Genomic DNA, 114473 nt, shown 5'->3' with positions numbered 1-114473 from the left:
CCAAGGCGGCGCGCGACATGGGCATCCTGACCGTCGGCGTCGTGACCAAGCCCTTCGCCTTTGAAGGCAATCGTCGCGCCAAGTCGGCCGATGGCGGCATCGAAGAGCTTCAGAAATATGTCGATACGCTCATCGTCATCCCCAACCAGAACCTGTTCCTGATCGCCAACGCCAACACGACCTTCAAGGAAGCGTTCGCGATGGCGGACGAGGTGCTGCAGCAGGGCGTGCGCGGCATCACCGACCTGATGGTCATGCCGGGCCTCATCAACCTCGACTTCGCCGACGTCCGCTCGGTGATGCAGGAGATGGGCAAGGCGATGATGGGCACCGGTGAAGCCACCGGCGACAATCGCGCCATCGAGGCGGCGCAGAAGGCGATCGCCAACCCGCTGCTCGACGGCGTGTCGATGCAGGGTGCCAAGGGCGTCATCATCTCGATCACCGGCGGCGACGACATGCGCCTGCTGGAGGTCGACGAGGCCGCGAACCACATCCGCGAGCTGGTCGATCCGGACGCCAACATCATCTGGGGCTCGGCCTTCAATCCCGAGCTGGAAGGCCGTATCCGCGTGTCGGTCGTCGCGACCGGCATCGATGCCGACCTGAAGGTCGCGCCGTCGCCTTCGGAAGCGAACCGCAGCGGCTTCAGCATGGGTGGCATGGCCCGCAAGTCGGACGAAACGTCCAGCTATCGCCCGAGCGAGCCCGCCGCCGCCCCTGCGCCGCAGGCCAGCGTGGCCCCGGCCGCCCCGGTCGAGCAGCCGGTCGCGGCTCCCGCACCGGCCCCGGTGGCCGCTCCCGTCGCGTCGAGCGTCGCCGCACCGGTCGCCAAGCCCGCGCCCGCACCGGCCCCCGCGCCGGTGGCGGATGACGAGTTGGTGCTGGGTGCCGACACCATCGTTCCGGCTCCCGCTCCCGCCACGCCGTCGCATCCTGCCGCCGTCGAGCCCGCGCCGGGCAGCGACGAGGCCCGCCGCCGCTGGCTGGCCCCCGGCAGCGAAGCCGGTGAGGCCCCCGCACAGCCCGCGCCGCGCGTAAAGCTGGGTGGCACGCTGTTCGAGCGTATGTCGAACGCGGCCCGTGGTGCGCAGCGTGACGAGAATGCGCAGGGTGGGTCGGACTCGTCGCTGGACATTCCGCGCTTCCTGCACCGGCAGAACAACCAGTAATCTCCCGCCCGGCTTGCCGGGACGAGGATAGGGTAGGGGCCCGCGCGAGATGATCGCGCGGGCCTTTTTTCATATTGGGGGAGCTACGGCTGTGGGCATTGCTTGCGGCTGGCCCTCCCCCAGCCCCTCCCGCCTGCGGGAGGGGGAGCTCTGGTGCGGGGGCGTTACTTGGCCTTCAAGTGTCGATAAAACACCCCTCCCGCAGGCGGGAGGGGCTGGGGGAGGGCAGGGCGGCAAGCTGCGCGGTCAGAGGCAATCCTAGGACCGCCATCTCCCCCTATTGGTCGACGCTCCGGAGCACTCGGGCGCGCCAGCGATGGGTTAGCCATTGCCGCCGCCGGCGAAACACGCTTTATGGGCGATGGTCCCATGACGTTCGCACTTTTTCCCCGCGCTTCGCTCGCGCTCGCGTTGGCCCTCGCCGCCGCGCCCGTGCCCCTTCTCGCACAGGAAGTGGTTCAGCCGCTCCCCGGCACCACCGATGCCGACAAGCTGGGGGACGTGATGCGCCGCGTCGCGCAGAACCCCCGCAACGTCGATGCGCTGGTCGAGGCGGCGGAGCTGTCCATCCATCTCGACGATCTGTCGGGTGCCGCGTCGCTGCTGGCGCGCGCCGAGAAGGTCGATGCTCGCGATCCCCGGGTCAAGGCGGGCATGGCGTCGATCCTGGTCCGCTCGGAACGCCCCGGCGAGGCGTTGCGCTATTTTACCCAGGCCGAGGCGGCGGGCATGCCCGCCGCGAAGTTCGCGGGCGATCGCGGTCTGGCCTATGACCTGATCGGGGATCAGGCGCGGGCCCAGCGCGATTACCGGCTGGCGCTGGCCAATGGCGCGGGTGACGAGATCATCCGCCGCTATGCGCTGTCGCTCGGTATCTCGGGCCAGCGGGAGCAGGCGCTCGAACAGCTCGATCCGCTGCTGCGCAAGACCGATCGCGCGGCATGGCGGGCACGGGCCTTCATCCTGGCGATGGGGGGTGAACTGCCCGAGGCGACGCGAATCGCCTCGACCATGATGCCGCCGCAACTGGCGCAGGGGCTGCAACCCTTTTTCCAGCGGTTGCCCAGCCTGCCCGCCGTCGACCGCGCCTTTGCCGTGCATTTCGGTGAGACCCGCCCCACGCCCGAGAGGCTGGCCGATGCGAAGCTGGCTCCCAACCTGCCGCCGCTGACTCCGGAAGCGCCGGTGGCGCTGGCCTCTGCGCCGGTGACAACGCCTGCTCCGGTGCAGACGCGCGAGGAACGACGGCGCGGCGGGCGCAACGCGCGCGGTGTGGCGATGGCGGCCAATACGACGCCGGTCACGCCCGCACCGGTGCAAATGGCATCGACGACCACGCCCCGCGTGGTGGCGGCGGCCTCGCCGATGCGGATGGTTCAGCCCTTGCCCCAGCCGCAGTCGCAGCCGACGCCGCAGACGGTCCAGCAAACCCAGGCCCAGCCGCAACCGCAGCCGGGCTTCTCCAGCGCCTTGCCGACGGCCCCCGAAACCCGTTCACCGGTGGCCCTGGCATCGAACACCGCGCGGCCGATGATCCAGCCGCTACCCGCCGCTTCGGCCACAGCGCCCGCGACGCCCGCCCCAACGACGCCCGCCCCGGTGACGTCGAGCCCGACCACGGCCACCGCCATGGTGCAGCCGCTGCCCACCGCCACGCCGTCGACGCCGCCGCTCCAGATGGTGCAGGCCATCCCCGCACCGGACCCCGTGCCCGCCAAGCCCGCGCCGGTCGCCACTGCCATGGTCCAGCCCGTCCCCAGCCAGGCCGAAGAGACCGCCCCCGCGCCACGCCCGACGCGGGTCGCGGCCCGCCGCACGCCGCCGACCCCGGCGCGCGGGGTACGCGAAGACTCGGTTCTGGCGCGGATCGTCGCCAATCTTTCGATCCCCGCCTCCGAACTCGGCGTGGAAGGCCCCGAGCGTCCGGCCGTCATCGCGGCCAACACGCCGGTGAGCAGCGGCGCACAGCGTGTCGTCGCCGAGGCGCGCAGCAAGGCCGAGCGCGATCGCGAAGCACGCGAAAAGGCCGCCGAGGTGGCGGACGCCGCCCCGCGCGCGCCCACCGCTGCCGAACGCAAGGCGGCCGCCGCCAAGGTCGCCGCCGAGAAGAAGGCTCTCGCCGCCAAAAAGGCCGAGGCCGAGAAGAAGGCGCTTGCCGCCAAGGAAGAGGCCGAGGAAAAGAAGCGCGCGCGGGCGAACCCCGAGCGTATCTGGGTCCAGGTGGCAGGCGGCGCGAACGAGGACGACCTGCCCAAGGCCTGGGCCGCGACCAGGGCGAAGGCGCCCGAGCTGTTCGCCGCGCGCAAGGGCTACAAGACGCCGATCCGCGCGACCCACCGCGTCCTGACCGGCCCGTTCAAGACCGATGCGGAGGCGCGCGCCTTCGTCAACCAACTCGCCAAGAAGGGGGTGTCGGCCTTCCCCGTGACCAGCGATGCAGGGCAGGCGGTGACGCGGCTCGACGCCAAGTGAGCCGCTTTGCCCCCTGGGCTTCCTATCCCGAACACAGTCGGGGCCGCCGTCACGACGAGGCCTCGGGCCTGGCGCGCGGGCCGCGTGATGCGTTCCAGCGCGACCGCGACCGGATCATCCATTCGATCAGCTTCCGGCGGCTGCGTCACAAGACCCAGGTCTTCATGGCGCCCGACGGCGACCATTTCCGCGTCCGCCTGACCCACAGCCTGGAGGTCGCACAGATCGGCCGCACGATCGCGCGGACGCTGGGACTGAACGAGGATCTGACCGAGGCGCTGTGCCTGGCGCATGATATCGGCCACCCGCCCTTTGGCCATGCGGGCGAGGATGCGCTGAAGGCTGCGCTGACCGAGCAGGGCGGCTTCGATCATAACGGCCATACGCTGCGCACCCTGACCGAGATCGAGCGGCCCTATCCCCGCTGGGACGGGCTGAACCTCAGTTGGGAGACGCTGGAGGGACTGGCCAAGCACAATGGGCCGGTGCGCCATCCCGGCTGGGCCTTGCGGGAGGCGGATGCGGGCTTTCCGCTCGATCTGGACAGCCATGCCTCGCTTGAGGCGCAGGTCGCGGCGCTGGCGGATGATATCGCCTATGACAATCACGATATCGACGACGGCCTGCGCGCCGGGCTGCTGACGCTCGACCAGCTGCTGGCCGTGCCGCTGGTCGCGCGGGGCTGGGACGCGGCGCGGGCGCAATTCCCCGATGTCGCACCCAAAAGGCTGGCGAGCGAACTGATCCGCTCGCAGATCGGCGTGATGGTCAACGATCTGGTCGCCGAAACCCGGACCCGTATCGCCGAGAGCGGGGTGGGGGACGTGGCGGACGTTCGCGCGGCGGGCCGGGCGCTGGTCGGCTTTTCGGACGCGATGCGGATCGAGGAGCGCGACCTGAAGCGATTTATGTACGCCAACCTCTACCACCACCCGCGCCAGCTGGCGGCGGCGGACGCGGCGCATGGCATCGTGAAGGGCCTGTTCGCGGCCTATCGAGCGGATCCGGCGCAACTGCCCCAGGAGTGGCGCGAGCGGTTGCGGGTGGAAGAGCCTGCACGCAGTCGGCACATCGCGGACTTCATTGCGGGGATGACGGACCGTTATGCGGTTCGGTGTTACCGTGAGGTTGTGGGGGACATCGACCTGCCCGAGGGGTTTTAGACCGTGATGATATTGCCTTAAACCGAGACAAGCCCCTCCCCTGAAGGGGAGGGGTGAGACCACATCATGTCATCACGCTCTGAGTATATTTCCTATGGGGTCAGCGCGCCGCTCGACTTCAGGGTCTGCAGGCGCTCTTCCTGCTTTACCTGAGGCGGGACGCCCAAAGCCTCACGCAGTGGGTCGGGAACAAGCGTCCGGTCATATAGCTCCATCGTCGGCCCGGTTTCGCGCCTGTTCAAATATTGCGTCCCGTAGATTTGCTTCTGCCCGATGGTCTGCAAATAACGGTCGAGGGTCGCAGCGGCGATCCAGGCCGCATCCTTCCGCCCTCTGGCCGCAGCAGCGAGTGCCAATGTATGCGCGAGCAGATAATCGCTTGCCGCGTTACCGTGTTGGAAGATGAAGGCCGCATGGTAGAAATCGTCGGCGGTCTTCAGCTTGTCTTGCTGAAGTAGCATTTGGGTACGCTCACGGCGGGCGTGATCGTCTGCAATGATTCGGCTTACGAAGGCCTTGGCCTTGAACTGCTCAGGCTTGATATTCTCGCGAGCGGCCTGATCGGCGTTGAAGAGGGCTGAAATTTCTGGGTTGTCCTGCGCCGCGATACCTTTGCTGTAGGCGGGAGAATGCGCCACTGTTGCACAGGCGAGCGCGACTAGCAGATTCCAAGACTTCATGACGCTCCCCCATTGGTTGATAGGAAATTTGGCATGAAAACGGTGCGTGCGTAAATGCCTGGGAACGGTCTGAGGCTCAGACGCGAAAATGCCCCGTGCATCCCATCGGACACACGGGGCTTTTTCGTTCAGCCGTCAGGCCGGGATCAGCGGGCGCTGGTCTCCACGCCGGCGCCCAGCGCGCCACGGGCTTCGTCGGTGGTGAAGGCGACCTGGGTGTTGCCGGTCGTGCCGGTCACGCGGTGGCCCTTCACGACGAAGCGGAACGGTTCGCCGCCCGGATAGCGATGACCCTGGATCACCGCATGGCCGTTCTCGTTCGAACGGGTGTAGACATAGGTGCTGCCCTCGTGAACGAAGCGCTGCTCGCCCTCGGCGGCGATCGCACCGATGGTGGGGACGGCGGCGGCGACGGTGGCGGCCAGGATCAGAATGGTCTTGCGCATGATCGAAACTCCCGCATTTGCGTTGAGCCTGATCAGGTCCTCTCGCGCCTTGTTAGCGCTTCTACTTTCGTCGGTCGAAATATTGCGATGCAGCATGACCGGCAACTGCAAAGGACTTCCGCCTGATTGCACTCGGTGCAATCGTCCCGCTGCCGCATACGCCATGATTTGAAGCGGTCGCTCGATTTCGCTAGAGCGCAACGCTTTGCTACCCCGATCGGACGATGTGATGACCCTCTACACCCGCTTTGCCGCGCATATCGATGCGGCGCTGGACACGCTGGTCGCCGCCGGCACGCTGCCCGGCGGGCTGGATCGCCGCAACGTGACGGTCGAGCCGCCGCGCGATGCGAGCCACGGTGACCTCGCCACCAACGCCGCGATGGTGCTGGCCAAGCCCGCAGGCACTAACCCGCGCGCGTTGGCCGAGGCGATCGCGGCGGAGCTGGGCAAGCTGGACGAGGTGGACAGCGTCTCGGTCGCCGGGCCGGGCTTCCTGAACATGCGGCTGACCGAGGCGGCCTGGCGCGACGAGCTGGCCGCGATCCCGGCGGCGGGCGGCGATTATGGCCGCTCGACGCGCGGGAATGGCGTCACCGTCAATATCGAATATGTCTCGGCCAATCCTACGGGCCCGATGCATATGGGCCATTGCCGTGGCGCAGTGGTGGGCGATGCGCTCGCCACCCTGCTGGAATTTGCCGGCCACAAGGTCATTCGCGAATATTATGTCAACGATGCGGGCGGCCAGGTCGATGTCCTCGCCCGTTCGGCGCATCTGCGCTACCGCGAGGCGCTGGGCGCGACCATCGAAATCCCCGAGGGTCTGTATCCGGGCGAATATCTGAAGCCGATCGGCGCGGAACTCGCGGCCGAATATGGCGATAAATATGTCGACGCGCCCGAGAGCGAATGGCTGGTCCTGTTCCGCACGCGCGTGGTGGCGGCGATGATGGCGATGATCCGCGAGGATCTGGCGCTTCTGGGCATCCATCACGACATCTTCTCGTCGGAGGCCGAATTGCAGGCGGCGGGCAAGCCCGAGGCCGCCGAGGCGGAGCTGCGGTCGCGCGGGCTGGTCTATGACGGCGTGCTGGAAGCGCCCAAGGGCGAGACGCCCGAGGATTGGGAGCCGGTCGAGCTGCCGCTGTTCCGCTCCAGCCAGTTCGGCGACGATCAGGATCGCCCGATCAAGAAGTCGAACGGTGCCTGGACCTATTTCGGCGCCGACCTGGCCTATCACTATCAGAAGGCGCAATCCGCCGATCAGCTGATCGACATCTGGGGCGCCGACCATGCGGGCACCGTCAAGCGCATCGTCGCGGCGGTCGAGGCGCTGACCGGCGGCAAGACCAAGTTCGACGTCAAGCTCGTCCAGATGGTCCGCCTGTTGCGCGGCGGCGAGCCGGTGAAGATGTCGAAGCGCGCGGGCAATTTCGTCACCCTCGCCGATGTCGTGCGCGAGGTCGGCAAGGACGTGGTGCGCTTCACCATGCTGACCCGCCGGGCGGACGCGCAGATGGACTTCGACTTCGCCAAGGTGGTCGAGGCGTCGAAGGACAATCCGGTCTTCTACGTCCAATATGCCCATGCGCGCATCGCCTCGCTGAAGCGGCGCGCGGCCGAGGCGGGCATTGCGGGCGGCACCGCCGACCTGGCGCTGCTCGACGCCGAGGATCTGGCGCTGGTGAAGCTGGCCGCGCAGTTCCCGCGCATCGTCGAGACGGCGGCGACCGCGCGTGAGCCGCATCGCGTGGCCTTCTACCTCTATGACCTGGCCGCTGCCTTCCATGCGGCCTGGAATGTCGGGAACGACCGGGTCGATCGGCGCTTCCTGATCGCGGAAGATGCCGAACTGACCCGCGCGCGTCTTCTCCTCAGCGAGGGGATCGGGCAGATCATACGCAATGGTCTGGCGCTGATGGGCGTCGAAGCCGTGTCGGAGATGAAGTGATGGCGAACGAAACGGACGGCCGCGCCCTGGATCTGGACGAGGCGGATCGCCTGCCCTGGCTGGAGACCGTCGAGGCCGATGAGCCCGAGGGCGTCGGCATCGGCAAGGTGATCGCGCTGGTTATTCTGGGCCTCGCCATCCTGGCCGCGATCGGCTTCGGCTTCTACAAGTGGCAGGCGCATCGTGCAGCGACGGACGGCGACGGCGCGTTGATCGCCGCACCCGAGGGCGACTATAAGGTCCGCCCGGCCGATCCGGGCGGTCTGAAGATCAAGGGCGAGGGCAACACCGCCATCGCCACCAGCGCGGGCAAGCCCGGCGGCACCGGCGCGATCGACCTGCGCGCCGTGCCCGAAGCGCCGATGAACGGCACGCGCGTCGTACAGAAGCCTGCCGAGCCCAATGGCGGCCGCAATGCCGTGGCGCAGGTGCCGGAATCGGGCGGCAAGCTCGTCGCCCCCGCACCCGTGGCGGCGGCGCGTGCCCCCGCGGCGGCCCCGACGGGCGGTGCGATGGTCCAGCTGGGCGCCTATCCCAGCGAATCCTCGGCCAATGCCGCTTGGGACCGTTTCTCGAAGCGCTTTTCCTATGTCGCCGCGCTGGGCAAGGTGGTCCAGCCGGTCGCGTCGAACGGCAAGACCCTGTATCGCCTGCGCGTGAATGCCGGTTCGGCCAACCAGGCCGCCGATATCTGCGGCCGCCTGCGCGTGGCGGGCGAGAGCTGCTTCGTCGCCAGCTGATCGACCATGCCCCTTTCCCGCCGGTGCGGGGGAGGGGCCGGAGTTTTCGCCCATGATCCCCGTCATTTTCGGCCTGTCCGGCCCGGTGCTGACCCCAGACGAGCGGGCATTCTTCGCTTCGGTCGAACCGGCGGGCTATATCCTGTTCAAGCGCAACATCGTCGACCGGGCGCAGGTTCTCGCGCTGACCGACGATCTGCGCGCGCTGGCGGGGCGGGACGATCTCGCGATCCTGATCGATCAGGAAGGCGGCCGTGTCGCGCGCATGGGGCCGCCCGAATGGCCCGCTTTCCCCGCCGGGCCGGTCTTCGCAAAGCTATACGAAAAAGCGCCGATGTCGGCGATCCAGGCGATGCGCGCCAATGGTCAGGCGCTGGGCGTGATGCTGCGCGAGGTGGGGATCACCGTCGACTGCGCACCGCTGCTCGACGTGGCGCAAGCCGACACCACCGAGGCGATCGCCTGCCGCGCCTATGGCACCGAACCGATGCAGGTAGCCGCGCTGGGCCGCGCCATGCTGGAAGGGCTGGCGGCGGCGGGTGTGGTCGGCGTGGTCAAGCATATGCCCGGCCATGGCCGCGCGCTGGTCGACTCGCACCATTTGCTGCCGACCGTCACAGCCGACGAGGCGGCTCTGGAGGTCGATCTCGAACCCTTCATCACGCTGTCGGGCGCGCCGATGGGCATGACCAGCCATATCGTGTTCGAGGCCTGGGACGCCGAGCGCCCCGCCACCCTGTCGCCGACCGTGATCGAGCGGATCATCCGCCGGCGGATCGGTTTCGATGGCCTGTTGATGACCGACGACATCGACATGAAGGCGCTGTCGGGCACGGCGGGCGAGAAGGCGGCGGGGGCCTTGGCGGCGGGATGCGACCTCGTCCTCGACTGCTGGGCGCGGATGGACGAGATGGTCGAGATCGCCGGGCGTGTGCCGCCGATCACCGAAGCGGCGCGGGCGCGGCTGGACCGTGCGATGGTGAGCGTCGGCGCGGGCGCGGGCGACTTTGCGGAGCTGATCGCGCGCCGCGATGCGCTTCTTGCGCTTGCGGCGTTGGAATAGGTAACGCCCTAATCCTCCCCAAGCTTGCTTGGGGAGGGGGACCATCGCGCCAGCGATGGTGGAGGGGCGGGACGAACCGGCCAAGCCCCTCCACCACGCCCCGCGGGCGCGGTCCCCCTCCCCATCGAAGATGGGGAGGAATTGGAAAGAGCCGATCTCCTCTCTCCATCGGTCTGGCGCCCGCCACGCGCCATCTCGCCATCCCGGATCATCGCCGCTAAACAATGGGGGATGACGGGGGAACAGCTGACGCTTGATCTGGACGGGTGGGAAGGGCCACTCGATCTGTTGCTGTCGCTGGCCCGTTCGCAAAAGGTCGACCTGCGGCAGATTTCGATCCTGGCCTTGGTCGAGCAATATCTGCGCTTCGTCGACAAGGCGGGGCGGATGCAGCTGGAGCTGGCGGCCGATTATCTCGTGATGGCCGCCTGGCTCGCCTATCTCAAATCCTCCCTGCTGCTGCCTCGCCAGCCCGAGGAGGAGCCCGACCCGGAGGAAATGGCGCTGCGCCTGCAACTCCGGCTCGAACGGCTGGCGGCGATGCGCGAATGCGGCGCGCGGCTGATGGCGCGTGATCGTCTGGGCCGCGACGTCTTCCCGCGCGGCGCGCCCGAAGGGCTGGCGGTGCAGCGCAAGGCGATGTGGCAGGCCGAGCTGTACGACCTGATTTCCGCCTATGGCCGGATCAACGCGCGCACCCGCCCGGTCATGCACGTCGTCGCCGACCGGCAGGTCATGACGCTGGAGGCGGCGCTGGAGCGGGTGTCGATGCTGGTCGGCAGCCGGATCGACTGGTCGGCGATCGAGACCTTCCTGCCCGACGGCAGCGAGCGGTTGCGGCGGTCTGCGCTGGCGTCGAGCTTCCTCGCGGTGCTGGAACTGGCGCGGCAGGGTAAGGTCGAACTCCGCCAGGCCGCGCCGTTCGCGCCGCTCTTGATCCGCCAGCCAGCGCCATGACCGAGATCGACCCGATCGTTCGCGCCGTCGAGGCGGTGCTGTTCGCCTCGCCCGAGCCGATGAGCGTGGATTCGATCCGCGCGCATGTCGGCGTCGGCAGTCGTGGGGGCAAGGGCGGCGGCGATATCCGTGCGGCCTTAGAGCAGTTGGAGACGCAGTATCGCGGGCGCGGCATCATGCTCGTCCGGCGCGGTGATCGCTGGCATTTTCAGACCGCGCCCGATCTCGCCCATCTGCTCCGCCGCGACCGCGAGGAAGCCCGCCGCCTGTCGCGCGCCGCCATCGAAACGTTGGCGATCATCGCCTATCAGGAACCCGTCAGCCGGGCGGAGATCGAGGCGATACGCGGCGTCGCCATCTCCAAGGGGACGCTCGACGTGCTGATGGAAGCGGGCTGGGTGCGTCCCGCCGGACGACGCGAGGTGCCGGGGCGGCCGCTCATTTATGCGACGACGCCCGCCTTTCTCCAGCATTTCGGGCTGACCAGCAGGCGGGACCTGCCGGGGCTGGAGGATCTGCGTGCCGCCGGGCTGCTCGATCCGGTCGATCTGGCGCTGGAGCGGATGGGTGAAGAGGATATGCCCGACGCGTCCCCGGATTCGAGTGAGGAGGAACGCGATTGAGCGCTTTCCTTTGCGTCATGGCCGCGTCACAATGCTCCGCCACGGCCCTCGCATCCCCGATCGGGGGCCATGCCATCGCTCGACCATTGCCGCTGGCCCATTGCCGCTGGTGATGCCAAAGCCTAGATAGATAGAAATTCCAGGAGACGTGCCATGGGCAGCTTTAGCCCGATCCACCTTCTCGTCCTCGCAGTCGTCGCGATCCTTCTGCTCGGCGGCGGGCGTTTTTCCAACCTGATGGGCGATGTCGCCAAGGGTGTGAAGAACTTCAAGAAGGGCATGGCCGAGGAAGACGAGACGCCTGCCAAGCCGTCGGCGCGTATCGAGGCGCAGAAGTCGGCCGAGCCCGCCTTCGATCGCGACGGCGAGCGCGTGCGCGACGATCGTTGATCTCGGTCCGTTAGAGCCAACAGCGGACTTTCATGTTCAACATCGATTCCAGCGAGTTCCTGCTGGTCGCCATCGTCGCGCTCGTCGTGATCGGTCCCAAGGACCTGCCCAAGGCGATGCGCGTCGTCGGCTATTGGGTGGGCAAGGCGCGCGGCGTCACGCGCCAGTTCCGCCAGGGCTTCGACAATATGGTCCGGGAGGCCGAGCTGGAGGAAATGGAGAAGCGCTGGGCCGCCGAGAATGAGCGGATCATGCGCGAACATGCCGCCGACACGCCTCCGCATGTCGATGCCGATGCGATGTCGTCTGCGACGACCCCGGCGGCGGCCTTGCCTGATCACACGGCGCCCGATCACACGACGCCCGATGCGACGCATGGCGATGCCCATGCGGATCACAGCGATCGGCCGGTGATGGTCGAAAAGCCCGTCGTCGCGCCCGCACCCGCCAGCGAGCATCCCTCGCGCGGCACCGAGGGGGCGGCATCGTGAGCGACCAGGAAGATATCGACGCCAGCCGCGCACCCCTGCTGGAGCATCTGATCGAGCTGCGTCGGCGGTTGCTCTACTGCATCATCGCGGTGGGCTTGGCCTTTGGCGTGTCGATGTATTTTTCGGAATTGATCTTCGGTTTCCTGGCTAAGCCGCTGCTGCGCGCCGGGCAGGGCACTTTGGTCTATACCCAGATTTTCGAGGCGTTCTTCGTCCAGGTGAAGGTCTCCTTCTTCGCCGCGATGATGATCTCCTTCCCGGTGATCGCCAACCAGTTGTGGCAGTTCGTCGCGCCGGGTCTGTACCGCAAGGAAAAGAAGGCGCTGCTGCCCTTCCTGCTGGCGACGCCCGTGCTGTTCCTGATGGGGGCGGCGATGGCCTATTACATCGCCATCCCGATGGCGCTGCACTTCCTGCTGGGTTTCGACGGCATGGTGGGCGGCGTGAAGCGCGAGGCGCTGCCCGCGATCGGCAATTACCTGTCCTTCGTCATGCAGTTCCTGTTCGCCTTCGGCCTGGCCTTCCTGTTGCCGGTGCTGCTGATGCTGCTGGAGCGGGCGGGGATCGTAACCCGCAAGCAGCTGATCGGCGCGCGGCGTTATGCGATCGTCGCGGCGACGGCCGTGGCGGCGGTGCTGACCCCGCCCGACCTTATGTCGCAGGTGCTGCTCGCGGTGCCGCTTATCATTCTCTACGAGCTGGCGATCATCGGCATCTGGTTCACCGAACGGGCGCGGTCGAAGCAGGCGGCCGTGGAAGAGGATGGGGACGCCGACGCGGTGGCGTGATCGGTTGTAGCTTGGAAGTGTGAGGGTCTCGGTGGAAGCCGAGGCCCTTTTGATTAGGCAGACAGGGCGTGGCCTTCGACTTCGCTCAGGCTGAACGGCGGTTGGGATTTTGCCCTTTCCCCCGCTGCGTTCAGCTTGAGCGCGGTCGAGGGCCACGGGTGGCAGCGCCGGCGTCCGTAATCGTCATGTCTGCCATGGGTGGAAAGCGGACAAATATCTATCCGACGCGATGTTCGATCATTTCACCCGCTTCGGGGTCAGTAGGCGTTCCGGTCGGCCAGTATCTGATCGGTGAACTGCGGCATGATCTCATAGAATATGCCTGCGACTTGTACCGCAATCTCGCTCTTCAGAAGCGGCATGGCCTTTGCCAGTGTCTGCGAAAGCTGCAGCGTGAAGGCGGCGTCGATCTCGTCGCGAGAGTGCGTAGCAACCGTCACGTCATCATGATAGAAACCCACCTGCTTCGATCGATCCAGCTCGATCCCAGCGACGCGTTCGAAAAATCGTCGCTCGTCCGAATTTATGAACGCGGTCGCCAGCTCAACCATCATCACCGGCTGGCTGACTTCACCCGCGAAGAACCTTCGGTAAAAGGGTAGCACTTTCTCGGCGATTAGCAGGCACGCGACCGCCATCTGCTTTTGGATATGAGCAGATCGCTTCTGCCTCGTAGTGGTCACGCCGAGCTGCTTCCAACGGACCTGGATGGCCTTGCCAAGTTCCTCCAAGGCGAGGACGTTCAGCGCAAATGCGCGCGGATATCGTTCCGCCTTTACCAGCAGAATCGCGTCGTCGATCAGGCCGCCGCAGTTCTCGATAATCGGCTGTATCGCCTTCAGATCGTCGTCTGTCATCGATCAGGTCCTGTTTATAGGTGACATGGCAGAGATACCCTCCGCCGTGGCCATGCTCTTCCGCCAGATACCGTAGCCATCTTACCCGCACCGATCGAGCCGGTACCCGCGGCGAATGTCCGCAAGTGGGCGGAAGCAGATCGTCCGGTCGATGGCGAAAATAAGGGAACCGCCCCCGCCCCAAGAAGAAAAGGGCCCCGGCGGAAACCCGCCGGAGCCCTTTCGCAATATCAGCCGGGTGAAGGCTTACTTCGCGTCGTTCGCCGTCTTGGCGACGGTGTTGCCCGCCGAGCTCACGTCGCGACCGACGCCCTCGACCGTGTTGCACGCGCTGACCAGCAGCGCACCGGCGACGATGGCCAGACCCATGAGCTTACGCATTCTCAGTCTCCTCGATGAATTCCGTCGCCGATCAATGCGTCAGGCGTGCAATCGTTCCGCCTCTGTTACGGACGCTGCATCAGATATCGGTGGAGGGAGGGCGAACGCCCTGAAAAGATTAAGGCCTGGAAGCGTCACCGGGGGGGGGAGGGTGGACGCTTCCAGGCCTATGGCTTGGACAGCGAGAGCGGGGGGGCATAAGTTCGCTATCCGAATAGCAGAACACATTGCCAAGGCAGGGGTTCCCGCCTTTTTGACGACCGCCGATCTTTTTTTCGAAAAGTTAGTCGCGCCCGACGATCGGGATGGCGATCTCATAGGCGCCGACCAGCGGATCGTGATGCAAGGACGCGCGAAGCTGCCGTGCCAGCGCTTCCATGACCCGGCCATAGCGCTTGCCGATCAGGTGGCGCAGTTCGTCCGTCTCGACCAGCGCGCGGGTGACGACGCGGACGACCGCGCGGCCCTCCTGCTCGGCGGGCTTGATCGCCACGCGAATCTGCGCGGCCGGATCGCAGTTCATCGCCAGCTCGATCGTCTCGGTGACGAGGAAGGCGACGGCGACGGCCACGTCCTGGTTGACCAACAGCGGCGCGACGTCGAGCGAGATGCCGATCCCGGCGGCGTTTTCCGGTGCGGTGGCGCGGATATTGGCGGCGAGTTCGCCGATCATCGTGCGCAGGTTGAGACCGCGATTTTCCTCCAGCTCGGCGAAATGGTGACGATGGACCACCGCCAGCGCATCGACCCGCCGCTGGATCGAGGAATAGGCGGCCATCGCCTCCGGCCCCGTCGCGCCGCGCGCATGGAAATTGATGAGGCTGGAGATGACCTGCAGGTTGTTCTTGACCCGGTGATGGACCTCGCGGGTCAGCTTGGTCTGGCGCACCAGCCCTTCGGCCAGGCCCGCCTCGTGCGTGGCGACGGTGCGGGTGATCGCCTCGAACGTGTCCGCCAGATCACGGATTTCCTGCGCGGGCGCGGCCTCGACCCCGGAAATGTCGAGAACCTCGCCTGGCTGATAGGTCGCGACGATAGCGCGCAACCGACGCAGCGGACGGATCAGCAGCCGGTCGACGATGAACCAGCCCAGCACGACGGCGGCCAGCCACATCAGCAGCGGCAGCGCGAGCGCGACGATCAGCGAGGACGTGATCGGTGCACTCGGCGTGGAAGTGCGCAGGACCAGCCCGGCAATGCCCAGCTCGGTCCGCATCGACTTCATCCGCTCCAGCGCACCCTGGCGGGAAAGCTGCTTGATAGGCAGCAACTCCCCGTCCAGTTCCAGCACCGACTCGATCGGGCTGGTCGGGTTGCTCTGGTCGACCAGCGACTGGAGGAAGGGCAGGGGGAAGAAGGCGCGGGCCTGGGCGCGGCCGTCCTGGCTGGCGACCGACAGGACCAACCCCTTGCCGGGGAGGATGTCGGCCCCGATCGGCGATCCGTCGACGGGCGTGGGCAAGGCCGCGGGCAGCGGATCGCCGCACAGGACCTTGCCCGCGCGGTCGGTGATGAGGAAACGCGCGCCGGTCATCGACTGCTGCGCAAACACGCCCTGGGCGCGCGCGCAACTCGGCATATCGAGCGGATCCTGGCCCATGGCGCGCACGGCAACGCGCAACGCCGTCATGTCGCCCATCAGCTCGGTGGCGATGGCGCGCGCGTCTTCATTGGCGGCGATACGCAACCGGCCGCTCGCCTCGCTATCCGCAAGCCTGGTCGTCTGGAGCGTCGCGAAGATCGCGATGGCGGCCAGAATGAACAGGGTGCTGCCCAGCACGAGCACGAGCTTCGCGCCCGTCGTAAGGCGGGGCGGGGCAGGGCGGAGGCGTTCGGGGGCCTCGATGTCTTGGGGAGGTGTGCTGGCCATTCAGCCGGACGTTCAGTCCAGCTTGCTGAGAAGGTCAAGCATCTCGGCAGGAACCTGCTCGTCCACCGTCTTCTGATACGCCTGGCGAAGGGCCGAGCCCGCATCTTTCTGACCGCCCTTCGGGGGCGTTTCGGACGGCGTGTTCTTCGTCTTGTTGCCCAAACTCAAAATATCCCCCTGCACGACCCACTAGCGGGGCAACCGACGCAATGGCGGCCATGGGCACTGCCGGTTGGCGTCATGCCTGGGCCATAGTTGATGTGGCGATGAAACCAAATTCGATCTTGTTGGTTCCCGATGCGATACGAAAAAACTAAAGGGCGCGTCCATAGGGTGTGTCGGATGGGGTTTTCGGGAAACGGCATTGAAAACATGCGCGGGGGTCAGCACATCAGGCGTCCGCGAATACCTCAGGGAGTGATTATTACCCATGTCGCTTGGACAGCAGCTTGCGCCCCATCTTCCCTTCCTGCGGCGCTATGGCCGGGCCCTGACCGGCAGCCAGATGCACGGCGACAAATATGTCCGCGCCACGCTGGAGGCGATCGTCGCGGCCCCGGACCAGTTTCCGCGCGACGTCGATCCGCGCCTTGGCCTGTACCGCATGTTCCAGGGCATCTGGTCGTCGGCCAATTACGATGAGCTGGACAATGACGGCATCGACGCCGACGGCAACGAAGGGCTGGCCCGCGCCCGCCTTGCCCGGATGACCCCGTTGTCGCGGCAGGCGCTGCTGCTGACCGCGATGGAGGGCTTCACGCCCGAGGACGCGGCCTATCTGATCGACGTGGAGCCAAGCGAGGTCGAGAACCTCGTCTCCGAGGCGCTGGCCGAAATCGAGAAGCAGACCCGCGCCCGTGTGCTAATCATCGAGGACGAGCCTATCATCGCGATGGATATCGAGACGATCGTGCGCGACCTGGGCCATGAAGTCACCGGTGTCGCCGTCACCCGTGACGAGGCCGTGGCGCTGGCCATGGAGGATCGCCCCGGCCTGGTGCTCGCCGACATCCAGCTGGCCGATGACAGCTCGGGCATCGACGCGGTCAAGGACATCCTGGCCGAGTTCGAGGTTCCGGTGATCTTCATCACCGCCTTCCCCGAGCGCCTGCTGACCGGCGAGCGTCCGGAGCCGACCTTCCTGATCACCAAGCCGTTCCAGCGGTCGACCGTGAAGGCCGCGATCAGCCAGGCGCTGTTCTTCGACCAGAGCACCATCCCGGCCGAATAAGAAAGACCTACAGTTACGGACCCAAAACGGTTGAGAGGCGTTGAGGTGAACATGGCTGATTCCAATGAACCCATTCATGTCGCCAAAGAGGATGCCAGGGCAGGGTCGACACCGCATGTGACGCGGTACATCCTGCCCATCTCGCTGGTGCTCGTGATCGCGATCTTCGCCTTTCTGGTGCTGCGCTGACACGAGCCTCCTCGATTAGCCCTTTGGGACGGCTGGCTATTTCAGGGTTGGCCCCTTATGTTTCGAAACGGTCGCGAGGGCGGCCGTTTCCGATGATCGGATTTTCATGACGCAGCCAATGACGCGGGACGAATTCGAGGACGACGCACCCGATGCGCCCGTCGAGCACGTCGCGCTCCCCGACTCTGAGTTCAAGGCGGAACTGGCGCGCGTCATCCCCCATCTTCGCGCCTTCGGCCGCTCGCTTTCGGGCAGCCGCGATCTGGCCGACGATTTGGTGCAGGAAACGCTGTTAAAGGCATGGGCCGCGCGTAAGCGGTTCCAGGCGGGTACGAACATGCGCGCCTGGACCTTCATCATCCTGCGCAACCTGTACCTGTCGCAGATGCGTCGCGCGCGCTTCAAGGGCGAATGGGACGATCTGGTCGCCGACCGCATTCTGGCGGCCCCGGCCAGCCAGGACCGCCATGTCGAACTGGGCGACATGCAGCGTGCTCTGATGCACCTGCCGCAGCCGCAGCGCGAGGCGCTGATTCTGGTCGGTGCCGGTGGTTTCGCCTATGAGGAGGCGGCCGAGATCTGCAATGTCGCGGTGGGTACGATCAAGAGCCGCGTGGCGCGTGGTCGCGTGGCGCTGGAGGCGATTCTGACCGAGGGCTCGCTGCCTTCGCGCCGTCTGCACGAAACGGACAGCAGCAAGACCGCGCTGGACAGCATCATGGGTGATGTCGACCAGTTGAGCGGCGGGCGGTAAGCGCCTTTACTTTCTGGCTTAAATAGATGGCCGCCCCGGTTCTCAACGGGGCGGCCTTTTTATTTCGGGAACGCTCGGCTTGACAGTGATCGCGAGACCTTGTCCGATCCGGTCATGCGCATGCTGTCCCTGATCGTCTCCGCCTTTCTGCTGACAGCGGCCACGCCGCCGGTCCCTGAAGTCCTGAAGCCGTATATCAAAGGCGATCGCTTCGATCCGGGTGATTACAAATGGATGAAGGGGCGCTTTCCGGACGCGACGCCCGAGGAAAAGGCGCAGGACAAGCAGGTCAGCGAATGGCTGATCGCCTGCTATGAAGACGACTTGGCGGCGTTCCGAGTTGAGCTTCGTACTCTGGGTATCGCCGATCCAAAATTGATCAACACCACCAGTCGCAATCTCCTCTGCTCGCAAGTGGCATCGGTGCCGGACGTGCACCACTGGACGAGCTTTGACGCATTTCAGCGCTCGGTCGACAAGGCCGCGCCGATCGCCGACGCCTATTTGATCGCGGTGAAAGTGGCCAAGGCCATGGGCGCAGCCAAGACGCCAAAATTGCATGACATTCTGATCGCCCGTCCCCTCGGCGAGCAGATGCTGCGGGTAGGCGCGGGTTGGGGCGAGGGCGATATGGCGGGCGCGCCTGCTGTTTCCGACGACGTTCAGGCGGTGATCGTATCGCGGCTATTGTTGGCTGCTGCCGTCGAGGATCATGATAACACTCAGTGGCTCAAGGCCTTGGTTGCGAGGCAGGGTTGGCCGAAGCGCTCCGAGATCGGCGAGGATGCCGCCGAACAGGCTTGGCTGCTTGTGCAACATGCGGATGCCGATCCGGCTTTCCAACTCTCATCATTGCGTTTGATGGAGCCGCTCATGGCGAAAGGAGAGGTTTCGAAAGACGATTATGCCTATCTGTATGACCGCGTGATGCTGAAGATCGCGGGCAAGCAGCGTTATGCGACGCAGGCGATGTGTGACAATGGTAGGCGCGTGCCGCAGCCTCTCGAGGATGAAAAGGCCGTCGACCGGCTGCGTGCGGACGTCGGCCTGGCGCCTGTAGCAGTCTATCTGGCCGGAATGGATCAAACCTATGGTCGCTGCCCACCCGGCCAGCCGCGATAGTCCCTCAGGAGCGTGGTGAACGCCGGTCCAGCCGCGCCAATAGCCGCACCCAGTGATCCGGTAACCGCACCGGCCGGGAATAGGCCGAGCGGAGCGCACAGCCGATATCGTCCGTGCGCTGCGGCGCGCGGACGATGCGGATGTCGCTGGTCCCGGATTCGGTGCTCATCATGGCAACATAACCGATCGCGGCTTGACAAGTTGCAAATCATCTGATGCGTATTTGTTAACGGGATCGAAAATGTTTCTTTCGCCACACCCCGCAGGGTAGAAGCGGGGGCATGAGCAGCCTGTCCTCGTCCATCTTGCCCGATGCCGTCGCCCGTGCCCGTCGGCATTCGTCCTTTCTGGCGATGCTGCTCGACCGGGAGCCCGAAATCGAGGCGGCGGCGCTGGCCGGAGAGTTACTCCCGCCGCCCGTCGTGGCGGAGCATTTGCCGGTCGGCACCCGGCTGCGTCGCGAGCGGCGCGCGCTAGCGCTCACCGTCGCGCTCGGCGATCTGTCCGGGCTGTACGACCTGACCGAGGTGACGCACCGGCTGACCGATTTCGCCGACCGGTCCCTCGACCGTGCGATCTGCGCCGCAATCGAGGAGCGCACGCCGGGCGCGGAGCCGGTCGGTTTCGCCGCCATCGCGCTGGGCAAGCAGGGCAGCCGCGAACTCAACTATTCCTCCGATATCGATCCCATCCTGATCTTCGACCCCCAGACGCTGCCCCGCCGTCCGCGCGAGGAACCGGAGGGTGCGGCGGTGCGCATCGGCAAGCGGGTCGTCGAATTGCTCCAGGCGCGCGACGGCGAGGGCTATGTGCTGCGCGTGGACCTGCGGCTTCGGCCCTCGCCCGAAGCGACGCCGATCGCGATCCCCGTGGAGGGGGCGATCGCCTATTATGAAAGCCAGGCGCTGACCTGGGAACGGGCGGCGTTCATCCGCGCGCGGGCGGCGGCGGGCGACCTCGCGCTGGGGCAGCGTTTCCTGGATGCGATCCGCCCATTCGTGTGGCGGCGTGCGCTCGATTTCGGCGCGGTCGGCGAGATTCGCGACCTGACCCGGCGCATCCGCGACCATCATGCGCAGGGGCAAGCGATGGGGCCGGGTTATGACCTGAAGCGCGGGCGCGGCGGCATCCGTGAGATCGAATTCTTCGCGCAGATTCACCAGTTGATCCATGGCGGCCGCGACCCCGTGCTACGGGCACCCGCCACCCGCGACGCGCTGGCGACACTGGCCGAGTCGGGGCGGATCGATGCGGGGCAGGCGGCGGCGCTGACCGACGCCTATGTCCTGCTGCGCACGATCGAGCACCGGGTCCAGATGATCGACGATCGCCAGACCCATCAACTGCCGTTCGGCGACGGGCTGGGCCGGGTCGCGCAACTTCACGGACTGGCGGATGGCGATGCGCTGATCGCCATGCTGGCACCCGTCACCGAACGGGTCGGGCGCTTCTACGACGCGCTCGACGCCGACGAGCGACCCCGCCTGCCGCATGACCCGGTCCTGCTGAACGCGCGGCTGGCGGCGGCGGGGTTGCACGATATCGAGGCGGCGGCGCGGCGGATCGCGGCATGGCGTGGCGGCGACTATCCCGCGCTCCGCAGCCCGGCGGCACGCGAGGCGCTGGACGCGGTGCTGCCCACACTGGTCGAAGCACTCGCAGAGGCCCCCGATCCCGATGCCGCGATCCTGAAGCTCGATTCGCTGTTCGAGCGGATGACGAGCGCGATCAACATCTTCCGCCTGCTCGAGGCGCGGCCGGGGCTGGCCAGCCTGACCGTCGCGATCCTCAGCCATGCCGCACCGCTGGCGGCAGAGCTGGCGCGGCGGCCCGCGCTCCTCGATGGGCTGATCGATGCCTCCGCCTTCGAGCCGTTGCCCGCCGTGAAGTTCCTCGAACGCGCGATGCGCGGCGGCGAGAGCGGGCAGGATTATCAGGATCGCCTCGACCATGTCCGCCGCGTCGTCGGCGAATTGCGGTTCGCGCTGGGGGCGCAGATCGTAGCGGGGCGGGCCGATCCGCTCGAGGTGGCGGGTGGCTATGCGCGTGTCGCGGAAGCGGCGGTCGGCGTCTTGGCGCAGGCGACGGTGAACGAATTCGTTGCGGCGCATGGCCGGGTGCCGGGTAGCGAATTGGTGATCCTGGCGCTCGGGCGGATGGGGGGCGCGGCGCTGACCCACGCCTCCGACCTCGACCTCGTCTATCTGTTCACCGGCGATTTCGCGGGCGAGTCCGATGGGCCGAAGCCGCTGGGAGCGACGCTCTATTACAACCGGCTGGCACAGCGGGTGACGGCGGCGCTGTCGGTGCCGACCCAGGCGGGGCCGCTCTATCCGGTCGACACGCGGTTGCGGCCATCTGGCACGCAGGGGCCGCTGGTGGTCTCGGTCGAGAGTTTCGCGCGGTATCAACGCGAAGACGCCTGGACCTGGGAGCATATGGCCTTGACCCGTGCCCGGCCGATCTTCGGTTCGGCGGAAGCGCGGGCGGAGGTGGCGGCGATCGTCGCCGATGTGCTGAACGGCAACCGACCCGCCCGCGACGTGGCGACCGAGGCGGGCGAGATGCGCGCGGAGATGGCGCGGCACAAGCCGCCGCAAGGACCGCTCGACATCAAGCTGTTGCCTGGCGGACTGGTCGACCTGGAGTTCGCAGTGCACCGGGTGCAGTTGATCCATCGGACCGGGTTCGACCCCGATCTGGGCCGGGCCATCGGCGCGCTGGTGGCGCAGGGACTGATGCCGCCGTCCATGGCGCAGGCGCATGACGTGCTGACTCGCGCGCTGGTGTCCTTCCGCCTGTTGGTGCCCGATGGGCAGGAGCCGCCCGAGCCGACCCGCCCGCTGATCGCGCGCGCCATGGGCCTGCCCGATTGGGCGACGGTGGTTGCCACGCTGAAGGCGACACGGCAGGAGGTCGCCCGAGTCTGGCATGGAGAAGGTGATGCAGCAGGGTGACGCAATTCCGGCGGTGACGGTCACCACCGCGAATGACGAAAAGCTGGCGCTGGGCGATCTGACCGGGCCGCTCGTCGTCTATTTCTACCCCAAGGACGACACCAGCGGCTGCACGCGCGAGGCGCAGGACTTCACCGCACTGGCGGCGGACTTTGCGGGCGCGGGCGTGCGGGTGATCGGCATTTCCAAGGACAGCCCGGCCAAGCACCGCAAGTTCACCGAAAAATACGCGCTGGCGGTCGAACTGGTCAGCGACGAGGACGGCACGGCCTGCGAGGCGTTCGGCGTCTGGGGCGAGAAGAAGCTATACGGCAAGACCTATATGGGCATCGAGCGGGCGACATTCCTGTTCGATCGTGACGGCAAGCTTGCCCAGAGCTGGCGCAAGGTGAAGGTGCCCGGCCATGCCGAGGCCGTGCTGGAGGCGGCGCGCGTACTTTGACGACGATTGCCCAAGCCTGCGCAGCCGTCCTGCGCGAAAGCGATCCGCTGGCCAAGGTTCGGCTGGCGCGGGCGGTGGCGCGCGGCTGGCGTCGCGGCGCTCTGGCGCATGACTTCGACGTGGCGATGCCCGATGCGCCGGGGCGACCCGACCGACCCGAATTGCTGCCGCCCAACCGCATGCCCAAGCGCGGGCGGGGTGGTTCGGAAAAGGGGCGGATCGCGCTGCTCCACGCGCTGGCGCATATCGAGTTCGCGGCGATCGACCTGGCCTTCGACGCGGCGGGCCGGTTCGGCGGGCAGTTCCCGCGCACCTTCGTCGACGACTGGATTTCGGTCGGCGCGGATGAGGCGATGCACTTCGCCGTCCTGCATCGGCGGTTGAAGACCTTGGGGTCGGGTTACGGCGAACTGCCTGCCCATGCGGGCCTCTGGGAAGCGGCGGAGGAGACCGCGCATGACGCCATGGCGCGGCTGGCCGTCGTGCCGATGGTGCTGGAGGCGAGGGGCCTCGACGTCACGCCGGAGACGGTCGCACGCTTTCGGGCGGGGGGCGACGAGGCGTCGGCGCGCATCCTCAACCGCATCTATACCGACGAGATTCGCCATGTCGGATTCGGCGCGAAATGGTTCGGTTATCTGGCCGCCGGGCATGACATCGAGCCCGCCGAGCATTGGCGAATGCTGGTCCGCCGCCATTTTCGGGGGGCGGTTAAGCCACCGTTCAACGTTTCGGCGCGCGATACAGCCGGTTTGACGCGTGATTTCTATGCGCCTCTTGCGGACGAGGAACCCATAAAGGCACAAGCTGACCGTCTGTAACGCGGTGGGGCTGCGACACAGCATAGGATGAACGAAGCCGGGCTTTTCCGACTGCGGGATCGTTCGGCGACAAGGGTTCGGGGTTCGATGAATCAACTGGCACTCTCGGGTAAATCGATTGCATCGCGCGTCCGCTCTGTTTTCCTTGCTACCCTGATCGTCGGTTTTTCGGGCGGTCTGTCCGGCCAGATGGCGATGGCTCATTCGGCACCCGCCGCTCCGGCCGCCAAGGCCAATGCCGCCGTTGGGGGCGAGTTCATTCCCGCCAACAGCGCCGAAGCCTCGGCCGACCTCCGTACCGACCAGCAGTTCCGCACCCTGTTCCAAACCTGGAAGAAGATGGACGCCCGTCCGAACGGCGTCATCGCGATCCCCTCGGTCCATCCGGTCGAAAAGCTCCAGTTCACCAGCAATTTCGGCATCCGCTCCGACCCGTTCCGCGGCACCGCCGCCATGCATGCCGGGGTCGACATCCCCGGTCCGGTCGGCACCCCGATCTATGCCACCGCCGACGGCATCGTCGATCATGCGGGCTGGCAGGGCGGTTATGGCAATCTGGTCGAGGTCAATCATGGCAAGGGCATTGCGACCCGCTATGGTCACCTGTCGAAGATCCTGGTCGCCGACGGCGCCCGCGTGACGCGCGGCCAGTTGATCGCGCTGATGGGCTCGACCGGCCGTTCGACCGGCCCGCACCTCCATTATGAGGTCCGCATGGACGGCCATGCCGTCAACCCGATCCCCTTCCTAACCACCGGCGATTATCTGACCGCGTCGCAGGATCACGCGATCCACCAGATTCCCGTCTCGACCGACGGCCCGGCGGCGCAGGACTGAAGTTTATTCCTCCCGTGTAAGGGGAGGGGGACCGCTCGCAGAGCGGTGGAAGGGGATGGCGGCTAGAGGCGCCCTTTGCGGAAGCGCCCCTCCGTCAGACCTTCGGTCTGCCACCTCCCCGTACCGGGGAGGATTTAGTGGGATTGCCCCACTCGCCCCTCGCGCCTATCTCACCCCCATGGCCACCAGCATTTCCGAAATCGCGCTGACCCCGGCCGCCGCGGCGCGTGTCGCGACGATCGCCGAGCGGCAGAACAAGCCCGCCATCCTGCGTCTGTCGGTCGAAGGCGGCGGCTGTTCGGGCTTCCAGTACAAGTTCGGCCTGGCCGATGCGCCCGCCGAGGATGATTCGGTGGCGCAGACCGATGGCGTGACGCTGGTCGTCGACAGTATCAGCCTGGATCTCGTGCGGGGCGCGCAGGTCGATTATGTCGAGTCCCTCGGCGGCGCGGCGTTTCAGGTGAAGAACCCCAACGCGGCCTCGGGCTGCGGCTGCGGCACCAGCTTCTCGGTCTGACGTGAAGATCACCACTTACAACGTCAACGGGATCAAGGCCCGTCTGCCCCGCCTGCTCGAATATCTGGCCGAAGCGGATGCGGATATCGTCTGCCTTCAGGAACTGAAGGCCAGCGACGAAACCTTTCCGATCAAGGACATCGAGGCCGCCGGATATGGGGCGGTCTGGCACGGGCAGAAGAGCTGGAATGGCGTCGCGGTCCTCGCGCGCGGTGCCCAGCCGGTCGAGCGGCAGCGCGGGCTGGCGGGCGAGGATGAGGACGAACATAGCCGCTACCTCGAATGCGAGGTGAACGGTCTGGTCGTAGCCTCGCTCTATCTGCCCAACGGCAATCCCCAGCCGGGGCCGAAATTCGATTACAAGCTGCGCTGGATGGAACGGCTGGCGAGCCGCGCGCGGGCGTTGCTGGCGGAGGAAGTGCCCGCCGTGCTGGCCGGGGACTATAACGTTATCCCCCATGATGATGACACCTTCTCCGTCCCCGCCATGGCGAGCGACGCGCTGATGCAGCCGGAAAGCCGTCAGGCCTATCGCAGGTTGCTGGCGCAAGGGTGGACGGACTCGCTACGGACGCGCGCGCCCAAGGGCGGGGTATGGACCTTCTGGGACTATCAGGCCGGGTCGTGGCAGCGCGATGCGGGGTTCCGTATCGACCATTTGCTGCTCAGCCCGCAGGCCGCCGACCGGCTGGTCGATGCAGGCGTCGACAAGAGCTATCGCGGGCGGGAAAAGGCGAGTGATCATGCCCCGACCTGGGTGAAGTTGCGCGATAAATAATTCCTCCCCTGCAAGGGGAGGTGGCAGGCCAAAGGCCTGACGGAGGGGTGTCACGGCCGATGGCGTGACCCATCGCTGGCGGTTACACCCCTCCACCACCGCTTCGCGGCGGTCCCCCTCCCCTTGCAGGGGAGGAATAGTTCGAACAGAGACCACCCATGCGCCGTGCCGTTTCCCTCTTGCTGCTGACCCTCGCCATCACCGCCTGCGATCAGCGCGGAAGTGCCGACGCGCGCCTTGCCGACGCCGACGCGCAGGAGCGCTCCCGCCAGGAGAAGGTCGCAAAGGACATGGTCGCGCAGACCGAGGATCAGGTGCGGGTCAAGATGCTGGAACAGCGTGTGGCGGCGCTGGAGGCGCAGGTGGCGGCGATGCAGGGGGATCGCAAGCTGCTGGATGCGCAACTGGTCGAGCAGAGGCTGAACCAGATCGAGGCGGGGCGTGTGGGGGCGGATAATCCGGTGCCTGCGGCCACGCCGACGCCCGCAGCGACACGTGCCCAGGGTCGCGCACCAGCTGCGGCCCAAAATCCGTCCCAGCCACCGCCCGCGCGCAAGCCGCTGGTCCTGGACCTGCGATAGCGGCGCGGGCGGTGAGGGGTTACGCCCCGGCGCGGTGGCCGGGGCGTTGCCAAAGGCTTACTTCTTCAGGTGCGCCGAGATGAACTTGTTCATCTCGAACATGGTGCACTTGTCCTTGCCGAACACCTTCTTCAGCTTGTCGTCGGCCAGGATTTCCCGCTTGTTTTCGGGGTTCTGCAGGTTGTTGGCCTTGATATAGTCCCACACCTTGCTGATGACCTGGCTGCGCGGCAGCTTCTCGTTGCCGACGATCGCGCCCAGTTCCTCGGACGGCTGGACCGGGGCGTGGATGCCGGTGCCCGTGGTTGCGGTGGCCATGATGTTCCTTCCTATAATCCTTCAGCGTCCCAGCCCTTTGGCGGGACGCGCGTGAATCACGCTTTCTTCAGCGCGTCCGCCTTGTGCGCTGCCTTTCCGCCATTGTCACTCTCTACTATGTATTGCGGTTCGTCCTTCGACGCACGGACGGTATGGCCCTTGATGGTCGTGTCGCTGGTCTGCTTCTTGACGACCTTGCCCTCGGCCGTGCCGCCATGGCTGTTCCATTCGACATGATCGCCTTTTTTGAACTCGGTCATCGTCGCTCTCCTGGGGTTGTGATCGGCATCAATCCCTCGAGGCTTTCGTTGGTTGCACCGGCGCGCGCCACGGGGCATCAGGGCGGCCAGCCAAGGAGACAGGAACCCCATGAAGACCCGCGCAGCCGTCGCCTTCGAAGCCAAGAAGCCGCTCGAAATCGTCGAACTCGATCTGGAAGGCCCCAAGGCCGGCGAGGTCCTGGTCGAGATCATGGCGACCGGCATCTGCCACACCGACGCCTATACGCTCGACGGGTTCGACAGCGAGGGCATCTTCCCCAGCGTGCTGGGCCATGAAGGCTGCGGCATCGTGCGCGAGGTGGGCGCGGGCGTCACGTCCGTGGTGCCGGGCGACCATGTCATCCCGCTCTACACCCCCGAATGCCGCCAGTGTAAGTCGTGCCTGTCGGGCAAGACGAACCTGTGCACCGCGATCCGCGCCACGCAAGGGAAAGGCCTGATGCCCGACGGCACGACGCGGTTCAGCTATAAGGGGCAGCCGATCTTCCATTATATGGGCTGCTCGACCTTCTCGAACTTCACCGTCCTGCCCGAGATCGCGGTCGCCAAGATCCGCGAGGACGCGCCGTTCGACACGAGCTGCTATATCGGCTGCGGCGTGACGACGGGCGTGGGCGCGGTGGTCAACACCGCCAAGGTGCAGCCGGGCGAGAATATCGTCGTCTTCGGACTGGGCGGCATCGGCCTGAACGTCATTCAGGGCGCGAAGCTGGCGGGCGCCGGGCGGATCATCGGCGTCGACATCAACCCTGACCGTGAGGAATGGGGTCGCCGCTTTGGCATGACCCACTTCCTCAACTCCAAGGGGCTGAGCCGCGAGGAGACGATCGCCAAGGTGCTGGAACTGACCGATGGCGGCGCGGACTACAGCTTCGATGCGACGGGCAATACCGAGGTGATGCGTACCGCGCTGGAGTCCTGCCATCGCGGCTGGGGCACGTCGATCATCATCGGTGTGGCCGAGGCGGGCAAGGAGATCAGCACGCGGCCGTTCCAGCTGGTCACGGGCCGCAACTGGCGCGGCACGGCGTTCGGCGGTGCGCGCGGTCGCACCGACACGCCCAAGATCGTCGACTGGTATATGAACGGCAAGATCGAGATCGACCCGATGATCACCCACCGCCTGACGCTGGAGGAGATCAACAAGGGCTTCGACCTGATGCACGCAGGCGAGAGCATCCGCAGCGTGGTGATCTTCTGATGTTCAGCCATGTCATGCTGGGGGCCGACGACATTGCGGCGGCCAAGCGCTTCTACGATGCGACGTTGGGCGTGCTGGGCGCGGCCGAGGGTGTGGTCGATGCGGCGGGACGGCTGGTCTACAGCCATAATGGCGGCCGCTTCCTGATCTCCAGGCCGATCAATGGCGAGCCGGCGACCCATGCCAATGGCGCGACGCTGGGCTTTGCGATGGACTCGCCGGAGCAGGCCGATGCCTGGTTCGCGGCAGGGCTCGCGAACGGTGGCACCGCGATCGAGGATCCGCCCGGCATCCGCAACGTGCCGGTCGGCAAGGTCTATCTGGCTTACTTGCGCGATCCGACCGGCAACAAGCTGTGTGCACGGCATCTGGTGGAGGCGGCCTGATGTATACGCATGTCATGGTCGGATCGAACGACATCGCGCGTTCCAAGGTCTTTTACGACGCACTGTTCGCCGCGCTGGGTGGTCAGCCGGGGATGCAGATGGGCGAGCGCCTGCTCTATCGGCATAACGGCGCGGCCTTCATGGTGACGCGCCCCATCGACGGAGAGGCCGCGACCTTTGCCAATGGCGGGACCATCGGGCTGGGCGCGGCCGATCCGGCACAGCTCGATGCCGCCCATGCGGCGGCCGTGGCGAATGGGGGCACCGCGATCGAGGCGCCGGTGGGCGAGCGTCAGACGCCGATGGGTCCGGCCTATCTTGGCTATCTGCGCGATCCGGACGGCAACAAGCTCTGCCTGGGCTGCCGCCTGCCAGCCCCCGCACCTGCCGCATGAGCGACTATATCCTGACGTTGGCGTGCCAGGACCGGGTCGGCATCGTCGCCGCCGTGTCGGGTGCGCTGGCGGGGATCGATGGCTTCATCCTCGACAGCCAGCAATATGCCGATCTGGAGACGGGGCGCTTCTTCCTGCGCATCGTCTTCACCGGCCAGGGAGAGCGTTTCCCGACCTCGGTCGAGGGGGTGCGCGCGGCGCTGGCCGAGCCTGCCGCACGGTTCGGCTTCGACTGGCATGTCGCGCCCGCCACCGAGCGGCCCCGGATGCTGATCGCGGTGTCGAAGGGCTCGCACTGCCTGAACGACCTGCTGCATCGCTGGCGGACCAACACGCTGCCGGTCGAGATCGTCGGCGTCGTATCCAATCACGATAGCTTGCGGCCGTTGGTCGAATGGCACGGCCTGCCCTGGCATCATCTGCCGGTCGACAACAGCAATCGCGCCCAACAGGAAGCGGCGATGCTGGCGCTGATGGAGGAAAGCCGCGCCGATTATCTCGTCCTCGCCCGCTATATGCAGGTCCTGGGCGAGCGGCTGGTCGCGGCCCTTCCGGGGCGATGCATTAACATCCATCACAGCTTCCTGCCCGGCTTCAAGGGCGCACAGCCCTATCACCGCGCCCATGCGCGCGGTGTGAAGCTGATCGGCGCGACCGCGCATTTCGTGACGGCGGACCTGGACGAGGGGCCGATCATTGAACAGGCGGTCGAGCGCGTCGATCACCGCGCCAGCGTCGACGACCTGATCCGTATCGGCCGTGATATCGAGGCGCAGGTACTGGCCCGCGCGGTCGCCTGGGTGGGCGAGCGGCGGGTGTTCCTCAATGACAACCGGACGGTGGTGTTCCGATGACGATCGAGACGATGTCGACCTCGAAGGCGCATGGCGGCGTGCAGGGCGTGTACGCGCATGACAGCGAGGCGACGGGCACGCGCATGACCTTCTCGGTCTTCGTGCCCGAGCATGAGGAGGGGGAGACGCTCCCCGTCCTCTGGTATCTGTCGGGGCTGACCTGCACCCATGCCAATGTCACCGACAAGGGCGAGTATCGAGCCGCTTGCGCCGAGCACCGGGTGATCTTCATCGCGCCCGACACCTCGCCGCGTGGGGAAGGTGTGGCGAATGACGACGCCTATGACATGGGGCAGGGGGCTGGCTTCTACGTCGATGCGACGCAGGAACCCTGGGCACCGCATTTCCAAATGCGAACCTATATCGAGCAGGAACTGCCCGCGCTGATCGCCGAGCATTTCCCGGTTGCCGATATGGGCGCGCAAGCGATCACCGGCCACTCGATGGGCGGCCACGGCGCGCTGACCATCGGCCTTCGCCATCCGGATCGCTTCCGCAGCGTGTCCGCCTTCGCCCCCATCGTCGCGCCGTCCCAGGTTCCCTGGGGTGAGAAGGCTCTGGGCGGCTATCTGGGGCAGGACCGAGTCGCGTGGCGACAGGCGGATGCCGTCGCCTTGATCGAGGACGGCGCGCGACTGCCCGACCTACTGGTCGACCAGGGCGATGCCGACCAGTTCCTGACCGAGCAGTTGCGTCCCGGACTGCTCGCCGAGGCGTGTGACAAGGCGGGGATCGCCCTGACGCTGCGGATGCAGCCGGGGTATGATCACAGCTATAATTTTATCTCGACGTTCATGGCCGACCATGTCGCTTGGGCGGCCGAGCGGCTGCGCGGGTAATCCCCCAACCGCCGTTCAGCCTGAGCGAAGTCGAAGGCCAAGGGAATCCGCTTAGGTTCAGTCGTTGTCGCGTGGCCTTCGACTTCGCTCAGGCCGAACGGGTGTGGGGGATCGCAGGGCACCGCCGCGAGTTTTTGCACCCGCGCAATCGATACGCTATCGCACCGGCTTTGACGTAAAGGACAGAATATGAGCTGCGCGCATGGCGATCCGGAGGATGGCGACCTGATGGGCGCGGACGGCAAGATCGCCGTGCCCGACCATGTCGCCGATGCCATCCGCACGCTGATCGCCTGGGCGGGCGACGATCCCACGCGCGAGGGGCTGATCGATACCCCGAAGCGCGTCGCGCGGGCGTGGCGCGAATATTGCGGCGGCTATGGCGACGATCCCGCCGTGCACCTGTCGCGGGTGTTCGAGGAGGTCGGCGGCTATGACGAGATCGTGCTGCTGAAGGACATTCCCTTCCAGTCGCATTGCGAGCACCACATGGCGCCGATCATCGGCCGCGCGCATATCGCCTATCTGCCGCGCAACCATGTCGTCGGCATTTCCAAGCTGGCGCGCGTGCTGCATGGCTTTGCGCGTCGCTTGCAGGTGCAGGAGCGGCTGACCGCCGAGGTCGCCGACTGCATCTGGGAGAATCTCAAGCCGCTGGGCGTCGCGGTGGTGATCGAGGCGACGCATGGCTGCATGACCTCGCGCGGGGTACGCACGCCGGGCGTGTCGATGGTGACGAGCCGGATGATGGGCGTGTTCCGCGACGACGATCGCAGCCGCAAGGAAGTGCTTTCGCTCATGGGCATGGCCGGATGATCAGGCGTACCGTGCTGGTGACCGGCGCGGCCAGGCGGCTGGGCGCGAGTATCGCCCGGCGGCTGGCGGCGGTCGGGCATCGACCGGTGATCCATTATAACGGCTCGGGCGAGGATGCGGCGGCGCTGGCGGCGGAGCTGGATGCGCCGATGGTGCAAGGCGACCTGTCACGGATCGACGCGATCGACGCGCTATTCGCCCGTGCGCGGGAAGCGGCGGGTGGGCCGATCGACGGGCTGGTCAACAGCGCCTCGGCCTTCGAGTTCGACCGGCCGCCGGAGACGGATGCGGGCCTGATGGCGAAACTCTATGCGATCAACGCCGCCGCGCCCGCGCTGCTCGCCTCGGCGCTGGCACGACAGGATGACGTGGCGGACGGCGCGGTGGTCGACATCCTTGACCAGAAGCTGGCCAACCCCAATCCCGACTTCTTCGCCTATAGCTGCGCCAAATTCGCCTTGGCGGGGGCGAACACGATGCTGGCCCAGGCGCTTGGGGCCCGCATCGCGGTGAACGCGGTGGCCCCCGGCCTGACGCTGCAAAGCGGCGACCAGGGCGATGCCGAATTCGCCGAGGCGGCGACGAAGAACCTGCTCGGCCGCCCGATCGGCGCGGGGGCGGTGGCGGAGGCGGTGTCCTTCCTCCTCGGCGCGCGGGGGCTTCGCGGACAGACCCTGTATGTCGATTGTGGCCAGCGTTTCTGCCGCCGCGACGGCGATGTGATGTTCGAGGGACGGGCATGACGGCGACCTATCGGATCCTGCTCGACGAAATGACGGTCGCGATGCATCTGGGCATCTACCCGCATGAGGTCGCACCCCAGCCAGTCCGCCTGTCGGTCGCGATGACCGTCACCTATCCCGCCGCGCCCAGCGTCGACCGGATCGAGGAAGTGCTGGACTATGACTTCCTGCGCGAAGGCATATTGGCGATGGCGCGCGGCCCCGGCTTCGCATTGCAGGAAAGCCTGTGCGAGGCGGTGGCGGCGCTATGTCTTGCCGATCCGCGCGTGACGGCGGTGACGGTGCGGTCGACCAAGACCGATATCTATCCCGATGCCCGCATCGGCTGCGAGATAGAGCGCAGCCGCTGACACCGGACGGCTTGTCACGATAATATCACGCAACTGTCATCAATCTGTTGCGAAACGGCCCGGAGCCGTCCTAAGTCGCCGCCGCAAAAAGGGCGGAATAGCATGGCGATCAACTCGATACCCCAGCGGACCGGTACCGGGATCGCCGCCGCGATGATGCTGGCCCTCTGCCCGGCACCCGCCGCAGCGCAGACCGTGCAGGAATTACAGCGCCAGATCGACGAACTGAAGGCGCAGATCAAGGCGTTGACCGATGCGCAGAAGGGCGCGACGGCGGCCGTTCCGACTGCCCCCGTCGCCGCATCCGCCCCGCCGGTCGTGGCCGCGGTGCCGGTCGCACCCCTGCCTACTCCGGCCCCTGTGCCGCAGCGGGTGGCGAGCGCACCCAAGCCGGTATCGTCACGGACGCCCTGGTATGAGCGTATGCGTCTGCGCGGCTATACGCAGCTTCGCTATAACGCCCTGCTGGACAGCGAAAACGCGCCGGGGACCAACGGCTCGCGCCTGCGCTCGGTGCACGACGCCTCGATCAACGATGACGGCGGCTTCCTGCTTCGCCGTGTCCGGCTGGTGCTGCAGGGCGATATCACCGACCGGCTGCAACTCTATTTCCAGCATGACTTCGGCGCGGCGGTGAACAACCAGTCGAGCACCGAGCGGCGCGAGAATTTCGGCCAGTTGCGCGATGTCTATGCCGACTGGTTCCTCGACCCCGAACGCCGCCTGCGCCTGCGCTTCGGCCAGTCCAAGGTGCCGTTCGGCTGGGAGAATCTGCAATCCTCGTCCAACCGCCTGCCGCTCGATCGATCGGATGCGATCAACAGCGGCGTGCCCGGCGAGCGCGATGTCGGGATCAACGTCTATTACACGCCTGCGCCCGTTCAGGCGATCTGGGACCGGCTGACCAAGGACAAGCAGAAGCTGTTCGGCAATTACGGTGCCTTCGGCCTGGCCGTCTATAACGGGCAGGGGACCAACCGGACCGAGCGGACCGACAATCTGATGAAGGTCGCGATGGCGACCTGGCCCTTCGCGCTCGACGGGCTGGGGCCGTTGTTCCGCGACCAGGTGCTGGAGGTCGGCGGCTCGGCGATGTTCAACCGTTTCCGGCCCGAACTGCGCAGCGGCGGGGTCAGTTCGGTCGACTATCGCGACGATCGCGTCGCCGTCCACGCCATCCTCTATCCGCAGCCCTTCGGTATCCAGACCGAATGGACGACGGGCTGGGGGCCGCAATATGACAACGCATCGGGGGCGATCCGCTCCAGCCGCCTGGGTGGCGGCTATGTTCAGCTGATGGCGAATGTCGGCAAGACGCCGGTCGGCCGCGCCATCCCCTATGTCCGGTGGCAGCATTATCGCGGCGGGTGGAAGGCCAATGTCGACGCGCCCCGGCTGGAAACCGACGAGTGGGAACTGGGTACCGAGATCCAACTGGTCGAGGCCCTGGAACTGACCATCGCCTATGCCCGGATGGAACGGCGCGAGGCGGATTCGCGACGGACGGGCCGCGCAACCGGCGACCTGATCCGGACCCAGCTGCAATTCACGTATTAGAGTTGGACGAAAAATTCATCCACACCCCTCCCCTTCAGGGGAGGGGCCGGGGGTGGGGCGCGTTCACAAGCGTCGGGTTCGTGGCGAGGCCCTAACCCCAACCCCTCCCCTGAAGGGGAGGGGCACGCTCTGATGTAATGCGACGCCATCACCGACCGACGCGTCAACCACCGCCCTTGGTGGTGAAGTCGATCCGGATACGGACCCATTCGCCGATCATTTCCTTGCCGTTGACGCGCGGCGCACGGACGCGGAACTGCCAGGCGGCCTCGCGCATCGAGCGGGCCAGCCCGGAGCCGACGGGCGACTCGCCCAGGATTTGGCAATTCTCGACGCGGTAGCCGGGGATGGTGCGACACGCGATCAGTGCCCAGCCGCCCGGCGGCGGCGGGCTGCGCAGATAGCCGTTCAATTCCGCATCGCTCGGGCGGCGGGGGAACCACTCGGCATTGTAGAGCCGCCGACCGCCCGGCCCTTCGCCGGGGCCATAGGCCGACGCGCTGTCCTCGCCCCGATCGTCGCCGTTGCTGGAACCGACGCCCTTGCCCTCGCCCTTGGGCAGGGCGCCGATATCACCGGCCACGAACAGCGACTTGTCGCCCCATTGCCACGGCGTCGGGGTGGAGGTGTCGACGGGCTTTTCGTTCGGGGGCTTGGGCGTGTCGGGCTGCTTCTCCGTAATCGGCGCCTTGGAGCCGCCCGCCGCGGCAGGCTTGCGTGTGGCCGTGCGGGTCTTGGGCACCGGCGCGCCCGATTGCTGATCGTCGGGCGAGACGGAGAAGGTGTTCAAGACCGAGGATTTCTCCGGGTCGATCAGTTTGGGCGCCAGATGGAACATCAGCCAGGCCAGCAGCAGATGCGCGAGCACGGTGAGCGTGATCGACGCACCCCGCTCGCGCAGTTTCTCGCGATAGCGTTCGGGAATGAACGCCCAGCGCGATGACGGAGGGACGGCCGCGCTCATGATGGAGATGCCCCTCCGTCAGATCTTTGGTCTGCCACTGCCCCTTGCAGGAGACGAAAAGACGACGCTCCGATGGCCCGCATGGCGCGTCGTCTTAGCCGAGAAGGGCAGGGCGCATCAGGCCCGGTTGGCGGCGGAGAGCACCGCCCGGACGCTGGCGGTCGCAATGTCGGTGTCGAGGCCGACGCCGAAGACGACCCGCCCATCGGGGGTACGCGCCTCGACATAGGCAGCCGCCTGCGCGTCCGCGCCGTGTCCGATGGCGTGCTCGTTATAGTCGATGACTTCCAGGTTCGGGCCGGTCGTGTCGGCAAGCGCTGCGATGACGCTGGAGATCAGGCCATTGCCGCGGCCCGAGATCGAGCGTTCCTCGCCATCGACCAGCACGCGGCCGATAAAGGTCCGCTGCCCCGTCGAGCCGCTTTCCTCATAGTCGCGCAGCACGAAACGATCGCCTTCGCGCGGCAGATAGGTCGCCTCGAACCCGCCCCAGATGTCGGCGGCGTTGAGCTCGCGGCTGGTGGCGTCGGCCATCGCCTGGACATGGCGGCTGAAATCGGCCTGGAGCCGCTTGGGCAGCTTCAGCCCCTTGTCCTGCTCGATCACCCAGGCGACACCGCCCTTGCCCGACTGCGAATTGACGCGGATCACGGCTTCGTAGCTGCGACCCAGATCGGCGGGATCGATGGGCAGATAGGGAACTTCCCACAGATCGTCGTTGCGCGCCGATTGCGCCGCGAAGCCCTTCTTGATCGCGTCCTGATGGCTGCCCGAAAAGGCGGTGAAGACCAGATCGCCCGCATAGGGGGTGCGCGGATGGACGGGCAGGTTGGTGCAGTAATTGACCGTGTTCACCACCTCGTCGATGTCCGACAGGTCGAGTTTCGGGTCGACGCCTTGGGTGTACATGTTGAGCGCGACGGTCACGAGATCGCAATTGCCGGTCCGCTCGCCATTGCCGAGCAGGCAGCCCTCGACCCGGTCCGCGCCCGCCATCACGCCCAATTCTGCGGCGGCGACACCGGTGCCGCGATCGTTATGCGTGTGCAGCGAGATGACCACCGAATCGCGGTTCGGAATGTTGCGCCCGAACCACTCGATCTGGTCGGCATAGACGTTGGGCGTCGCGCATTCGACCGTGGCGGGCAGGTTCAGGATCAACGGATGGTCGGGCGTCGGCTTCAGCACGTCCATGACGGCGGCGCACACCTCGACCGAGAAATCCAGCTCGGCGGTCGAGAAGGTTTCGGGGCTATATTCGAAGAACCAGTCGGTGTTGGGGCGCTTGGCCGCCTCGTCGCGCAGGATCTTGGCGCCCTCGACCGCAATCTTGCGGACCTCGTCGCGGGTCATGCCGAAGACGATCTTGCGCCAGGCCGGGCTGACCGCGTTGTAGAGATGGACGATGGCGGTGCGCGCGCCCTCCAGGCTTTCGAAGCTGCGCTCGATCAGGTCGCGGCGCGACTGGGTGAGGACCTGGATCGTCACGTTGTCGGGGATGCGGTCGTCCCGGATCAGGCCGGAGATGAAATCGAACTCGGTCGCGCCCGCGCTCGGGAAGCCGACCTCGATCTCCTTCAGCCCGACCTTGACCAGCAGGTCGAACATCCGCGTCTTCTTCTCGGCGTCCATCGGGTCGATCAGCGCCTGGTTACCGTCGCGCAGGTCGGTTGACAGCCAGCGCGGCGCCTGCGTGATCGTGCGGTTCGGCCACTGCCGGTCGGGCAGGGCGATGGTCGGGAAGGGGCGGTATTTGGTCGAGGGATCGCGCAACATGATCGGGTCTTCCAGCATTCTCGGCCGCGTCAGGCCAGGGCGCGGCGGGGACAGGCTTATCGTTTCATTCCGCCCTTAGGGAAGTCGCGCATGGCCACGCCGATCCTCCCCTAAGGGCGGATAAGTCGAAGCGAACGGAGCAGCAGCGCGGCGATCATGATGCAGGGGTTCATGCCGCGTCGGGGCGGGCTTGTCCATATCCCGCCGCACCGCGTGAACGCTTTGTTAAAGCGCCACCCGCCATCGACGGCAGCGAAGACCGGCAGGGGGGCCGGGCAGCGGGATACACGGATGTTGCGCCAACTCGTCTATATCAGCAGCGTGAAGGGTTCGGCGGCGGCCATTGATCCCGAGGCGATCCTGATCGCGTCACGCCGCAACAATGCGCAGGCGGGCGTCACCGGCCTGCTCTATTTCGACGGGCGACGTTTCCTCCAGGCGCTGGAGGGCGAGGCGGAGGCGGTGGAACGCTTGTATCGCCATATCGCGGCGGACCCGCGGCATCGCGCCCTGGTCGTCCTGTCGGATCGCCATGTCGAGACGCGCGAGTTCGGCGACTGGGCGATGGGCTATGCGATCAAGGGCGAGGACAAGGCCGCACTGATCGAGCGGATCGCCAGGTTGGCGGCGTCGGCCGCGCCGGAGGTTCGCGCGACGTTCGAGAGTTTCGCCGGGTTGAAGCGGTTATTCTGATCCGGCCCCGGCCGCCCCTGGGATCGGGCGACCGGGGCAGGGCAACGACCGCTTACTGGGCGGTGAAGGCGGCGTTGATCGTCAGGTCGACCTCGTCACCGACGACGGGCACATAGGCGCCGACGCCGAAGTCCGAACGCTTGATCTTGCCCGTCGCGCGGAAGCCGATGTTCAGCTTCTTCGACATCGGATTGGTGCCCGCACCGAAGAAGGTCGCGTTCAGCGTCACCGGCTTGGTCTGGTCCTTGATGGTCAGGTTGCCGGTGATGACGGCCTTGTTGCCCATGACCTTCACGCCCGTCGAGACGAAGCGCGCGGTCGGATAGGTCGCGGCGTCGAAGAAGTCCTTCGACTTCAGGTGATTGGCGAAGGGCGCGGCGGTGACCGACAGATTGTCGATCTTGAAGGTCACATCGACCTTGGCAGCCTGCGGCTTGGCGGGATCGAGGGTCAGCGTGCCCTCCGACGCGCCGAACTGCCCCTCGAGCATCGAGAAGCCCATATGGTTCAGCGACCAGGTGACCTGGGTGTGGGCGGGGTCGACGGCATAGGTGCCCGCGACGACGCGCGAAGCGACGGCGGCACCGGGCGTGCCGGTCTGGGCCATGGCGGGCGCAGCGATGGTGGCGAGCGCCAGAGCGGCGGGAAGGACGAAACGCATGGGTAGACTCCCTGTTGAACGGTGGCCTTTCTGGGCCGTGCGGTGAACGCACGTCAAAGGCCAAGGTCGCAACGATGCGTTTCCGGGTTGGGGTGGGGAGGGCGGTCTCTGCGAGGCCCCTTTCCCTCCCCCATCCCCTCCCGCTTGCGGGAGGGGAGCGCCGCTGGGCCGCCCTTACACATGACCGCAGCTATCGACGGGCTGTAAGGTTGGTCAGGTCCTTGCCGCAGCCACAGGCACGCCCCTCCCGCAGGCGAGTTTCAGGTCGGTCATGCCCCCGGCATGACCTAAACGATGCGGGGCATCGTTTGCCTGAAACTGGGGTGGGGGAGGGCCACGGTGTCTCACCGAGCCCACCCCCAGAACAAATCAGTTCTTCGCCTTGTCCACCAGCTTGTTCGCGCCGATCCACGGCATCATCGCGCGGAGTTCGCTGCCGACCTGTTCGATCGGGTGACGCTTGGCGGCGATGCGGCTGGCCTTCAGTTCGGGCTGGCCGGCGCGGTTGTCGAGCACGAAGTCCTTCACGAAGCGGCCCGACTGGATGTCGGCGAGGACGCGCTTCATTTCCTTCTTGGTCTCTTCGGTGATGATGCGCGGGCCGGTCTTGATGTCGCCGTACTCGGCGGTGTTCGAGATCGAGTAGCGCATGTTCGCGATGCCGCCCTCATACATCAGGTCGACGATCAGCTTCAGTTCGTGAAGGCACTCGAAATAGGCCATTTCGGGGGCATAGCCCGCCTCGACCAGCGTTTCGAAGCCCGCCTGGACCAGCGCGGTCGCGCCGCCGCACAGCACGGCCTGCTCGCCGAACAGATCGGTTTCGCACTCTTCGCGGAAGTTCGTCTCGATGATGCCCGAACGGCCGCCGCCGACGCCGCTGGCATAGGCCAGCGCGACGTCATGCGCATTGCCGCTGGCGTCCTGATGGATCGCGATCAGGCAGGGCACGCCGCCGCCGCGCACATATTCGCTGCGCACGGTGTGGCCGGGGCCCTTGGGGGCGATCATGATGACGTCGATGTCCGCAGGCGGCTCGATCAGGCCGAAATGCACGTTCAGGCCGTGCGCGAAGGCGAGCGCGGCGCCGGGCTTCATGTTGCCCTTCAGGTCGGCGTCATAGATTGCGGCCTGATGCTCGTCGGGGGCCAGGATCATCAGGATGTCGGCCCAGCCGGCCGCTTCCTTGTTCGACAGGACCTTGAAGCCCGCCGCTTCCGCCTTGGCGGCCGAGGCCGAACCGGGGCGCAGCGCGATCGCGACATTCTTGACGCCCGAATCGCGCAGGTTCTGCGCATGGGCATGGCCCTGCGACCCGTAACCCAGGATGGCGATGTTCTTCTCGGAGATCAGGTTCAGATCGGCGTCGCGATCGTAATACACACGCATTGGACTTCCCTTTCGAAATGGCTGGGCCGCTTGCGGCCTCATGATAGTTTGAAGATTAGGAGGCGACTCAGGCCGCTTCGGCGCCGCGCGAGATGGCGGCGATGCCGGTGCGGGCGACCTCGACCAGGCCGACTTCGCCCATCAGCTCGACGAACTTGTCGATCTTGGCGATGCCGCCGGTGACTTCGAACACGAAGCTGGAGATCGTCGCGTCGACCACACGGGCGCGATAGACTTCGGCGAGGCGCAGCGCCTCGATCCGGCGGTCGCCGGTGCCCGACACCTTCACCAGCGCCAGCTCGCGCTCGACATGGTCGCCCAGTACGGTCAGGTCGGCGACCTTGTGGACGGGGACCAGCCGGTCGAGCTGGGCGATGATCTGCTCCATCACCGGCGGCGAGGCGCTGGTGACGATGGTGATGCGGCTGACGGCCTTGTCGGCGGTAATCTCCGACACGGTCAGGCTCTCGATGTTATAGCCGCGCGCGGTGAACAGACCCGCGATCCGCGCGAGAATGCCCGGTTCGTTGTCGACGATCACCGCCAGCGTGTGGCGTTCCACCTGTTCGGTCTTGATGTGCATTCCATATTCCTCCCCGGAACGGGGAGGGGGACCATGCGGAGCATGGTGGAGGGGGCTCTCCACTCATGCTGTCCTGCGCGGCGATCCCCCTCCACCGTGCCGCTTCGCGTCACGGTCCCCCTCCCCGTGCCGGGGAGGAGCTTCAAGGTCAAACCAGCGCCTTGGCCTCGTCGTCCATGGTGCCCGATACCTCATTGGCCTGCAGGATCATGTCGGTATGCGCCGCGCCGCTCGGGATCATCGGGAAGCAGTTGGCCAGCTTGGCCACGCGGCAGTCGACGATCACCGGCCCGTCATGGTCCAGCATCGCGGCGATGCCGTCCTCCAGCTCGTGCCGATGCTCGATCAATATGCCCTTCCAGCCATAGGCCTCACCCAGCTTCACGAAATCGGGCAAGCTGTCCGAATAGCTCTCGGCATAGCGGCTCTCATAGGTCAGTTCCTGCCACTGGCGGACCATGCCCATATATTCGTTGTTCAGGATGAAGATCTTGACCGGCAGGCGATATTGCGTCGCCGTCGCCAGTTCCTGGATGTTCATCTGGATCGAGGCTTCACCGGCGATGTCGATGACCAGCGCACCGGGATTGCCGAGCTGCGCACCGATCGCGGCGGGCAGGCCGTAACCCATGGTGCCCAGACCACCCGACGTCAGCCACTTATTGGGCTTTTCGAAGCCGAAATGCTGGGCGGCCCACATCTGGTGCTGGCCGACCTCGGTGGTGATGATCGGCTGACGCGCCTTGGTCGCGTCGTAGAGCGCACGGATCGCGCGCTGCGGCATGATCGCGTCGCCCGCCTCGGGGAAGGACAGGCAGCCGACCGCGCGCCAGCCCGCGATGCGGCGCTGCCACTCGGTGGTGTCGGGCTTGGGATGCTGGCGCGACTTCCAGATGCGCACCGCATCCTCCAGCGCGTGGCCGACATCGGCGATGATGGCCAAGTCGACGCGGACATTCTTGTTCACGCTCGACCGGTCGATATCGACATGGACCTTGCGGCTGTTCGGGCTGAACGCGTCCAGCCGGCCGGTCACGCGGTCGTCGAACCGGCTGCCTAGCGCCACCACGAGGTCGGCCTGGTTCATCGCCATATTGGCTTCGTAGGTGCCGTGCATCCCCAGCATGCCCAGCCATTGGGGATCGCTGGCCGGGAAGGCGCCCAGGCCCATCAGGGTCGAGGTCACGGGTGCGCCGGTGATGCGGGCCAGTTCACGCAGCAGTTGCGACGCGGCGGGACCCGAATTGATGATACCGCCGCCGGTATAGAGGATCGGGCGTTCGGCGGCCGCCAGCATGTCGACCAGCTGCTCGATCTGGCTCTGGTCGGCCTTCACCTGCGGGCGATAGGTCTTGTGACGGATTGGACCCGGCTTCTGATAGCGGGCGGTGGCGACCTGAACGTCCTTGGGAATGTCGATCACGACCGGGCCGGGACGGCCCGAGGTCGCGATGTGGAACGCCTCATGCACCACCTCGCCCAGGCGCGCGGGGTCCTTCACCAGGTAATTGTGCTTGGAGCAGTGGCGCGTGATGCCGACGGTATCGGCTTCCTGGAACGCGTCGGTGCCGATCAGCGCGGTCGGCACCTGGCCGGTGATGACCACCATCGGGATCGAATCGAGCAGCGCGTCGGTGATGCCGGTGACCGCATTGGTCGCGCCGGGACCGGAGGTGACGAGCACCACGCCGGGCTTACCGGTGGAGCGGGCATAGCCCTCCGCCGCATGGGTCGCCGCCTGTTCGTGGCGGACGAGAATGTGGCGGATGCGCTTCGATCGGAACATGGCGTCATAGATCGGCAGCACCGCACCACCCGGATAGCCGAAGACGACCTCCACGCCGAGATCGCACAGCGCCTCGACCAGGATATCGGCTCCGCTTTTCTCGGTCATCATCTTCGTCCTTCTGCATCCGTGCCCGCTGACGGGGCGTGTCGGGAATGGCGCGGCTACAAGTTTAAAAAGTGCGCGTCAACCGTCAATTGCGCAATAAAGTTTCTATTATGCTGCGACGCACATCGGGCGCCGTGTCGGAAATCACGGTCCAGCCGGGGCCGGGCTGGTGGCGGAACCAGGTAAATTGCCTTTTGGCGTAACGCCTTGTGGCGAGCGCCCCCGCCGCCTCGGCCTCGGCGCGGGTCATGGTGCCCGCCAGCAGCGCGGCGGCCTCCGGCACGCCGATCGCGCGGCGGATGGGGGCGTCGGCGGGCAGGTCGGGACGAGCGAGCAGCGTGGCGGCTTCGTCCATTCCTTCGTCCAGCATCTCGCCGAAACGCCGGTCGATCCGCGCGTTCAGCCAGTCGCGGTCGGGCAGCAGGATCACGGCAGACAGGGTGATGCGGTCGCCGATGCCGCCTTCCTTGCGGGCCTGCCATTCGTTCAGCGGCCGGCCGGTCGAACGCACCACCTCCAGCGCGCGGGCGACGCGGGTGGTGTCGGCGGGGTTGAGCCGGGCGGCGGCGATGGGGTCTTCGCGCGACAGGGCTTCATGGGCTTCGGCGACGGGCAGGGCGCGAACCTCGGCGCGGATGGCGGGGGCGATCTCTGGCACGGGCGCGATGCCGTCGAGCAGGGTGCGCATATAAAGGCCGGTGCCGCCGACCAGGATCGGCAGCGATCCCGCCGCCACGCTGTCGTCGATCGCCGCGCGCGCCTCGGCCGCCCAGCGCGCCGCCGAATAGCCGGTGTCCGCCCCGTCGACATGGCCGAATAGCCGGTGCGGGGCCTGCGCTTCCTCCGACACCGAGGGGCGGGCGGTCAGGATCGACAGGTCCCGGTACACCTGCGCCGAATCGGCATTGATGATCGTGCCGCCGGTCACCTTCGCCAGATCGAGCGCCAATGCGGACTTGCCGCTGGCGGTCGGCCCTGCAATGAGCGCGACATTCGGGAGAGCCATTGTGTTCATTGCGACCTACATAGCCGATCAGACCTTCGACGCCGCGATGCTTTCTGACGTCGCCTACGAATTCGATGGCGAATCGACGGCGGGACGGCTGGTTTCGGGGGAGTGGCTGGACGAAGGCCGCGCGTTCGATCTGACGTTCCAACCCGCTAACGGCTTTTCGGCGAGCGACTGCGCGGAACTCGCAAACGGAATGAAGCAGCGCGCCTGTGCGATCGCCAAGGGCGGATATGGACAGGACCTGACGCTCGATGTCATTGTCCAGCCTGCCGCCAATCGGGAAAAGCGCCTTCTGGTCGCCGACATGGATTCGACCATGATCACCGTCGAGTGCATCGACGAACTGGCGGATTATGCCGGGATCAAGGAGCAGGTCGCCGAGGTGACCGAGCGCGCCATGCGGGGCGAACTCGACTTTGCCGCCGCGCTCGACGCGCGGGTTGCCCTGCTCGAAGGACTAGACGAGAGCGTCATCGAACAATGTCTGGCCGAGCGGGTCACGCTGATGGCGGGTGCCCGTGCGCTGGTCCGCACGATGAAGGCGCGGGGCGGCCACGCCATTCTGGTGTCGGGCGGCTTCACCCGCTTCGCCGAGCCGGTCGCGGCCGAAATCGGCTTCGACCGCGCCATCGCCAACTACCTCGAAATCGCGCACGGCAAGCTGACCGGCACGGTACGCAAGCCCATCGTGGGCTCGGACACCAAGGAAAAGACGCTGCTCGCCGCGCTCGACGAACTGCGCATCGACGCGGCGGAGAGCATGGCGGTGGGCGACGGGGCCAACGACCTGGCGATGATCCGCCGGGCGGGCCTGGGCGTCGCATACCGCGCCAAGCCGATCGTCGCGGGCGCGGCGGCGGCGCGGATCGACCATGGCGACCTGACCGCGCTGCTTTATGCGCAGGGCATTCCGAGCGCGGAGTGGGTAGTGGGTTAAAGGGTGCCCGAGGCTTCCCTTATCGGCTGGAAGGGGCGGGCTTCGAGACATTCCGGCACCGTCCCGACGGAGGCCGGGATCCAGTTGCCCAGCGTCAGCCCTTCCATCCGATCGGGCCGATCGGGCCGAAACGGGACCCCGGCCTTCGCCGGGGTCGATGGAGAGTGTGGTCGGTCTCGGCAGCCAGGTCCCCGTAACTGGCGGAGGCCTTTGGGCCTTACGGCGCGACCACCACGCAAGGCTGGCCCGAGCGGCTGCACGCGGCTTGCGCGGAGACGCGATTGGCATAGCCGCCCGCCTGAAGCCGGGTGACACCGCCTGCCGTCACGAAATAGGGCTGCGCACCGCTGAGGCGACCGCGCACCCGCTGCCAGAGCGCGTCGGCATTGCCGCGATCGCGGAAGGCGCCGAGTTGGATACGCCATGGCCCGCTGGTCGCGCGAGCCGGTGTCGGCTTGGCGGGACGCGGCGCGGTGGCCCGTGCGGGCGGCGGTGCAGCGGGCTTGCGCCGGTCGATCAGGTCGGACGCCTCCTCGCGGACCGGCGGCGTCTGGCTTGCGGGCGTGCCGGGCGCCGGATAGCTCGCGCCATAGCCGGACGTCGCTGGGCGTGACGGCATGACCGGCACCGGCTGTACCGTCGGGCGGGTCTGCGCAGCGGTACGGGCCGGAGTATCGGTCGCCTTGACCGGTGTCGGTTCGGAGCCGACCGTCACCCGTTTCGGCCCGCTGGCGGCGGGGGCGGGCAGAGCGGCCAGGCGGGCGCGATATTGCTGGGCCAGCTCGACGCCGTGCTGGCGGTCGGGCGGGGTGATATACTGGTCCATCTGCGCCAGCGTCTGCGACGCGGCTTGCAATCCCGCCTGCGACGCCAGCGTCATCAGGGCATAGGCGCGCGGATAGTCGCGCGGCACGCCGTCGCCGTTGAACAGCATCGTGCCCAGCACCAGCTGCGCGCGCGGCTCGCCATGCGCGATCGACTTTTCCAGCCAGGGCGCGGCTTCGGCCTTCTTGCCCGATTGGAACAGTGCGAGGCCATAATTGTCGGTGGCCTGGATATGGCCCTGAACGGCGGCCTTGCGGAACCAGCTTTCGGCAAGCGTGGGATCGAGCGGCACGCCACGACCCAGCTTATAGGCCTGGGCCAGGTTGAACTGCGCGTCGGCATCCCCCGCCACGGCGGGACCGCGCCATTCCTCGACCGCTTTGCGATAATCGCCCTGTGCCCAGGCATCGACCCCGGCCTTCACATCCGGCACCGCCAGCACAGGGGTGGCGACCAGAAATGCGGCCAGAAGAGCGGCGGGCGCGACCATGCCGCCGATCGGGAATCTGCGCATTATCCTTCGTCCTTCCGCCCTTGTTGCACGCCATCCATGCCGCGCTGCCGGGCAAGGGTAAAGCGCTCAATGAAGGGGTTAACCGTTCCTTATAGGCTGGGGGGCTAGCGTGGCGGCCGATCGGGGAAACGGGTCATGCGCCGGGCGTATCGACCGCCTTCCCCCTGGGCTGAACCGGATGACCAAGATGACCACGTTCCGCACTCTCCTGTCCTGCAGCGTCGGCGTGTTGATTCTGGGGGGCTGCACCGCGACCGGCCCGCGCACGGCGCGGCTGAACACGCAGGCCAGCCCGGCACGGACGTGCGCCGCGCTCGCCGACCAGACCCGCCGGGTGCTGGCGCAGCGCGACGGCGACGCCGCCGTGGCGCTGGCCGAGCGGCTGGTCGCGGCCGAACCCAAGGATGCGGGCTATCGTTCGCTCTTGGGGCAGAGCTATCTTCAGGCCGGGCGTTTCGCCTCGGCGCGGCAGGCCTTTACCGACGCGTTGCAGATCGATCCGGCGGATGGCCGTGCCGCACTGAACCTGGCCCTGGCGATGATCGCGGGCGGCAATGGGGCGGGCGCAAAGGCATTGCTGGACCAGCATGCCGCCGCCATTCCCACCGCCGATCTGGGGCTGGCGCTGGCGCTGGCCGGAGCGCCGGGCGACGGCGTCCGCCTGCTGACCGCCGCCACGCGGGAGCCGGGGGCGAGCGTCAAGGCGCGGCAGAACCTCGCGCTGGCGCTGGCGCTGTCGGGACAGTGGGATATGGCGCGAATGGCGGCGTCGGCCGACATGGCTCCGGCGGATGTCGAGGTGCGGATGCGCGAATGGGCGGACTTCGCCAATGCCAGCCCGGCCGACATGGTTTCGTCCCTGCTGGGCGTGAAGCCGACAGTCGACACCGGCCAGCCGATCATGCTGGCGCTGAACGCCGCTCCCTCGGCGGCGGTAGTACAGGACATGGTCCAGGCGCTGCCCCAGCCGGTCGTCGCAGAGCCCGCGCCCGACGCCGCTGAACCGGCGGCGGCGCGGACCGTCTTCGCCGCGCAGCAGGAGACCGTCCAGCCGCTGCCCATGACTCCCGAACGCACCGCGCGGACTGCACCGTCGAGCCTGTTGCTGGCCCGGCGGGATGACGAACCGCAAGCCAGCATTGAACGTATCGCCGCAGGCCCCGTCACCGCGCCCGCCCTGCTTCGCCGGGCCGAGGAACGGCGCGTCGTCACGCGGCGTCGTGGCGACTGGAATGTCCAGATCGGTGCCTTCGGCAAGGCGGACGGCGCGCAAAAGGCGTGGGACCAACTCACCCGCCGTTTCGATGGCCTGTCGGGCTATGCCCCGCAAAGCGGCACGGTGCGCCTTTCGGGCGAGCAGCTTTACCGCCTCTCCGTTGGCGGGCTCAGCCGCGCCGATGCCGACTCCCTCTGTCATCGCTATCGCGCGGCGGGGGGCGCCTGCTTCGTCCGGCGTCAGGCCGACGACCATATGGCGCAATGGGCGCGGCCGGGGATCGGCATCGCCTCGCTCTGAGCGTTTTTTTGAAAACGTGCGTTCAGCGAGTTTCCAAATCAAACCGCCTCGCCCGCCGCGCGGCCGCTCGCCCAGGCCCATTGAAAGTTGTACCCGCCCAGCCAGCCGGTCACGTCCACCGCCTCGCCGACGAAGTGCAACCCCGGCACCGCCTTGGCCTCCATCGTGCGGGATGACAGCCCGGCGGTGGAGACACCGCCGACCGTCACCTCGGCCTTGGCATAACCCTCGCTGCCATTGGGATGGAAGGTCCAGTCGGCGAGCCGTCCCTGTGCCGCCGCAAGCAGCTTGTCGGTCGCCGCGCCCAGTTCCGCGGGAAGCGCCAACCGCTCCGCCAGCGTCTCGGCCAGCCGGTCGGGCAGATGCTGGCCGAGCGCCCGGCGTACGCTGGTGCGTGGGGCGCTGCGCTTCAAGGCGACCAGCCAGTCGGGCGCGCAGTCGGGCAGGAAGTCGATGCCTATGGCCTCGCCATGCCGCCAATAGGACGACACTTGCAGGATCGCCGGGCCGGACAGGCCGCGATGGGTGAACAGCGCCGCCTCGCGGAAGCGGGTCTTGCCCGCCCGCGCGACGACCTCCGACGCGACGCCCGAGAGCGAGCGGAAGAGCGTCTCCTCGCCGCCCAGCGTCAGGGGGACGAGGGCAGGGCGCGGCTCGACCACCTTCAGCGCGAACTGGCGGGCCAGGTCATAGGCATAGCCGGTCGCTCCCATCTTCGGGATGCTCGGCCCCCCGGTCGCGACGATCAGGCGGGGGGCGGTGAAGGCCTGGCCGCCGCGCGTCACGCGGAACCGCGTCCCGTCATGCGCGACCGCCTCGACCGGCTGGCCGAGCGCGATGTCGACCACGCCGCCGGACCGCGCCGCCCGGTCGCATTCGTCGAGCAGCATCGCCACGATCTGCCGCGCCGAGCCGTCGCAGAACAACTGGCCCAGCGTCTTTTCATGCCAGGCGATGCCATGCGCCTCGACCAGTTGCAGAAAGTCGTTGGGGGTGTAGCGGCCCAGCGCCGACTTGGCGAAATGCGGGTTCGCCGACAGGAAGCGGTCGGGCACGGTCCCGATATTGGTGAAGTTGCACCGCCCGCCGCCGGAGATCAGGATCTTCTTGCCCGGCGCATCGGCATGGTCGACGACCAGCACCCGCCGCCCCCGCTGCCCGGCGGTGGCGGCAGCCATAAGCCCCGCCGCCCCCGCGCCAAGGATGATCGCGTCATAGTGTTGCATGGCGGCGGTTTAGAAGGGATCGGGCGCTAGAGATAGCGTTTACGGTAGCCGCTTGGCACGCCCCTCCCGCTTGCGGGAGGGGATGCAGAAGGAAGAGGAAGGCGACTACCTTACCTCCACCACCTCTACCGCATCCGCTTTCCCCCCGAACGCCACCATTTCCCCCGCCATCGCCCCCATCAGCGCGCGCGCCAGCGGCGCGGCATAGGCGATGCGGTCGTGCGTGGGATCGGCCTCGTCATGGCCGACGATGGTCAGCGTCTTGGTCCGGCCGTTGAGCCGGATCGTCACCGTGCTGCCGATTCCCACTTCATCCTCGGCGGGAGCGGGCGCCAGTTCCGCCGTGGCGGCGCGGGTGTTCCAATAGCGCAGTTCGCGCTGGAGCCGGGTGCGTTCCTCGTCGTCGGTCGCGGCGGCGGCGGCGGCCTCGACCTCTGCCACCTTGGCGCGGGTCAGTTCCAACCCACGCGGCGTGACCAGATTGGGGCCGGGCGGAATGGGCAGCTCGAATTTGGGTTCGAGATGTTCCTCATCGGATTCGCGGCGAAAGGCGACACTCATCGGGGATCAACGCGCAGGGTCATGGCACGGCTCCATGGCGGGCCATTCGGTTCACCGCAAGCACGGCTTGAGTTTCTCGCCAATTGGTGTAAAGGGCCACGCTTTCACGGAACGCAAACAATCACCCGTGCCGCATGGGTGTATCCGCCAACCGAGAGGGATGGGTCCCTTGGTTCGGCGGTACGCGCTCCTTTTTCTGTTGGAGTCCCCATGCCTTTTTCTGCCTTGCCGCCGGTATTGTCGGCTGCCCTTTCCGCGCGTGGCTATACCGCGCCGACCCCCGTCCAGGCCGCCGTCATTGAGGATGACGCCCAGGGCCGCGACCTGATCGTGTCCGCCCAGACCGGTTCGGGCAAGACCGTCGCCTTCGGCCTCGCCATGGCGAGCGAGTTGCTGAACGGCGGCGATCACCTGCCCCAGCCGGGCGCGCCGATGGCGCTGGTCATCGCGCCGACGCGCGAGCTGGCGCTGCAGGTCAGCCGCGAGCTGGAATGGCTTTATGCCGGTGCCCGTGCGCGCATCGCAACCTGCGTCGGCGGCATGGACGCCTCGCGCGAACGCCGCGCGCTCAGCCATGGCACCCACATCGTCGTCGGCACGCCGGGCCGTCTGCGCGACCATCTGGAGCGCGGCGCGCTCGACCTGTCGTCGCTGAAGTTCGTCGTGCTCGACGAGGCCGACGAGATGCTCGACATGGGCTTCCGCGAGGACCTGGAGCAGATCCTCGACGGCACGCCGTCCGAGCGCCGCACGCTCCTCTTCTCGGCGACCATGCCGCGCCCGATCGTGCAGCTCGCCAAGCGTTACCAGACCAATGCCAAGCGGATCGAGACGATCAGCGAGGACAAGGGCCATGCCGACATCGCCTATCAGGCGGTGACCGTGGCGCCTGCCGATATCGAGGCGGCGGTGGTCAACCTGCTGCGCCTGCATGAGGCCGAGGTCGCGATCCTGTTCTGCGCCACGCGCGACAATGTCCGCCATCTGCATTCCAGCCTGGTCGAGCGTGGTTTCTCCGCGGTCGCGCTGTCGGGCGAGCATTCGCAGAACGAGCGGAACCATGCGCTCCAGGCGCTGCGTGACGGTCGCGCGCGCGTTTGCGTCGCGACCGACGTGGCGGCACGCGGCATCGACCTTCCGGGCCTGACGCTTGTCATCCACGTCGAAATCCCGCGCGATGCCGAGGCGCTTCAGCACCGTTCGGGCCGTACCGGCCGCGCGGGTCGCAAGGGCACCGCGATCCTGATCGTTCCCTATCCGCGCCGTCGCCGGGTCGAGGGCATGCTGCGTGGTGCGCGCATCGACGCCGAATGGCGCCGTGCGCCGACGCTCGAGGAAATCCGCGCACAGGATCGCGAGCGTCTGCTGGCGGCCCTTCTGGCGCCGGTCGAGGTGGATGAGGGCGATCGTGAGCTGGCCACCCGCCTGCTCGCCGAAAAGTCGCCTGAGGACATCGCCGCCGCGCTGGTCCGCGCGCACCGTGCCGCGCTGCCCCAGGCCGAGGAACTGGTCGAGGGTGACGCTCCGGCACCCCGCGAGCGTCGCGAAGGGTTCGACGACACCGCCTGGTTCCGCATGAGCGTCGGTCGCAGCCAGAATGCCGATCCGCGCTGGCTGCTGCCGCTGATCTGCCGTCGCGGGCACATCACCCGCAACGAGATCGGTGCGATCCGCATCCAGCCGAACGAGACGCTGTTCGAAATTCCGTCGGCGCTGGCGTCTCGCTTCATCGCCGCGCTGAAGCGGACCGAGGCGGATCATGCCGAGGACGATATCGCGATCGAGCAGGCCGATGGCCCTCCCGCTGGCGGTTCGGGCCATGGCGGTGCGCGTCGTGGCGGTCCGGGCGGCAACCGTCCGATGGGCGGCCGCCCCGCCGGTGGCCCCGGCGGCCCGCGCCGCTACTCGCCGCGCCCCACCCAGGGCGGCCCGCGCGGTCCGCGTCGCGGCTGAACCCTTCGCGGCTCAGCAAAAAGCCCTCCCCGACATATTTCGGGGAGGGCTTTTTTTTATTCCTCCCCAAGCTCGCTTGGGGAGGGGGACCGCCGGGCGTCAGTCCGGTGGTGGAGGGGCGGGGCGTCTCGCTGGGGTTGCCGCCCCTCCACCACGCCCTGCGGGCGCGGTCCCCCTCCCCATCGGAGATGGGGAGGATTTTTAGTGGATCTCCCGCCCTGCCTTCCACAGCCGCAGCGCGCGGCCCTGGACCGGGAAGCCGTCGAACGGCGTATTCCCCGCCGAGGCGAAGGCATCACCCGACACCATCCAGGGCTTATCGGCGTCGAACAGCATCAGGTCGGCGGGCTTGCCCGGCTCCAGCGTGCCGGTGTCGAGACCCAGCACCCTGGCGGGATTGCTCGCCAGCAGTGCGAACAGCCGGGGCAGGGTGATCCGATCGTCGCGCACCAGCATCAGCGCCAGCGGTAGCAGCGTCTCCGCCCCCGCCATGCCTGCCTCGGCGTCGACGAAGGGCAGGCGCTTGGACTCGGGCCCATGCGGGTCATGGCCCGATCCGATGATGTCGACCGTCCCGTCCGCGACCGCCGCCAGCGCCGCCTGCCGGTCGCTCTCGTCGCGCAAGGGCGGCGAGAGGCGGGCATAGGTGCGGAAATCGGTGACGGCGATGTCGGACAGGTGGAGATGCGCGGGCGTGATGCCGCACGTCACCTTGACCCCGCGCCGCTTGGCCGCGCGGATCAGGTCGAAGCCCGAAGCGGTCGTCACCTGCCGGATGTGCAGCTTCGCGCCCGTCTCTTCCGCCAGCATCAGGTCGCGCGCGATGGCGAGCGACTCGGCGATGGCGGGGGCCGATGGCAGGCCCAGGCGGCTGGCCGTCTCGCCCTCGGTCGCGACCGCATCGGCGGCGAGACCGCCGTCTTCGGCATGGGAAATCACGGTCAGTCCCAGGTCGCCCGCATAAGCGAGCACCCGGTGCATCACGCCCGTATCGGCGATCCAGCCCCGCCCGGTGCCGACCGCCTTCGCGCCAGCCAAGACGCAGACCGCCATCTCGGCCAGATCGGTTCCCGCCAGCGAGCGGGTCGCCGCCGCGATGGGGTGAATCCACAAATCGGGCCGCCCGATCAGCGCGGCACGCTGCACCACACCGGGATCGTCGAGGACGGGCGACTGATCGGGCATCAGGCCGATACGCACGATGCCGCCCGCGCGACAGGCGGCGCGGTCGACCTTGAACACGCCCAGATCGACGATGCCGGGGGCGAGCATCTTGCCGCCGCAGTCGATGACCGTCGCACCCTCCGGCACGTCGCCGGTGCCCGTAATGACGCCGTCCTCGACCAGCAGGGTCTGGCCCTTGATCTCACCGCCGACCGGGCAGATCAGTGTGGCATTGGTGAAGGCGGTGACGCTCATGCCCAGCCCTCCAGCTTGCGGGCGCGGCGGGTCAGCACGTCCAGGCACGCCATGCGCACCGCGACACCCATCGCCACCTGCTCGGTAATCGCCGATTGCGGGCCGTCCGCCACCTCCGAGTCGATCTCGACCCCCCGGTTCATCGGGCCGGGATGCATGACCAGCGCGCCGGGCTTGGCGCGCTCCAGGCGTTCGGCGGTCAGGCCATAGCGCATCCGATATTCGCGGGTGGAGGGGATGTACCCGCCCGCCATCCGCTCGTTCTGGACACGCAGCATCATGACGACATCGGCATCCTCGATCGCTTCGTCGAAATCGGTGAAGGGGGTGACGAACATCCGCTCGATCCCCTTGGGCATCAGCGTCGATGGCGCGCAAACCCGCACCTCGGCCGCCAGCGCGGTCAGCGCGAGGATGTCCGAGCGCGCGACGCGGCTATGCAGGATATCGCCGCAGATGACGACCTTCTGCCCCGCGACGCTGCCGCGGCGGCGGCGGATGGTCAGCATGTCGAGCAAGGCTTGCGTCGGATGCTCATGCCGTCCGTCGCCCGCGTTCAGAACAGGGCAGTCGACCTTGTCGGCGATCAGGCGCACCGCACCGCTCGCCATGTGGCGGATCACGATGACGTCGGCGCGCATCGCGTTCAGCGTCATCGCCGTGTCGATCAGCGTCTCGCCCTTCTTCACGCTCGACTGGGCGGCGTGCATGTTGACCACGTCGGCGCCCAGGCGCTTGCCTGCGATCTCGAAGGACAACAGCGTCCGGGTCGAATTCTCGAAGAATGCGTTGATCTGGGTCAGGCCGGCCAGCCGCGTGTCGGGCGTGTCGGTTGCGCCGCGATCGAGCCAATGTTCCGCCTCGTCGAGCAGGAACATGATCTCATGCGGTTGAAGGCCGTCGATTCCGGTCAGATGCCGGTGCGGAAAAACGGCGCCACCCTGAATGAGCGTGCCGGGGCGATGATCCGAGGTCTGCATTAAAGCCGCCGGGTAGCGAGCGGCGGCGCGATGGGCAAGTGAATCCTCCCATTCCTCAATCCTCCCCATCGCCAGATGGGGAGGGGGACCGCGCCCGCAGGGCGTGGTGGAGGGGCGGGGTGGAGAGGGTCAGGCTTTGCCCCTCCACCACCGCTACGCGGCGGTCCCCCTCCCCAAGCGAGCTTGGGGAGGATTGGATCAGAACGCGCCCGACAGGGTGATGAAGCCCATGCGCGGCGGCTGGGCATAGCTGTTCCAGGTCTTGGACGCGGCGCCGACGACCAGTTCGTAAATGCCCTTGCGGTTGGTCACGTTGGTGACGTTGACCGACAGCTTCAGGTCCTTGACGCCGAACCCGTCGATCTGCGGCAAGCTGTACCCCGCCTGGAGGTTCAGCAGGTAACGCCCGCCGATCCCCTGGTCGTTGGTATAGGTCGCAAAGCGCGGGCCGACATAGTCGCCGATCGCCTGAATCTCGAACGGGCCGTCATTGATCGAGACGACGGTCTTGTTCAGCCAGCGGGCGGTGTTGGGCACATATTTGCCCGCGGTCGCGATGGTGGTGGTGCCGCTGACATAATTGTCGCGGTATTTCGAGCTGTTATAGGACAGCGCGTTATAGACCGACAGGTGCGGGCCGAAGCGCAAGGTCGCCGCCGCGTCGACGCCGTTGGTCCGCACGCGGCCGACATTCTGCAGGATCGACACGCCGCCGATGACAGAGGCGATGACCGGCGTTGCGCTGATCTGAAGCAGGCGATTGTCGAAATCGACATGATAGGCGCTGACCTGCGCCTCGATCGCGGTCAGCGGGCCGAGGTCGAGCGCGTGGTGCGAGCGCAAGCCTGCCTCATAGGTCCAGGACGTCTCGGGCGAGGTGTTCGCCTTGATCTGGTCGAACGCCTGCTGGCTGCCGACCGCGAAGGGCGACAGGCCCGCCGCGACCGAAGCCTGGAACTGGCGGACATTCTTCTGGATATGGCCGAACAGCTGATCGTTGGTCGTGATGTCCCAGATCGCACCCACGGCAGGCAGGAACCACTTTTTCGTATTCAGCCGCCCCTCGGGATAGCCGGTCGAGGTGCCGGGCAGCGCGCCGGGCAGCGGCTGGGTCGGCACGCGGCCATCGGCGAATTGCAGGCTGGACTTGAAGCCCGCCTCGACCGTCACCGTAGGGGTGACGTGCCAGCGATCCTGGATATGCGTCTGGATCAGGTCGTATTTGGTGATCGCGGCATATTGGGTCAGGCGGCGAAGCGCCGGATCGGCCCATTCATAGGGCGAGGGCGGGTTGTCGATGGGGGCGGCGTACCAGCGGCGGAAGATCGTGTTGCGGTTATGCTCGTACCAGCCGCCCAGCTCGATCTCATGGTCGCCCGCGCGGATCGCCAGCGTCGAGATCGCGCCTTTCCGGTCGATGCCATATTCGGTGGTGCGCAGCGCATAGCCCGAGCCGCCGAAGACGGTCTTCAGATTCTGCCCCGGATAATAGATGCGGAACAGGCCCGGCAGACCCGCCGCCGCGATCGGCCCGGTAATCTGCCCCTGGCCCTCGTCATGATGGTAATAGACCTGGTTGGTCCATGTCACCGCATCGCCGAACCGGTGCTCATATTTGATATAGCCCAGATAGTCGGTGCGCTGCGCGTCGCCGAAATAGTTCATATAGTTGTTGGGGTTGTTCGACGGCGGCGCGCCGTTCGCGTCGACATAGGCCAGCGCCGCCTGCCAGTTCGGATAGAGCAGCGAGCGATAATAGGGCTCCAGGCCGCCCGCATTGTGCGCGACCGAATCCTGGTTGGGCTCGGCCTTGTCGGAAATATTGAAATAGCCAGTCAGCGTGCCGTTCTCGCCCTTGTGGACGAACTTGGCATTGCCCTGCCACCCGCCCTGCCTGGCATTGAATTCCCAGGCGCGCGCCTTTTGCCGGACGACCGAGAGATAGCCGCTGTTGGTGCCGCCCAGCCCGTCGACCTCGCCGCTATCGATGCGCAGGAAGGTGCGGCTGGCGTCATAGCTGCCCAGCGTCTGCGCGAAGCGGACGCCCATGGTCGCGGTCGGATCGCTCGAATAGGTCTCGATCCCGCCGCCCAGATTGCTGGCCGAGGCGGTCCCCAGGTCGGCGGCCCCGGCGGTCAGGCGGACGCGCGCGACGTTTTCGGAGATGACCGCGCGCTGCGGGCTCAGGCCGTTGTAATTGCCATAGGACTGGTCGCCCAGCGGCACGCCGTCGAGCGTGAAGCCCAGCTGGTTCTGGTTGAAGCCATGGACGAACAACGCGATATTCTGTTCGTTATTGCCCCAGGGATCGGCTGTCTCGAACTGTACGCCGGGCAGCGTCTGGATCGCCTTCACCGGGTTCGCGCCGGGCAGCACCTTCTGAATCTCCGCCGCGCCCAACTCCACCGAGGAGCGGGTGGTGCGGGTCGCGGTGACGACGATCTGGTCGCCGTTTGTCGCGGCTTCGGGCGAGGACGGTTCGGACTCTGCTGCGCCCAGGCGGGCATGGCGATGACGGCGGCGCCGATCATCAGCATCGAACGGGAAAGAACGGAAAAACGCTTCACGGCTGTGCCCCCCAAGGCTTCGTACGAAGCGGCGCAGCTAGGGGGCTCGCGTGACGGGTTAACGACTGGTTAAAGACCAATATATGACATTTCTGCCGAAATCGGTCGTTTTGCGGTCAACGGTTTGGCGGCAACCTATTCCTCCCCTGCAAGGGGAGGTGGCGCGCATCGCGCGTCGGAGGGGTGTCCCCCTCTCGATAGCGCGACACCCCTCCGTCAGGGCTTCGCCCTGCCACCTCCCCTGCAAGGGGAGGAATAGTCTTACGCCATCACCAGCGCGTCGATCGCCGCCTGAAGGATATGCGCGGCGGCGAGGTTGTCGATCCGCTCGGCGCGCTTGGCGCGGCTCATATCCTGTTCGATCATCGTGCGTTCGACCGCGACCGTCGACCAGCGTTCGTCCCACAGCAATATGGGGCCTAGGTCCGCGCAGTTGCGGGCGAAACTGCGTGTCGATTGCGAACGCGGGCTCTCGCTGCCGTCCAGGTTCAGCGGCAGGCCGATGACCAGGCCCTGCACACCCTGCTGGGCGATCATTGCGATCAGTTGTTCCTTGTCCTTGGTGAACTTGGTCCGGCGGATCAGGGTGGCGGGGCTGGCAAAGCTCCATCCGGCGTCGCACAAGGCGGTGCCGACCGTCTTGGTGCCGACGTCCAGCCCGATCAGCCGCCCGCCTGAGGGGAGGGCGGCGCGGAATTCGCTACGGTCGGTGGTGATCAGGCTCATCGAAAGGCTTTCAAACGGCGCTCCGCATCGGCGCGGACATTCGCCCAGAACAGGCTATAGTCGTATACGTGGTAGTTGTTGCCCGGCAGCACATAGGGGCCGACGCTCGGCCCCTCGCCGATGGTCAGGATGCCGCGTCCCTCGCACTTGGCGGGGACCTTGCCTGCGGCGATGGCGGCGGTCTTCAGGTCGGCGGACGGATAGAGGGTGCCCAGATTGGCGGTGGCGGGCGCGGCGACGCCGGGCGTGCCGGTCAGCGGGTTGGTGCACAGCATCTGGGTGCCCTTGCGCGGCGCGCCGGTATAGCCGTTGGTCTGGTCGAACACGTCGAGGATCAACGACGGATCGGCAGGCTCGCCGAAGCTCTGCCAGCTTAGGATGCACCCCGTCTGGTCGGGTGTCGCACAGGCGGGCAATCCCATGGCGGGCAAGTCGGCAGTCATCGAGATCGGCCAGCCGACGACATAGGCCGCAACGATCCGCCGCTTGAGGGCAGGGGTCTTCGCCACCCGGTCGGTTAGCAGCCGCGACAGGTGCAGCGCGCCCTGGCTATGCCCCGCCAGGATCAACGGGCGCTTGGGATCGGCGTCCGCCAGGAAGGCAGTGAAAGCGGCGTCCACGTCGCTATAGGCGAGGTCGAGCGCGCGCTCGGCATCCGCCATGCTGGTCAGGAACGCGCCGAAGGTCGCCTGGCGATAGCGCGGCGCCCAGATGTCGCCCGCTCCGTTGAAGGCACTGGCTTGTCCGCGCAGGAACAGCTCGGCGCGGCCATTGGTCTCGGGATCGTCGAGCGGCGCGTTCCAGTGCGCCTTGCTGATATAGGAGGTCGGGTGGATGAAGAAGATTGCCGCGCCCTGACCCGGCTGGCCGGGCGTGTAGCCGGTCGGCACCCATAGCGCCGGATTGCCGGGCAGGTCGGGCCGCGCCAGCCACATCTTGCGGTCGCGATATTCCTCGGTGCGCGTCACCGCCTGGGTCTGGAACGACTCGGACGGCACCGTTGACCAGCGGAGCAGCTGGTTGCCGAACAGGCGGTAAGCAAAGGCGGCGGCGATCGTCAGCACGATGAGTGCCGCCACGACATAGAGGAATTTGCGCGCCAAATCATCACTCCGTTGTGCGGTGCAACAAAATCGGACGGCCCGCAATTGCTATCCATGATGCCCCACTTGCCCCCATTGCAATCGTCGAGGCGGCAAAAGCGTTGCGCGAAGCCGCGCGGCGATGCTAGCCGCAAATCCATGTCCGTAGATACCGCAACCGTGAAGAAGATCGCGAGCCTCGCCCGCATCGCGATCACCGAGGAGGACGCGACGCGCCTCGCCCCCGAGCTTGGGAACATCCTGGGCTGGATCGAGCAGCTCGGCGAGGTCGACACCCAAGGGGTCGAGCCGATGACCGCGGTGATCCCGAACCAGCTTCGCCTGCGCGACGACGTCGTCAATGACGGCGGCATCCGCGACCTCCTCATGCAGAATGCACCGCAGGCCGAACATGGCTTCTTCACGGTGCCCAAGGTGATCGAATAATGACTGATCTCACCACACTCGGCATCGCCGCCATCCGCGACGGCGTGCGCGACGGCCAGTTCAAGGCGCGCGAAGTCGCCGAGGCGTTCAACGCCAAGGTCGCGGGGGCCGACGCGCTCAACGCCTTCCTGGTCAAGACCCCGGAGCACGCGCTCGCCGCCGCCGATGCGGCCGACGCGGCGCGTGCCGCTGGAGAGACGCTCAAGCCGCTGGCAGGCGTGCCGATCGGCATGAAGGATCTGTTCGCGACCAAGGGCGTCGCGACCACCGCCGCCAGCAAGATCCTGGAAGGCTTCGTGCCGCCCTATGAGTCGACGGTTTCGCAGAATCTGTGGAATGCGGGCGCGGGCATGCTGGGCAAGCTGAACCTCGACCAGTTCGCCATGGGCTCTTCCAACGAGACCAGCGCGTTCGGCAACGTCATCTCGCCCTGGCGTCGCCCGAACGACACCGCCGCGCTCGCCCCCGGCGGGTCGTCGGGCGGGTCGTCGACCGCGGTGTCGGCGGGGCTGGCGCCGGGCGCGACCGGCACCGACACCGGCGGATCGATCCGCCAGCCCGCCGCCTTTACCGGCATTTCGGGTATCAAGCCGACCTATGGCCGCTGCTCGCGCTGGGGCACGATCGCCTTCGCCTCCTCGCTCGACCAGGCGGGGCCGATGGCACGCGACGTGCGCGACTGCGCGATCATGCTGGAGGCGATGGCGGGCTTCGACGCCAAGGACGCGACCTCGCTGAAGCTCGACGTCCCCAACTGGGAAGCCGCGCTGTCGACCGACCTGAAGGGCAAGAAGGTCGGCGTGCCCAAGGAATATCGCGTCGACGGCATGCCCGGTGAGATCGAAGCCTTGTGGCAGCAGGGCATCGACTGGCTGCGCGATGCGGGGGCGGAGATCGTCGAGGTCTCGCTGCCGCACACCAAATACGCGCTGCCCGCCTATTACATCATCGCACCGGCCGAGGCGTCGTCTAACCTAGCCCGCTATGACGGCGTGCGCTACGGCCTGCGCGACCTGCCCGAAGGGGCGGGGTTGCAAGACATGTACGCCGCGACCCGCGCCGCCGGGTTCGGCGACGAGGTGAAGCGTCGCATCCTGATCGGCACCTATGTCCTGTCGGCGGGCTTCTACGATGCCTATTATACGCAGGCGCAGAAGGTCCGCACGCTGATCGCCCGCGATTTCGAGCGCGCCTTCGGGGAGTGCGACGTGCTCCTCACCCCGACCGCGCCCTCGGCGGCGTTCGCGCTGGGTGAGAAGCAGGCCGATCCGCTGGCCATGTATCTCAACGACGTATTCACGGTGCCCGCCTCGCTGGCCGGGCTGCCCGCCATGTCGGTGCCGGGCGGGTTGGACAAGGACGGGCTGCCGCTCGGCCTTCAGATCATCGGCAAGCCGCTGGACGAGCAGGGCGTGCTGAACGCTGGCCTCGCCATCGAGCAGCGCGCGGGCTTCACCGCCCGTCCGCAGACCTGGTGGTAAGCGACCGAGCCTTTTCGGCCCGCAACATCGCCGTGTTGCGGGAGGCGCAGGGCGCCCTGAACGTCGCGTTCGGGGCGATCCTCAGCGCCTATGTCGGCGTGTCGCTGAGCCATATGGAAAGCCAGCCCTTCGACCATCATACGCTGGCGCGCTTCTTTCTGGGCGTGGCGGGCTTCATCCTGTGCCTGTGCGTGGGCAACAGCGTGATCCTGCGCGGTGAGGTGCGGCTGGGCATCCTGTTCCTGCTGCTGGGCGCGGGCGCGGCCTATATCGGGTTGCGGGAAGCGCGGAATCTCGGCTTCGAGACGTCCGTCCTGCGCATCCTGTCGACCTGCTGGATCGTCGCCCTGCTGGGCAGCAACGCCGTCCTGACGGCGATCAACTATCTTCATCATCGAGATCGAACATGAGCGAATATCGCATCCAGGGCGCGACCGGCGAATGGGAGGTCGTGATCGGCCTGGAAGTCCATGCCCAGGTCACCACCAACGCCAAGCTGTTCTCCGGCGCGGCGACCGCGTTCGGCGCGGAGCCCAATACCCAGGTCTCGCTGGTCGACGCCGCGATGCCCGGGATGTTGCCCGTGCCCAATATGGAGTGCATCCGCCAGGCGGTGCGCACCGGCATGGCGATCGATGCGCAGATCAACAAGTGGTCGCGTTTCGACCGGAAGAATTACTTCTACGCCGATCTGCCGCAGGGCTATCAGATCAGCCAGCTCTACCACCCGCTGGTGGGTGAGGGCGCGATCGAGATCAGCCTGGACGAGAAGAACCCCGACGGCCCGACCAAGTCGATCGGCGTCGAGCGTATCCATGTCGAGCAGGACGCGGGCAAGCTGATGCACGACCAGCATCCGACCCGCTCCTATGTCGACCTCAACCGTTCGGGCGTGGCGCTGATGGAGATCGTCAGCCGCCCTGACATGCGTTCGCCCGCCGAAGCAGGGGCTTATCTCCGCAAGCTGCGCGCCATTCTCCGCTATGTCGGTAGTTGCGACGGCAATATGGAAGAAGGCTCGATGCGCGCCGACGTGAACGTGTCGGTCCGTAAAGTCGGTGACGAGTTCGGCACGCGGACCGAGACGAAGAACGTCAACTCGGTCCGCTTCGTGATGGCTGCGATCGAATATGAGGCCAAGCGCCAGGTCGCGGTACTGGAGGATGGCGGCAAGATCGTCCAGGAGACGCGCCTGTTCAACGTCGAGAGCGGCACCACGCGCTCGATGCGGTCGAAGGAAGATGCGCATGATTATCGCTACTTCCCCGATCCCGACCTGCTGCCCCTGGAACTGACCGACGCGTTCCTCGAGGAATGCCGTGCCAGCTTACCTGAACTGCCCGACGCCAAGCGTCGCCGGTACGAGGCACTGGGCCTGACCGCGTATAATGCGGGCGTGCTGACCGCCGAGGTCGAGACAGCGCGCTGGTTCGACGGCCTGCTGGATGCGCTGGAAGGCACGAGCGCCAAGCCTGCGCAGGCGGCCAACTGGGTCGCGGCCGAGCTGTTCGGCGCGCTCAATCGGCTGGGCAAGGACATCACCGAGAGCCCGGTTTCGCCTGCGCAGGCGGCGGAATTGCTGGCCCTGGTCGCCGACGGCACGCTGTCGGGGAGCCTGTCCAAGCAGGTGTTCGAGATCATGCTGGAAACCGGCGATGGTCCGTCCAAGATCGTCGAGGAACGCGGCCTCAAGCAGACCAGCGACACCGGCGCGATCGAGGCGGTGATCGCCGAGGTTCTGGAGAAGAATCCAAACCAGTTGGGCCAGTATCGCGCGGGCAAGGAAGCGCTGTTCGGCTTCTTCGTCGGTCAGACGATGAAGGCGATGGGCGGCAAGGCGAACCCGGCGGTGGTGAATGACCTGTTGAAGAAGGCGTTGGCGGGGTAAGGGCTCCCGCAAGAACTCCCCCTCCCGCAGGCGGGAGGGGGTTGGGGGGAGGGTAGGGAGCCTCTCAGAGCCTATCGCCCGTGGCTTTCCCTCCCCCATCCCCTCCCGCCTGCGGGAGGGGCGTGCTCTAGACTAGCGGTGTGCGCTATCGTGACGTTAGCTCTAGCAAACGACCTGCGATAATTTTCCCGCCTCACCACAAGCTTCTCCCCTCCCGCAGGCGGGAGGGGATGGGGGAGGGCAACGGTGTCTCACCGAGCCCATCCCCCGAAATCACAACCTACTGCGCATCCAGATCCTGGTTCCGCACCACGCCGCCGGTCCCGCCGACGCCGTCATGCTCGCCGGTATCGGTAAACGTCACCGGCTCTTCACCGCCCTCGCCACGCGCAACCGCGTCCGAACGCGCCTCGACCGCCTGTTCGATGTCGCTGCGCGGGTCCTCGCGTGGCGGGCTGTCGGGGTTGTTCTCGGGCGCCTCGCTGGGCGGGCTGTCGGGATGGTTTTCGGGGTTGGTCGCCATGATCGGCTCCTTTCAAATCTGGGGCGGCTGAGCGGTACCGGGATCGCCGGGACCGACGCCGGGGGCGGGCTGGTCGATGTCCGGGCCGGGCGGCACGATTTCGGGCGGCGGCGTATCGGGCTGGGCCGGTTGGGTCGGCGTCGGGCTTTCGGGCGGGGGCTGGGTTGCCATTCTCGCTCTCCGTAAATGTGGCCGTTTTTCCGGCTGGGGAGGGCATAAACGCATCGGACACGCCGATGTTGCCTGTTGTCCCTTGCCGAAGCCGCCCAGGGTGATATAGACGCGCGCCCATCGGCGGTGTCCTCGTGCGGGCGTGGCGGAACTGGTAGACGCGCTGGATTTAGGTTCCAGTATCGTAAGATGTGGGGGTTCGAGTCCCTTCGCCCGCACCAGTCCCCGGTCACAACGGGGCGACAGCCACACGGAATTTCTCCAGATTGAAGGCCTTTAGATGCAGACTGTCGAGACGCTGAACGAGGGGCTGAAGCGCGCCTACACGCTCACCATCACTGCCAAGGACATCGAGGGTAAGGTCGATGCCGAGCTGAAGCGGATCGCTCCGCAGATGAAGATGCCCGGCTTCCGCCCCGGCAAGGTGCCGACGAACCTGGTTCGCAAGATGCACGGCCCGGCGCTGCTTCAGGATGCGCTGAACACCGCGCTGCAGGAAGGCGTGCAGTCGCTGATCGCCGAGAAGAACCTGCGTCCCGCGATGCAGCCCCAGGTCGAACTGGTCGGCGAGTATGAGCAGGGCCAGGACGCCACGCTGAGCGTCACGCTCGAAGTCCTGCCGCAGGTCCCGACCCCGGCGATCGACGCGCTGAAGCTCGAGCGTCTGACCGTGCCGGTCGCCGACGAGGCGATCGACGAGCAGCTGCAGAAGTTCGCTGACCAGCAGAAGCGCTGGGACGATGCGGGCGACAAGGCCGCCGAGCAGGGCGACCAGGTCACCGTCGACTTCGTCGGCAAGACCATGGACGGCGTCGCCTTCGAGGGCGGCTCGGGTGAGGACATGGCCGTCGAGATCGGCGGCGGTCGCCTGATCCCCGGTTTCGAGGACCAACTGGTCGGCGTGAAGGCCGGTGAAGAGAAGCAGATCTCGGTCACCTTCCCCGAGGACTATCCCGCCAAGGACCTGGCCGGTCAGCCCGCGACCTTCGACCTGACGATCAAGTCGGTGAAGACCGCCGGCGAAGCCAAGGTCGATGACGAGATGGCCAAGAATCTGGGTCTCGAGAGCCTGGAGCAGCTGCGCGGTCTGCTGAAGGGGCAGATCGAGCAGGAGCATAACGGCCTGACCCGCACGTACATGAAGCGCAAGCTGCTCGACCAGCTGGCCGATGGTCATGACTTCGAAGTCCCGCCTTCGATGGTCGAGGCCGAGTTCTCGCAGATCTGGGCGCAGCTCGAGCATGAAGCGACCCATGAGGAAGATCCCGAGGCCGCCAAGGCCGAGATGGAGAAGGAGCGCGACGATTATAAGAAGATCGCCGAGCGCCGCGTCCGTCTGGGCCTGCTCCTCTCGGAGATCGGTCAGGCGAACGGCGTGGAAGTGACCGCGCAGGAAATGAACCGCCTGATCGCGCAGGCCGCGCAGCAGTACGGCCCGGAAGATCGCCAGCGTTTCATCCAGTATGTCCAGCAGGAGCCGATGGCCGCCGCCCAGCTGCGCGCCCCGCTCTATGAGGACAAGGTCGTCGACTTCCTGTTCGGCAAGGCCGAGATCACCGACCGCGAAACCACCCGTGAGGAGCTGGAAGCCGCGATCGAGAGCGAAGACGGCTTCGCGACCGGCACGCACATCCACAATCATGATCACGACCATGATCACGACCACGGCGCCAAGAAGGCGAAGGCCAAGAAGGCCGACGTGACCGAGGACGCGGCCGAAGAGGACGCCACGGACGCGCCGAAGAAGGCGACCCGCGCCAAGAAGGCCGCTCCGGCCGAGGGCGAGGCGGAAGCCGCCGAGGCGACCGACGAAGCCCCCGCCAAGAAGCCGCGTGCCAAGAAGGCTGCGGCTCCGGCGGAAGGCGAAGCGGAAGCCGCCGAGGCCCCTGCCAAGAAGCCGCGCGCCAAGAAGGCTGCGCCGACCGAGTAAGGACGGCCTGAGCGGGCTTCGGCCCGCCAGCTGATAAAAAGGGCGGCCGCGCGAGCGGTCGCCCTTTTGTCGTTCAGGCCCACCGTGCTTTTAAAACAAGATGATATGATATGGACTCACCCCTCCCCTTCAGGGGAGGGGCCGGGGGTGGGGCGCTTCCATGAACTCCGCGCTTGTGGCTAGGCCCCACTCCAAAAGGGGAGGGGCTCGCGTTAGTTTAAGGCAATATCAGCACGGTCAAGAACCGGGCGCCGCTGGGTGCCGATGACAAAGCATGCGGCGAGCAGCGGCAGCAGCCACAGCACCCGGCTCTGATACCGATCGTCGGGGCCGGACAGGTCGCCGGTGATGGCCGCGTTGAGCAGCAATGTCGCGACGACCAGCCCCGTCAGCCCCAGCAACGGCCATCGCCGCTTGCGTATCGCCCAGATCAGCATCACGGGCAGCAGCAGGACGACCGCCACCGCCACCGCGACATCGGGTGCGAATTTCAGCGGATCGAGCGCCCCTCGCTGCTGCCGCGATACCGAAAACGCCTGGTAGGCGTCCGGCAGGCGGGTCTTTAGGATACGCGCAATCTGCATGTCGGCGGCATAAGGCGGCAATACGCCCTTGCGGACGGTCCTCAGTTGCTCGGCAAAGCCCTGCCACGCCAATGTCGCGACGCCGCCGGGATCGTCGTGCAGCACGTCGCGGATGATCATCCGCTGCTCGGCGATCACGCCCGGCCGGTCGCGGTGGAGCATCGCACCGAGCGGCGAACGCCGATCCCAGAGATAGGCCTGGCCCGGCTTGGCGACCAGAGGATCGTCGACCAGGGGGCGCACCGTACAATGGGCAAGCGTGCGCTCGCGACACAGCCGCACCAGCGTCGGTTGCGCCACATGCCCGTCGAACAGCCGTGCGAGCAGGAAGGTGTCGGACGACAAGGCAGGCCTGAACTCATAACCCGCAACCCGGTTCAGGCCGCTCAGACCCAGCAGCGTCAATGCGATGGCCAGTGCGGCGGGCAGGGATCGCCGGATCGTCTCCCGCCACCCAGTGCCGCTCACCAGCATCGCGACCGCCGCCAGCCCGAGCAGCCCGGCTGTCAGCAGCACATGACTGAGATGCACCGCGATCAACAGGGCCAGTAGCACCGCCAGTCCGCCGCGCTGCCATAGGGGCGTATCGGAGGGGCGGGCGAGCAACGCGAACAGGACCAGCGGCACGAAGCCGGTGGCGATGTCGGGCATGATCTGTCCGACGAACCAGGGCAGGCTGCTCCCCAGGCCCAGAAGGGCACAGGTCGCGACCACATCCCATGCATGAAGGCGGCCGCCAATGATGGCGAGCGTCATCGCGATCATCAACACGCTGCCGATCGCCTGGACCGCGACGATTCCCCAGACCCCCGTGATCCACAGCGGCAATCCGATGGCAAGGCCATAAACGGGCGGCCGATCGGTCGGATAGAAGAGTTTGAGCGGTATCCGCAAATAGGTTCCCGAGTCGGCAAAGACCAACGGAAAGCCGTTGGCGACCGCGACCCAGGACAGGATCGCCGCCCCTGCCAGGATCGCCACGGCCATCGGCCATGATATTCCGAAACGCCGTCGATCCGGCTTTGACTCGTTCATGGCGCAGCTTAGGGATATGCCCGATCCGGGGGCAAGCCTGACCGGCGCCGTCTCGCTTTAGCTTGCGATCCGCCATAAGGGGCACCGCTTCGGCTGACCGTAAAGCCGCACGAGGGAAGAATGATGGACTATCAGGGGGCCGGGCCAAGCATTGCGGTGCTGTTGCCATGCTATAACGAGGAAGCGGCGATCGCCCAGACGATTGCGGGCTTCCGCGAGGCGCTGCCGACCGCGACCATCTATGTCTATGACAATAACAGCAAGGACCGTACGGTCGAGGTCGCACGCGCGGCGGGCGCCGTGGTCCGGTCGGAGCGGATCCAGGGCAAGGGCGCGGTCGTGCGGCGCATGTTCGCCGATATCGACGCCGACATCTATGTCATGGCGGACGGCGACGCCACCTATGACGCGGCTTCGGCACCCGACCTGGTCGCGCGCATGGTCGAGGAACAGCTCGACATGGTGGTCGGCCAGCGGGTGAGCGAGGCGGAACTCGCCTATCGTCGCGGGCATCGCTTCGGCAACGCCATGCTGACGGGCATGCTCGCCAAGCTGTTCGGGCGCAGCTTCACCGACATCCTGTCGGGTTATCGCGTCTTCTCGCGTCGCTTCGTCAAGAGCTTCCCGGTCCTGTCGGTCGGCTTTGAGATCGAGACCGAGATCAGCGTTCACGCCCTGGAGCTGAAAATGCCCTGTGCCGAGATCGCCACGCCCTATTATGCGCGGCCCGAGGGGTCGGCGTCGAAGCTGTCCACCTATTCGGACGGCTGGCGCATCCTGCGCACCATCCTGAAGCTGTACCGGATCGAGCGGCCGATGTGGTTCTTCGGCGCGGTCGCGGCGCTGCTCGCGGCGCTTTCCATCCTGCTCGCCGTGCCGATCATCCTGACCTATCTTCAGACGCATCAGGTGCCGCGCTTCCCGACCGCCATCCTGTCGACCGGCCTGATGCTGCTCGCCGCGCTGAACGTCTTCACCGGGCTGATCCTCGACACCGTGGTACGTGGGCGGCAGGAGGTTCGGCGGCTGGCCTATCTGGCGCTGCCTGCGCCCGGAAACCCGCGCTAATCGGATTTTCACCCCTGAAAGCCATAAACGCTGCACGGCAGCATCACGGGATGCCGCCGGGGCTTGAATATGCGCGGCCACCACGCGACATAGGGGCTCTTCTGGGCATAAGAGAGATTTCCATGCACAATCCGTTCGAGACCGGCGATTTCGCGAGCCCGCTGGCACATGCTGGCGTCGGGCTGCGGCAGACGCAGGCCGGGCTGGTTCCGATCGTCATCGAACAGTCGAACCGCGGCGAACGGTCGTTCGATATCTTCAGCCGACTGCTCCGCGAGCGCATCATCTTCGTCACCGGCGGTGTCGAGGACGGCATGGCGTCGCTGATCTGCGCGCAGCTGCTGTTCCTTGAGTCGGAAAATCCGAAGAAGGACATCTATATGTACATCAACTCGCCGGGCGGTGTCGTCACGGCGGGCATGGCGATCCATGACACGATGCAGTATATCCGTCCGCGCGTCGGCACGCTGTGCATCGGCCAGGCCGCCTCGATGGGCAGCTTCCTGCTGTCGGCCGGTGAGCCGGGCATGCGCGTGGCGACCACGAACAGCCGCATCATGATCCACCAGCCTTCTGGCGGGGCGCAGGGCATGGCGGCCGATATCGAGATCCAGGCGCGCGAAATCCTGCGCATGCGGCATTTCCTGAACACGCTGTACGCCAAGTACACCGGCAAGCCGCTTGAGGAGATCGAGCGCGCGATGGACCGCGACAAGTTCATGAGCGCCGAGGAGGCCAAGGAGTTCGGCCTGATCGACCAGGTGTTCGACAAGCGTCCGACCCCGGCCGACGACGCGTCGACCGCGGCATAAGACGGGTCGTTCAGCGTGAACGGTTTATTTCGATTGTGACTTTATCGGGGTGCGGTACGATGCGCACCCCGGCAACGGTAGCGCACCGCTTCATGGGTGCGAGAGGTGATTGATGGACAAGGTGAGCGGTGGCAACTCGAAAAGCACCCTCTATTGCTCGTTCTGCGGCAAGTCGCAGCACGAGGTGCGCAAGCTGATCGCGGGGCCGACCGTCTTCATTTGCGACGAGTGCGTGGAGCTATGCAACGACATCATCCGTGAGGAGACCAAGTCCGCTTTGGTGTCCAAGAAAGATGGTGGCGTCCCGACGCCGCAGGAAATCTGCAACGTGCTCGACGATTATGTCATCGGGCAGAAGCAGGCCAAGCGTGTCCTGTCGGTCGCAGTGCACAACCACTATAAGCGCCTGAACCATGGTGCGAAGGGCGCCGATGTCGAACTGGCCAAGTCGAACATCCTGCTCGTCGGCCCGACCGGTTGCGGCAAGACGCTGCTGGCGCAGACGCTGGCGCGTATCCTCGACGTGCCGTTCACCATGGCGGACGCGACGACGCTGACCGAGGCCGGTTATGTCGGCGAGGATGTCGAGAACATCATCCTGAAGCTGCTCCAGGCGTCGGATTACAATGTCGAGCGGGCGCAGCGCGGCATCGTCTATATCGACGAGATCGACAAGATCAGCCGCAAGGCCGAGAACCCCTCGATCACCCGCGACGTGTCGGGCGAGGGCGTTCAGCAGGCGCTGCTCAAGCTGATGGAAGGCACGACCGCCAGCGTTCCCCCTCAGGGTGGCCGCAAGCATCCGCAGCAGGAATTCCTGCAGGTCGACACGACGAACATCCTGTTCATCTGCGGCGGCGCATTCGCAGGGCTCGAGAAGATCATCGGCGACCGTCTGCAGGGCAAGTCGATCGGCTTCGGTGCCTATGTCGCGGCGCCCGAGGAGAAGCGGACCGGCGAATATCTGCGCCAGACCGAGCCGGAGGATCTCCTCAAGTTCGGCCTGATCCCCGAATTCGTCGGCCGTCTGCCGGTCATCGCCACGCTCGAAGACCTCGACATCGCGGCGCTGGTCAAGATTCTGTCCGAGCCGAAGAACGCGCTGGTCAAGCAGTATCAAAAGCTGTTCGAGATGGAGAATGTCGAACTCGACTTCACCGACGACGCGCTGACCACGGTCGCCAAGAAGGCGATCGAGCGCAAGACCGGTGCACGCGGGCTTCGTTCGATCCTGGAGGGCATTTTGCTCGACACCATGTTCGACCTGCCCGGCATGGACGGTGTCGACGAAGTGATGGTCGACAAGGACGTGGTCGAGGGCCGCAAGGAACCGATCCGCGTCTATGCCGAAAAGGCCAAGAAGACGGACGGCGCGGCAGCCTGAACGGGGCCGTGACGTCATGGAATGGATGACGGGCGCTTCCCCTGGGGGAGGCGCCCGTTTTCCTATGGGGAATGCTATGGTGACGATCCGAGAGGCGGGGGCGGGCGACCGGGTGGCGGTGGCGACGATGCTGGGACGTGCCTTTGCCGATGATCCGGCCATGTCCTATATCTTCCCCGACGCCGCCGACCGGGCGAAACGCCTGCCGCGCCTGTTCGCGCTGTTGTTCGACAGTGATGCGGTGGGGATGCGGTTGGTCAGCGAAGCGGCGGACGCCGGAACCTTCTGGCGACCGCCGGGGCAGGCGCATGTGCCTATGGCGGCCTATGTCCGGCGGCTGATTCCGGTGCTGCACGCGTTGGGCACATCGCTGCTGCGCGCGATGCGGCTGGGCGATTCGATCGAGGCGCATTTTCCGGCTGAGCCCTTTTGGTATCTGCATATCGCCGGTGTCGACCCGGCGCAGCAGGGGCGGGGGCTGGGCGGTGCATCGATCCGGGCGGGGCTGGCTCGGTGCGATGCCGACGGCGTACCCGCCTATCTGGAGACGGCGACCGAGAGCAATGTCGGGCTTTATACGCGGCTGGGCTTCCAACTGACCGGGGAATGGTCGGTGCCCAGGGGCGGCCCGCGCTTCTGGTCGATGATCCGGCCGGTCGGCGGACTATAAACATTCCTCCCCTGCAAGGGGAGGAATGGGACAAATGCCGAACCCCTCTGCTTTACCACGCGTTGCCGCTCCGAACAGGAGATGCCGCGATGAAACCCCATATGATCTGCCACATGATTTGCAGCCTGGACGGGCGCATCCTGCAAAGCCGCTGGCGGCCCGAGAGCTACAAGCCCGGTGAACTCTTCGAGGATCTGCACGACCGGATCGATGGCGACGCCTGGATCGTCGGGCGGGTGACGGGGCAGGAATTCGCCAAGGGCGACCGTTATCCCGATACGGACGAAATCTTCCCGCGCGAAAACTGGTTCGCGACCCGTGGGGCCGACGCGTTCGGCGTGGTGCTGGACGAACAGGGCAAGATCGTCTGGGGCCGGGGCGATATTGGTGGCGACCCGATCGTCGTCGTGCTGACCGAGGCGGTGCCGGACTCGCATCTGGCCGGGCTGCGGAGCGACGGGGTATCCTATGTCTTTGCCGGAACGGATATGATCGACCTGCGCGCCGTGCCTGATATCCTGAACCAGGAATTGGGCGTTGAGACGCTGCTGGTCGAGGGTGGTGGCACGGCCAATGGCGAATTCCTGCGTGCCGGGTTGATCGACGAGATCAGCATGGCGCTCTGCCCCGCGATCGACGGCGCGGCGGGGGCGCCCAGCCTGTTTCATTCGGATGAGGAGGATGCGGATACGCCCGCACCGCTGACCGGGCTGACGCTGACCCATCATGAGGTGTTGCCGGGTGGTGAAATCTGGTTGCGTTACAGGGTGGAGAATGACGCGGGTTGAGGCGCCACTGCCCTCAGACTTGCAACGCCTGGTGAACTGCCGCTCCAAAACAGAGCTTGATACGCGTTTAGCCCTAGAAGGGGCTACATATGGTTTCGACATCGCAATGAATCTTGCGGGCGTCGGGACCCAACAGGGCGGTTGGCGCATTGGCATGACAGGGATGTCATCATCCCCGTCACGTTGAGGAGAAGAGACCAGCCATGAGCGAACCCGACGCCATCGTCACCGCCGGACAGAAGCGCGCGCTGCTCCAGCGTCTGCTGATGCCCTGGTGGACCCTGGTGTTCCCGATCCTGGGCCTGCTCGCCATCGCGGTGTCGCTCTACAAGATGGGGACGGTCGGAGTGGTCGTCGCGGCGATCATCCTGTTCGGCTGCGTACTGTCGGCGGTCCATCAGGCGGAGGTCGTCGCGCACCGGGTCGGCGAGCCCTTCGGCACCTTGGTCCTGGCGGTTGCGGTCACGGTGATCGAGGTGTCGCTGATCGTTAGCCTGATGCTGTCCGACGCCGGCGACGCGTCCAGCCTGGCGCGCGACACGGTGTTCGCGGCGATCATGATCATCCTGAACGGCATCGTCGGCCTGTGCCTGCTCGCCGGGGGATTTCAGCATGGCGAACAGCGCTTTTCGCTGCGGGGCGCGAGTTCGTCGCTCAACGTGCTGACTGCGATGGTCGTGCTGTCGCTGGTCCTGCCCAATTATGTCTCGTCCGCGCCGGGGCCGACCTATGCGACCTCGCAACTGGTCTTCGTCGCGATCGTCAGCGTCATCCTCTACGGCACCTTCGTCATGGTGCAGACGGTGCGGCACCGCGACTATTTCCTGCCCGCCGACGAGGACATGCCCGCCGATGCCCATGCCGAGCCGCCGACCAATGCGGCGGCTTGGGCGGCGTTGGGCATGTTGCTGGTCGCGCTGGTCGGGGTGGTCCTGCTGGCCAAGGGGCTGTCGGGCATCGTCGAGGCGGCGATCCTGGGAGCGGGCCTGCCGCTTGCCATCGTCGGTGTGGTGATCGCGGCGCTGGTGCTGGCGCCCGAGAGCCTGGCGGCGTACCGGGCGGCCAAGCGCAACCGGCTTCAGACCAGCCTCAACCTCGCGTTGGGCTCGGCGCTGGCGACCATCGGCCTGACCATTCCGGCGGTGGCGATCGTCTCGCTGATGCTAGGGCTGCCGCTGGCGCTGGGGATCGGGGCCAAGCAGATGATCCTGCTGGTCCTGTCGCTGTTCACCATCACGCTGACGCTGGGCAATGGGCGGACGACCGTGCTGGGCGGCGCGGTGCATCTGGTGATCTTCGCGGCGTATCTGTTCGTGACGGTCGTGCCTTGATCCCCAATGCCCGTTCAGCCTGAGCGAAGTCGAAGGCCAGGGGTGGTCTACTTGGTGTTCCCGGCGAAGGCCGGGGTCCATTCTCCATAGTCGAGAGAGAATAGGGGCATTGCGTTGGGGGGGGCATGGCGATCAGTGGCAACGGCCTCCCACGCCCATTCACCGCGCCATCACAACGGCACCGCAACTGGACCCCGGCCTTCGCCGGGGAACAGGCTGGGTTCGAAGTCTGCCCGTGGCCTTCGTCGCTCAGGCTGAACGGAGGGAGGGGCGCTATCCCGTTTCCGTTCGCGTTGCGCGCAGTCGAAGCGCAGGGGGATGACCGACCCTACTTCTTCTTCGCCGCCTGTTCCGCCTTCCACGCCCGGAACTGCTCGATCGCGACCGAGCGCTTCAGCACCTTCGCCCAGGGATCGACCACGACATGCGCGTCGGCGGGCACGGTCAGCGTGCCGGTGCCGTCCGTCATCAGCAGCGTCTCGACCTTGTCGCCGACCTGAACCTCGACCGGCATCGGGAAGGGCCCGCCGCCGGGCACCTTCCAGGTCAGGGTCAGTTGGTCGCCACGGCGCGTCTCGACGATCTCGGGCAACGCCGCCTGACGCAGATAGACGTTGAAGAACCAGCCATAGTCCTTGCCCGTGACCTGCCGAACAAAGCCCTCATATTCCTTGGTCGAGCCATAGCGGGGCGTGAAATTCCCCGGCCTGGGATCGGTCCGGCCATAGACGGCCAGCCGCGTCACGTCCCAGAACGCCTTGCCCCCGATCAGATTGTGGAGCGTGTGCAGCATCCACGACCCCTTCATATAGATGTCGAGGCCGGGACCGCCCTTGGCCTCTTCATAGACATCCTGCTCGGTCATGCTTCGGTCGTGAACGATGGGGGCCTTGTTGGCGATCTGCCCGCGCTGCGCGTCCATCATCACCGCATAGCGCGCCTCGCCCTCACGCCAGCGGCCATAGCTGGGCTGCATATAGCTGCCATAACCCTCGTGCAGCCAGAAATCGTCCCAGTCGACATTGGTCAGCTGGTTGCCGAACCATTCATGGCTGAACTCATGCTGGAACAACCAGTCGAACCCTTCCGGCGCCTTGGCATATTCATTGCCGTAGGCGTTGATCGTCTGGTGCTCCATGCCCTTGTGCGGGGTCTCGACCACCCCCAGCTTCTCGTCGCCGAAGGGGAAGGGGCCGACGGTCGACTCGAAGAAATCCAGCGTCGGCGCGAACTCTTTAAACAGCCCTTCCGCCTTCTCTTTTTCGCCGGGCAGATACCAGTAGAACATCGGGATCGTGTTGCCGAAGCGGCTCTTATATTTCCCCTCGACCACCTCGTACGGGCCGACGTTCAGCGCGATGGCGTAGGTGTTGGGATGCTTGGTCCGCCAGTTCCACCGGGTCCGCCCATCGGGCAGCGTATCGACGCCCAGCAGCACGCCGTTGGACGGGGCCTTCAGCCCCTTGGGCACCGTGATGTGCAGCGTGACCAGGCCCGGCTCGCCCATCGGATAGTCGAGGCACGGCCAGAGCAGGTCGCAGCCATAGCCTTGATCGGTCGTGGCGAACCAGGGTCGCCCGTCCGGCGTCTTGGCCCAGACGACGCCAGTATCCCAGGGCGCCCGCACCGCGACATGCGGCGTGCCGCCATAGCTGATCTTTGCACTGACCGTCTGCCCGGCGCGCAGCGCACGGGGCAGGGTGACGACCAGCTGCCCTTCCGGGTTGGACCAGGCGGCGGGCTTGAGGGGCTTTCCGTCGATGGCGATCGCCTTGACCGGCAAATTCCGGTCGAGATCGATCACCAGCCGCGCCAGCGGCGCCTTTGCGGTAAAGTCCAGCACCGCAATGCCGTTCAACTCCTGCGTATCGGGCAGTATCTCGAACGACAGGTCGGCACGGTCGAAGCGGACGGCGAGTTGCTCGGGTGGACGGACGCCGCCGGAGATCATGGTCTGCACGGTCAGCGGCGGCTCACCCTTGGCCGGAAGCGCCTTGGATGTCTGGGCACCGGACGGGGCGGCGCAGAGAAACGAGGAGGCGAGCAGCGCGAGAGCGGCATTCCGTATACGATTCATGGTGTCTGGTTTCGCCCAAGCGATGCGGCTTGGCAAGCCGTGCCGCAGCGTCTCGTCGCAGTGGGAATTGATGGATCGGCAACCCTCCCCATATATAGATACGAAGAGGCCCTGATCGGGCCGACCGGAGTTTGCATGAACCAGACCTATCCCGTCCTCCCGCTGCGTGACATCGTCGTCTTCCCGCACATGATCGTGCCCCTGTTCGTCGGCCGCGACAAATCGGTCGCGGCACTGGAAGCGGCGATGGCGACGGACAAGGAAATTTTCCTGGTCGCCCAGTTGGATCCCGCCGAGGACGATCCCTCGCGTGAGGATCTGTACGAGATCGGCGTGACCGCCAGCGTCCTGCAACTGCTGAAGCTGCCCGACGGCACGGTACGCGTGCTGGTCGAGGGCAAGACGCGCGGCCGCCTGGTCGAGCTGGACGAGTCGGGCACCCACCTGACCTCCACCATCGACACGACCGTGGTCGAGAGCGACGAAACCGCGCTTGAAGAGCAGGAGCATGACGTCAAGGCGCAGGTTGCCGCGCTGATGCGTTCGGTGGTCGACCAGTTCGAGAATTACGCCAAGCTCAATCGCAAGCTGCCCGCCGAAACGGCCGTGCAGCTGGCCGAGATCGAGGATGCCTCGCAGCTGGCCGATGCGGTCGCCGCGAATATTTCGGTCAAGGTCGCCGACAAGCAGGCATTGTTGGTGGAAACCGATCCGGCCAAGCGGCTGGAAATGGCCTATGCCCTGATGGAAGGCGAACTGGGCGTCCTTCAGGTCGAGAAAAAGATCAAGAGCCGCGTCAAGCGCCAGATGGAGAAGACGCAGCGCGAATATTATCTCAACGAACAGCTCAAGGCGATCCAGCGCGAGCTGGGCAATGAGAGCGAGGACGGCGACGGCGACGAGATCGCCGAGCTGACCCAGAAGATCGCGACGCTCAAGCTGTCGAAGGAAGCGCGCACCAAGGCGACCGCCGAGCTGAAGAAGCTGAAGACCATGGCGCCGATGAGCGCCGAGGCGACGGTCGTGCGCAATTACCTCGACGTGCTGCTCGGCTTGCCCTGGGGCAAGAAGTCCAAGGTGAAGAAGGACATCGCGGCGGCGCAGGCGATCCTGGATCAGGATCACTATGCGCTGGAAAAGGTGAAGGACCGGATCGTCGAATATCTCGGCGTTCAGGCGCGCACCAACAAGCTGAAGGGGCCGATCCTGTGTCTCGTCGGCCCGCCGGGCGTCGGCAAGACTTCACTGGGCCAGTCGATCGCCAAGGCGTGCGGGCGCGAATTCATTCGCCAGAGCTTGGGCGGTGTGCGCGACGAGGCCGAGATTCGCGGCCACCGCCGGACGTACATCGGCTCGCTGCCGGGCAAGATCGTGACCAACCTGAAAAAGGCGGGCACCGGCAACCCGCTGTTTCTGCTCGACGAGATCGACAAGCTGGGCCAGGATTTCCGCGGCGATCCCGCCTCGGCACTGCTGGAAGTGCTCGATCCGGAGCAGAACGCCAAGTTCAACGACCACTATCTGGAGATCGATATCGATCTGTCGGACGTGATGTTCGTGTGCACGGCAAACACGCTGAACCTGCCGCAGCCTTTGCTCGACCGCATGGAGATCATCCGTCTGGAGGGTTATACCGAGGACGAGAAGGTCGAGATCGCCGAGCGTCACCTGGTCGCCAAGCAGGTCGAGACGCATGGCCTGAAGGACGGTGAGTTCACCCTGACCCAGGAGGGCCTGCGTGCCCTGATCCAGCGCTACACCCGCGAGGCGGGCGTGCGTACGCTGGAGCGCGAGATTGCGCGCCTCGCCCGCAAGGCGCTGCGCCAGATCCTGGAGGGCAAGGCGACGTCGGTGACGATCACGCCGGAAAACCTGCATGAGTTCGCAGGCGTCCAGAAGTACCGCCACGGCCTGTCCGAGCAGGAAGACCAGATCGGTGCGGTCACGGGCCTCGCCTGGACCGAGGTGGGTGGCGAGTTGCTGACCATCGAATCGGTGACGGTGCCGGGCAAGGGCCAGGTGAAGACCACCGGCAAGCTGGGCGATGTGATGAAGGAATCGGTCCAGGCCGCCTTCAGCTTCGTCCAGGCGCGCAGCCCCAGCTTCGGGATCAAGCCGTCGCTGTTCCACCGCAAGGACATCCATATCCACCTGCCCGAGGGCGCGGTGCCCAAGGATGGTCCGTCGGCGGGTATCGGCCTCGTCACCTCGATCGTGTCGACGCTGACCGGCATCGCGGTGCGCAAGGATGTGGCGATGACCGGCGAGGTCACGTTGCGTGGCCGGGTGTTGCCGATCGGTGGCCTGAAGGAAAAGCTGCTCGCGGCGCTGCGTGGCGGCATCACCACCGTGCTCATCCCGCAAGAGAATGAGAAGGATCTGGCGGATATCCCCGCCAACATCCTGAACGGGCTGAAGATCGTGCCGGTGGCGCATGTCGACGAGGTGCTTCGCCTGGCCCTGGTCGAGCCGCTGGAGGCGATCGACTGGACCGATGCGGATGAATTGGCGGCGCTGCCGCCCGCCGCAATCCCGGCGGTCGGCGGCGAACGTCACCACTGATCGTCGCGCACTGGTCGTCGCAAGGACGGGGCCGCCGGTCGAAGGATCGGCGGCCTTTTTCAAACGATGTCACAAGGATGACACGCGCTTCTGTTTGCGCCATCCTTCGCTTTGGATAAGGATGGGGGATAAGGGTGGGGTTTGACAGCACCGCCTGCCGCGTCATTATCGGTCCTTTAATATTTGGGCGGCACCGAGTCCGTCTGGTTATTCGTCGAAATCATAGGGGGTTATGGAATGAACAAGCAGGAGCTGATCGCCACCGTCGCCGACTCCTCGGGCCTGGCCCGCGGCGATGCGGTCAAGGCGGTCGATGCCGTGTTTGAATCGATCACCGCTGCCCTGAAAAAGGGTGATGAAGTTCGCCTCGTTGGCTTCGGCACTTTCTCGGTTTCCAAGCGCAAGGCCTCGACCGGCCGTAACCCGCGCACCGGCGAGCCGATGACCATCAAGGCCTCGTCGCAGCCCAAGTTCAAGCCGGGCAAGCTGCTGAAGGATTCGGTCAACTAAATCCGAAATTTTGGGCTGGACAGGCGGCGAGTCGCCGCCTAAAGGCCCGTCTCCCGGTTACGGGCGCGTAGCTCAGCGGTAGAGCACACCCTTCACACGGGTGGGGTCACAGGTTCAATCCCTGTCGCGCCCACCATTCTTTCCAATGACTTAGTGGTCCGGAAGGAATGGTGATCAGCCTGATCGGCCAGGCTTTCCGTCCTTTTCGGCGGCCGTTCGGCAAGATTCGGCAATATGATGCCGGTTGCCCGACAATTTAACGTGCCTTTAGCGGCCTCTCCTTATGCTCATGGCCAAAGGAGACTGTCATGCAGCAGGGGTATCGCAGCTTTTGTCCCGATCATCCGGCCTTCGCCATCGCGATGGCGTTCCAGCCGATCATGGATGTCGAGACGGGACGACCCATCGCCTATGAAGCGCTGGTCCGGGGCAGCAAGGGCGAGGGCGCCGACGATATTCTGACGCGGATCAGACCCGAGGAGCGCTACGACTTCGACCAGCAATGCCGGGTCGCCGCGATCGAGGGCGCGGTGGCGGCGGGGCTGCTCGACGGCGGTGCGCGGCTGTCGATCAACTTCTTTCCCGACACCGTCTATTCGCCGCTCGCCTGCCTGGAGCCGACGCTGGACACCATGCGACGGCTGAATGTCCCCCATGAGCGTCTGATCTTCGAATTTTCCGAACAGGCGGAGATCGGCGACGGCGCGCATCTGAAGACCATTTTGGATACCTATCACTGCATGGGCTTCGGAACCGCGATCGACGATTTCGGTGCGGGCCATGCCGGGCTGACCCTGCTGGGGCAGGTCAGGACCGACTATATCAAGCTCGACATGGCGCTGATCCGGGGCATCGACCAGACCATGCCCCGGCGCATGATCGTCGAAGGCGTGATCCGGATCGCCGAGAAGATGGGCATCGCGATCATCGCCGAGGGCGTGGAGACGATCCACGAATATGACGCGCTCCGGGCGCTGGGCGTGCGGTACATGCAGGGCTATCTGATCGCACGGCCCGGCTTCCGCTGTTTGCCGCCGGGACATCTGCCAGAGGACTTGGCCTGGGTAGCGAGCGCCTGAAGTCACGGACATCAGCGTTTTAGGCATTCCTCTCCTTACCGGGAGGAATGCCTTTTCATACCGCGCCTTGAAGGCGCCAGCCGTCAGCGCATCGACCCCGCATCCCCCGCCAGATAACGCGCGATCGGATCGATCATGTCCTTCGGGATACGTCGCGCGATGACGGGCATGGTCGCGTGGCTCTTGCGCGCGTCGACGACATTCTTGTCGCCCTGCCAATGGCGCAGGCGCGCGGCGATATAGCTGGCCCGCTGTCCGGCGAGGACGGGATAGGGCTTGCCGGGCGTGTGACAGCTGACACAGGCGGGAAGCTGTTTGTCGGGCAGTCCGCGCTCGACGATCTGCGCCGCCGCCGAATCGCCCGCAGGCTTCGCGCCAAGCCCCGGCATCGCAGCGAAGCGGCGCGCGGCGGCCTCCATGTCGGCGGGCTCCATGCGCATCGCGACCTGCTGCATCACCGCGCTCGACCGGGTGCCGTTGGCGTAGCCCTTGAGTGCCGCGAGCAGATATTCGGGGCTCTGACCGCCCAAAACCGGAATGTCGGGCGCGCCGCGACCCCGGCCGTCGGTGCCATGGCATCCGGTGCAATTGTCGGGATCGACAGCGGGCGACGCCTCGGCGACCAGCGCGCGATATTGGGCGGGCGTCATGTCGGGCAGGCGGCGGACGAATGCCACCATGCGGCGCACTTCGTCTTGGCGGTCCTGCACGGCCCAGGCGGGCATACCGGTATATTTGACGCCGTGCTGGAGGATCCAGAACAGCTGCTTGTCGGTCCACTCGCGGGCATTGACCGACAGGTCGGGCGCGGGTGGGGTCGCGGCCTGCATCACGGGGGCGGGCTTCTGGCCTGGGGCTCCGTGACAGACGGCACAGCTATTGGCGAAATGCCCGGCCGCGCTCACCAGCCCGCTAGCATCGGCGGGGTCCTTAGGTGCGGTGAAGGCGGCATGGGTGCGCACCGAATTGCGCATCGCCCAGTGAAGGAACCAGTCGGTGATCGCCCAATGCCCGCTGGAGGCGGCCAGGTTGATGACGCCCGACCAGGCCAGGCCCATGCCGAGCAGCGCTAGACCGAGCAGCGTCGCCAGTGCCCGCTTCCAGGTGATGCGGATCGTCATGCGTGCGCCTCTTCTTTGGTCTGGAGCAGGCGCGCGAGCATCGCCAGCCCGCCGCATAGATAGGCGACGCCGCCGACCAGCAGCATCACGACGCCCGCCATCTGCTGATCCGCCAGCGCCCCCATGTCATGATGGCTGTAGAGCGGCCGCGGGGCGAGGCCGATCAGCGCGCCCAGCAAGGTCATGTGCATCGAGGTGACGAGCAGGGCGGCAACGCCGGCGGCCCGGTGACGCGGCGCGAGCACGGCGGCCCAGAGCAGCAGGCCGACCGCCAGGAAGCTGACCTGCTCGGCGATCAGCCAGGGCAACCCATGATCCGCCAGCCGCCGCAGCGCCGGGACGTGCCAGCCCCATACCACGACCGCCTCGATCATGGCGGCGGCCAGCGGGATGGCGAGCCGGGGCAGGCGGACTGCCGGATCGAAACGGGTGCCCTGCAACCCCAGCGCGATCGGCGGCGCGGCGACCGCCACGGCGATCATGTGCGCGACCATATGCCCGGTCATGCCCCAGGTGCTGAAGGCCCAGCCGACCGACAACAGCGCCAGACCCAGCATCAACCAGCTACGCCTCATCGGCAATCGCCCAGCATCAGGACGGGCATGGCGGTGAAGATCACCGCGACGAAGCTCAATCCCGCCAGCAACATCGTCGAATAGGCCAGGAAGCGCAGCCGATCGATATCGGTGCCCTCGTTATGCGGCGGCGGATCGCCCGGCGTGCGCGACTGCTGCCACGCGATCACGCCCGAGGCGAGGATGACGATCAGCGCGACGACCGTCCCGATCGCAAAGGCGGTGGGGAACAGTGCCCATTTGCCGATCCGCTCGCACGAGATCGCGACCCAGAGATAGGAGAAGAGGAAATGCACCGCCCACGTCGTCGGCGGCACGATCAGCGTCCAGAGGGTGACGCGCAGCCGGTGCGCGCCTTTCAGCCAGCGCTTCATAGCCCCGTCTCCGGAAACAGGCCGATGGTCAGATAGGTGACGATCGCGGTCAGCGCGAAGAAATGCATATAGACGGTGATGTTGCGGATATCGGCGTCATGGGTCGGCGTCATCCTGCCCGCGATGCTGCGCGCCAGCGTATAAAGCTGCATAATCGCCGCGACGGCGGCATGGACGACGGTCCAGACCACCAGCACCCAGACGATGGCCGGATAGACATTGGCCTCCGGGTCCAGCCCGTCCAGGCACCCTATCCCGGCGAACAGGCTGGCGATGGCGGTGACGGCGCCCGCGACCAGCAGCCCGCGTGCGGCATTGACCGAACCCCGGTGATGAACCTCGCGCGCGATCAGCGTCGCGGCCCAACTGGCCAGCGACAGGGCCAGTGCCGTCAGCGGCCCGCCGCTGCCCGGTCCGTCAAAGCCTGCGCCGAAATCGGGATGGATCGTCCAGTAGAAATAATAGCCAAAGACCAGCCCCGAAAAGGCGGTCGCGTCCGCCATCATCGTGATGAACATCGCCCACCAGCCGGGCGCGGCCGGGCCGGAGATATAGAGCGGCAGGCGCATGCCGTGACCGATCGGCTTTTCCGGCTTTTCCGGAATCTCGGCGGTGTCCCACAGCCACCACAATATGCAGCCTAGCGTGACCACACCGCCCAGCGCGGCGATGAGGTAGAGGTGATAGGTGGTCAGGATGAACACGCTGCCCAGTGCCGCGGCGGTCATCATCGGCTTGACGCTGGGGGTGCCCAGCCGGATCACCGAGACGGGCTTGGCGTCGAGGACCGAGGTGATGATCGTCTCGCGGCGACCTTCCTCGGCATCGGGCAGGAAGAAGCGGCCCTCATCGACCTTGGCGACGAAGTTCTTCTGGTCCCAGATCGGATAGCGGCTTTCGACCAACGGCACCGAGCGGATGCCCCAATCCTCGTCATCCGGATGCGCCAGCCATTCCAGCGTCCCCGCATGCCAGGGGTTGCGCGGCGACTTGGCACGCGTCGGCGAGAGCATCAGGTCGACGACCAGCACCGCGACACCGGCCGCGAACATATAGGAACCGGCGGTCGAGGCGAGGTTGAGCCAGCCGATGCCCAGTTCTTCCGGATAGGTAAAGACACGACGCGGCATGCCCTCCAGCCCCGACAGGTGCATCGGGAAGAAGGTCAGGTTGATGCCGACGAACATGATCCAGAAGGCGATGCGCCCCAGCCGGTCGGACAGCTTCTTGCCGGTGATCAGCGGCCAGTAATAATAAAGCCCGCCGAACAGCGGCAGCAGCGTGCCGCCGATCAGCACATAGTGGAGGTGCGCGACCACGAAATAGGTGTCGTGCGCCTGCCAGTCGAACGGCGCCACCGCGACCATCACGCCGGTCAGGCCGCCGATGACGAACACCGCCAGGCTGCCCGAGGCATAGAGCAGCGGCGTCGACCACTTCACCTTGCCCGCCCAGAGCGTGGCGATGAAGGCGAAGATCTGAACGCCGGTCGGGATGGCGACGGCTTCGGAGGCGGCGGAGAAGAAGGCCAGGCTGATCTTGGGCAGGCCGGTCGCGAACATGTGGTGGACCCACAGTCCGAACGACAGGAAGGCGGTGCCGACGGCAGCCAGCACGATCCACGGATAGCCGAGCAGATGGCGCTGCGCGAAGGTCGGGATCATCATCGCGAACAGCGCGATGGAGGGCAGGAAGACGATATAGACTTCCGGATGGCCGAAGATCCAGAACAGGTGCTGCCACAGCAACGGATCGCCGCCCCGCGCCGCGTCGAAGAACGGCCAGTTGAGCAGCCGCTCCATCTCGAACAACAGGTCGCCCGCGATCAGCGGCGGGAAGGCGAACAGGATCATCACCGCCACGACCAGGATGTACCAGGCATAGAGCGGCATCAGGTTCAGCCGCATGCCGGGCGGACGGCATTTCAGCACGCCGACAATCAGCTCGACCGCGGCGGCCACCGACGACACCTCGATGAAGGACAGGCCCAGCATCCAGATATCGGCGCCCAGCCCGGAAAGGTCGGTGCGTGTGGTCAGCGGCGGATACATGAACCAGCCGCCATCGGGCGCGGCGTTGAAGAAGATCGAGCCGCCGACGAACACGCCGCCGATCAGGAAGCTCCAGTAACCAAAGGCCGACAGGCGCGGGAAGGGCAGGTCGCGTGCGCCCAGCAGCTGGGGCAGCAGGATGATCGACACCGCCTCGAACATCGGGACGGCGAACAGGAACATCATCATCGAGCCGTGCAGCGTGAACAACTGGTTGAAGGTGTTCGCCGAGACGAGATCGTTGTCGGGCACCGCCAGCTGGGTGCGCATGATCAGCGCGAGCACGCCCGCGAACAGCATGAAGCCGAACGCGGTCAGCGTGTACCAGACGCCGACCCGGTTGTTGTTGGTATCGGTCCAGCGCAGGAACAGGCCGCTGGGTGGTTTCCACACCGCGCGCAGCCGCTCTTCCTGTTCGGCGCGAAGCTGGGGATCGTCCTGCGCGTGGAGGCTCATTTCAGGCCCTGAAGATAGCGGGCGAGGGCAATGGCCTCGTCATCCGACAATTGGGGGAAGGACGGCATCCGGACGCCGGGCTTGGTCTTTTCGGGATGGCGGATGAAGGCGGCGACGTTCGCCTCCGTCATCGGCAGGATGCCTGCCGCCAGCGTCCGGCGCGATCCGAAATGGGTGAGGTCGGGGCCGATCTGGCTGGGCGCGGTGACGCCCGCGATGCCGTGGCAGCCGCCACAGCCATTCTCGGCGAACAGGCGCGCTCCGGCCGCGTCGCCCGGCTGGGCGGGACGCGCCTGCTCGGCCAGCCACGCGTCGAAGGCGGCGGGCGGCATCGCGATGACGTCGAACGCCATCAGCGCATGGGACAGCCCGCAGAATTCGGCGCATTGCCCGCGATAGCGGCCGGGCTTGTCGGCGCGCACGACCAGGCTGTTGATGCGGCCGGGGATCATGTCCATCTTGCCCGCCAGCCCTGGTATCCAGAAGCTGTGCACCACGTCGCCGCCGCTCAGGCGGAAGGCGACGGTGCGTCCGGTGGGAATTCGGATTTCATTGGCGCTCAGCACGGGCGGACGGCCCGGCGGCGCATAGGCGACGCGCCACCAGAATTGCTCGCCATCCACCGCGATGGTCAGGTCGGCGGGCGAGGCCGGGCGCGGCTTCATATAGGGTAGCGAATAGGCGAGCAGCCCGAGCAGCACGATGGTCGGGATGATCCCGCCCAGCCACAGGACGATCCGCATCCCCTTGCGATGGTCGATCGATCCCTCGGGCGCCCGGACGGCATGGCGCATCAGCAGCGCGACACCGCCCGCAATCAGCACCGCGCCCACTAGCATGATAATGAAAAGATGGCGGATATCGGCCGCATCCGCCCCGAACGGCGCCAGCGTGGATTGATGCGTGTTGCATCCCGCCAGGAAACCGGCTGTCAGAATCGAGATGGTGCTGCTTTTCCCCCGCATCGCCCCCGAACGTTTCCCTGGCGGAATAGTTCATGTCGGCTTCATCTAAAGTTCATGTTCGGGGCGTTTCTGCTATCGGTTGTCGTTGCGGCGCCACACTTCTCCCGCCAGCAGGGTCGCAAAGCCCAGCCACGCCGCCAGCGGCATCACGCTGACCGAAGCGGGGCGATCGACTTTCCAGGCCGTGGCGGCGAGAGCGGTGGTGCCGATCGCCATGGCGCCTGCGGCGGCGGTGCTGGCGCCGGTGCGCCGTTCGCGGAAAAACAGCTCGGTCCAGCCGCCGATCATCGCGCTGTTGCCCAGCCACAGCGCGACCGAGGCGTTGCGGGCGGGGGAGGCAGGCTGGCGAAGCAGGCGATAGCCGCCGACCGCCGCCATCGTCTCCAGCACCGGCCAGACCGCGCCGAACACCGCATCGGGCGGAGTGAAGCCGGGCTTGTCGAGCCGCGCATACCAACGGCGGATGCGCGGGTGCGACGGATCGGGGGCATTGCGCCGCCCGACCAGCGCGCTCAGCCCGAGCACACCTGCCGCGATACCGCCTGCCACCAATGGCGATAATCCCTTGTTCTTCATGGCCGTCATCCCTTTGCGAAGGTCGGTGGGATAACGGCTTTCGTTCAAGCCTGTTCAATCGCGACGCGGCGGCGGCCCCACAGCAAGGCCCGGTCGAGCACGCCGATGACGACCAGCGACATACCGAACAGCGGCAAGGCGATCCCCGCCACCACCAGCGACAGAAGCAGCCCGCCGACCCGCGCGCCCGACAGCGCAGGCGGCGCGCCGACCCGTCCGGCCGGGCGACGTTTCCACCACATCGCCACGCCGCTGAACGTCAGGACCCAGATGGCGATGCAGGGGATCAGCATCAGCAACTGGTTCGCGCGGCCGAAATAATTGCCCATGTGAAGCTGGACGCCCGACTCCACCGCGCGGCCGACGATGCCATATTCGGCATAATGCACCTCCGGCCCGATCTGCCGGAAGCTGTAGCGGTCGATATAGAGCGTCTTCTGCCCCACCGGCCGGTCGGGATAGGTGAAGACGGTATAGACCCCGTCCGCGCCCTTGGGCAGGAACAGCCGGTAGCTGCCCGACCAGCCATGTGTGCGCAGGATGCCCGTCACCCGGTCGGTGCCGCGAATGACGGCGGGGTCGTGGGTGGCGCCGGGCATCTCCGGGCCGTGATCGGCATGTTCGCCGCTCATGGCGGGCATCGCCGAGTGCGGCATCCTGGATCGGGGAAGGGGAGCATCCTCCAGCGTCCAGGGCACATCGCCCAATGCGGCCTTCATCGGCATGCTATGGGGTATGTTATACTGGCGGAACGAAGGCGGATAACCGACGCCCAGCGCCGCGCCGACCCGGTGGATCAACGGCCCGCTGACCCCGGCCCAGGGCAGGCCGGTGACAATCAGGAAGCCGATCAACGCGACCGTCCAGACCCCGACCGGTCCATGCAGGTCCCGCCAGAAGCGTCGTCCCCGCCCGCTCGTTCGTGGCCAGAGCGTCCCCGCCGCGGTGAACCGTCCGCGCGGCCACCACAGGATGACGCCGGTGACGAGCAGGACCAGCGCCCAACTGACGGCCAGTTCGACCAGCCGCTCGCCGAACACGCCCATCAATATGGAACGGTGCATGGCATCCGCCCAGCCGACCAGCGTCCGGTCATAGACGACGCTGCCCAGCACGTGGCCGGTTCCGGGATCGACCGCGACGCGACGCGGCGGTCCCTCGGTCGGCTGGACGAAGACCACCGCCGAACGGTCGCCGGTATCGGGCATGTCGACCCGCGACGCGCTGCCCGGATAGGCGGTGAGCGCGGCCTCGATCATGCGCGACATCGGCACGTTCGTGTCGTGCGGCGCGACGAAGCGAAGCTCGGGGTAGAAGGCATCGTTCAACTCGTCGTTGAACAGGTAGATGGCGCCGGTCAGGCTCAGCATCAGCAGGATCGGCGCGACGAGCAGCCCGGCCCAGAAATGCCAGCGCCAGATGGTCCGGTGAAAGGCGGCGGAGGCGTTCGGCCGAACAATGGCGCGTCCGGCTCCGAAAGGATTATGAGGCATGACAAGGCTTTCGACCAACCCTCGCCGGGGACGGGGGCAGCATCATGGAAACGTCGCGGGCGGTAAGTAGCGACGTCGGATGAGACGGGTCAGGAAAGCGCGGGCGGTCCCCGCAAGGGCGGCCGCAGATAGGGCGCGACGACGGGTCGGGGCAGGACCGGCATGGCCAAGCCGACCGCCATGACGAAGGCGATGAGCAGGGCCAGCTGGATCGGATCGGTCGCCGCCAGACCGGGGGCGGTCAGCCCGGCAAAGGCGCAGGGCATGTCGCGGCCGTGATCCTGGCCCGAATGGCCCGAACCGTGGTCGCTCCGATGATGGCTCATGGCGGCACGGTCCATTGCCATGGCCCCGTCATGCGCCATCGGAACCGGGGCAGGGGCTGGCACTGGCGCGCTGCCCGGGCACAGGATGATCGCCGCCCGACCATCGACCTGCCCGATCATATAGCCCGCCGGGATCAACAGCTTGAGCAGCAGCGCCGCCGCGCAGATCAGCACGGCGAGATGGCGTTGCGCGAACAGGCTGCGGATGGCCGTCACGGCGCATGGGGTAGTCGAGCGGGTCACCACTGTCACTCGGACAGATCAACCCAGGGACAAAATGGCCGACATGCAGGCGGATCCGCCACAATGCCCTGGCTTGCCCGCTCTCAACGCTGGCGCTGGACCACAGTCTGTTGCAGGGTCGCATCATGGTGCACTCCCCCGCCTTTGCTTTTCTCAACGGCGTATCGGGCCGTATCGTCGACGAGATGATCGCGTTCGACTGGACGACGACCAGCCTCGGGTCCCCCGACACATGGCCCGCCGCGCTGAAGGCCCAGATCGCGACGATGATGGCCTGCCCGGCGCCCATGTATCTGGTCTGGGGGCCGGATCTGGTGTCCTTTTACAACGACGCCTATCGCCCGATGCTGGGCTATCGCGCCGCCACCGCCATGGGGACGCCCTTTCGTATCCTGTGGGGCAGCATCTGGGACGATATCGCGCCGCTCGTCGACGTCGCGCTGTCGGGCAAGGTCGCGCAGGTCACCGACATGCGGCTGGATTTGGCACGCGAGGGCAAGCCCGAAGAGGCCTATTGGTCCTTTTCCTACTCGCCGGTCTTCGATGATCAGGGGCAGATTTCGGGCATGATCTGCGTCACCGGCGAGACGACCGCGCGGGTGTTGGCCGAGCGGCACCAGCGGGAGGCGGACGAGCGGCTGGAACTGGCCCTCAGCTCGGGCGCGCACGTCGGCATGTGGGATTGGGACGTGGTGAACGATTCGATCCGTACGGACCCGCGCTTCGCGACCATGTACGGGGTCGATCCGGCGGCGGCCAAGGCGGGCTTGCCGATCGCCGAATTCTTCAAGGGCATTCACCCTGATGACCGAGAGCGCGTCGAGCGCGAAGTCGCGGAGGCGATGGCGGGGCTGGGGGCGGGGCTGGGGACGGGCGCCGATGATGCCGCAGGCCGCTTCGCCTCCGAATATCGACTGGTCCAGGCCGATGGCACCATTCATTGGGTGTCGGCGCGGGGCCGCTGCATCGCCGATGAGAATGGACGTTGCGTGCGATTTCCGGGCGTCAGCTTCGACATCACCGACCGCGTCTGCGTCGAACAGCAATTGCGCGAGAGCGAGGCGCGGGCCCGGCTGAATGCCGAGCGGGTGCAACTGGCCCAGGAGGCCGGGGCGATCATCGGCACCTGGTTCTGGGATCTGGTGACCAACCGCTTCACCTGCGACGAGCCGTTCGCGCGGCATTTCGGGCTGGATCCCGCCCATGGTCATGAAGGGGTGCAACTGGAGCAGGTGGTCGAACTGGTCCATCCTGACGACCGTGCCGGTCTGTCGGAGGCGGTGCAGGAAGCGATCACGCGGGGTGGTGCCTATGCGCACCAATATCGCGTCCGCCGCCATGACGGCCATTATCATTGGCTGGAAGCCATTGGCCGGGTCGATCACTCGGCTGAGGGTATGCCAATTCAGTTTCCTGGCGTCCTGATCGATGTCGGCCTGCGCCGTGCGCTGGAAGTAGAGCGCGACACGGCCATCGCCGAACTCCGCGCGCTGACCGATCAGCTGGAACAGCGTGTCGCCGACCGCACCGCCGAACTGATGCGGGCCGAGGAGGCGCTGCGCCAGAGCCAGAAGATGGAGGCGGTGGGCCAGCTGACCGGCGGTCTAGCGCACGACTTCAACAATCTGCTCGCCGGGATTTCGGGGTCGTTGGAGTTGATGGCGCTCCGGCTGGCGCAGGGGCGGGTGAACGACGTCGACCGCTATATGGATGCCGCGCAGGGGGCGACGCGGCGCGCGGCGGCGCTGACCCATCGGCTGCTCGCCTTTTCCCGGCGGCAGACTTTGGCGCCCAAGCCGACCGATATCGCCGCGCTGGTCGCGGGCATGACCGACCTGATCCGCCGTACGGTGGGGCCGGGCATCGCGCTGGAGACGCAAGGATCGGACGATCTGTGGACCGTGCTGGTCGATGCGCCGCAGCTGGAGAATGCGCTGCTGAACCTGTGCATCAACGCGCGCGACGCGATGCCGGGCGGCGGGCGGATCGCGATCGAGATGGTCAATCGCCGCCTGGACCAGGACAATGCCCGCTTCGCCGATATACCGGACGGCGAATATCTGGCGCTGTGCGTCACCGATACCGGCACGGGCATGACGCCCGAGGTGATGGAAAAGGCGTTCGACCCCTTCTTCACCACCAAGCCGCTGGGGCAGGGGACCGGGCTGGGGCTGAGCATGATCTATGGCTTTGCCCAGCAATCGGGCGGTCAGGTTCGCATCCGTTCGGCGCCGGGCGAGGGCACGACGGTGTTCCTCTATCTGCCGCGCCATCACGGCCCCGCCGAGCGGGACGGTGAGAATGCCGCCGGTGCCCCGGCCAACGCATCGGGGGCGGGCGAGACTGCGCTGGTCGTCGATGACGAGGCGACGGTGCGGATGATGATCACCGATGTGCTGCGCGATATGGGATACCGGGTGATCGAGGCGGCGGACAGCGTCGAGGGGATGGCCGCGCTGCGCTCGGCCGAGCGCATCGACCTGCTCGTCACCGGTGTCGGCCTGCCTGGTGGTATGAACGGGCGGCAGCTGGCCGAGGCGGCACGGGAGTTGCGACATGAATTGAATGTCATGTTCGTCACGGGCTATGCGGAGAATGCGGTGCTGAACAGCGGGCATCTGTCGCCGGGCATGCAGTTGCTGACCAAGCCCTTCACGGTGGATGCGCTGGTCACGGGAATACAGGCGGCGATGGGCGCGGGTGCGCGGCGGTACGAACCCCACGCGCCCTGATACGCCCGGCGGCGATGGCCCCCGGCACCGCGGTACTGCGTAATGCCTGGGAGTTTCACGATGTTCATGACCGGCCGCCTGGCTTTTTCCACCCTGGCCCTTCTCCTCTTCGGCGTTCCCGCCGCCGCCCAGACCGGCCCTGATATCCCGGAGCCGATGGTGTTCGACATGATCCGCCCGCTGACCGCCAAGGCGGGCGAGATCGAGGTCAACACGCTGGCGCAGCGCGACCTGACCGGGCCGCGCGGCGAACTGGAATGGGCACCCGAGGTCGAACTGGCGGTGGCGGACGGCCTTGCGGTCGAACTCGAACTGCCGCTCATCAATAGCCGCGTGGTCCAGTACAAGATGGGGCTTCAGAAGCGTCTGGGGACCTTCCGGGGCGGGCGGAGCGTGCACGGCGTCCAGTATCTGGGGCTGCACGACCGAGAGGAGGGCGGCTGGACCTCGACCCTGTTATGGCTGCTCGGCAATCGCTTCGGCGAGCGGTGGAGCACGATGACGATGCTCGGCGTCGGCGACGTGACCTTACGCGAGGGCAACGAGACGGGGACGATCATCAACCACTCGACCTTCTACGACCTGAATCCCGACACGGTGCTGGGCCTGGAGATGAACCGGCAGAATGGGCAGGGCGCCTATTGGCTGCTGATGCCGCAGGTGCATCGTGCGATCGGCAAGCTGGGGGTGCAGGGCGGCGTCGGCGCGGAAAAGGCACGCGGCGAGCGGTTCCGGCCGCGTTTGGGCTTGCGCCTGATCCGCGAGCTGTGATGGAGACGCCCTGCCAAGAACGTGGGGCCAGGAACGTGGGGCAAAATGGGAGACACGGCATGACCATCGCGCTGATCTGCCTCGATGCGGACGATACGCTCTGGCACAATATGCGCCACTTTGCGGCGACCGAGGAGGCCCTGGTCGGCCTGCTCGCCCCCTTTGCCGAGGCGCGCGTCGCCCGCGCCACGCTGGAGGCGTGCGAGGCGCGCAACCTGAGGCTCTATGGCTATGGGGCCAAGGGCTTCACCCTGTCGATGATCGAGACGGCGGTGGAATTGGCGGGGCCGACCCTGCCCACCGACCTGATCGCACGCGTGCTGGAAGCGGGGCGGCAGTTGCTGGCGCATCCGGTCGAACTGCTCGACGGTATCGCCGACACGGTCGAGGCGTTGCGCGAGCGGGGGAAGCTGGTGCTGGTGACGAAGGGCGACCTGCTGCATCAGGAAGCGAAGCTGGCGGCGTCCGGATTGGGTTCGCATTTCGATGACGTGGCGATCGTCAGCGACAAGACGCCGGATACCTTCCGGGGCATCTTCGCCCGCCACGGTGTCGCGCCTGAACAGGCGGTGATGGCCGGGGACTCGATGCGTTCCGACATACTGCCCGCGCTGGCCGCAGGCGCCTGGGCTGCGTTCATCCCGCAACCGCTGGCATGGAGCCATGAAGCAGGCGACGCGCCGGTCGACCATCCCCGCTTCCGCCAGTTGGAGCGACTGGGCGACCTGCCCGCGTGGATCGACACGATCGGCTGATTTTTCCTCCCCTGTAAGGGCAGGTGGCAGGCCGAAGGCCTGACGGAGGGGGGGCGCCATCAGATAGGGAAACCGCCCTTGCGACCGGGTACACCCATCCACCCCGGCGGTCTCCCTCCCCCTATGGGGGAGGAATAGGTCCCCGATCAGCCCGGATCGCTTTCCTCACCGACGATCACGCCGGGCGTGGCTTCCCCGCCGCCATGGGCAAAGCCGTTGCGGTGGATACGCACGCCGGCCGTCGACACCGGCGTGGGCTTCGCATCGGGAGCCCCGGCCATGGCCTCGGCCCGTTGCTCGCCACGGTGGATGGTCACGCCGTACATCGCCTCGGCCATCGGCGCGGCGGCGGGGTTCTGGACGGCAACGGGAACGGGAATGTTCGGCTCTACCCCCGCATAATCCTGGCGGAAGGACAGGTCGCGCTCCAGCGCCCCGCGCCAGCGATAGAAGATATGCGTGCCGACCGAGCCGATCCGGCTGAGGCTGGAGGCCCACCAGGGCAGAACGTAGTTAGCGTGATAGAAGGTCGCGGCCCCCACCGGCGCATAGACCAATCCGGCGAGAGCGGCCTGCGCCACGGCGGCGGCGCGGTTCCAGGCGGCGGGGTCACGGGGTTGCAGCATCGATCCGTCACAGGTGAAGCTGAACTGGCAACCGGTCGACCGTTCCGACCCCTGATAGACGACGCCGCAGATGCTTTTGGGGAAAGCCCGGTCGCGGACCCGGTTGAGCACGACCTGTGCGACCGCGCGCTGGCCGTCGACCGGCTCGGAGCGGGCCTCGTAATAGATGGCGGCGGTCAGGCACTCGGCGGCGCGGGCTGCGTCGGTCGCGGTGCGGGCAATGCCGCTGAAGGCGGGGGCGGCGGCCATTTCGATGGGGGTATTGCCGCTGATCGCCTCGGGCAGGTGGGTGTCGGGCACGTCGAGCGCGAGCTGGCGCAGCAGCGTCCGTGCGGTCGGCGGCGGCACATCCAGCGTCAGATGCGCCGACCGCTCGCGGACGGGGGTGCAGGAGGTGGCAACCGCCAGGCTCGCCACCAACATCAACCAGCGCAGCACGATATCCGCTTCCCAACCCATGGCCCGAGGACACCGGCTCTAGCGGTCCGGGGTTAGGAAGCGGTTAAATGCCCATAGGATAGCCCCTCTCCTGCAAGGGGAGGGGCGTTACTTGCTAGAAACGCGCGCCCAGTTCCACGCCGTAGAAGCGCGGTTCGCCCGCGATATAGGTCGGCGTGCTGAACGTGCCGCCGGTATTGCCCGCATCGATCAGATAGCGCTTGTTCGTCAGGTTGCGCGCGAAGCCGCCGACATGGAAGCGGCCCTGGTCGCCGAACTCGACGCCCGCACGCAGATTGACCAGCGTATAGCCGCCCTGCGAGATCGCCTCGCTGTTGGGCAGTTCGAAAAACACCTTGGAGCGGTAGGTGGCGCTGGGCGTCGCATAGAAGATCGCCGACGTGCCCAGCGGGATGCGCAGGTTCGCGCCGCCCGAGGCGGTGGTGTCGGGCTGCAGGCGGAAACGGTTGCCCGCGAAGACGCCGTTCGACGGATCATTGCCGATGCCGCCATCGATATAGGCGAAGGTGCCGAACAGGCTCAGCCAGCGATGGAGCGCGACATTGGCCTCCAGCTCGACGCCGAGGTTGTCGGCCGACCCGGCGCTGCGCGTCACGGTCAGGCCGTTCTCGAACACCGAGACCTGGAAACCCTTGTACCGCTGGTAGAAGACCGAGGCCGCGCCCGAAAAGGCGCCGACCCGCCCCTTGATGCCGCCCTCGTAATTCCAGACATTTTCGGCCGGAATGATCTGAAGCCGGGGGACCGCGCCCGAACTGGCGACGTTCAGGGGTACGATGCGCTGCGCGTCGAGCTGCACCACCGGCGAGCGGCGGCCCTTGCTGACCGTGGCATAGACGTTCACATCGTCGCTCAGGCGGTAGAGCGCATTGAAGCGCGGCAGGATCGCGGCATAGCTGCGCTCGGCAGTGAATTTCTGGCCCTTGGTATTGGCGGCGGCGAGCAGGCTGGTGAAGATCCCGGCCCCCGCCAGCAACCGGCTGTCGGGCATGACCGAGCTATAACCCGACTGTCGATCCTCGATCAGCACACGGGCCCCCGCCGTCAGTTCCAGCGCATCCGTGGGAATCCAGGTGGCGTCGGCAAAGACCGAATAGGTGTCGGTATTGCCGTAATTGGCGAAGCTGGCGCTGTAGGGGACGACGGTCGCCGTCCCGCGCGACAGGATCGCGGTGGCGCGCGTCGCCGGGATGGTGCCGTTGGCGGCGACGCAGGCGGTGCCGGTCGGCAGTCCGGCACCGTTCAGGATCTGGCGGATCGGCGCGAAGTCACGCGCGACCGAACAAGCCAGATAGGTGCCTTCCTCGGTCGAGAAGGGAACGCGCTGCTGCCCATTTTCGAAAAAGGCGTTCCAGCCGAAGGATGCACGGTAATGCGCGCCGTCAAAGGCGAAGCGGCTTTCATGGCTCCACTGGTCGCCCCTGGCGTCCTCGCCGAACTCCAGATACCAGGCGGGGCCGCCGTCCGCGTCGAAGATTTCGAGCGCGTCGAACCGGCGATAGCCGTTGACCGTGGTGAAGGTGATGCCCGGCGCGATATCGACCGCGACCGTCAGGTTCGCGTCATAGACGTTGCGCGTCAGCCCCAGCTTGCGCCGTCCCAGCACCTCGGCGGAGAAGGGCGAGCCGGACAGCTCGGCATAGCCATAGTCGCCGGTCTGGCCGCCGGTGGGGGCGAAGACGCGGCTCTTGAACGCGGTGCCGGGATTGCGCTGTCCGTCATAGGTCAGCACCAGATCGGCGGTGAGCGACGAATTGGGCGTCCAGCGCAACGACCCGCGAACGCCCCGCTGATCCTGACCGTTCAGATCGTCCTGATCGACCCGGCCCTGATTTTGATTGGCGACCTTGGGATCGCCCGCGATGTTGCGGACATAGCCGTCGCGATACTTGTATGCGAAGGCGATCCGCCCGGCGAGCCTGTCGTTGCCTGCGTTCAGATAGCCCGACACCTGACTCCGGTCGAAATTGCCATAGGAGGCCAGGATGCCGCCCTCGGTCCCGGCGCGTGGTTTGGCGGAGATGATGTTGATCGCGCCGATGGCGGCGGCGGTGCCGAACAGCGTCGCCTGCGGCCCCTTCACCACCTCGATCCGCTCGATATCGTACAGGTCCTGATAGGCGCCGCGCGTCCGGCTGATGTCGACGCCGTTATAATAGAGCGTGACCCGCGCACCCTGCTGGGCCGAGCCCGAGTCCGAGGTGATGCCCCGGATCACGAAACCGGGATTGTTCGCGCTCTGCTCCTGGATCTGAAGGCCGGGGATATATTGCGCGACTTCGGACAGCGAGTTGACGCCTAGGTCCGCCATGCGCGCCCCCGTGACGGCGGTGACGGTGACGGGCACGTCCTCGATCCGCTGTTCCCGCTTCTGCGCGGTGACGATCACATCGGGATTGCCGTCCGCGTCGCGAGCATCCTCCTGCGGCTGGATCATCGCCTGTGCCGCCGCCGCCTGGATGAAGGCCGCCTGCGACAGGCCAGCCAGCAGCACAGCCGCGCTTACGCGGCCGATCGTCGAATTCATGATGTCCCCCGGTATTGCCCCTGTTTTACGGCTCCTTAGGCAAGAGGAATTACCAGTCGGTGTCCACGATATGGCAAATTGATGACAGTTGTCGTCTGTCGCCAAACCGTCATGGCTCCGCCATCGGACTGTCGCGCACCGCGCCTAGCCGTCCGGTCCGAAAGGACCGATACGATGACGATGATGAATCGACGCCGCGCGATGGCGCTGATGGGGAGCGGGGCCAGCCTGGCCTTGCCGACGACCCTGGTGGAGGCGGCGGCTCCGGCGGGACGGTTCGATCACGGCGTGGCCAGCGGCGATCCCTCGGCGGTCGGTGCGATCCTGTGGACTCGCGCGACGCCCGGCGAAGGGCAGGGGGGCGACATCGCCCTGACCTGGCATGTCGCGCCGATGGGTGGCAGCGATGCGGTGGGCCTGCACACCGGCCGGGTCACGGCGCGCGCGGCGCGCGATTTCACCGCCAAGGTCGAGGTGGCGGGGCTGCAACCGGGGCGCGACTATCGCTACTGGTTCGAGACGGCGGGGGGCCAGCGCTCGCCCGAGGGGCGTTTCCGCACCCTGCCGCGCGGGCGGGTCGAGGAACTGGCGCTGGCGGTGGTGTCGTGCCAGCTTTATCCCGGCGGCCTGTTCAACGCCTATGACGCGATCGCGAAGACCGAACGGCTCGACGCGGTGGTCCATCTGGGCGACTATATCTATGAATATGGCGCGGACGGTTATGGTACGAAGACCGGGCACGAACTGAACCGCCTGCCCGAGCCTGCGCATGAAATCGTGACGCTCGCCGATTATCGCCAGCGCCATGCCCAGGTAAAGCGCGACCCCGACATGCAGGCGGCACATGCCCGCGCGGCGTTCATCTGCGTGTGGGACGATCACGAGGTCGCCAATGACGACTGGATCGGCGGCGCGGAGAACCACCAACCCGCCACCGAAGGCGATTGGGGCAAGCGCAAGGCGGCGGCGATGCAGGCCTATTTCGAATGGATGCCAATCCGCGATCCCCGGCCCGGCCAGCCCTGGGAAGCGATCAACCGCAGTTTCGATTTCGGCGACCTCGCCACACTGGTGATGGTGGAGACGCGGTTGCTCGCCCGGTCGAAGCAGGTGGCGGCGGCCAAGGGCGAAGCGCCCCAGCCCGGGGAATATGCCGCGATGATGGCCGAACGCGCGCGGCCCGAGCGTGAACTGCTCGGCGCAGGGCAGCTCGGCTGGATCGAGCGGACGCTGACCGCCTCGGTCAAGGCGGGGACGCCGTGGCAGGTGATCGGCAACCAGGTGGTGATGGCGCGGATCGACGGTCCCGACCTGGAAAAGCAGATGGGGCCGCAGGGTTATGCGAAGCTGACCGAACGCCTGTCGGAGGGCGAGCGCCAGCGGCTGGGCGAGGCGCAGGCCTCGTATCGCGCGGGCCTGCCGCTGAATTTCGACAGCTGGGACGGGTATCCGGCAGCGCGCGAGCGGCTCTATGCCGCGTTCCGGCGCGCGGGGTCGCGGCCGGTCGTCGTGTCGGGAGACAGCCATGCCGCCTGGGCCAACGACCTGTATGACGCCAGCGGCAAGCTGGTCGCAGCCGAGTTCGCGGGTACGTCCGTCACCAGCCCCTCCTGGGGCGACATGATGCCCGGTATCGGGCGCGAGATCGCGGCGGCCAATCCGAAGGTCGTCCGCTTCTGCGACCAGGACGACAAGGGGTATCTGTACCTGACGCTGACCCGCGACACCGCCACGGCGCGCTACATGACGGTGTCGACGGTGCTGGCCAAGCCCTATGCGCTGGGCTGCGCCGCCGTGTGGCGGACGCGCAAAGACGCGGATGCGCCGATCGAAGCGATCACCGCCTGATCGTCCGGCGTTCCTCCCCCGTCAATCGGCGGGGGAGGGGGCGCGGCGCACCGCCGCCTCGACATGGGCGACCAGATTGGCTTCGTCATGGTTGAGGTAATGGTCGCCGGGCAGCGCCACGACATGGACATTGGGCTGTTCCAGCATAGGGCACAAGCTGTCGGGCTCACGCACGCCATAGATGCAGGTCATCGGCACCCAGTCGATCTGCCGCGCGGTCGTGATGCCCAGGCTGTCGGGCTTGCCCATATAGGCGAGGCCGGAAGGGTCGGAGCGGAAAAAGGCCGTCTCGCCCGGCACCACCAGCACGACCGCCGAGATCGCCTTGCGCAGATCGGCGGGCAGATGCGCCAGCCCCGTCTGGAGCATGTCCGAGCCATAGGATTGGCCGAGCAGCACGAGCTTTCGCTCGCCCCTTTCGGCCTCGGCCCGGCGGACGAGGTCGGCAATCACTTCATCCACCTGCGCGGCGGTGCGGCGCTTGCGGAACAGCACCGGCGAGTTGACGCCCATCACCTCGATTCCGTCGGCGCTCAGCGACCGCGCGATCACCCCGCCCATGCCATAGCGCAGGCCCATGTCGCCCGACAGCGACAGCACCAGGATCGGCTGGACCCTGCCCTGCGCCGGAAAGCGGGTGAACGGGTCCTTGTCGAAATAACTGCCTGAATAGAGAAGGATAGTGGCAATCGCAGCAAGCAGCCCCAGCGCGCCGCCAAGCATAAGGCGCCACCTGAAGCGCAGGCGGGCGAGAAGTTCGACCATGACGTGTCCTAATGTTCGTCGGCAATCCTTGTCACGGATGGGATGAAGGAGAAGCGGGGGTGTCATGAAAAATCTGTAATGTTGCGATCACCCGCTCTATGTCAGTGATCTGCCATCGGCTGGCTGATGGAAACGCGAGCTTAAGCGGTCGGGGGTAATAGGCCGCCACAGCATTCGCGTATTGGACCAAGGATCGACACCGTTGAGCAACCCGATCTTCTTTGACCCGACGGGCCGTCGGGGCACCTGGGCACGGCGCGCCGTTGCGGTGACGATCCTGGCGGTGATCGTCGCCGCCATCGCCTTTGCCACGACACTGGTCGCGGTGCCGAATTCGGGCGTGCTGCCCCTGCCCTTCGCGCGGCGGCAAGCGATGACGCTGGAGCCGACCGCCCAGCTGAAGGGGCGGCGTGGCGAGTGGCTGCCCCGCAAGTCGGTGGCACAGAACCATACGCCGCTGACCGTCGCCTTCTATACCCCGGGCAATGATTCCGCGCTGGCGTCGCTCCATGCGCATATGGGGCAGATCGACTGGCTGGTCCCCGGCCTGATGAACGTGTCGGGTCCGAAGTGGCAGCTGACGATCGACAACGACGCCAAGCTCGCCAGCCTGCTCGCGCGCGCGGCCAAGCCGCCGCGCCTGTTGCCGATGGTGCAGAACCTGTCCGACGACGAGTGGGACGGCCAGACCATCGCGCGGATCATCGCCAGCCCGGCGGCGTCCGAAAAGCTGGCGACCCAGCTCGGCCAGTCGATCGCGACCAACCGCCAGTCGGGCCTGGTCGTCGATTTCGAGAATCTTCCCGCCAATGCCATGGCGGGCTATCCCCGGCTGCTCCAGCGGATCAAGGCGCACCTGCCCAAGGGCGCCGTGCTGGCCGTCACCGTCCCCGCCGAGGACGAGGCGTGGCAGTTGCAGCGTCTGGCCAAGGTCGTCGATCGCATCATCCTGATGGCCTATGACCAGCATTGGCAGACCGGCACCCCCGGCCCGATCGCGGCGCAGCCCTGGTTCCTCCAGGCGTCGGAAAAGGCGCTGCGCGAGGTGGGGCGCGACAAGCTGATCGTGGCGCTGGGCAGCTATGGCTATGACTGGCCCGCCAAGGGGCCGGCCGAGGCGCGGTCGATCGAAGAGGCATGGCTGATCGCGCATGACAGCCAGGCGAAGGTGACGTTCGACCAGGCGAGCGGCAATGCCGGTTTCGCCTATGACGAGAATGGCGAGCATCACACCGTCTGGATGCTCGACGCCGCGACCAGTTGGAACCAACTCCAGGCGCTGAAGCGGCTGGGTATCGATGATGTCGCCTTCTGGCAGCTGGGATCGGAAGACCCCGGTCTTTGGGCCGACTTCGCCGCGTTCCGCAGCACCGCGCGGGGCGTCATTCCCCGGCTGGGTGTCGTCGCCTCGCCGCTGAACGTCGATGTCGAGGGGGCGGGCGAAATCCTGCGCATCACCGCCCAGCCGACACAGGGCGAGCGCGGACTGAAATATGACAAGGACGGGGTGATCCGGAACGAGGTCTATCGCACCTATCCGACGCCCTATGTCGTGCAGCGGGCGGGCGCCATCCCGAAGACGATCGCGCTGACTTTCGACGATGGGCCCGATCCGGAATGGACGCCCAAGATCCTGGACGTGCTGGAGCGCGAGCATGTGCCCGCCACCTTCTTCGTGATCGGCGAGAATGCGCTGCAACACCCGCAGCTGCTTCGCCGGATCGTCGCGGGCGGCAGCGAACTGGGCAATCACAGTTACACCCATCCCAACATGGCGACGACGGGCGCGCGCACGATCAAGCTGGAGCTGAACGCCACCAAGCGGCTGATCCAGGCCTATACCGGCCGTTCGACGACGTTGTTCCGCGCGCCCTATTTCGGCGACGCCGAGCCGACGACGGCGGACGAGATCGATCCCGCCCTGATCGCGCAGAATCTGGGCTATACGGTCGTCGGCCTGCATGTCGATCCGAACGACTGGCAGCGGCCCGGCACCGACGCGATCGTCCAGCAGACGGTCGATCAGGTGCACGGCGCTACGCCCGACAATTCGGCCAATGTCGTCCTGCTGCACGATGGCGGCGGCGACCGCCAACAGACGGTCGAGGCGCTGCCCCGCATCATCGATACGCTGCGCGCCGAAGGCTATCGCTTCGTCCCCGCTTCGCAGCTGGTCGGGGTCAGCCGCGACCAGGCGATGCCGCTGGTCGAGGGGCATGACCTGCTGGCGGTGCGTACCGACGTCGCGATCTTCGTGGTGCTGGCCTTCCTGTCGGCCTCGCTCGCCTGGCTGTTCTATCTCGCCATTGCGCTGGGCATCGCGCGCGCAGTGGTGATGGCAGGGCTGGCCTGGTTCCAGGGGCGCAAGTCCAAGCCGGTGCCGCCCGTCTTCACCCCCAGCGTCTCGGTCATCATCCCCGCCTATAACGAGGAGCGGGTGATCGTCCGGTCGGTCGAGCGGGTGCTGGCCAGCGACTATCCGGGCCTTCAGGTCATCGTGGCCGATGACGGGTCGAAGGATGGGACGAGCGCCGTGGTGCGCGAGGCGTTCGCGAACGAACCGCGCGTCCGGCTGCTGACGCTGGTCAATGGCGGCAAGGCGGCGGCGCTGAACCGGGCGCTGCTGGACGCGACCGGCGAAGTGCTGATCGCGCTGGACGCCGATACCCAGTTCGAGCCGGAGACGATCGCCAAGCTGGCGCGCTGGTTCGCCGATCCCAAGCTCGGCGCCGTCGCGGGCGATGCGCGTGTCGGGAACCGTGTCAATCTGGTCACCCGCTGGCAGGCGGTCGAATATATCACCGCGCAGAATCTGGAGCGCCGCGCGCTGGCCGGATTCGATGCGATGACGGTGGTGCCGGGCGCGGTGGGGGCGTGGCGTCGCGCCGCACTGGATGCGGTGGGCGGCTATCCGGAGGATACGCTGGCCGAGGATCAGGACCTGACGATCGCGATCCAGCGGGCCGGGTGGCGCGTGACCTATGATCCGCGCGCCGTCGCCTGGACCGAAGCGCCCGAGAGCTTCCGCGCGCTCGCCAAGCAGCGTTACCGCTGGGCGTTCGGCACGCTGCAATGCCTGTGGAAGCACCGCAGCGTGTTGCGCACCGGCAAGCCCGCCGGGCTGGCACGGATCGGCCTGCCGCAGGCGTGGCTGTTCCAGATCCTGTTCGCCGCCATCTCGCCGCTGATCGACCTGGCGCTGGTCCTGTCGGTCATCGGAACGGCGGTGCGCGTCGGCCAGCATGGCTGGGCGCAGACGCAGACCGACGTGTTCCAGATGGCGGCCTATTGGACGGCCTTCACCGCGATCGACGTGTTGTGCGGCTGGCTGGCCTATCGCCTGGACGGCAACCGGGTGCGCTACCCCGCGCATCTGCTGGTCGCGCAGCGGCTGGTCTATCGCCAGATCATGTATTGGGTCGTGCTGCGCGCGATCAGTTCGGCGATCGGCGGATGGATCGTCGGCTGGGGCAAGCTGGAGCGCACGGGCAATGTGGGGGCGTAACCCCTCGATCCTCCCCATCTTCGATGGGGAGGGGGACCGCCGGGCGTAGCCCGGTGGTGGAGGGGCGGGGGGGCGTGCCCCTCCACTATCGCTGGCGCGATGGTCCCCCTCCCCAAGCGAGCTTGGGGAGTATGGTGTCACCCCAGCGTCAACCGCACCCGCAACCCCGGCGCGTTATCTTCCAGCGCCACACTGCCGCCATGCAGATGCGCCACTGCACTGGCCAGCGACAGGCCCAGGCCCGCGCCGCTCTCCGTCCGCGCCGCATCCAGTCGCCCGAACCGCTTCAACGCCTCGTCCCGGCGGTCTTTGGGGATGCCGGGACCGTCATCGGCGACGATCACCACCGGCCCCGGCTCGACCCGGACGACCACCTCGCCCGCGCCATATTTCAGTGCATTGTCGATCAGATTGGCGATCGCCTGACCCAGCAGTTCGCGGTGCACGCGCGCCACCATCATTTCTGGCCCCTCGGCCCGGATGGTCATGCCGCGATCCTCGGCCAGCGGCTCGAACATGTCGGCCACGTCGCGGATCATGGCACCCAGATCGGCCTCGACAAAGGCGTCGCGGCCCAGCCCGGCCTCGGCCCGGCTGATGCGCAGTGCGGTATCGAGCATGGCGAGCAGCCGGTCGCCTTCCTCCAGCGCACGGCCGACCGCGACCCGCGCATTCTCGTCCCGGCTCTCGGCCAGCGCGCGGTCCAGCGTCGCGCGCAACCGGGTCAGCGGCGAGCGCAGGTCATGCGCCAGCCCGTCGGTCGCGACCTTCAGCTCCGTCATCAGCAGCGCGATCCGGTCGAGCATGGCATTCACCGCCAGCGCCAGCGCGTCGAAGGCATCGTCGCCGCCATTGGGCGCGACGCGGCGCGACAGGTCCCCGGCGGCGACCGCATGGGCAGTGGCGACCGTATCCTCCAGCCGCCGTTCGATCATCCGCGCGGCGATCCAGGCAGCGAGGGCGGCCAGCACGATCGCCGCCGCCATGCCGACCGCCATCGCCTCTTCCATCGCCAGCGCGACGCGCAACTCGCTCTCGACGACATGGCCCGCCAGCATTCGCGAACCATCGGGCAGGCGGGTCGCCATCACCCGCATCCGTTCGGGCAGCGAATGGCCGATGCGGAAGATTTCGATCGTCGCGGCGCCCGGCGCAGGAACGTTGGGCGGCCATTCGGCGATATTGCCCGCCACGAAGCGCCCCTGCGCATCGGTCAGCAGGATGACCGACAAGGGCAGCCGGTCGGTGGTCAGTCGCCGGTCGACCGCCGAGCGCACCGCCTTTTGCCCGCCCGACAGCCACATGCCCGCCAGTTCGTCGCGCAAGTCGCTGGCGGCATCCTCGGCCTGCGCCGTGATCTCGCTGCGGGTCAGGTGGCGAACCATGACCACCATCGCGCCTGCGCCGATCAGCTGCAGCGCGAAGACCAGCAGCGCGAACCGCAGCGTGGTCGAGCGGAGGACCGCCGGTGCTATTTCTCGACCCCCAGCTTATAGCCCGAACCGCGCACCGTATGGAGGAGCGGGCGGGCAAAGCCTTCGTCGATCTTCTTGCGCAACCGGCTGATATGCACGTCGGTGACGTTGGTGTTGGGGTCGAAATGGAAATCCCATACGCCCTCCAGCAACATGGTGCGGGTCACGACCTGGTCGACATGCTGGAGCAGATATTCGAGCAGCCGGTATTCGCGCGGTTGCAGGTCGATCGGCTTGCCCGCGCGACGGACGCGGTGGGCGAGCAGGTCCATCTCCAGGTCGTCGCACACCAGCTTGGTCTGGGGCGCATTGCCGGTGGTCCCGCCGCGTCGGATCAGCAGGCGGACGCGCGCTAGCAACTCGGCGAAAACGAAGGGCTTGGTGAGGTAGTCGTCCGAGCCGGAGGTCAGGCCCGCCACCCGGTCCTCGGGCGAGGACAGGGCCGACAGGATAAGGACCGGCGATTCGATCCCCGCCGCGCGGATCGCGGCCAGCACCGACATGCCGTCCATGCCGGGCAGCATCCGGTCGAGAATGATGCAGTCATAGGTGCCGTCGGTCGCATGGAACAGGCCGTCGCGGCCATTGGCCGCATGGTCGATCAGAAAACCCTCTTCCCGCAAGCCGTTGGCGATGTAATCCGCCGTCGAGCGGTCATCTTCGATCAGCAAAATCCTGTTGGCCACGCTGTCCTCCCGAGCCGCTCCTTAGCAGCGTGATCGTGAGGAGGCCATGGTCGCGCGCGACCTGAAGACGCATGGGCGTGTCGCTGGCCAGCGCGGCCTCGTCGCGCAACATGGCGAAGGACGTGGCCGGATGGCCATCGACCGACAGGACCATGTCGCCGACATGCAGCGGCGGCTTGACCAAAGCGGCGGCATCATCGTCGACATCGCTGCGCAGGCTGGTGACGACCAGGCCGGGGCGCCCCTCCGCCACGGGGGCGAAGGTCGCGCCGTACAGCGTCGAGGGACGGTGCGGCCCGGCATGAAGCGGCATATGCCCGACCAGCAGCGCAAAGGCCGCTCCGCCGATCAGCGCCGCCATCCCCGCGCTCCAGCCGACGATCCGCAGGCTTTTCATCGCGGCCCCCGATCGCGCACGCGCCGCCCCGGCACGGGGAGGGCCAGCCCTGTTTTCGCGACGGAGAAAGGCGATGCGTTCACGTCACCGTCCTACCCCACACCACCTGAGGGAAGGGTGGGCGAAGCATGACGCTTCTGTCATGAAGGGCGGGATGAGTGGATGACGAACTTGTCATGGCCCCGTAAGGCGGCGGGGGCGGCAACGCTTCTATGCCGCTGTCCGGCCGGGGTATCTGGGGGCCGAAAAGCAAGTGAGATGGACGCGAGTGGGGCGGATATGACAGGCGGTCGGATCATGACGATCGCAAGATGGGCGGCCCGGTGACGACGCATTCGAAGCTGGCGTCGATGGTCGACCGGGTCCTTGCCTATGCCAAGGCGCGGCGCGGTTATCTGGCGGCGGGTGCGGTCCTGCTGCTCGTCGCGCTCGGCCTGTCGGCGCTGCATCATTTGACCCGGACGGTTCGCCTGAGCGACGTCCGCGCCGCTTTCTACGCGATCGACCCGCGCCAGATCATGGTGTCGGTCGGCTTCACCGTCGCCAGCTATATCGCGCTGACCTTCTACGACGTGATCGCGCTCCGCGTCATCGGGCGGCCCTTGCGCTGGCGGACGGCGGCGGTGGCGTCCTTCACCAGCTATACGCTCAGCCACAATCTGGGGCTGGGGCTGTTGACCGGCGGATCGGCGCGCTACCGCGTCTATGCCGCGGCCGGGCTGGATGGGCCGGACATTGCGCGGGTCATCGCTATCGCCAGCGCGACCTTTTGGTTCGGGGTGTTCACCGTCACCGGCCTAGGGCTGTTGTTCCATGAGGGGCCGATCACCGTCGAGCATTTCGTATTGGGCCAGGGCGTCGTCCGCTGGCTGGGCTGTGCGGTGGTGGCGGGGGCGCTGGGGCTGATCCTGCTGTGCGCGTTGCGGCCCGGACAGCGGATCGGCTGGCGCGCGTGGAGCGTGCCGCTGCCCACGCCTGCGCAAGCCGTGGCGCAGATCGGAATCGCCTCGCTGGATCTCGCCTGTGCCAGCTCGGCGCTGTTCGTGCTGCTGCCGGGTGCGTCGATCGACCTGCTGCCCGCCTTCCTGCTCGCCTATGCGCTGGCGATCATCGTCGCGCTGGTCAGCCATGTGCCGGGCGGCATCGGCGTGTTCGAGGCGGTGGTGCTGGCGACGGTGCCGGTCGACCGGACCGCGCTGTTCGCCGCGCTGATCGCCTATCGCGTCCTTTATTATCTCGCCCCGCTGGCGCTGGGCATCGCGCTGCTGGCCTGGGACGAGGTGCGGCGGCGGCCGATCCGGGCGCTGCGCGATCTGCGCCGGGTGCTGCTGGGCATCGCGCCGACGGTGTTGAGCGCGGCCTGTTTCGGCGGCGGGGCGATCCTGCTGCTGTCGGGGTCGCTGCCCGCCATTCCGCAGCGCGTGCACCAGCTCGTCCATATCGTGCCGCTGCCCTTTATCGAGGCATCGCACTTCGCCGCCAGCCTGGTCGGCACCGGCCTGTTGCTGCTGGCGCCGGGGCTCTACCGGCGGCTCGACGGGGCGAGCCTGGCGGCGCGCGCGCTGCTGGTCGCGGGGGCCGTCTTCTCGCTGGCCAAGGGTATCGATTATGAGGAAGCGGCGGTCTGCCTGAGCATCGCGCTCCTCCTCCAGATGAGCCGCAAGGCCTTTTACCGGCGCACCTCGCTGGTCGCACGGCCGCTGTCGCCCGCCTGGCTGCTCAGCGTCGCGGTGGTGATCGTCGGAACCGGGTGGATCGGCTTTTTCGCCTATAAGCATGTCGATTATCAGGAAGCGCTCTGGTGGCGGTTCGCGCTATCGGACGACGCGTCGCGTTTCCTGCGCGCGGGGCTGGGCGTGGCGGTGATGCTGGCGGGGGCAGGGCTGTGGCGGCTGTTCCTGGCGGCCCCGCCGGGCGAGATGGACCATCCGGCGATGGAGCAGGTGCTCAGCGTGGTCGAACAGGCCGAGCGGACCGACGCCGCGCTGGCGCTGCTGGGCGACAAGCGCTTCCTGTTCTCGCCCGAGGGCGATGCCTTTGTGATGTATCAAGTGCGCGGCACCAGCTGGATCGCGATGGGCGATCCCGTCGGCCCGCGTGCCGCCTGGGCCGATCTGTTGTGGCAGTTGCGGACGATGGCGGACGCGGCGCAAGGCAGGCTGCTCCTCTATCAGATCACCCCCGACGGACTCGAGATCGCGATCGAGATGGGGTTGCAGATTATCAAATATGGCGAAGAGGCGCTGATCGATCTTTCGACCTTCGCGCTGGAGGGCGGGCGGATGCGCAGTCTTCGCCAGACGCTCAACAGGTTCCGCACGCGCGAGAACGCCAGCTTCACGATCCTGCCCGCCGCCGACGTGGCAACGATCCTTCCCGAACTGAAGGCCGTGTCCGACGACTGGCTGCTGGAAAAGGGGCATGGCGAAAAGGGGTTCAGCCTGGGGCGGTTCGACCCGACCTATCTGGCGCTGACCGACTGCGCGGTGGTGCGGGTCGAGGGGCGGATCGTCGCCTTTGCCAATATCTGGAAGTCCGGGGATCGGCGCGAGCTGTCGGTCGACCTGATGCGCCATGTCGAGGACGCCCCCGGCGGGGTGATGGACTATCTGTTCATCGAGCTGATGCTGTGGGGGCAGCAGCAAGGCTATGGCCGCTTCGCGCTGGGTCTGGCGCCGCTATCGGGTGTGGACGGACGGCGGCTGGGGCCGACCTGGGCGAAGATCGCGGCCTTGGTGTTCCGGCATGGCGAGCGCTTCTACGGCTTCCGGGGGCTGCGGGCCTATAAGGAGAAGTTCCAGCCGGAATGGGCGCCGCGCTATATCGCAGGGCCGCGCGGGCTGGGGCTGGTCAAGGCGCTGCGCGATCTGAACGCGCTGATCGCCGATGGGGGTGAGGCCAACTGATCCTCCCCGGCACGGGGAGGGGGTGTGGGGACTTTGCCTTGCCCCCGGCAAGGCAAGATTGTGCTGGGGGCACAATCTCGTCCCTACACCGCGAAGCGGTGGTGCAGGGGGCGTGCGGCAAAGACCATCCCTTGCGGAAGCCCCCCTCCGTCAGCGCTCTGCGCTGCCACCTCCCCGTGCCGGGGAGGATTGCTCAGGCCTTGAATAGCGACGGGGCCTTTTCGACCCGCGTCTTTCCAGCCGCATCCGTCACCGCATAGGTAAAGCCGGGCAACAGGCAGAAGGCCCCGATCCGCCCGCGCGTATCCATCGCCAGGAAGCCGACCTGTACGCCCTTGATCGCATCGCCGCGCAGCGAGGCGATATGCCTGGCGGCTTCCTCGCATGCCGCCTGCGGGCTCATCCCGTGGCGCATCGATGCAACGACGCGCGCGGTGCCGACGGTGCGGGTAACTTCCTCGCCCAGCCCGGTGGAGGTCGCACCGCCCACGCCGCGCTCGACATAGAGGCCCGAGCCGACCTGCGGCGAGTCCCCGACGCGCCCGCGCATCTTGAACGCCATTCCGGACGTGGTGCAGGCGCCCGCCATCCGCCCGCTGGCATCGCGCGCCAGCATTCCGATCGTGTCATGGTCCAGCGCACCGCCCGGCGTGCCGGGCCGCCCCGCGCCATAGGTGCCGGTCTCGCTATTGGCGACGGGCTTGTAGTTCTGCGTCTTCAGCCAGTCGCGCCACGCCTTTTCCGCTTCCGGGGTCAGCAGGTTGACGCGCGGAAAGCCCCGGTCGCGGGCGAAGCGCGTCGCGCCTTCGCCGACCAGGAAGGTGTGGGGGGTATGTTCCATCACCGCGCGCGCGACCGAGATGGCGTGGACCGTATCCTCCAAAGCGGCGACCGCGCCGACGCCGCCTGCATCGTCCATGATGACCGCGTCCAGCGTCACATGCCCGTCGCGATCGGGATAGCCGCTATAGCCGACCGAATGGTTGTTCGGATCGGCCTCCGGCACCATCACGCCTGCCTCGACCATATCGATCAGCGATCCGCCGCTGCGCCCCCTGGCGAAGGCGGCATCATTGGCGGGGGCGCCGAAGTCCCAGGTCGACACGATGACGGCATCGGACCCGGTGCCTGCCGTCGCCGCCGTCTTGGCCAGCGCGCGTACCGGCGCGGCGAGCCCCGCCCCAATGCCCGCCAACGAGGCGATCCCGCCCAGAAAAGCGCGTCGTTCGTCCTGCATGATATGCTCCATCCCCGACGGGTCGTCTCGACCCTCTTCTCGAGGCCGATACTGCGGGGGGAAAGCCAAAGCCGCAAGGGGTGGGGCAACCGATATGGAACCACTTGGCCGAATCAATGGTAGAGAGCGTTGATCCGGCTCAGCAAATATATCTCGGTACTGTGTCGAAACATTTCTGGATATTAATCCAAGACATTGAAATCGTTTTAAATTGTGTCTTTCTGGTGACACCGGCCGAGGAATGTAGCGATGGGTGATGCATAGGTATGCATTAGGTATTGACCCTATGGGCCAAAAACATTGTCCTTTCCCTCTACCCGGCATCCCATCGGCCGGGATGAAGGGGAGACCTCATGAGAATCCAGCAGTCCGCATCGTGGTTGGCGCTTTCCGCCGCATCCCTGATGCTCGTCGCACCCGCCGCCGCGCAGCAGGTCGGATCGACCGCCGCGCAGGACGGCACCACCCAGGACGATAATACCGACACCTCGATCAGCGCCGACGCCGCGCAGACCCGCTCCGCCGCGATCAGCGGTACGCCGCAGGCGTCGAGCGGCGGCGAGGTCGTCGTCACCGGCACGCGCATCGTCCGCCCCAATCTCGCCTCCGCCGCGCCGATCACCTCGGTCACGCGCCAGGATATCCAGGCCCAGGCCCCGCTGAACGTCGAGGAGGTGCTGAACCGCCTGCCGCAGGTCGCCCCCGACGCCCAGTCCAACTATGCGGACTCGGACGGTCGTCAGCGGATCAAGCTGCGCAGCCTGGGCTTCGAGCGGACGCTGGTACTGGTCGACGGCAAACGTCTGGGCACCCAGAACGGCCAGGATACGGGCATCATCCCGGCCAGCCTGCTGGAGCGTGTCGACGTGCTGTCGGGCGGCGCCTCGTCGGTCTATGGCTCGGACGCGATCGCGGGCGTCGTCAACTTCGTCCTGCGCAAGGATTTCGAGGGGCTTCGCCTCGACGGCAACTATAATTTCTACAACCACAACAACACCAGCAACATCGTCACCCCGATCGCCAGCGCGGCCGGGTTCGGCAGCCCGCGCGGGCTGACCAATGACGGCGGGCGTTCCGACATCACGGTGACGGCGGGCAAGAAGCTGCTCGACGACCGGCTGAACGTGTCGGGCTTCTTCAACTATCGCCAAGCCGACCTGGTCCAGAACGGCGCGCGCTCCTATGCCGCGTGCCCGGTCGCGCAGCTGACCAAGGATTCGGCGCTGTCCTGCTCGCCGTTGTCCACCTATTCGCGCAGCGGCTTCGTCTCGCCCACCTCTGGCCCCAACGCCAACGCGCAATATGTGAACAATCCGGACGGCACGCGCAGCTTCGTGCCCTGGGGCCCGGGGGCGGGCAATGCCGCCAACCCCTATGACGACGTGTCCTTCCAGCGTGCCAATGAGCGCTACACGGCGGGCGGCTTCGTCAACCTGAAGATCGCGCCCGAGGTCGAGATCTATGGCGACGGCATCTGGTTCCGCGACACCTCCGAGAACCCGACGCCGCGCCGGGTCTATTCCTATACTGTTGCGGGCACGACGCCCTATCAGGTGAATTGCGACAACCCCTTCCTGTCGGCGGGGCAGGCGGGTGCGCTGGGCTGCACCGGCACGACCGGCTATGTGCCGCTCGACGTGCGCTATCGCTTCGATGGGCAGCCCGCCCAGGCGGACCGCTTCGTCAATATGGGCTTCCGTGCGACCGGCGGCGTCCGGGGCAAGATCGGCGAGGCCTGGTCCTATGACGTGGGCGGCGTCTATGCCCGCAACCAGCAGGATTGGTATCTCGGCCCGACGTCGCAAAACGACCGGGTCAACCGTGCGCTCGATGTCGTCAACGTCAACGGCACCCCGACCTGTCGTTCGGTGGTCAACGGCACCGATCCGTCCTGCGTGCCCTTCGACGCGTTCCGCGCCGGGTCGGGCAGCAATGCGCTGACCAACTATCTGTTCTCCAGCGGTGCCACCGGCCAGCGGCGGACGATCACCCAGCTGTTCGACGCGATCGCGGTCGTGAACGGCGACCTGACCACCTATGGCATCAAGAGCCCCTGGGCCGAGGATGGCCTGGCCGTGTCGCTGGGCACCGAATATCGCAAGGACCGGCTGATCTCGACCGCCGATGCGGGCTTTGTCGACCAGTTCGGCGATCAGGACGCCCGGCTGTCGCAGGACGTCTGGGAGTCGAATATCGAGCTTCAGGCGCCGCTGATCCAGAACAAGCCGTTCGCCCATCTGTTGCAGACCAATGGCGGCTTCCGCGTATCGAAGTACAGCTCCAACCCGAAGAGCTTCTCGACCTGGAAGATCGAGGGTCTGTACGCGCCGGTCGCCGACATCACCTTCCGCGCCTCGTACAACAAGGCGCAGCGCGCGCCGACGGTGATCGAGATCCGCCAGGCGACCCAGGTCAATTTCGGCCGCAACACGACCCTCGCCGATTTCTGCGCACCCGTATCGCGCACGCTGCCCGATGGCACCGTGACGACCACGCCGCTCGGCTCGCGCGAGCTGTGCAGCAAGACCGGTCTGGCCGACAATCTGTATGGCAGTGCCTCGCTGCTCTGCCCGACCGAGGGGTGCACGACGCGTTCGGGTGGCTTCACCGCCGATCCCGAAACCGCCTATACCCTGACCTATGGCCTCGTCGTGAAGCCCAGCTTCATTCCGGGTCTGGTCTTCTCGGTCGACCGCTATCAGGTGCGGATCGTCAACTCGCTGGGCTATAACGGCGCGGATTATTATCTGCAGGGCTGTCTGGCGTCGAACGGCGATCCGTTCTTCTGCAACGGCATCGTGCGCGATCCGGTGACGGGTTCGATCGGCAATGCGCCGGCGGGCAATCCCTCGACCGGCTTCGTGCGGCAGGGCACGACCAACTATTACCGCACGCTCGCCAATGGCTGGGACTTCCAGGGCCAGTATTCGCTGGACCTGAACGGCGCGGGCCGCCTGGACTGGGGCTTCAACGGCTCGCTGTCGACACTGGCCGGTGGTCAGGACTCGCCGCTGCGCAGCCAGTATAACTGTGCCGGTTACTTCTCGAACGGCATCTCGTGCGGGCAGCTGGTTCCGAAATGGGCGCACACGCTGCGCACCACCTGGACGACGCCGGACCGGACGTTCAATGCCTCGTTCAACTGGCGCTATACCGGCTCGCTGACCACCGCGAACAATTCGGGCAATGCCGATATCGGCGGCACGCCGGAGCGGTTCCAGAACACGTTCGCCCGCATCGCGCCGCAGAGCTTCTTCGACCTCGCGCTGACCTGGAACATCGCACGCAAGTTCGCTTTCCGGATCATCGCGAACAACCTGTTCGACAAGACGCCGCCGATCATCCCGAACTCGTACCAGGTCGCCTTGTCGCGCTCGAACACCGCGCCGCAGCGTTACGACGCGCTGGGTCGCCAGCTTGCGATCGGCACGACGATCACCTTCTGACCTTCCTCCGGCGGGGTGTTTCGGCACCTCGCCCACCCCTGAACTGAAAAGGCCGGTCGTCCTGACGGACAACCGGCCTTATTTTTTGCAAAGCGTTCACGTGGCCTTCGACTTCGCTCAGGCTGAACGGAGGTTGGGATCAATCCACCACCGCCGTTCGCACTGAGCGAAGTCGAAGTGCAAGGGACTGACCTAAACCCGGGTCACTCCACGAAGTCTTCCACCTCACGCCGCTTGCCGCGCATAAAGGCGTCGGCGACATGGCGCAGCGGGGCGATGTCCACATCCGAGCGGCCGCCCTGCACCAGTTCGGCGAAGCGCGCGTACAGCCCCGGATATTCGCCGTGCAGCCCCTCTTCCTGATGCGGGGTCGAGCCGTCGGGCAGGGTCAGCACCGCGCCGCCCTCGGCCAACTTGAGCGTACCGTCGGTCGTCTCGACCACGATGTCCCAGCTCTGATGGCCTTCCTGCCGCCAGTCGAGGTCGAGCGTGACCGGCGTGCCGTCCGTGGTGCGGAAGGCGACGTCGGCGGCGATCGGCGCGTCGCGATTGGCGGGGAAATCCAGCGTCGCGCGCTCGATGAAGAAGGGCTGCGGCATGATGTGCGTCGCGATCGACAGCGCGTTGATGCCCGGATCGAACACGCCGAAGCCGCCCGCTTCCCAGATCCAGGCCTGGCCCGGATGCCATTGCCGGACATCCTCGCGCCAGGTGATCGCGGCCGACGTCACCTTGCGAGCCGACAGCCATTCGCGCGCGGGCTCGACACCCAGCGCGTAACGCGAGTGCCAGCTGGCGAACAGGGTGAGGTTGGCCTTGGCCGCCAGTTCCTCCAGCACCGCTACTTCGGCGAGCGTCGCGCCCGGCGGCTTTTCGAGGAAGACGTGCCAGTTGTTCGCTAGCGCGGCGGCGGCGATGGCGTGGCGGACCTGTGGCGGGGTGCACAGCGCCACCGCATCGACCGTGATATCGCTTTTGGCGAGTTCGTCGATGTCGTGGAAATGCGGCACGCCTTCGACCCCGCCCGGCGAGCGGCTGACGGTCGCGACCAGTTCGAAGGCCGGGTTGCCGGCGATGGCGGGGACATGCTGGTCATGGGCGATCTTGCCCATGCCGACCAGGGCGAGACGGATCGTGTCGGTCATCGGTATCAGCGTGCCTTTTCGACATAAGCGCGCGCCGACACGGCGACATCCGCCGCCGGCTTGCCCGCGCGATAAAGGTTGGAGCCCAGGCCGAACCCGTCCGCGCCGTGCGCGCGCCATTCGGCCATGTTGTCGGGGGTGATGCCGCCGACCGCCAGCACCGCGACGTCGCGCGGAAGGACGGCGCGCTGCGCCTTGAGGAAGGTGGGCGAGGCACCCTCGGCCGGAAACAGCTTCAGGCCATGCGCACCGGCCTTCAAGGCGGCGAACGCCTCGGACGGGGTGAAATAGCCGGGCAGCGAGATCAGCCCTTGCGCGACGCTATGCGCGATCACCTCGACATCGGTGTTGGGCGAGACGATCAGGGTTCCGCCCGCCGCCTTGACCCGGTCGACCTGTTCGGTGGTCAGCACGGTCCCTGCGCCGACGATCGCCTTGTCGCCGACATGCGCTGCGATCGCCGCGATGCTGTCATAGGGTTGGGGCGAGTTGAGCGGCACTTCGATCAGGGTGAAGCCCGCCTCGACCAGCGCGTCGGCAACCGGGATCGCCTCGTCGGGCGTCAGGCCGCGCAGGATGGCGACCAGCGGGCAGGCGGCAAAGGCCTTGGCGAAACTCTGGGCGGGGTCGGTCATGACAAATGCTCCCGAATGGCGTGAAGTCCGGCAAGGAAACCGGCATGGCTGTCGAGCGCGACGACGGTGCCGCCACGCGCCTCGATCCCGATGGTGTAGAGGTCGGCGAGCAGGCCGCTCGACAACAGATGGACGGTGCCGCCCTCGATATCGGGAACCGCGCCGATGTCGCTGCCGATGAGCAGCCCGCTGGCATAGGCCGCCGCGTCCTCCGCCGCGATCCGGCCGAGCAGCACCGAGGCCCGCACGCCGAACAGCGCCGCCGTCAGGTCGCAGGCACCGCTGCCGCGCGCCAGGCCGTCGCGAAAGGCGGGGCCATCCGCGACCGGACCGTCGAGCATCCCGGCCAGGATGCCATGCCCCTTGACCAGTGCGAACAACTCGCCGGTCATGGTGGTGGCGAAGTCGGTGATCCGGCTCCCTGCGACATGCACCCATTTGTTGTGCGTGCCGGGCTGCGCGAACAGCGCATCCGCAGGAGCGAGGCCCGCCGCGACGGCACCCAGAACCTGCACCTCTTCGCCGCGCATGACGTCGGCCCGCGTTTCGGTCAGCAGCGAGACGCCGGGGACGATGGTGACATCCGCTTCCTCGATCCGGGTCGCGGCCCGCGCCAGGCTGGCGAGATCGGCGGGGGCGGGGACATAGGCCGCCTCGCGCCAGCCGCGTGTCGAGCCGACCATGCCCGCCGCGATGACCGGCAATTCGCCGAAACGCGCGCGGATTGCGGCGATTTCAGCCGGATAATCCTCCGCCTTCATCGCCAGCACGCCGCGATCGTCGCGCACCGTGTCCAGCATCGTACCATCGGCGGCGATGACATAGCAGCGCCGGTTGGTCGTACCCCAATCGATCGCGATATAGGCGGGCGTCACGTCTGATGGCACGGCGGGCACGCCCTCTCCTGAAATTTTTCTGGACAGATTTGTAGGACAATATGACGGGCCGTGCAAGCGGGCTGCTTATGGCATTTTGAGCGGTTTGCAGAACAATCGGCCGAAGGGGTGAGCGGAAAACAGCACGATCCTGACGGCTGTGAATATATTGAGATGCATTATTGATAGACCGGTATGAATGGGCCACGACTGTCCTCCCGATTGCGCCGACAAAGCTGGTGAGCGGGGAAATGGCCCGACATGGACAGCACGCAAGACTCGGCTATGCGGTGTGACAGGTACATGAAATCGAACGTTAGGATGAGGATCGGAAGGCCGGTTGCGGCCGCTTTTCCGCTCGCGCGATCGCGGCTGGCGGAAGGGGGGCGCCCGAATTTGGACATCGTGGCCATGCCGTTCGTCGCGACCATGGATCGCCGACAGCACGGATGACCCCTATCGAGAAGGCGTCGAACATGCAGAGTGACGATCGAAACCAGCGCAGCCGGACGCGCGCTTCCGAAGCAGCCCCGCAGACCGGCATTTCCCGGCGCGCGATGATGGGCTCCGCGCTGGCCGCGACCACGGCGGCGGTTGCGCCCTTTGCGGCGGAAGCGGCGGGTTCGGAGCAGAAGGTCGACGTCCTGCTGATCGGCGGCGGCATCATGAGCGCGACGCTGGGCGTGCTCCTGCGCGAACTGGAGCCGAGCTGGACCATCGAGATGGTCGAGCGGCTGGACAAGGTGGCGGAGGAAAGCTCCAACGGCTGGAACAATGCGGGCACCGGCCACTCGGCGCTGTGCGAGCTGAACTATACGCCGGTCAACGAAGCGGACGGCAAGGTCGAGATCAAGAAGGCGATCGAGATCAACGAGCAGTTCCAGGTCACGCGCCAGTTCCTCAGCCACCAGCTGCGTACCGGCGTGTTGAAGAACCCGCGCAGCTTCATCAACTCGACCCCGCACATGAACCTGGTGTGGGGAGACGAGAATGTCGCCTTCCTCCAGAAGCGTCATGCCGCGCTGCTCGCCAGCCCGCTTTTCTCTGGCATGGAGTTCACCACCGATCCGCGCCAGATCGCCCAGTGGGTGCCGCTGATGATCGAGGGGCGCAAGGCGGGGCAGAAGATCGCGGCGACCCGATCGGTGCTGGGCACCGATTGCGAATGGGGTGAGGTGACGCGCCAATATATCCGTGCGCTCCAGGGCCAGCCGGGCGTGACGCTGACCACCGGCCATGAGGTCCGCTCGCTCGAGCGCAATGCCGATGGCAGCTGGCGCGTGACCGCGCGCGATCGCAAGACCGATGAAAAGCGGATCATCACCGCACGCTTCGTCTTTGCGGGCGCGGGCGGCGGCGCGCTCCCCATCCTCCAGAAGTCGGGCATTCCCGAGGGCGACGACTATGCCGGTTTCCCGGTCGGCGGATCGTTCCTGGTCACCGAGAACCCCGCCATCGCCAAACGCCACATGGCGAAGGTCTATGGCAAGGCCTCGACCGGATCGCCGCCCATGTCGGTGCCGCATCTCGACACCCGCTATCTGAACGGCAAGCAGGTGCTGTTGTTCGGCCCCTTCGCCACCTTCTCGACCAAGTTCCTGAAAGAAGGGTCCTATTTCGACCTGCCCAAGTCGGTGACGCTCGACAATTTCCGCCCGATGCTGTCGGTCGGCTGGGACGAGTTCTCGCTGGTCGAATATCTGGCGGGTCAGTTGATGATGAGCCAGGAAGACCGGATGAACGCGCTGCGGGAGTATTTCCCCAACGCCAAGGACGGCGACTGGCGGCTGTGGCAGGCCGGGCAGCGGGTACAGATCATCAAGCGCGACCCCGAAAAGGGCGGCGTGCTGAAGCTGGGCACCGAAATCG

General features: G+C 66.6%; 103 protein-coding genes and 2 tRNA genes (2 of these 105 only partly in view). 59 read left to right on the top strand and 46 right to left on the bottom strand.

The features are described 5' to 3' along the window. The 3 genes from ftsZ to ASF14_RS08855 form a co-directional block, all read left to right on the top strand. Window positions 1-1172 carry the 3' portion of a cell division protein FtsZ gene (ftsZ, locus tag ASF14_RS08865; protein WP_056434215.1) on the top strand. The gene continues 361 nt to the left of window position 1, outside the view, so 1172 of the gene's 1533 nt are visible here — the last part of the coding sequence; the start codon falls outside the window, past its left edge; it ends in the stop codon at window positions 1170-1172. A 369-nt stretch (window positions 1173-1541) separates the two neighbouring features. Beyond that, on the top strand, window positions 1542-3644 hold the full coding sequence (locus ASF14_RS08860) for an SPOR domain-containing protein (protein ID WP_056434584.1): 2103 nt from the start codon (window positions 1542-1544) through the stop codon (window positions 3642-3644). Continuing rightward, window positions 3641-4807 carry a deoxyguanosinetriphosphate triphosphohydrolase gene (locus ASF14_RS08855; protein WP_056434213.1) on the top strand — a complete coding sequence of 389 codons (1167 nt, stop codon included), beginning with the start codon at window positions 3641-3643 and terminating at the stop codon, window positions 4805-4807. Before ASF14_RS08860 ends, ASF14_RS08855 begins: the two co-directional genes overlap by 4 nt. 92 nt (window positions 4808-4899) lie before the next feature. Here ASF14_RS08855 and ASF14_RS08850 read toward each other — a convergent pair whose 3' ends face one another. Continuing rightward, a complete protein-coding gene (locus ASF14_RS08850; RefSeq protein WP_056434211.1) occupies window positions 4900-5487 on the bottom strand; it encodes a hypothetical protein in 588 nt (195 codons plus the stop codon). A 146-nt stretch (window positions 5488-5633) separates the two neighbouring features. Continuing rightward, window positions 5634-5933: a hypothetical protein gene (locus ASF14_RS08845; protein WP_153008086.1), complete on the bottom strand. Its 300-nt coding sequence runs from the start codon at window positions 5931-5933 to the stop codon at window positions 5634-5636. Between the two features lie 229 nt (window positions 5934-6162). Between ASF14_RS08845 and argS the strand changes: the two genes are divergently transcribed. From argS to tatC, 8 genes are all read left to right on the top strand, one after another. Next, window positions 6163-7887: an arginine--tRNA ligase gene (argS, locus tag ASF14_RS08840; protein WP_056434207.1), complete on the top strand. Its 1725-nt coding sequence runs from the start codon at window positions 6163-6165 to the stop codon at window positions 7885-7887. Next, on the top strand, window positions 7887-8627 hold the full coding sequence (locus ASF14_RS08835; RefSeq protein ID WP_056434205.1) for an SPOR domain-containing protein: 741 nt from the start codon (window positions 7887-7889) through the stop codon (window positions 8625-8627). Before argS ends, ASF14_RS08835 begins: the two co-directional genes overlap by 1 nt. Before the next feature lie 52 nt (window positions 8628-8679). Continuing rightward, window positions 8680-9690, top strand: a complete 1011-nt coding sequence (locus ASF14_RS08830) for a glycoside hydrolase family 3 N-terminal domain-containing protein (RefSeq protein ID WP_056434203.1) — start codon at window positions 8680-8682, stop codon at window positions 9688-9690. Window positions 9691-9921: 231 nt separating this feature from the next. Beyond that, window positions 9922-10647, top strand: coding sequence for a segregation and condensation protein A (locus tag ASF14_RS08825; RefSeq protein ID WP_056434202.1), 726 nt, complete (start codon window positions 9922-9924; stop codon window positions 10645-10647). Further along, complete coding sequence (scpB, locus tag ASF14_RS08820; protein ID WP_056434200.1) at window positions 10644-11270, top strand: SMC-Scp complex subunit ScpB; 627 nt, start codon at window positions 10644-10646, stop codon at window positions 11268-11270. Before ASF14_RS08825 ends, scpB begins: the two co-directional genes overlap by 4 nt. Window positions 11271-11423: 153 nt before the next feature. Continuing rightward, complete coding sequence (locus tag ASF14_RS08815) at window positions 11424-11660, top strand: Sec-independent protein translocase subunit TatA (RefSeq protein ID WP_056434199.1); 237 nt, start codon at window positions 11424-11426, stop codon at window positions 11658-11660. Window positions 11661-11692: 32 nt separating this feature from the next. Continuing rightward, entirely contained in the window at window positions 11693-12151 is a 459-nt protein-coding gene (gene tatB, locus ASF14_RS08810; RefSeq protein ID WP_082442151.1) for a Sec-independent protein translocase protein TatB, read from the top strand. Beyond that, window positions 12148-12939: a twin-arginine translocase subunit TatC gene (gene tatC, locus ASF14_RS08805; RefSeq protein ID WP_056434197.1), complete on the top strand. Its 792-nt coding sequence runs from the start codon at window positions 12148-12150 to the stop codon at window positions 12937-12939. The genes tatB and tatC overlap by 4 nt, the downstream gene beginning before the upstream one ends. Before the next feature lie 257 nt (window positions 12940-13196). Here tatC and ASF14_RS08800 read toward each other — a convergent pair whose 3' ends face one another. The 4 genes from ASF14_RS08800 to ASF14_RS21430 form a co-directional block, all read right to left on the bottom strand. Beyond that, window positions 13197-13796 carry an AbiV family abortive infection protein gene (locus ASF14_RS08800; RefSeq protein ID WP_056434196.1) on the bottom strand — a complete coding sequence of 200 codons (600 nt, stop codon included), beginning with the start codon at window positions 13794-13796 and terminating at the stop codon, window positions 13197-13199. 246 nt (window positions 13797-14042) lie between these two features. Next, a complete protein-coding gene (locus tag ASF14_RS08795; RefSeq protein ID WP_056434194.1) occupies window positions 14043-14177 on the bottom strand; it encodes an entericidin A/B family lipoprotein in 135 nt (44 codons plus the stop codon). Window positions 14178-14460: 283 nt separating this feature from the next. Continuing rightward, window positions 14461-16047 (bottom strand): sensor histidine kinase, encoded by a 1587-nt coding sequence (locus ASF14_RS08790; RefSeq protein ID WP_056434193.1) that lies wholly within the window; start codon window positions 16045-16047, stop codon window positions 14461-14463. Between the two features lie 12 nt (window positions 16048-16059). After that, entirely contained in the window at window positions 16060-16215 is a 156-nt protein-coding gene (locus ASF14_RS21430; protein WP_236697000.1) for a NepR family anti-sigma factor, read from the bottom strand. A gap of 262 nt (window positions 16216-16477) precedes the next feature. On the opposite strand from ASF14_RS21430, the gene ASF14_RS08785 reads away from it, so the two are divergent. The 4 genes from ASF14_RS08785 to ASF14_RS08770 all read left to right on the top strand — a co-directional run bounded on the left by ASF14_RS08785 (window position 16478) and on the right by ASF14_RS08770 (window position 19343). Next, window positions 16478-17278 (top strand): response regulator, encoded by an 801-nt coding sequence (locus ASF14_RS08785; protein ID WP_056434191.1) that lies wholly within the window; start codon window positions 16478-16480, stop codon window positions 17276-17278. A 51-nt stretch (window positions 17279-17329) separates the two neighbouring features. After that, window positions 17330-17467: a hypothetical protein gene (locus ASF14_RS21865; RefSeq protein WP_042489965.1), complete on the top strand. Its 138-nt coding sequence runs from the start codon at window positions 17330-17332 to the stop codon at window positions 17465-17467. Between the two features lie 106 nt (window positions 17468-17573). Beyond that, window positions 17574-18221 (top strand): sigma-70 family RNA polymerase sigma factor, encoded by a 648-nt coding sequence (locus ASF14_RS08775; RefSeq protein WP_056434188.1) that lies wholly within the window; start codon window positions 17574-17576, stop codon window positions 18219-18221. Window positions 18222-18320: 99 nt separating this feature from the next. Then, entirely contained in the window at window positions 18321-19343 is a 1023-nt protein-coding gene (locus ASF14_RS08770) for a DUF6624 domain-containing protein (protein ID WP_168371513.1), read from the top strand. Window positions 19344-19347: 4 nt separating this feature from the next. Here the strand turns inward: ASF14_RS08770 and ASF14_RS21425 are convergent, their stop codons facing one another. Then, window positions 19348-19515, bottom strand: a complete 168-nt coding sequence (locus ASF14_RS21425; RefSeq protein WP_156361100.1) for a hypothetical protein — start codon at window positions 19513-19515, stop codon at window positions 19348-19350. A 109-nt stretch (window positions 19516-19624) separates the two neighbouring features. On the opposite strand from ASF14_RS21425, the gene ASF14_RS08765 reads away from it, so the two are divergent. From ASF14_RS08765 to ASF14_RS08735, 7 genes are all read left to right on the top strand, one after another. Continuing rightward, window positions 19625-22300 (top strand): bifunctional [glutamine synthetase] adenylyltransferase/[glutamine synthetase]-adenylyl-L-tyrosine phosphorylase, encoded by a 2676-nt coding sequence (locus tag ASF14_RS08765; protein ID WP_056434184.1) that lies wholly within the window; start codon window positions 19625-19627, stop codon window positions 22298-22300. Then, window positions 22287-22742 carry a peroxiredoxin gene (locus tag ASF14_RS08760; RefSeq protein ID WP_056434183.1) on the top strand — a complete coding sequence of 152 codons (456 nt, stop codon included), beginning with the start codon at window positions 22287-22289 and terminating at the stop codon, window positions 22740-22742. The genes ASF14_RS08765 and ASF14_RS08760 overlap by 14 nt, the downstream gene beginning before the upstream one ends. Then, a complete protein-coding gene (locus tag ASF14_RS08755) occupies window positions 22739-23563 on the top strand; it encodes a ferritin-like domain-containing protein (RefSeq protein WP_056434182.1) in 825 nt (274 codons plus the stop codon). Before ASF14_RS08760 ends, ASF14_RS08755 begins: the two co-directional genes overlap by 4 nt. Window positions 23564-23650: 87 nt before the next feature. Continuing rightward, a complete protein-coding gene (locus ASF14_RS08750) occupies window positions 23651-24400 on the top strand; it encodes a M23 family metallopeptidase (RefSeq protein WP_056434181.1) in 750 nt (249 codons plus the stop codon). A gap of 178 nt (window positions 24401-24578) precedes the next feature. After that, entirely contained in the window at window positions 24579-24917 is a 339-nt protein-coding gene (gene erpA, locus ASF14_RS08745; protein ID WP_056434179.1) for an iron-sulfur cluster insertion protein ErpA, read from the top strand. A gap of 1 nt (window position 24918) precedes the next feature. Then, window positions 24919-25695: an exodeoxyribonuclease III gene (gene xth / locus ASF14_RS08740; protein WP_056434177.1), complete on the top strand. Its 777-nt coding sequence runs from the start codon at window positions 24919-24921 to the stop codon at window positions 25693-25695. A 158-nt stretch (window positions 25696-25853) separates the two neighbouring features. Beyond that, on the top strand, window positions 25854-26276 hold the full coding sequence (locus ASF14_RS08735; RefSeq protein WP_056434175.1) for a hypothetical protein: 423 nt from the start codon (window positions 25854-25856) through the stop codon (window positions 26274-26276). Between the two features lie 57 nt (window positions 26277-26333). Here ASF14_RS08735 and ASF14_RS08730 read toward each other — a convergent pair whose 3' ends face one another. Beyond that, window positions 26334-26594, bottom strand: coding sequence for an SWIB/MDM2 domain-containing protein (locus ASF14_RS08730; protein ID WP_007405135.1), 261 nt, complete (start codon window positions 26592-26594; stop codon window positions 26334-26336). Window positions 26595-26650: 56 nt separating this feature from the next. Beyond that, complete coding sequence (locus tag ASF14_RS08725) at window positions 26651-26854, bottom strand: DUF2945 domain-containing protein (protein ID WP_056434174.1); 204 nt, start codon at window positions 26852-26854, stop codon at window positions 26651-26653. Window positions 26855-26963: 109 nt separating this feature from the next. Here ASF14_RS08725 and ASF14_RS08720 point away from each other — a divergent pair, with 109 nt between their 5' ends. The 9 genes from ASF14_RS08720 to ASF14_RS08680 all read left to right on the top strand — a co-directional run bounded on the left by ASF14_RS08720 (window position 26964) and on the right by ASF14_RS08680 (window position 34016). Next, window positions 26964-28076, top strand: coding sequence for an S-(hydroxymethyl)glutathione dehydrogenase/class III alcohol dehydrogenase (locus tag ASF14_RS08720; RefSeq protein WP_056434172.1), 1113 nt, complete (start codon window positions 26964-26966; stop codon window positions 28074-28076). Next, a complete protein-coding gene (locus tag ASF14_RS08715; RefSeq protein ID WP_056434170.1) occupies window positions 28076-28462 on the top strand; it encodes a VOC family protein in 387 nt (128 codons plus the stop codon). Before ASF14_RS08720 ends, ASF14_RS08715 begins: the two co-directional genes overlap by 1 nt. Continuing rightward, window positions 28462-28857: a VOC family protein gene (locus ASF14_RS08710; RefSeq protein WP_056434168.1), complete on the top strand. Its 396-nt coding sequence runs from the start codon at window positions 28462-28464 to the stop codon at window positions 28855-28857. Before ASF14_RS08715 ends, ASF14_RS08710 begins: the two co-directional genes overlap by 1 nt. Next, window positions 28854-29711, top strand: a complete 858-nt coding sequence (gene purU, locus ASF14_RS08705; protein WP_056434166.1) for a formyltetrahydrofolate deformylase — start codon at window positions 28854-28856, stop codon at window positions 29709-29711. Before ASF14_RS08710 ends, purU begins: the two co-directional genes overlap by 4 nt. After that, on the top strand, window positions 29708-30550 hold the full coding sequence (gene fghA / locus ASF14_RS08700; RefSeq protein ID WP_056434165.1) for an S-formylglutathione hydrolase: 843 nt from the start codon (window positions 29708-29710) through the stop codon (window positions 30548-30550). The genes purU and fghA overlap by 4 nt, the downstream gene beginning before the upstream one ends. 189 nt (window positions 30551-30739) lie before the next feature. After that, window positions 30740-31366: a GTP cyclohydrolase I FolE gene (gene folE / locus ASF14_RS08695; protein ID WP_056434162.1), complete on the top strand. Its 627-nt coding sequence runs from the start codon at window positions 30740-30742 to the stop codon at window positions 31364-31366. Further along, window positions 31363-32109 carry an SDR family oxidoreductase gene (locus ASF14_RS08690; protein ID WP_056434161.1) on the top strand — a complete coding sequence of 249 codons (747 nt, stop codon included), beginning with the start codon at window positions 31363-31365 and terminating at the stop codon, window positions 32107-32109. The genes folE and ASF14_RS08690 overlap by 4 nt, the downstream gene beginning before the upstream one ends. Next, window positions 32106-32459 carry a dihydroneopterin aldolase gene (locus ASF14_RS08685; RefSeq protein ID WP_056434159.1) on the top strand — a complete coding sequence of 118 codons (354 nt, stop codon included), beginning with the start codon at window positions 32106-32108 and terminating at the stop codon, window positions 32457-32459. Before ASF14_RS08690 ends, ASF14_RS08685 begins: the two co-directional genes overlap by 4 nt. A 102-nt stretch (window positions 32460-32561) precedes the next feature. Next, complete coding sequence (locus ASF14_RS08680) at window positions 32562-34016, top strand: porin (RefSeq protein WP_056434157.1); 1455 nt, start codon at window positions 32562-32564, stop codon at window positions 34014-34016. 163 nt (window positions 34017-34179) lie between these two features. Here the strand turns inward: ASF14_RS08680 and ASF14_RS08675 are convergent, their stop codons facing one another. Next, entirely contained in the window at window positions 34180-34980 is an 801-nt protein-coding gene (locus ASF14_RS08675; protein ID WP_156361099.1) for a hypothetical protein, read from the bottom strand. 117 nt (window positions 34981-35097) lie between these two features. After that, window positions 35098-36756 carry a 2-isopropylmalate synthase gene (gene leuA / locus ASF14_RS08670; protein WP_056434578.1) on the bottom strand — a complete coding sequence of 553 codons (1659 nt, stop codon included), beginning with the start codon at window positions 36754-36756 and terminating at the stop codon, window positions 35098-35100. A gap of 291 nt (window positions 36757-37047) precedes the next feature. Between leuA and ASF14_RS08665 the strand changes: the two genes are divergently transcribed. After that, window positions 37048-37449: a BLUF domain-containing protein gene (locus tag ASF14_RS08665; RefSeq protein ID WP_236696999.1), complete on the top strand. Its 402-nt coding sequence runs from the start codon at window positions 37048-37050 to the stop codon at window positions 37447-37449. A gap of 52 nt (window positions 37450-37501) precedes the next feature. Here ASF14_RS08665 and ASF14_RS08660 read toward each other — a convergent pair whose 3' ends face one another. The 5 genes from ASF14_RS08660 to miaA form a co-directional block, all read right to left on the bottom strand. Further along, window positions 37502-38110 (bottom strand): YceI family protein, encoded by a 609-nt coding sequence (locus tag ASF14_RS08660; RefSeq protein WP_056434156.1) that lies wholly within the window; start codon window positions 38108-38110, stop codon window positions 37502-37504. Between the two features lie 369 nt (window positions 38111-38479). After that, on the bottom strand, window positions 38480-39499 hold the full coding sequence (gene ilvC / locus ASF14_RS08655; protein WP_056434154.1) for a ketol-acid reductoisomerase: 1020 nt from the start codon (window positions 39497-39499) through the stop codon (window positions 38480-38482). Window positions 39500-39566: 67 nt separating this feature from the next. Beyond that, window positions 39567-40082: an acetolactate synthase small subunit gene (gene ilvN / locus ASF14_RS08650; protein ID WP_056434153.1), complete on the bottom strand. Its 516-nt coding sequence runs from the start codon at window positions 40080-40082 to the stop codon at window positions 39567-39569. Window positions 40083-40230: 148 nt separating this feature from the next. Next, the gene (locus ASF14_RS08645) at window positions 40231-41976 is read right to left on the bottom strand and encodes an acetolactate synthase 3 large subunit (RefSeq protein WP_056434572.1); all 1746 of its coding nucleotides are present in this window, start codon (window positions 41974-41976) and stop codon (window positions 40231-40233) included. An 85-nt stretch (window positions 41977-42061) separates the two neighbouring features. After that, complete coding sequence (gene miaA / locus ASF14_RS08640) at window positions 42062-42991, bottom strand: tRNA (adenosine(37)-N6)-dimethylallyltransferase MiaA (protein WP_236696998.1); 930 nt, start codon at window positions 42989-42991, stop codon at window positions 42062-42064. Here miaA and serB point away from each other — a divergent pair. Further along, window positions 42984-43925, top strand: a complete 942-nt coding sequence (gene serB / locus ASF14_RS08635) for a phosphoserine phosphatase SerB (protein WP_443025773.1) — start codon at window positions 42984-42986, stop codon at window positions 43923-43925. The genes miaA and serB overlap by 8 nt on opposite strands. 217 nt (window positions 43926-44142) lie before the next feature. On the opposite strand, the gene ASF14_RS08630 is transcribed toward serB, so the two are convergent. Further along, window positions 44143-45264: an SPOR domain-containing protein gene (locus ASF14_RS08630; RefSeq protein WP_056434149.1), complete on the bottom strand. Its 1122-nt coding sequence runs from the start codon at window positions 45262-45264 to the stop codon at window positions 44143-44145. A gap of 178 nt (window positions 45265-45442) precedes the next feature. On the opposite strand from ASF14_RS08630, the gene ASF14_RS08625 reads away from it, so the two are divergent. After that, entirely contained in the window at window positions 45443-46780 is a 1338-nt protein-coding gene (locus ASF14_RS08625) for an SPOR domain-containing protein (RefSeq protein WP_056434147.1), read from the top strand. Between the two features lie 38 nt (window positions 46781-46818). Here the strand turns inward: ASF14_RS08625 and ASF14_RS08620 are convergent, their stop codons facing one another. Both ASF14_RS08620 and ASF14_RS08615 read right to left on the bottom strand, forming a co-directional pair. Next, complete coding sequence (locus tag ASF14_RS08620; protein WP_056434145.1) at window positions 46819-48006, bottom strand: NAD(P)/FAD-dependent oxidoreductase; 1188 nt, start codon at window positions 48004-48006, stop codon at window positions 46819-46821. 105 nt (window positions 48007-48111) lie between these two features. Then, a complete protein-coding gene (locus tag ASF14_RS08615) occupies window positions 48112-48567 on the bottom strand; it encodes a GreA/GreB family elongation factor (RefSeq protein WP_056434143.1) in 456 nt (151 codons plus the stop codon). A 210-nt stretch (window positions 48568-48777) separates the two neighbouring features. On the opposite strand from ASF14_RS08615, the gene ASF14_RS08610 reads away from it, so the two are divergent. Continuing rightward, window positions 48778-50520: a DEAD/DEAH box helicase gene (locus tag ASF14_RS08610; protein ID WP_056434141.1), complete on the top strand. Its 1743-nt coding sequence runs from the start codon at window positions 48778-48780 to the stop codon at window positions 50518-50520. A 201-nt stretch (window positions 50521-50721) separates the two neighbouring features. Here the strand turns inward: ASF14_RS08610 and ASF14_RS08605 are convergent, their stop codons facing one another. From ASF14_RS08605 to ASF14_RS08585, 5 genes are all read right to left on the bottom strand, one after another. Continuing rightward, on the bottom strand, window positions 50722-51939 hold the full coding sequence (locus tag ASF14_RS08605) for a dihydroorotase (RefSeq protein WP_056434139.1): 1218 nt from the start codon (window positions 51937-51939) through the stop codon (window positions 50722-50724). After that, window positions 51936-52919, bottom strand: coding sequence for an aspartate carbamoyltransferase catalytic subunit (locus ASF14_RS08600; RefSeq protein ID WP_056434136.1), 984 nt, complete (start codon window positions 52917-52919; stop codon window positions 51936-51938). Before ASF14_RS08600 ends, ASF14_RS08605 begins: the two co-directional genes overlap by 4 nt. A gap of 198 nt (window positions 52920-53117) precedes the next feature. Continuing rightward, window positions 53118-55325 (bottom strand): TonB-dependent receptor, encoded by a 2208-nt coding sequence (locus ASF14_RS08595; protein ID WP_201780563.1) that lies wholly within the window; start codon window positions 55323-55325, stop codon window positions 53118-53120. A 422-nt stretch (window positions 55326-55747) separates the two neighbouring features. Next, window positions 55748-56212 (bottom strand): Holliday junction resolvase RuvX, encoded by a 465-nt coding sequence (gene ruvX / locus ASF14_RS08590; RefSeq protein ID WP_172839681.1) that lies wholly within the window; start codon window positions 56210-56212, stop codon window positions 55748-55750. Beyond that, window positions 56209-57315, bottom strand: a complete 1107-nt coding sequence (locus ASF14_RS08585) for a DUF3089 domain-containing protein (RefSeq protein ID WP_056434134.1) — start codon at window positions 57313-57315, stop codon at window positions 56209-56211. The genes ruvX and ASF14_RS08585 overlap by 4 nt, the downstream gene beginning before the upstream one ends. Window positions 57316-57453: 138 nt before the next feature. On the opposite strand from ASF14_RS08585, the gene gatC reads away from it, so the two are divergent. From gatC to gatB, 4 genes are read left to right on the top strand one after another with little or no spacing between them, the layout of a single operon-like run. Continuing rightward, on the top strand, window positions 57454-57741 hold the full coding sequence (gene gatC, locus ASF14_RS08580; RefSeq protein WP_037568622.1) for an Asp-tRNA(Asn)/Glu-tRNA(Gln) amidotransferase subunit GatC: 288 nt from the start codon (window positions 57454-57456) through the stop codon (window positions 57739-57741). After that, window positions 57741-59222, top strand: a complete 1482-nt coding sequence (gene gatA / locus ASF14_RS08575; RefSeq protein WP_056434132.1) for an Asp-tRNA(Asn)/Glu-tRNA(Gln) amidotransferase subunit GatA — start codon at window positions 57741-57743, stop codon at window positions 59220-59222. Before gatC ends, gatA begins: the two co-directional genes overlap by 1 nt. Further along, window positions 59216-59632, top strand: a complete 417-nt coding sequence (locus tag ASF14_RS08570) for a hypothetical protein (protein WP_201780562.1) — start codon at window positions 59216-59218, stop codon at window positions 59630-59632. The genes gatA and ASF14_RS08570 overlap by 7 nt, the downstream gene beginning before the upstream one ends. Next, window positions 59629-61110 (top strand): Asp-tRNA(Asn)/Glu-tRNA(Gln) amidotransferase subunit GatB, encoded by a 1482-nt coding sequence (gene gatB / locus ASF14_RS08565; RefSeq protein ID WP_056434127.1) that lies wholly within the window; start codon window positions 59629-59631, stop codon window positions 61108-61110. Before ASF14_RS08570 ends, gatB begins: the two co-directional genes overlap by 4 nt. Window positions 61111-61390: 280 nt before the next feature. On the opposite strand, the gene ASF14_RS08560 is transcribed toward gatB, so the two are convergent. Together ASF14_RS08560 and ASF14_RS21855 are read right to left on the bottom strand one after the other, a co-directional pair. After that, entirely contained in the window at window positions 61391-61633 is a 243-nt protein-coding gene (locus ASF14_RS08560; protein ID WP_056434125.1) for a hypothetical protein, read from the bottom strand. 12 nt (window positions 61634-61645) lie between these two features. Further along, a complete protein-coding gene (locus ASF14_RS21855) occupies window positions 61646-61804 on the bottom strand; it encodes a hypothetical protein (protein WP_168371512.1) in 159 nt (52 codons plus the stop codon). Window positions 61805-61940: 136 nt separating this feature from the next. Between ASF14_RS21855 and ASF14_RS08555 the strand changes: the two genes are divergently transcribed. After that, a tRNA-Leu gene (locus ASF14_RS08555) sits at window positions 61941-62025 on the top strand. A 59-nt stretch (window positions 62026-62084) separates the two neighbouring features. After that, window positions 62085-63734, top strand: a complete 1650-nt coding sequence (gene tig / locus ASF14_RS08550; protein WP_056434123.1) for a trigger factor — start codon at window positions 62085-62087, stop codon at window positions 63732-63734. Between the two features lie 212 nt (window positions 63735-63946). Here tig and ASF14_RS08545 read toward each other — a convergent pair whose 3' ends face one another. Beyond that, window positions 63947-65305 (bottom strand): hypothetical protein, encoded by a 1359-nt coding sequence (locus ASF14_RS08545; protein WP_056434121.1) that lies wholly within the window; start codon window positions 65303-65305, stop codon window positions 63947-63949. A gap of 168 nt (window positions 65306-65473) precedes the next feature. Between ASF14_RS08545 and ASF14_RS08540 the strand changes: the two genes are divergently transcribed. The 6 genes from ASF14_RS08540 to ASF14_RS08515 all read left to right on the top strand — a co-directional run bounded on the left by ASF14_RS08540 (window position 65474) and on the right by ASF14_RS08515 (window position 71406). Then, window positions 65474-66421, top strand: a complete 948-nt coding sequence (locus ASF14_RS08540) for a glycosyltransferase family 2 protein (RefSeq protein WP_443025772.1) — start codon at window positions 65474-65476, stop codon at window positions 66419-66421. A gap of 122 nt (window positions 66422-66543) precedes the next feature. Beyond that, window positions 66544-67233: an ATP-dependent Clp endopeptidase proteolytic subunit ClpP gene (clpP, locus tag ASF14_RS08535; protein WP_056434117.1), complete on the top strand. Its 690-nt coding sequence runs from the start codon at window positions 66544-66546 to the stop codon at window positions 67231-67233. 112 nt (window positions 67234-67345) lie between these two features. Further along, window positions 67346-68617, top strand: coding sequence for an ATP-dependent Clp protease ATP-binding subunit ClpX (clpX, locus tag ASF14_RS08530; protein WP_042489865.1), 1272 nt, complete (start codon window positions 67346-67348; stop codon window positions 68615-68617). Window positions 68618-68693: 76 nt separating this feature from the next. After that, window positions 68694-69287 (top strand): GNAT family N-acetyltransferase, encoded by a 594-nt coding sequence (locus ASF14_RS08525; RefSeq protein WP_056434115.1) that lies wholly within the window; start codon window positions 68694-68696, stop codon window positions 69285-69287. A gap of 89 nt (window positions 69288-69376) precedes the next feature. Beyond that, window positions 69377-70075 (top strand): RibD family protein, encoded by a 699-nt coding sequence (locus ASF14_RS08520; protein ID WP_056434113.1) that lies wholly within the window; start codon window positions 69377-69379, stop codon window positions 70073-70075. Between the two features lie 203 nt (window positions 70076-70278). Continuing rightward, window positions 70279-71406, top strand: a complete 1128-nt coding sequence (locus ASF14_RS08515) for a calcium:proton antiporter (protein WP_056434111.1) — start codon at window positions 70279-70281, stop codon at window positions 71404-71406. 328 nt (window positions 71407-71734) lie between these two features. Here the strand turns inward: ASF14_RS08515 and ASF14_RS08510 are convergent, their stop codons facing one another. Further along, entirely contained in the window at window positions 71735-73483 is a 1749-nt protein-coding gene (locus tag ASF14_RS08510; protein ID WP_236696997.1) for a M1 family metallopeptidase, read from the bottom strand. Between the two features lie 135 nt (window positions 73484-73618). On the opposite strand from ASF14_RS08510, the gene lon reads away from it, so the two are divergent. The 4 genes from lon to ASF14_RS08490 all read left to right on the top strand — a co-directional run bounded on the left by lon (window position 73619) and on the right by ASF14_RS08490 (window position 77634). Continuing rightward, complete coding sequence (gene lon, locus ASF14_RS08505) at window positions 73619-76045, top strand: endopeptidase La (RefSeq protein WP_056434109.1); 2427 nt, start codon at window positions 73619-73621, stop codon at window positions 76043-76045. Between the two features lie 222 nt (window positions 76046-76267). Beyond that, window positions 76268-76555, top strand: a complete 288-nt coding sequence (locus tag ASF14_RS08500; RefSeq protein WP_269083245.1) for an HU family DNA-binding protein — start codon at window positions 76268-76270, stop codon at window positions 76553-76555. A 61-nt stretch (window positions 76556-76616) separates the two neighbouring features. Beyond that, window positions 76617-76691: transfer RNA gene (locus ASF14_RS08495), tRNA-Val, on the top strand. Window positions 76692-76863: 172 nt separating this feature from the next. Next, a complete protein-coding gene (locus ASF14_RS08490; protein WP_236696996.1) occupies window positions 76864-77634 on the top strand; it encodes an EAL domain-containing protein in 771 nt (256 codons plus the stop codon). An 83-nt stretch (window positions 77635-77717) separates the two neighbouring features. Here the strand turns inward: ASF14_RS08490 and ASF14_RS08485 are convergent, their stop codons facing one another. The 8 genes from ASF14_RS08485 to ASF14_RS08450 form a co-directional block, all read right to left on the bottom strand. After that, window positions 77718-78755, bottom strand: coding sequence for a c-type cytochrome (locus tag ASF14_RS08485; protein ID WP_056434107.1), 1038 nt, complete (start codon window positions 78753-78755; stop codon window positions 77718-77720). Continuing rightward, complete coding sequence (locus ASF14_RS08480; protein WP_056434105.1) at window positions 78752-79330, bottom strand: cytochrome c oxidase assembly protein; 579 nt, start codon at window positions 79328-79330, stop codon at window positions 78752-78754. The genes ASF14_RS08485 and ASF14_RS08480 overlap by 4 nt, the downstream gene beginning before the upstream one ends. Beyond that, window positions 79327-79704 (bottom strand): hypothetical protein, encoded by a 378-nt coding sequence (locus ASF14_RS08475; protein WP_056434103.1) that lies wholly within the window; start codon window positions 79702-79704, stop codon window positions 79327-79329. Before ASF14_RS08475 ends, ASF14_RS08480 begins: the two co-directional genes overlap by 4 nt. Further along, entirely contained in the window at window positions 79701-82211 is a 2511-nt protein-coding gene (ctaD, locus tag ASF14_RS08470; protein WP_056434101.1) for a cytochrome c oxidase subunit I, read from the bottom strand. The genes ASF14_RS08475 and ctaD overlap by 4 nt, the downstream gene beginning before the upstream one ends. Continuing rightward, window positions 82208-83176 carry a cytochrome c oxidase subunit II gene (gene coxB, locus ASF14_RS08465; RefSeq protein WP_056434099.1) on the bottom strand — a complete coding sequence of 323 codons (969 nt, stop codon included), beginning with the start codon at window positions 83174-83176 and terminating at the stop codon, window positions 82208-82210. Before coxB ends, ctaD begins: the two co-directional genes overlap by 4 nt. A 72-nt stretch (window positions 83177-83248) precedes the next feature. Further along, complete coding sequence (locus ASF14_RS08460; protein WP_056434559.1) at window positions 83249-83752, bottom strand: TspO/MBR family protein; 504 nt, start codon at window positions 83750-83752, stop codon at window positions 83249-83251. A 44-nt stretch (window positions 83753-83796) separates the two neighbouring features. After that, entirely contained in the window at window positions 83797-85245 is a 1449-nt protein-coding gene (locus ASF14_RS08455) for a PepSY-associated TM helix domain-containing protein (protein ID WP_056434557.1), read from the bottom strand. Between the two features lie 89 nt (window positions 85246-85334). Further along, window positions 85335-85814, bottom strand: a complete 480-nt coding sequence (locus ASF14_RS08450) for a hypothetical protein (RefSeq protein WP_236696995.1) — start codon at window positions 85812-85814, stop codon at window positions 85335-85337. A 125-nt stretch (window positions 85815-85939) separates the two neighbouring features. On the opposite strand from ASF14_RS08450, the gene ASF14_RS08445 reads away from it, so the two are divergent. From ASF14_RS08445 to ASF14_RS08435, 3 genes are read left to right on the top strand one after another with little or no spacing between them, the layout of a single operon-like run. Then, the gene (locus tag ASF14_RS08445) at window positions 85940-88546 is read left to right on the top strand and encodes a PAS domain-containing protein (RefSeq protein ID WP_201780561.1); all 2607 of its coding nucleotides are present in this window, start codon (window positions 85940-85942) and stop codon (window positions 88544-88546) included. A 60-nt stretch (window positions 88547-88606) separates the two neighbouring features. Further along, the gene (locus tag ASF14_RS08440) at window positions 88607-89317 is read left to right on the top strand and encodes a hypothetical protein (protein WP_236696994.1); all 711 of its coding nucleotides are present in this window, start codon (window positions 88607-88609) and stop codon (window positions 89315-89317) included. A 59-nt stretch (window positions 89318-89376) separates the two neighbouring features. Beyond that, complete coding sequence (locus tag ASF14_RS08435; protein ID WP_056434096.1) at window positions 89377-90072, top strand: HAD family hydrolase; 696 nt, start codon at window positions 89377-89379, stop codon at window positions 90070-90072. Window positions 90073-90218: 146 nt separating this feature from the next. Here ASF14_RS08435 and ASF14_RS22490 read toward each other — a convergent pair whose 3' ends face one another. Both ASF14_RS22490 and ASF14_RS08425 read right to left on the bottom strand, forming a co-directional pair. Beyond that, on the bottom strand, window positions 90219-91136 hold the full coding sequence (locus ASF14_RS22490) for a cell wall hydrolase (protein WP_330218782.1): 918 nt from the start codon (window positions 91134-91136) through the stop codon (window positions 90219-90221). Window positions 91137-91251: 115 nt separating this feature from the next. After that, complete coding sequence (locus ASF14_RS08425) at window positions 91252-93684, bottom strand: TonB-dependent receptor (RefSeq protein WP_056434094.1); 2433 nt, start codon at window positions 93682-93684, stop codon at window positions 91252-91254. 174 nt (window positions 93685-93858) lie between these two features. Here ASF14_RS08425 and ASF14_RS08420 point away from each other — a divergent pair, with 174 nt between their 5' ends. After that, window positions 93859-95532 (top strand): alkaline phosphatase D family protein, encoded by a 1674-nt coding sequence (locus ASF14_RS08420; protein WP_056434092.1) that lies wholly within the window; start codon window positions 93859-93861, stop codon window positions 95530-95532. A gap of 21 nt (window positions 95533-95553) precedes the next feature. On the opposite strand, the gene ASF14_RS08415 is transcribed toward ASF14_RS08420, so the two are convergent. Then, complete coding sequence (locus ASF14_RS08415) at window positions 95554-96297, bottom strand: AcvB/VirJ family lysyl-phosphatidylglycerol hydrolase (protein WP_056434090.1); 744 nt, start codon at window positions 96295-96297, stop codon at window positions 95554-95556. Window positions 96298-96499: 202 nt separating this feature from the next. On the opposite strand from ASF14_RS08415, the gene ASF14_RS08410 reads away from it, so the two are divergent. After that, a complete protein-coding gene (locus ASF14_RS08410) occupies window positions 96500-99802 on the top strand; it encodes a glycosyltransferase (protein WP_056434088.1) in 3303 nt (1100 codons plus the stop codon). A gap of 137 nt (window positions 99803-99939) precedes the next feature. Here the strand turns inward: ASF14_RS08410 and ASF14_RS08405 are convergent, their stop codons facing one another. The 3 genes from ASF14_RS08405 to ASF14_RS08395 all read right to left on the bottom strand — a co-directional run bounded on the left by ASF14_RS08405 (window position 99940) and on the right by ASF14_RS08395 (window position 102360). Further along, window positions 99940-101187 carry a sensor histidine kinase gene (locus tag ASF14_RS08405; protein WP_236696993.1) on the bottom strand — a complete coding sequence of 416 codons (1248 nt, stop codon included), beginning with the start codon at window positions 101185-101187 and terminating at the stop codon, window positions 99940-99942. Window positions 101188-101273: 86 nt separating this feature from the next. Beyond that, window positions 101274-101963: a winged helix-turn-helix domain-containing protein gene (locus ASF14_RS08400; protein ID WP_056434085.1), complete on the bottom strand. Its 690-nt coding sequence runs from the start codon at window positions 101961-101963 to the stop codon at window positions 101274-101276. Continuing rightward, entirely contained in the window at window positions 101932-102360 is a 429-nt protein-coding gene (locus tag ASF14_RS08395) for a hypothetical protein (RefSeq protein WP_056434084.1), read from the bottom strand. The genes ASF14_RS08400 and ASF14_RS08395 overlap by 32 nt, the downstream gene beginning before the upstream one ends. Window positions 102361-102710: 350 nt before the next feature. Here ASF14_RS08395 and mprF point away from each other — a divergent pair, with 350 nt between their 5' ends. Then, entirely contained in the window at window positions 102711-105266 is a 2556-nt protein-coding gene (gene mprF / locus ASF14_RS08390) for a bifunctional lysylphosphatidylglycerol flippase/synthetase MprF (protein WP_082442162.1), read from the top strand. 193 nt (window positions 105267-105459) lie between these two features. Here the strand turns inward: mprF and ASF14_RS08385 are convergent, their stop codons facing one another. After that, on the bottom strand, window positions 105460-106503 hold the full coding sequence (locus tag ASF14_RS08385) for a N(4)-(beta-N-acetylglucosaminyl)-L-asparaginase (protein WP_056434549.1): 1044 nt from the start codon (window positions 106501-106503) through the stop codon (window positions 105460-105462). A gap of 353 nt (window positions 106504-106856) precedes the next feature. On the opposite strand from ASF14_RS08385, the gene ASF14_RS08380 reads away from it, so the two are divergent. Next, complete coding sequence (locus ASF14_RS08380) at window positions 106857-109949, top strand: TonB-dependent receptor plug domain-containing protein (protein ID WP_056434080.1); 3093 nt, start codon at window positions 106857-106859, stop codon at window positions 109947-109949. 203 nt (window positions 109950-110152) lie between these two features. On the opposite strand, the gene ASF14_RS08375 is transcribed toward ASF14_RS08380, so the two are convergent. The 3 genes from ASF14_RS08375 to ASF14_RS08365 are packed head-to-tail and all read right to left on the bottom strand — an operon-like array spanning window position 110153 to window position 112616. Next, complete coding sequence (locus tag ASF14_RS08375; protein ID WP_056434078.1) at window positions 110153-111094, bottom strand: Gfo/Idh/MocA family protein; 942 nt, start codon at window positions 111092-111094, stop codon at window positions 110153-110155. Between the two features lie 5 nt (window positions 111095-111099). Next, on the bottom strand, window positions 111100-111729 hold the full coding sequence (locus tag ASF14_RS08370) for a 2-dehydro-3-deoxy-6-phosphogalactonate aldolase (protein WP_056434076.1): 630 nt from the start codon (window positions 111727-111729) through the stop codon (window positions 111100-111102). Continuing rightward, the gene (locus tag ASF14_RS08365) at window positions 111726-112616 is read right to left on the bottom strand and encodes a 2-dehydro-3-deoxygalactonokinase (RefSeq protein WP_056434547.1); all 891 of its coding nucleotides are present in this window, start codon (window positions 112614-112616) and stop codon (window positions 111726-111728) included. The genes ASF14_RS08370 and ASF14_RS08365 overlap by 4 nt, the downstream gene beginning before the upstream one ends. Window positions 112617-113080: 464 nt before the next feature. Between ASF14_RS08365 and mqo the strand changes: the two genes are divergently transcribed. Continuing rightward, window positions 113081-114473, top strand: partial view of a malate dehydrogenase (quinone) gene (gene mqo, locus ASF14_RS08355; protein WP_236696991.1) — the 5' portion only. The gene runs 332 nt beyond the window's last position; the window shows 1393 of its 1725 coding nt (coding positions 1-1393); the start codon lies at window positions 113081-113083; its stop codon lies off the right edge, out of view.

The sequence above is a fragment of the Sphingomonas sp. Leaf257 genome (assembly GCF_001422185.1).
Taxonomy (GTDB): domain Bacteria; phylum Pseudomonadota; class Alphaproteobacteria; order Sphingomonadales; family Sphingomonadaceae; genus Sphingomonas; species Sphingomonas yabuuchiae.
The sequence above is the reverse complement of the archived record's forward strand: the minus strand, read 5'-3'. Positions and strand labels throughout refer to the sequence as shown.

What these genes read in the sequence shown, in the direction of transcription:
- ASF14_RS08860 (WP_056434584.1), top strand. Translation starts at nt 1,542, where the DNA reads ATGACGTTCGCACTTTTTCCCCGCGCTTCGCTCGCGCTCGCGTTGGCC.
- ASF14_RS08850 (WP_056434211.1), bottom strand. Translation starts at nt 5,487, where the DNA reads ATGAAGTCTTGGAATCTGCTAGTCGCGCTCGCCTGTGCAACAGTGGCG.
- ASF14_RS08845 (WP_153008086.1), bottom strand. Translation starts at nt 5,933, where the DNA reads ATGCGCAAGACCATTCTGATCCTGGCCGCCACCGTCGCCGCCGCCGTC.
- argS (WP_056434207.1), top strand. Translation starts at nt 6,163, where the DNA reads ATGACCCTCTACACCCGCTTTGCCGCGCATATCGATGCGGCGCTGGAC.
- ASF14_RS08835 (WP_056434205.1), top strand. Translation starts at nt 7,887, where the DNA reads ATGGCGAACGAAACGGACGGCCGCGCCCTGGATCTGGACGAGGCGGAT.
- ASF14_RS08830 (WP_056434203.1), top strand. Translation starts at nt 8,680, where the DNA reads ATGATCCCCGTCATTTTCGGCCTGTCCGGCCCGGTGCTGACCCCAGAC.
- ASF14_RS08825 (WP_056434202.1), top strand. Translation starts at nt 9,922, where the DNA reads ATGACGGGGGAACAGCTGACGCTTGATCTGGACGGGTGGGAAGGGCCA.
- scpB (WP_056434200.1), top strand. Translation starts at nt 10,644, where the DNA reads ATGACCGAGATCGACCCGATCGTTCGCGCCGTCGAGGCGGTGCTGTTC.
- ASF14_RS08815 (WP_056434199.1), top strand. Translation starts at nt 11,424, where the DNA reads ATGGGCAGCTTTAGCCCGATCCACCTTCTCGTCCTCGCAGTCGTCGCG.
- tatB (WP_082442151.1), top strand. Translation starts at nt 11,693, where the DNA reads ATGTTCAACATCGATTCCAGCGAGTTCCTGCTGGTCGCCATCGTCGCG.
- ASF14_RS08800 (WP_056434196.1), bottom strand. Translation starts at nt 13,796, where the DNA reads ATGACAGACGACGATCTGAAGGCGATACAGCCGATTATCGAGAACTGC.
- ASF14_RS08795 (WP_056434194.1), bottom strand. Translation starts at nt 14,177, where the DNA reads ATGCGTAAGCTCATGGGTCTGGCCATCGTCGCCGGTGCGCTGCTGGTC.
- ASF14_RS08790 (WP_056434193.1), bottom strand. Translation starts at nt 16,047, where the DNA reads ATGGCCAGCACACCTCCCCAAGACATCGAGGCCCCCGAACGCCTCCGC.
- ASF14_RS08785 (WP_056434191.1), top strand. Translation starts at nt 16,478, where the DNA reads ATGTCGCTTGGACAGCAGCTTGCGCCCCATCTTCCCTTCCTGCGGCGC.
- ASF14_RS21865 (WP_042489965.1), top strand. Translation starts at nt 17,330, where the DNA reads ATGGCTGATTCCAATGAACCCATTCATGTCGCCAAAGAGGATGCCAGG.
- ASF14_RS08775 (WP_056434188.1), top strand. Translation starts at nt 17,574, where the DNA reads ATGACGCAGCCAATGACGCGGGACGAATTCGAGGACGACGCACCCGAT.
- ASF14_RS21425 (WP_156361100.1), bottom strand. Translation starts at nt 19,515, where the DNA reads ATGATGAGCACCGAATCCGGGACCAGCGACATCCGCATCGTCCGCGCG.
- ASF14_RS08765 (WP_056434184.1), top strand. Translation starts at nt 19,625, where the DNA reads ATGAGCAGCCTGTCCTCGTCCATCTTGCCCGATGCCGTCGCCCGTGCC.
- ASF14_RS08760 (WP_056434183.1), top strand. Translation starts at nt 22,287, where the DNA reads ATGCAGCAGGGTGACGCAATTCCGGCGGTGACGGTCACCACCGCGAAT.
- ASF14_RS08750 (WP_056434181.1), top strand. Translation starts at nt 23,651, where the DNA reads ATGAATCAACTGGCACTCTCGGGTAAATCGATTGCATCGCGCGTCCGC.
- erpA (WP_056434179.1), top strand. Translation starts at nt 24,579, where the DNA reads ATGGCCACCAGCATTTCCGAAATCGCGCTGACCCCGGCCGCCGCGGCG.
- ASF14_RS08735 (WP_056434175.1), top strand. Translation starts at nt 25,854, where the DNA reads ATGCGCCGTGCCGTTTCCCTCTTGCTGCTGACCCTCGCCATCACCGCC.
- ASF14_RS08730 (WP_007405135.1), bottom strand. Translation starts at nt 26,594, where the DNA reads ATGGCCACCGCAACCACGGGCACCGGCATCCACGCCCCGGTCCAGCCG.
- ASF14_RS08725 (WP_056434174.1), bottom strand. Translation starts at nt 26,854, where the DNA reads ATGACCGAGTTCAAAAAAGGCGATCATGTCGAATGGAACAGCCATGGC.
- ASF14_RS08720 (WP_056434172.1), top strand. Translation starts at nt 26,964, where the DNA reads ATGAAGACCCGCGCAGCCGTCGCCTTCGAAGCCAAGAAGCCGCTCGAA.
- ASF14_RS08715 (WP_056434170.1), top strand. Translation starts at nt 28,076, where the DNA reads ATGTTCAGCCATGTCATGCTGGGGGCCGACGACATTGCGGCGGCCAAG.
- ASF14_RS08710 (WP_056434168.1), top strand. Translation starts at nt 28,462, where the DNA reads ATGTATACGCATGTCATGGTCGGATCGAACGACATCGCGCGTTCCAAG.
- purU (WP_056434166.1), top strand. Translation starts at nt 28,854, where the DNA reads ATGAGCGACTATATCCTGACGTTGGCGTGCCAGGACCGGGTCGGCATC.
- fghA (WP_056434165.1), top strand. Translation starts at nt 29,708, where the DNA reads ATGACGATCGAGACGATGTCGACCTCGAAGGCGCATGGCGGCGTGCAG.
- folE (WP_056434162.1), top strand. Translation starts at nt 30,740, where the DNA reads ATGAGCTGCGCGCATGGCGATCCGGAGGATGGCGACCTGATGGGCGCG.
- ASF14_RS08690 (WP_056434161.1), top strand. Translation starts at nt 31,363, where the DNA reads ATGATCAGGCGTACCGTGCTGGTGACCGGCGCGGCCAGGCGGCTGGGC.
- ASF14_RS08685 (WP_056434159.1), top strand. Translation starts at nt 32,106, where the DNA reads ATGACGGCGACCTATCGGATCCTGCTCGACGAAATGACGGTCGCGATG.
- ASF14_RS08680 (WP_056434157.1), top strand. Translation starts at nt 32,562, where the DNA reads ATGGCGATCAACTCGATACCCCAGCGGACCGGTACCGGGATCGCCGCC.
- ASF14_RS08675 (WP_156361099.1), bottom strand. Translation starts at nt 34,980, where the DNA reads ATGAGCGCGGCCGTCCCTCCGTCATCGCGCTGGGCGTTCATTCCCGAA.
- leuA (WP_056434578.1), bottom strand. Translation starts at nt 36,756, where the DNA reads ATGTTGCGCGATCCCTCGACCAAATACCGCCCCTTCCCGACCATCGCC.
- ASF14_RS08665 (WP_236696999.1), top strand. Translation starts at nt 37,048, where the DNA reads ATGTTGCGCCAACTCGTCTATATCAGCAGCGTGAAGGGTTCGGCGGCG.
- ASF14_RS08660 (WP_056434156.1), bottom strand. Translation starts at nt 38,110, where the DNA reads ATGCGTTTCGTCCTTCCCGCCGCTCTGGCGCTCGCCACCATCGCTGCG.
- ilvC (WP_056434154.1), bottom strand. Translation starts at nt 39,499, where the DNA reads ATGCGTGTGTATTACGATCGCGACGCCGATCTGAACCTGATCTCCGAG.
- ilvN (WP_056434153.1), bottom strand. Translation starts at nt 40,082, where the DNA reads ATGCACATCAAGACCGAACAGGTGGAACGCCACACGCTGGCGGTGATC.
- ASF14_RS08645 (WP_056434572.1), bottom strand. Translation starts at nt 41,976, where the DNA reads ATGACCGAGAAAAGCGGAGCCGATATCCTGGTCGAGGCGCTGTGCGAT.
- miaA (WP_236696998.1), bottom strand. Translation starts at nt 42,991, where the DNA reads ATGAACACAATGGCTCTCCCGAATGTCGCGCTCATTGCAGGGCCGACC.
- ASF14_RS08630 (WP_056434149.1), bottom strand. Translation starts at nt 45,264, where the DNA reads ATGCGCAGATTCCCGATCGGCGGCATGGTCGCGCCCGCCGCTCTTCTG.
- ASF14_RS08625 (WP_056434147.1), top strand. Translation starts at nt 45,443, where the DNA reads ATGACCAAGATGACCACGTTCCGCACTCTCCTGTCCTGCAGCGTCGGC.
- ASF14_RS08620 (WP_056434145.1), bottom strand. Translation starts at nt 48,006, where the DNA reads ATGCAACACTATGACGCGATCATCCTTGGCGCGGGGGCGGCGGGGCTT.
- ASF14_RS08615 (WP_056434143.1), bottom strand. Translation starts at nt 48,567, where the DNA reads ATGAGTGTCGCCTTTCGCCGCGAATCCGATGAGGAACATCTCGAACCC.
- ASF14_RS08610 (WP_056434141.1), top strand. Translation starts at nt 48,778, where the DNA reads ATGCCTTTTTCTGCCTTGCCGCCGGTATTGTCGGCTGCCCTTTCCGCG.
- ASF14_RS08605 (WP_056434139.1), bottom strand. Translation starts at nt 51,939, where the DNA reads ATGAGCGTCACCGCCTTCACCAATGCCACACTGATCTGCCCGGTCGGC.
- ASF14_RS08600 (WP_056434136.1), bottom strand. Translation starts at nt 52,919, where the DNA reads ATGCAGACCTCGGATCATCGCCCCGGCACGCTCATTCAGGGTGGCGCC.
- ruvX (WP_172839681.1), bottom strand. Translation starts at nt 56,212, where the DNA reads ATGAGCCTGATCACCACCGACCGTAGCGAATTCCGCGCCGCCCTCCCC.
- gatC (WP_037568622.1), top strand. Translation starts at nt 57,454, where the DNA reads ATGTCCGTAGATACCGCAACCGTGAAGAAGATCGCGAGCCTCGCCCGC.
- gatA (WP_056434132.1), top strand. Translation starts at nt 57,741, where the DNA reads ATGACTGATCTCACCACACTCGGCATCGCCGCCATCCGCGACGGCGTG.
- gatB (WP_056434127.1), top strand. Translation starts at nt 59,629, where the DNA reads ATGAGCGAATATCGCATCCAGGGCGCGACCGGCGAATGGGAGGTCGTG.
- ASF14_RS08560 (WP_056434125.1), bottom strand. Translation starts at nt 61,633, where the DNA reads ATGGCGACCAACCCCGAAAACCATCCCGACAGCCCGCCCAGCGAGGCG.
- ASF14_RS21855 (WP_168371512.1), bottom strand. Translation starts at nt 61,804, where the DNA reads ATGGCAACCCAGCCCCCGCCCGAAAGCCCGACGCCGACCCAACCGGCC.
- tig (WP_056434123.1), top strand. Translation starts at nt 62,085, where the DNA reads ATGCAGACTGTCGAGACGCTGAACGAGGGGCTGAAGCGCGCCTACACG.
- ASF14_RS08545 (WP_056434121.1), bottom strand. Translation starts at nt 65,305, where the DNA reads ATGGCCGTGGCGATCCTGGCAGGGGCGGCGATCCTGTCCTGGGTCGCG.
- ASF14_RS08540 (WP_443025772.1), top strand. Translation starts at nt 65,474, where the DNA reads ATGATGGACTATCAGGGGGCCGGGCCAAGCATTGCGGTGCTGTTGCCA.
- clpP (WP_056434117.1), top strand. Translation starts at nt 66,544, where the DNA reads ATGCACAATCCGTTCGAGACCGGCGATTTCGCGAGCCCGCTGGCACAT.
- clpX (WP_042489865.1), top strand. Translation starts at nt 67,346, where the DNA reads ATGGACAAGGTGAGCGGTGGCAACTCGAAAAGCACCCTCTATTGCTCG.
- ASF14_RS08525 (WP_056434115.1), top strand. Translation starts at nt 68,694, where the DNA reads ATGGTGACGATCCGAGAGGCGGGGGCGGGCGACCGGGTGGCGGTGGCG.
- ASF14_RS08520 (WP_056434113.1), top strand. Translation starts at nt 69,377, where the DNA reads ATGAAACCCCATATGATCTGCCACATGATTTGCAGCCTGGACGGGCGC.
- ASF14_RS08515 (WP_056434111.1), top strand. Translation starts at nt 70,279, where the DNA reads ATGAGCGAACCCGACGCCATCGTCACCGCCGGACAGAAGCGCGCGCTG.
- ASF14_RS08510 (WP_236696997.1), bottom strand. Translation starts at nt 73,483, where the DNA reads ATGAATCGTATACGGAATGCCGCTCTCGCGCTGCTCGCCTCCTCGTTT.
- lon (WP_056434109.1), top strand. Translation starts at nt 73,619, where the DNA reads ATGAACCAGACCTATCCCGTCCTCCCGCTGCGTGACATCGTCGTCTTC.
- ASF14_RS08490 (WP_236696996.1), top strand. Translation starts at nt 76,864, where the DNA reads ATGCAGCAGGGGTATCGCAGCTTTTGTCCCGATCATCCGGCCTTCGCC.
- ASF14_RS08485 (WP_056434107.1), bottom strand. Translation starts at nt 78,755, where the DNA reads ATGACGATCCGCATCACCTGGAAGCGGGCACTGGCGACGCTGCTCGGT.
- ASF14_RS08480 (WP_056434105.1), bottom strand. Translation starts at nt 79,330, where the DNA reads ATGAGGCGTAGCTGGTTGATGCTGGGTCTGGCGCTGTTGTCGGTCGGC.
- ASF14_RS08475 (WP_056434103.1), bottom strand. Translation starts at nt 79,704, where the DNA reads ATGAAGCGCTGGCTGAAAGGCGCGCACCGGCTGCGCGTCACCCTCTGG.
- ctaD (WP_056434101.1), bottom strand. Translation starts at nt 82,211, where the DNA reads ATGAGCCTCCACGCGCAGGACGATCCCCAGCTTCGCGCCGAACAGGAA.
- coxB (WP_056434099.1), bottom strand. Translation starts at nt 83,176, where the DNA reads ATGCGGGGGAAAAGCAGCACCATCTCGATTCTGACAGCCGGTTTCCTG.
- ASF14_RS08460 (WP_056434559.1), bottom strand. Translation starts at nt 83,752, where the DNA reads ATGAAGAACAAGGGATTATCGCCATTGGTGGCAGGCGGTATCGCGGCA.
- ASF14_RS08455 (WP_056434557.1), bottom strand. Translation starts at nt 85,245, where the DNA reads ATGCCTCATAATCCTTTCGGAGCCGGACGCGCCATTGTTCGGCCGAAC.
- ASF14_RS08445 (WP_201780561.1), top strand. Translation starts at nt 85,940, where the DNA reads ATGGTGCACTCCCCCGCCTTTGCTTTTCTCAACGGCGTATCGGGCCGT.
- ASF14_RS08440 (WP_236696994.1), top strand. Translation starts at nt 88,607, where the DNA reads ATGTTCATGACCGGCCGCCTGGCTTTTTCCACCCTGGCCCTTCTCCTC.
- ASF14_RS08435 (WP_056434096.1), top strand. Translation starts at nt 89,377, where the DNA reads ATGACCATCGCGCTGATCTGCCTCGATGCGGACGATACGCTCTGGCAC.
- ASF14_RS08425 (WP_056434094.1), bottom strand. Translation starts at nt 93,684, where the DNA reads ATGAATTCGACGATCGGCCGCGTAAGCGCGGCTGTGCTGCTGGCTGGC.
- ASF14_RS08420 (WP_056434092.1), top strand. Translation starts at nt 93,859, where the DNA reads ATGACGATGATGAATCGACGCCGCGCGATGGCGCTGATGGGGAGCGGG.
- ASF14_RS08415 (WP_056434090.1), bottom strand. Translation starts at nt 96,297, where the DNA reads ATGGTCGAACTTCTCGCCCGCCTGCGCTTCAGGTGGCGCCTTATGCTT.
- ASF14_RS08405 (WP_236696993.1), bottom strand. Translation starts at nt 101,187, where the DNA reads ATGGTTCGCCACCTGACCCGCAGCGAGATCACGGCGCAGGCCGAGGAT.
- ASF14_RS08395 (WP_056434084.1), bottom strand. Translation starts at nt 102,360, where the DNA reads ATGAAAAGCCTGCGGATCGTCGGCTGGAGCGCGGGGATGGCGGCGCTG.
- mprF (WP_082442162.1), top strand. Translation starts at nt 102,711, where the DNA reads ATGGTCGACCGGGTCCTTGCCTATGCCAAGGCGCGGCGCGGTTATCTG.
- ASF14_RS08385 (WP_056434549.1), bottom strand. Translation starts at nt 106,503, where the DNA reads ATGCAGGACGAACGACGCGCTTTTCTGGGCGGGATCGCCTCGTTGGCG.
- ASF14_RS08380 (WP_056434080.1), top strand. Translation starts at nt 106,857, where the DNA reads ATGAGAATCCAGCAGTCCGCATCGTGGTTGGCGCTTTCCGCCGCATCC.
- ASF14_RS08375 (WP_056434078.1), bottom strand. Translation starts at nt 111,094, where the DNA reads ATGACCGACACGATCCGTCTCGCCCTGGTCGGCATGGGCAAGATCGCC.
- ASF14_RS08370 (WP_056434076.1), bottom strand. Translation starts at nt 111,729, where the DNA reads ATGACCGACCCCGCCCAGAGTTTCGCCAAGGCCTTTGCCGCCTGCCCG.